General features: G+C 69.6%; 92 protein-coding genes and 5 pseudogenes. 54 read left to right on the top strand and 43 right to left on the bottom strand.

Annotation, left to right across the window (positions count from 1 at the left end):
* Positions 1-74: 74 nt before the first annotated feature.
* From FE633_RS16755 to FE633_RS16735, 5 genes are all read right to left on the bottom strand, one after another.
* The gene (locus FE633_RS16755; protein WP_138045956.1) at positions 75-2,411 is read right to left on the bottom strand and encodes an ABC transporter permease; all 2,337 of its coding nucleotides are present in this window, start codon (positions 2,409-2,411) and stop codon (positions 75-77) included.
* Positions 2,408-3,094, bottom strand: coding sequence for an ABC transporter ATP-binding protein (locus FE633_RS16750; protein ID WP_138045955.1), 687 nt, complete (start codon positions 3,092-3,094; stop codon positions 2,408-2,410). The genes FE633_RS16755 and FE633_RS16750 overlap by 4 nt, the downstream gene beginning before the upstream one ends.
* Positions 3,091-3,615, bottom strand: coding sequence for a PadR family transcriptional regulator (locus FE633_RS16745; protein WP_138045954.1), 525 nt, complete (start codon positions 3,613-3,615; stop codon positions 3,091-3,093). Before FE633_RS16745 ends, FE633_RS16750 begins: the two co-directional genes overlap by 4 nt.
* A 179-nt stretch (positions 3,616-3,794) precedes the next feature.
* The gene (locus FE633_RS16740; protein WP_171059979.1) at positions 3,795-4,049 is read right to left on the bottom strand and encodes a type II toxin-antitoxin system antitoxin; all 255 of its coding nucleotides are present in this window, start codon (positions 4,047-4,049) and stop codon (positions 3,795-3,797) included.
* Positions 4,046-4,981: an SPFH domain-containing protein gene (locus FE633_RS16735; RefSeq protein ID WP_138045952.1), complete on the bottom strand. Its 936-nt coding sequence runs from the start codon at positions 4,979-4,981 to the stop codon at positions 4,046-4,048. The genes FE633_RS16740 and FE633_RS16735 overlap by 4 nt, the downstream gene beginning before the upstream one ends.
* A gap of 272 nt (positions 4,982-5,253) precedes the next feature.
* Between FE633_RS16735 and FE633_RS16730 the strand changes: the two genes are divergently transcribed.
* On the top strand, positions 5,254-7,554 hold the full coding sequence (locus tag FE633_RS16730) for a transglycosylase domain-containing protein (RefSeq protein WP_138045951.1): 2,301 nt from the start codon (positions 5,254-5,256) through the stop codon (positions 7,552-7,554).
* 52 nt (positions 7,555-7,606) lie between these two features.
* On the opposite strand, the gene FE633_RS16725 is transcribed toward FE633_RS16730, so the two are convergent.
* The 4 genes from FE633_RS16725 to FE633_RS16710 form a co-directional block, all read right to left on the bottom strand.
* Complete coding sequence (locus FE633_RS16725) at positions 7,607-9,070, bottom strand: catalase (RefSeq protein ID WP_138045950.1); 1,464 nt, start codon at positions 9,068-9,070, stop codon at positions 7,607-7,609.
* 132 nt (positions 9,071-9,202) lie between these two features.
* A complete protein-coding gene (locus FE633_RS16720) occupies positions 9,203-11,341 on the bottom strand; it encodes a SpoIIE family protein phosphatase (protein ID WP_171059978.1) in 2,139 nt (712 codons plus the stop codon).
* 314 nt (positions 11,342-11,655) lie between these two features.
* The gene (fomD, locus tag FE633_RS16715; RefSeq protein WP_138045948.1) at positions 11,656-12,348 is read right to left on the bottom strand and encodes a cytidylyl-2-hydroxypropylphosphonate hydrolase; all 693 of its coding nucleotides are present in this window, start codon (positions 12,346-12,348) and stop codon (positions 11,656-11,658) included.
* 73 nt (positions 12,349-12,421) lie between these two features.
* A complete protein-coding gene (locus FE633_RS16710; protein WP_138045947.1) occupies positions 12,422-13,825 on the bottom strand; it encodes a class II fumarate hydratase in 1,404 nt (467 codons plus the stop codon).
* A gap of 222 nt (positions 13,826-14,047) precedes the next feature.
* Between FE633_RS16710 and FE633_RS16705 the strand changes: the two genes are divergently transcribed.
* A complete protein-coding gene (locus FE633_RS16705) occupies positions 14,048-14,626 on the top strand; it encodes a helix-turn-helix transcriptional regulator (RefSeq protein ID WP_138045946.1) in 579 nt (192 codons plus the stop codon).
* Between the two features lie 40 nt (positions 14,627-14,666).
* Here FE633_RS16705 and FE633_RS16700 read toward each other — a convergent pair whose 3' ends face one another.
* Complete coding sequence (locus tag FE633_RS16700; RefSeq protein WP_171059977.1) at positions 14,667-16,331, bottom strand: fumarate hydratase; 1,665 nt, start codon at positions 16,329-16,331, stop codon at positions 14,667-14,669.
* A 188-nt stretch (positions 16,332-16,519) separates the two neighbouring features.
* Between FE633_RS16700 and FE633_RS16695 the strand changes: the two genes are divergently transcribed.
* Both FE633_RS16695 and FE633_RS16690 read left to right on the top strand, forming a co-directional pair.
* Complete coding sequence (locus FE633_RS16695) at positions 16,520-17,257, top strand: DUF1707 SHOCT-like domain-containing protein (protein ID WP_138045944.1); 738 nt, start codon at positions 16,520-16,522, stop codon at positions 17,255-17,257.
* Positions 17,258-17,419: 162 nt separating this feature from the next.
* On the top strand, positions 17,420-17,800 hold the full coding sequence (locus FE633_RS16690; RefSeq protein WP_138045943.1) for a WhiB family transcriptional regulator: 381 nt from the start codon (positions 17,420-17,422) through the stop codon (positions 17,798-17,800).
* A 101-nt stretch (positions 17,801-17,901) separates the two neighbouring features.
* Here the strand turns inward: FE633_RS16690 and glpX are convergent, their stop codons facing one another.
* Positions 17,902-18,933, bottom strand: a complete 1,032-nt coding sequence (gene glpX, locus FE633_RS16685) for a class II fructose-bisphosphatase (RefSeq protein ID WP_138045942.1) — start codon at positions 18,931-18,933, stop codon at positions 17,902-17,904.
* Positions 18,934-19,111: 178 nt separating this feature from the next.
* On the opposite strand from glpX, the gene FE633_RS16680 reads away from it, so the two are divergent.
* Positions 19,112-19,630, top strand: coding sequence for a DUF4245 domain-containing protein (locus tag FE633_RS16680; RefSeq protein WP_138045941.1), 519 nt, complete (start codon positions 19,112-19,114; stop codon positions 19,628-19,630).
* A 96-nt stretch (positions 19,631-19,726) separates the two neighbouring features.
* Here the strand turns inward: FE633_RS16680 and FE633_RS16675 are convergent, their stop codons facing one another.
* From FE633_RS16675 to xseA, 3 genes are all read right to left on the bottom strand, one after another.
* The gene (locus tag FE633_RS16675; RefSeq protein ID WP_138045940.1) at positions 19,727-20,317 is read right to left on the bottom strand and encodes a malonic semialdehyde reductase; all 591 of its coding nucleotides are present in this window, start codon (positions 20,315-20,317) and stop codon (positions 19,727-19,729) included.
* Positions 20,318-20,473: 156 nt separating this feature from the next.
* Positions 20,474-20,725 carry an exodeoxyribonuclease VII small subunit gene (locus tag FE633_RS16670; RefSeq protein WP_138045939.1) on the bottom strand — a complete coding sequence of 84 codons (252 nt, stop codon included), beginning with the start codon at positions 20,723-20,725 and terminating at the stop codon, positions 20,474-20,476.
* Positions 20,726-20,734: 9 nt separating this feature from the next.
* A complete protein-coding gene (xseA, locus tag FE633_RS16665) occupies positions 20,735-21,943 on the bottom strand; it encodes an exodeoxyribonuclease VII large subunit (RefSeq protein ID WP_138045938.1) in 1,209 nt (402 codons plus the stop codon).
* A 144-nt stretch (positions 21,944-22,087) separates the two neighbouring features.
* Here xseA and FE633_RS16660 point away from each other — a divergent pair, with 144 nt between their 5' ends.
* Positions 22,088-23,092, top strand: coding sequence for a 4-hydroxy-3-methylbut-2-enyl diphosphate reductase (locus tag FE633_RS16660; RefSeq protein WP_138045937.1), 1,005 nt, complete (start codon positions 22,088-22,090; stop codon positions 23,090-23,092).
* A 29-nt stretch (positions 23,093-23,121) separates the two neighbouring features.
* Entirely contained in the window at positions 23,122-23,868 is a 747-nt protein-coding gene (gene ppgK, locus FE633_RS16655; protein WP_138045936.1) for a polyphosphate--glucose phosphotransferase, read from the top strand.
* Between the two features lie 122 nt (positions 23,869-23,990).
* Here ppgK and FE633_RS16650 read toward each other — a convergent pair whose 3' ends face one another.
* The gene (locus FE633_RS16650) at positions 23,991-24,476 is read right to left on the bottom strand and encodes a DUF6542 domain-containing protein (RefSeq protein ID WP_342791179.1); all 486 of its coding nucleotides are present in this window, start codon (positions 24,474-24,476) and stop codon (positions 23,991-23,993) included.
* Positions 24,477-24,834: 358 nt separating this feature from the next.
* Between FE633_RS16650 and ychF the strand changes: the two genes are divergently transcribed.
* From ychF to FE633_RS16610, 8 genes are all read left to right on the top strand, one after another.
* Positions 24,835-25,923 (top strand): redox-regulated ATPase YchF, encoded by a 1,089-nt coding sequence (gene ychF / locus FE633_RS16645; protein WP_138045934.1) that lies wholly within the window; start codon positions 24,835-24,837, stop codon positions 25,921-25,923.
* 1,293 nt (positions 25,924-27,216) lie between these two features.
* Entirely contained in the window at positions 27,217-31,173 is a 3,957-nt protein-coding gene (locus FE633_RS16640; RefSeq protein WP_138045933.1) for an RHS repeat-associated core domain-containing protein, read from the top strand.
* A 58-nt stretch (positions 31,174-31,231) separates the two neighbouring features.
* Positions 31,232-31,783 carry a thioredoxin domain-containing protein gene (locus tag FE633_RS16635; protein ID WP_138045932.1) on the top strand — a complete coding sequence of 184 codons (552 nt, stop codon included), beginning with the start codon at positions 31,232-31,234 and terminating at the stop codon, positions 31,781-31,783.
* 716 nt (positions 31,784-32,499) lie between these two features.
* Positions 32,500-32,724 (top strand): ATP-binding protein, encoded by a 225-nt coding sequence (locus FE633_RS48420; RefSeq protein ID WP_425473180.1) that lies wholly within the window; start codon positions 32,500-32,502, stop codon positions 32,722-32,724.
* 108 nt (positions 32,725-32,832) lie between these two features.
* The gene (locus tag FE633_RS16625) at positions 32,833-33,993 is read left to right on the top strand and encodes a sensor histidine kinase (protein ID WP_138045930.1); all 1,161 of its coding nucleotides are present in this window, start codon (positions 32,833-32,835) and stop codon (positions 33,991-33,993) included.
* Entirely contained in the window at positions 33,990-34,658 is a 669-nt protein-coding gene (locus tag FE633_RS16620; RefSeq protein WP_138045929.1) for a response regulator, read from the top strand. Before FE633_RS16625 ends, FE633_RS16620 begins: the two co-directional genes overlap by 4 nt.
* A 136-nt stretch (positions 34,659-34,794) precedes the next feature.
* Entirely contained in the window at positions 34,795-35,010 is a 216-nt protein-coding gene (locus tag FE633_RS16615) for a hypothetical protein (protein WP_138045928.1), read from the top strand.
* A 6-nt stretch (positions 35,011-35,016) separates the two neighbouring features.
* A complete protein-coding gene (locus tag FE633_RS16610; RefSeq protein WP_246113658.1) occupies positions 35,017-37,203 on the top strand; it encodes an MMPL family transporter in 2,187 nt (728 codons plus the stop codon).
* Between the two features lie 475 nt (positions 37,204-37,678).
* Here the strand turns inward: FE633_RS16610 and FE633_RS16605 are convergent, their stop codons facing one another.
* From FE633_RS16605 to FE633_RS16580, 6 genes are all read right to left on the bottom strand, one after another.
* Positions 37,679-38,656, bottom strand: a complete 978-nt coding sequence (locus FE633_RS16605; RefSeq protein WP_246113657.1) for a chitinase — start codon at positions 38,654-38,656, stop codon at positions 37,679-37,681.
* 139 nt (positions 38,657-38,795) lie between these two features.
* Positions 38,796-40,145, bottom strand: coding sequence for a glycoside hydrolase family 27 protein (locus tag FE633_RS16600; RefSeq protein ID WP_138045926.1), 1,350 nt, complete (start codon positions 40,143-40,145; stop codon positions 38,796-38,798).
* Positions 40,142-43,435, bottom strand: a complete 3,294-nt coding sequence (locus tag FE633_RS16595; protein ID WP_138045925.1) for a glycosyl hydrolase family 28 protein — start codon at positions 43,433-43,435, stop codon at positions 40,142-40,144. The genes FE633_RS16600 and FE633_RS16595 overlap by 4 nt, the downstream gene beginning before the upstream one ends.
* A gap of 11 nt (positions 43,436-43,446) precedes the next feature.
* The gene (locus FE633_RS16590) at positions 43,447-44,238 is read right to left on the bottom strand and encodes a polysaccharide lyase family protein (RefSeq protein WP_138045924.1); all 792 of its coding nucleotides are present in this window, start codon (positions 44,236-44,238) and stop codon (positions 43,447-43,449) included.
* Entirely contained in the window at positions 44,235-45,455 is a 1,221-nt protein-coding gene (locus FE633_RS16585) for a glycoside hydrolase family 88/105 protein (protein ID WP_138045923.1), read from the bottom strand. The genes FE633_RS16590 and FE633_RS16585 overlap by 4 nt, the downstream gene beginning before the upstream one ends.
* A 176-nt stretch (positions 45,456-45,631) precedes the next feature.
* Positions 45,632-46,048, bottom strand: a complete 417-nt coding sequence (locus FE633_RS16580; protein ID WP_246113656.1) for a hypothetical protein — start codon at positions 46,046-46,048, stop codon at positions 45,632-45,634.
* 559 nt (positions 46,049-46,607) lie between these two features.
* Between FE633_RS16580 and FE633_RS16575 the strand changes: the two genes are divergently transcribed.
* Positions 46,608-47,327: a glycoside hydrolase family 75 protein gene (locus FE633_RS16575; protein ID WP_138045922.1), complete on the top strand. Its 720-nt coding sequence runs from the start codon at positions 46,608-46,610 to the stop codon at positions 47,325-47,327.
* 242 nt (positions 47,328-47,569) lie between these two features.
* Positions 47,570-47,740 carry a hypothetical protein gene (locus FE633_RS47215; RefSeq protein ID WP_171059976.1) on the top strand — a complete coding sequence of 57 codons (171 nt, stop codon included), beginning with the start codon at positions 47,570-47,572 and terminating at the stop codon, positions 47,738-47,740.
* Positions 47,741-47,958: 218 nt separating this feature from the next.
* On the opposite strand, the gene FE633_RS16570 is transcribed toward FE633_RS47215, so the two are convergent.
* Positions 47,959-48,420, bottom strand: coding sequence for a VOC family protein (locus FE633_RS16570; protein WP_138045921.1), 462 nt, complete (start codon positions 48,418-48,420; stop codon positions 47,959-47,961).
* Positions 48,417-49,004: a DinB family protein gene (locus FE633_RS16565; RefSeq protein ID WP_138045920.1), complete on the bottom strand. Its 588-nt coding sequence runs from the start codon at positions 49,002-49,004 to the stop codon at positions 48,417-48,419. Before FE633_RS16565 ends, FE633_RS16570 begins: the two co-directional genes overlap by 4 nt.
* Before the next feature lie 62 nt (positions 49,005-49,066).
* Here FE633_RS16565 and FE633_RS16560 point away from each other — a divergent pair, with 62 nt between their 5' ends.
* On the top strand, positions 49,067-50,056 hold the full coding sequence (locus tag FE633_RS16560) for a helix-turn-helix transcriptional regulator (protein WP_138045919.1): 990 nt from the start codon (positions 49,067-49,069) through the stop codon (positions 50,054-50,056).
* Positions 50,057-50,107: 51 nt separating this feature from the next.
* On the opposite strand, the gene FE633_RS16555 is transcribed toward FE633_RS16560, so the two are convergent.
* Positions 50,108-50,560: a VOC family protein gene (locus FE633_RS16555; protein WP_171059975.1), complete on the bottom strand. Its 453-nt coding sequence runs from the start codon at positions 50,558-50,560 to the stop codon at positions 50,108-50,110.
* Between the two features lie 149 nt (positions 50,561-50,709).
* Here FE633_RS16555 and FE633_RS47210 point away from each other — a divergent pair, with 149 nt between their 5' ends.
* On the top strand, positions 50,710-50,880 hold the full coding sequence (locus FE633_RS47210; RefSeq protein ID WP_171059974.1) for a hypothetical protein: 171 nt from the start codon (positions 50,710-50,712) through the stop codon (positions 50,878-50,880).
* A 10-nt stretch (positions 50,881-50,890) separates the two neighbouring features.
* Here FE633_RS47210 and FE633_RS16550 read toward each other — a convergent pair whose 3' ends face one another.
* Both FE633_RS16550 and FE633_RS16545 read right to left on the bottom strand, forming a co-directional pair.
* Positions 50,891-51,613, bottom strand: coding sequence for a dienelactone hydrolase family protein (locus FE633_RS16550; RefSeq protein ID WP_138045918.1), 723 nt, complete (start codon positions 51,611-51,613; stop codon positions 50,891-50,893).
* A 236-nt stretch (positions 51,614-51,849) separates the two neighbouring features.
* Positions 51,850-52,716 (bottom strand): calcium-binding protein, encoded by an 867-nt coding sequence (locus FE633_RS16545; RefSeq protein WP_171059973.1) that lies wholly within the window; start codon positions 52,714-52,716, stop codon positions 51,850-51,852.
* A gap of 468 nt (positions 52,717-53,184) precedes the next feature.
* Between FE633_RS16545 and FE633_RS16540 the strand changes: the two genes are divergently transcribed.
* The 3 genes from FE633_RS16540 (at position 53,185) to FE633_RS16530 (ending at position 57,068) form a co-directional block, all read left to right on the top strand.
* A complete protein-coding gene (locus tag FE633_RS16540; protein WP_138045917.1) occupies positions 53,185-54,144 on the top strand; it encodes a 5-dehydro-4-deoxyglucarate dehydratase in 960 nt (319 codons plus the stop codon).
* 157 nt (positions 54,145-54,301) lie between these two features.
* Positions 54,302-55,639, top strand: a complete 1,338-nt coding sequence (locus FE633_RS16535; RefSeq protein WP_138045916.1) for a gluconate:H+ symporter — start codon at positions 54,302-54,304, stop codon at positions 55,637-55,639.
* A gap of 100 nt (positions 55,640-55,739) precedes the next feature.
* Positions 55,740-57,068, top strand: a complete 1,329-nt coding sequence (locus FE633_RS16530) for an enolase C-terminal domain-like protein (RefSeq protein WP_138046007.1) — start codon at positions 55,740-55,742, stop codon at positions 57,066-57,068.
* A 61-nt stretch (positions 57,069-57,129) separates the two neighbouring features.
* On the opposite strand, the pseudogene FE633_RS16525 reads toward FE633_RS16530, so the two are convergent.
* Positions 57,130-57,675 (bottom strand): annotated as a pseudogene (locus tag FE633_RS16525) (N-acetyltransferase family protein); the annotation flags it as partial.
* Between the two features lie 427 nt (positions 57,676-58,102).
* Between FE633_RS16525 and FE633_RS16520 the strand changes: the two are divergent.
* On the top strand, positions 58,103-58,765 hold the full coding sequence (locus FE633_RS16520) for a pyridoxamine 5'-phosphate oxidase family protein (protein WP_138045914.1): 663 nt from the start codon (positions 58,103-58,105) through the stop codon (positions 58,763-58,765).
* Between the two features lie 71 nt (positions 58,766-58,836).
* Here the strand turns inward: FE633_RS16520 and FE633_RS16515 are convergent, their stop codons facing one another.
* On the bottom strand, positions 58,837-59,673 hold the full coding sequence (locus FE633_RS16515) for a helix-turn-helix domain-containing protein (protein WP_138045913.1): 837 nt from the start codon (positions 59,671-59,673) through the stop codon (positions 58,837-58,839).
* A gap of 112 nt (positions 59,674-59,785) precedes the next feature.
* Between FE633_RS16515 and FE633_RS16510 the strand changes: the two genes are divergently transcribed.
* Positions 59,786-60,382 (top strand): NADPH-dependent FMN reductase, encoded by a 597-nt coding sequence (locus FE633_RS16510; protein WP_138046006.1) that lies wholly within the window; start codon positions 59,786-59,788, stop codon positions 60,380-60,382.
* A 237-nt stretch (positions 60,383-60,619) separates the two neighbouring features.
* On the opposite strand, the pseudogene FE633_RS48415 reads toward FE633_RS16510, so the two are convergent.
* Positions 60,620-60,886 (bottom strand): annotated as a pseudogene (locus FE633_RS48415) (LysM peptidoglycan-binding domain-containing protein); the annotation flags it as partial.
* A 299-nt stretch (positions 60,887-61,185) separates the two neighbouring features.
* On the opposite strand from FE633_RS48415, the gene FE633_RS16500 reads away from it, so the two are divergent.
* From FE633_RS16500 to FE633_RS16490, 3 genes and pseudogenes are all read left to right on the top strand, one after another.
* Complete coding sequence (locus FE633_RS16500) at positions 61,186-62,076, top strand: alkaline phosphatase family protein (protein WP_138045912.1); 891 nt, start codon at positions 61,186-61,188, stop codon at positions 62,074-62,076.
* 5 nt (positions 62,077-62,081) lie between these two features.
* A complete protein-coding gene (locus FE633_RS16495; protein WP_138045911.1) occupies positions 62,082-63,353 on the top strand; it encodes an MFS transporter in 1,272 nt (423 codons plus the stop codon).
* 68 nt (positions 63,354-63,421) lie between these two features.
* Positions 63,422-64,455 (top strand): annotated as a pseudogene (locus tag FE633_RS16490) (TolB family protein).
* A gap of 22 nt (positions 64,456-64,477) precedes the next feature.
* On the opposite strand, the gene FE633_RS16485 reads toward FE633_RS16490, so the two are convergent.
* The 3 genes from FE633_RS16485 to FE633_RS16475 are packed head-to-tail and all read right to left on the bottom strand — an operon-like array spanning position 64,478 to position 66,698.
* Entirely contained in the window at positions 64,478-65,647 is a 1,170-nt protein-coding gene (locus FE633_RS16485; protein WP_138045910.1) for an epoxide hydrolase family protein, read from the bottom strand.
* A gap of 29 nt (positions 65,648-65,676) precedes the next feature.
* Complete coding sequence (locus tag FE633_RS16480) at positions 65,677-66,180, bottom strand: GNAT family N-acetyltransferase (protein ID WP_138045909.1); 504 nt, start codon at positions 66,178-66,180, stop codon at positions 65,677-65,679.
* A gap of 26 nt (positions 66,181-66,206) precedes the next feature.
* Positions 66,207-66,698 (bottom strand): MarR family winged helix-turn-helix transcriptional regulator, encoded by a 492-nt coding sequence (locus tag FE633_RS16475; RefSeq protein ID WP_138045908.1) that lies wholly within the window; start codon positions 66,696-66,698, stop codon positions 66,207-66,209.
* A 107-nt stretch (positions 66,699-66,805) separates the two neighbouring features.
* On the opposite strand from FE633_RS16475, the gene FE633_RS16470 reads away from it, so the two are divergent.
* The 6 genes from FE633_RS16470 (at position 66,806) to FE633_RS16445 (ending at position 74,865) form a co-directional block, all read left to right on the top strand.
* Entirely contained in the window at positions 66,806-67,462 is a 657-nt protein-coding gene (locus tag FE633_RS16470; RefSeq protein WP_138045907.1) for a nitroreductase family protein, read from the top strand.
* A 99-nt stretch (positions 67,463-67,561) separates the two neighbouring features.
* Entirely contained in the window at positions 67,562-68,245 is a 684-nt protein-coding gene (locus tag FE633_RS16465; RefSeq protein WP_212747226.1) for a phosphoribosylanthranilate isomerase, read from the top strand.
* A 92-nt stretch (positions 68,246-68,337) separates the two neighbouring features.
* Complete coding sequence (gene upp / locus FE633_RS16460) at positions 68,338-69,087, top strand: uracil phosphoribosyltransferase (RefSeq protein WP_138045906.1); 750 nt, start codon at positions 68,338-68,340, stop codon at positions 69,085-69,087.
* Complete coding sequence (locus FE633_RS16455; protein ID WP_138045905.1) at positions 69,084-69,986, top strand: EamA family transporter; 903 nt, start codon at positions 69,084-69,086, stop codon at positions 69,984-69,986. Before upp ends, FE633_RS16455 begins: the two co-directional genes overlap by 4 nt.
* A gap of 38 nt (positions 69,987-70,024) precedes the next feature.
* Complete coding sequence (locus FE633_RS16450; protein ID WP_138045904.1) at positions 70,025-73,933, top strand: amino acid adenylation domain-containing protein; 3,909 nt, start codon at positions 70,025-70,027, stop codon at positions 73,931-73,933.
* Positions 73,930-74,865, top strand: coding sequence for a pseudouridine-5'-phosphate glycosidase (locus FE633_RS16445; RefSeq protein WP_138045903.1), 936 nt, complete (start codon positions 73,930-73,932; stop codon positions 74,863-74,865). Before FE633_RS16450 ends, FE633_RS16445 begins: the two co-directional genes overlap by 4 nt.
* A gap of 97 nt (positions 74,866-74,962) precedes the next feature.
* Here FE633_RS16445 and FE633_RS16440 read toward each other — a convergent pair whose 3' ends face one another.
* Positions 74,963-75,907 carry an SDR family NAD(P)-dependent oxidoreductase gene (locus FE633_RS16440; protein ID WP_138045902.1) on the bottom strand — a complete coding sequence of 315 codons (945 nt, stop codon included), beginning with the start codon at positions 75,905-75,907 and terminating at the stop codon, positions 74,963-74,965.
* 156 nt (positions 75,908-76,063) lie between these two features.
* On the opposite strand from FE633_RS16440, the gene FE633_RS16435 reads away from it, so the two are divergent.
* Entirely contained in the window at positions 76,064-76,936 is an 873-nt protein-coding gene (locus FE633_RS16435; RefSeq protein WP_138045901.1) for a helix-turn-helix transcriptional regulator, read from the top strand.
* Positions 76,937-76,956: 20 nt separating this feature from the next.
* On the opposite strand, the gene FE633_RS16430 is transcribed toward FE633_RS16435, so the two are convergent.
* Together FE633_RS16430 and FE633_RS16425 are read right to left on the bottom strand one after the other, a co-directional pair.
* The gene (locus FE633_RS16430) at positions 76,957-77,160 is read right to left on the bottom strand and encodes an acyl-CoA carboxylase subunit epsilon (RefSeq protein WP_138045900.1); all 204 of its coding nucleotides are present in this window, start codon (positions 77,158-77,160) and stop codon (positions 76,957-76,959) included.
* Between the two features lie 10 nt (positions 77,161-77,170).
* Positions 77,171-78,640: an acyl-CoA carboxylase subunit beta gene (locus FE633_RS16425; protein ID WP_425473179.1), complete on the bottom strand. Its 1,470-nt coding sequence runs from the start codon at positions 78,638-78,640 to the stop codon at positions 77,171-77,173.
* Between the two features lie 329 nt (positions 78,641-78,969).
* Between FE633_RS16425 and FE633_RS16420 the strand changes: the two genes are divergently transcribed.
* Positions 78,970-80,250 (top strand): MFS transporter, encoded by a 1,281-nt coding sequence (locus FE633_RS16420; RefSeq protein ID WP_246113654.1) that lies wholly within the window; start codon positions 78,970-78,972, stop codon positions 80,248-80,250.
* A 24-nt stretch (positions 80,251-80,274) separates the two neighbouring features.
* Here FE633_RS16420 and FE633_RS16415 read toward each other — a convergent pair whose 3' ends face one another.
* The gene (locus tag FE633_RS16415; RefSeq protein WP_138045897.1) at positions 80,275-80,982 is read right to left on the bottom strand and encodes a GntR family transcriptional regulator; all 708 of its coding nucleotides are present in this window, start codon (positions 80,980-80,982) and stop codon (positions 80,275-80,277) included.
* Positions 80,983-81,146: 164 nt separating this feature from the next.
* On the opposite strand from FE633_RS16415, the gene FE633_RS16410 reads away from it, so the two are divergent.
* The 5 genes from FE633_RS16410 to FE633_RS16390 all read left to right on the top strand — a co-directional run bounded on the left by FE633_RS16410 (position 81,147) and on the right by FE633_RS16390 (position 84,900).
* Positions 81,147-81,941 (top strand): putative hydro-lyase, encoded by a 795-nt coding sequence (locus FE633_RS16410; RefSeq protein ID WP_138045896.1) that lies wholly within the window; start codon positions 81,147-81,149, stop codon positions 81,939-81,941.
* A gap of 118 nt (positions 81,942-82,059) precedes the next feature.
* Positions 82,060-82,824 (top strand): LamB/YcsF family protein, encoded by a 765-nt coding sequence (locus FE633_RS16405; protein ID WP_138045895.1) that lies wholly within the window; start codon positions 82,060-82,062, stop codon positions 82,822-82,824.
* Complete coding sequence (locus FE633_RS16400; protein WP_138045894.1) at positions 82,821-83,513, top strand: 5-oxoprolinase subunit B family protein; 693 nt, start codon at positions 82,821-82,823, stop codon at positions 83,511-83,513. The genes FE633_RS16405 and FE633_RS16400 overlap by 4 nt, the downstream gene beginning before the upstream one ends.
* Positions 83,510-84,382, top strand: coding sequence for a 5-oxoprolinase subunit C family protein (locus FE633_RS16395; protein WP_138045893.1), 873 nt, complete (start codon positions 83,510-83,512; stop codon positions 84,380-84,382). Before FE633_RS16400 ends, FE633_RS16395 begins: the two co-directional genes overlap by 4 nt.
* A 98-nt stretch (positions 84,383-84,480) precedes the next feature.
* A complete protein-coding gene (locus tag FE633_RS16390) occupies positions 84,481-84,900 on the top strand; it encodes a VOC family protein (RefSeq protein WP_138045892.1) in 420 nt (139 codons plus the stop codon).
* 465 nt (positions 84,901-85,365) lie between these two features.
* On the opposite strand, the gene FE633_RS16385 is transcribed toward FE633_RS16390, so the two are convergent.
* Positions 85,366-86,094 carry a class I SAM-dependent methyltransferase gene (locus FE633_RS16385; protein WP_138045891.1) on the bottom strand — a complete coding sequence of 243 codons (729 nt, stop codon included), beginning with the start codon at positions 86,092-86,094 and terminating at the stop codon, positions 85,366-85,368.
* Positions 86,095-86,227: 133 nt separating this feature from the next.
* On the opposite strand from FE633_RS16385, the gene FE633_RS16380 reads away from it, so the two are divergent.
* Positions 86,228-87,394 carry a sensor histidine kinase gene (locus FE633_RS16380; RefSeq protein ID WP_246113653.1) on the top strand — a complete coding sequence of 389 codons (1,167 nt, stop codon included), beginning with the start codon at positions 86,228-86,230 and terminating at the stop codon, positions 87,392-87,394.
* An 82-nt stretch (positions 87,395-87,476) separates the two neighbouring features.
* On the top strand, positions 87,477-88,199 hold the full coding sequence (locus tag FE633_RS16375; protein ID WP_138045889.1) for a response regulator: 723 nt from the start codon (positions 87,477-87,479) through the stop codon (positions 88,197-88,199).
* A 134-nt stretch (positions 88,200-88,333) separates the two neighbouring features.
* On the opposite strand, the gene FE633_RS16370 is transcribed toward FE633_RS16375, so the two are convergent.
* Complete coding sequence (locus FE633_RS16370; RefSeq protein WP_138045888.1) at positions 88,334-89,209, bottom strand: UbiA family prenyltransferase; 876 nt, start codon at positions 89,207-89,209, stop codon at positions 88,334-88,336.
* A gap of 97 nt (positions 89,210-89,306) precedes the next feature.
* On the opposite strand from FE633_RS16370, the gene FE633_RS16365 reads away from it, so the two are divergent.
* The 5 genes and pseudogenes from FE633_RS16365 (at position 89,307) to FE633_RS16345 (ending at position 93,842) form a co-directional block, all read left to right on the top strand.
* Positions 89,307-90,371, top strand: a complete 1,065-nt coding sequence (locus FE633_RS16365) for a type III polyketide synthase (protein ID WP_138045887.1) — start codon at positions 89,307-89,309, stop codon at positions 90,369-90,371.
* 16 nt (positions 90,372-90,387) lie between these two features.
* Positions 90,388-90,897 (top strand): annotated as a pseudogene (locus tag FE633_RS16360) (isoprenylcysteine carboxyl methyltransferase family protein); the annotation flags it as partial.
* A gap of 143 nt (positions 90,898-91,040) precedes the next feature.
* Entirely contained in the window at positions 91,041-92,057 is a 1,017-nt protein-coding gene (locus tag FE633_RS16355) for an NAD(P)/FAD-dependent oxidoreductase (RefSeq protein WP_138045885.1), read from the top strand.
* Positions 92,054-92,308, top strand: coding sequence for a type 1 periplasmic-binding domain-containing protein (locus FE633_RS16350; RefSeq protein ID WP_138045884.1), 255 nt, complete (start codon positions 92,054-92,056; stop codon positions 92,306-92,308). The genes FE633_RS16355 and FE633_RS16350 overlap by 4 nt, the downstream gene beginning before the upstream one ends.
* Positions 92,309-92,465: 157 nt before the next feature.
* Positions 92,466-93,842: a glycosyltransferase gene (locus FE633_RS16345; protein ID WP_246113652.1), complete on the top strand. Its 1,377-nt coding sequence runs from the start codon at positions 92,466-92,468 to the stop codon at positions 93,840-93,842.
* A 45-nt stretch (positions 93,843-93,887) separates the two neighbouring features.
* Here FE633_RS16345 and FE633_RS16340 read toward each other — a convergent pair whose 3' ends face one another.
* Positions 93,888-94,787: a DMT family transporter gene (locus tag FE633_RS16340; RefSeq protein ID WP_138045883.1), complete on the bottom strand. Its 900-nt coding sequence runs from the start codon at positions 94,785-94,787 to the stop codon at positions 93,888-93,890.
* 60 nt (positions 94,788-94,847) lie between these two features.
* Entirely contained in the window at positions 94,848-96,344 is a 1,497-nt protein-coding gene (gene hpnR, locus FE633_RS16335; RefSeq protein WP_138046003.1) for a hopanoid C-3 methylase HpnR, read from the bottom strand.
* A gap of 210 nt (positions 96,345-96,554) precedes the next feature.
* Between hpnR and FE633_RS16330 the strand changes: the two genes are divergently transcribed.
* Positions 96,555-97,436, top strand: coding sequence for an SDR family NAD(P)-dependent oxidoreductase (locus FE633_RS16330; RefSeq protein WP_138045882.1), 882 nt, complete (start codon positions 96,555-96,557; stop codon positions 97,434-97,436).
* Between the two features lie 8 nt (positions 97,437-97,444).
* On the opposite strand, the gene FE633_RS16325 is transcribed toward FE633_RS16330, so the two are convergent.
* Both FE633_RS16325 and FE633_RS16320 read right to left on the bottom strand, forming a co-directional pair.
* The gene (locus tag FE633_RS16325) at positions 97,445-98,572 is read right to left on the bottom strand and encodes a threonine synthase (protein ID WP_138045881.1); all 1,128 of its coding nucleotides are present in this window, start codon (positions 98,570-98,572) and stop codon (positions 97,445-97,447) included.
* A gap of 60 nt (positions 98,573-98,632) precedes the next feature.
* A complete protein-coding gene (locus tag FE633_RS16320) occupies positions 98,633-99,847 on the bottom strand; it encodes a serpin family protein (protein WP_138045880.1) in 1,215 nt (404 codons plus the stop codon).
* Between the two features lie 82 nt (positions 99,848-99,929).
* Between FE633_RS16320 and FE633_RS16315 the strand changes: the two genes are divergently transcribed.
* From FE633_RS16315 to FE633_RS16285, 6 genes are all read left to right on the top strand, one after another.
* Positions 99,930-101,237 (top strand): DUF4190 domain-containing protein, encoded by a 1,308-nt coding sequence (locus FE633_RS16315; protein WP_138045879.1) that lies wholly within the window; start codon positions 99,930-99,932, stop codon positions 101,235-101,237.
* Positions 101,238-101,384: 147 nt separating this feature from the next.
* Positions 101,385-102,137 (top strand): GntR family transcriptional regulator, encoded by a 753-nt coding sequence (locus FE633_RS16310; RefSeq protein WP_138045878.1) that lies wholly within the window; start codon positions 101,385-101,387, stop codon positions 102,135-102,137.
* Between the two features lie 451 nt (positions 102,138-102,588).
* Positions 102,589-102,780, top strand: coding sequence for an SPOR domain-containing protein (locus FE633_RS16300; RefSeq protein WP_138045876.1), 192 nt, complete (start codon positions 102,589-102,591; stop codon positions 102,778-102,780).
* Positions 102,781-102,813: 33 nt separating this feature from the next.
* The gene (locus FE633_RS16295) at positions 102,814-103,218 is read left to right on the top strand and encodes a (deoxy)nucleoside triphosphate pyrophosphohydrolase (protein ID WP_138045875.1); all 405 of its coding nucleotides are present in this window, start codon (positions 102,814-102,816) and stop codon (positions 103,216-103,218) included.
* Between the two features lie 227 nt (positions 103,219-103,445).
* A complete protein-coding gene (locus tag FE633_RS16290) occupies positions 103,446-103,853 on the top strand; it encodes an ATP-binding protein (protein WP_138045874.1) in 408 nt (135 codons plus the stop codon).
* Positions 103,854-104,094: 241 nt separating this feature from the next.
* Positions 104,095-106,713 (top strand): SpoIIE family protein phosphatase, encoded by a 2,619-nt coding sequence (locus FE633_RS16285; RefSeq protein ID WP_138045873.1) that lies wholly within the window; start codon positions 104,095-104,097, stop codon positions 106,711-106,713.
* On the opposite strand, the pseudogene FE633_RS47205 reads toward FE633_RS16285, so the two are convergent.
* Positions 106,700-107,083, bottom strand: a pseudogene (locus FE633_RS47205) (hypothetical protein); the annotation flags it as partial. The gene FE633_RS16285 and the pseudogene FE633_RS47205 sit on opposite strands and share 14 nt — an antisense overlap.

The raw sequence follows: 107,083 nt of genomic DNA, 5'->3' as shown, positions 1-107,083 counted from the left end.
CGCGGCGCTCCGGAGAGCGCCGCGACCATGGCCCGTACGGGTCGTGCCGATCCCGCGATCCCTGTCCGGTACCGCTACTCGGTGCGCAGCCCGTCCGGCCGCATCAGCCGCAGAAGCGGCGGCAGGCTCAGCAGGGTCACCGCCAGGACCACCAGCGCGCCGATGCCGGTCATGGACAGCACGCTCGCCCAGTCCACCGAGACCGGGACGTCGGTCATCTTCAGCAGGACCGTGCCCAGGGTGAGGCCCACCACCGCCGACAGCGCCAGACCGAGCCCGACCGGGACCGCGGTCTGCCACAGCACCGACAGGCTCAGCGTGCGGCGCCGGGTGCCGAAGGCGACCAGGGCCGACAGCAGCCTCTTGCGTTCACGCAGCTGCTCCAGCTGAGAGACCAGAAGGCTCGCGCCGATCAGCGCCAGGACACAGGCCGCGCCCACGAACAGGCCGGTGCGGATGGAGGAGTACGCGCGGCTGCGCTCGCCGGAGGTCCACACCATCTGGTCCCCGTACCGATCGATCCTCACCGCCGTGTTCCGTACGAGGTCGTAGACGTCCGGCACGGACTCGTCGAGCTTGAGGTAGACCTGTCCGCGGAGGGCGGGCCCTGCCTTGGCGGGCAGCGCGCCCGGCGTGAACAGGAAGCCCCCGCGCTTCGACCCGGTCGGGTCCGTGCGCGACTCGGCCTGCTTCAGGTCCCGCGGTACGGTCCAGGCGACCCGCTTGCCCTGTCCGCTGTTTTCGTAGCCCGGATCGATGTAGAGGGTCCGGCCGGACTGGGCCAGCTTGGGGGTGTCGGTGTCGTACTCCCCGCCCTGGAGGGCGAAGATGTCGCCGTCGCGGCAGGAGGGCAGGGCGGCCGCCTCGCGCAGGGCGGCGCAGTCGCCGACGGCCACCGAGGCGGAGCGGTTGGGATCCGTCCGCCGGTCGCCGAGCCATCCCTCGGAGAACGCCATGACGTCACGTACGCCCTTGGTCCGCGTGAACTGTTCGGCGGCTGAGGCGAGCGGGGTCGCGCTCGGCACGGTGACCTGCATCTGCGCCCGCGAGAGGTCCTGCGGCGACGGCTCCGTGTACTGGCTCTCCACTCCGGAGAACAGCATCTGCAGGGCGATCGCGCCGGCCACCGCCACCGCGATGCCGTTGACCATGCGGGCCGCCGTGCCGCCGCTCAACTGAAGCCGGCGTACGGCCAGTTGCCAGGAGACACTGCCCGAGCCGAGCCGTGCGACGACCGCGTCGACGATCCACGGCAGCAGCGCGGTGACACCGATCAGCAGCAGCACCACCCCACCGGACACCAGGTACTCGTTGAAGTCCCCGTTGTTCTTCCCCTGCCCCACCATCGGGTAGAGCATCGCGAGCCCGCCCAGCGGCAGCAGCAGCCGCCACCACAGCCGGCGCCGCGCGGGCTTCGCGGTGCGCACCACGCCGAGCGGCTCGATGACCACCCGGCGCAAGGCGAACAGGGTGACCAGCACCGCGGCCAACGGGACCGTGACCGCGACCAGGGCGGCCAGCGCGGGCGACGGGTTCAGATAGCTGGGGAACACGCTGACGTCGAAGACCTCGACGGAGCCCGCTGCCTCACGACCGACCAGGAAGAACGCGGCGCCGAAGACCAACCCGAGCGCGGAGCCTGCGAGTGCCTCGCCGGCGGCGATCCGCCGGGTCATCCGGCTGTCGGAGCCGACGAGCCGGAGCGCCGCGAGCCTGCGGTCCCGCCGCTCGCCGCCGAACCGCACGGCCGCCGCGATGAAGATGGCGACCGGGGTCAGCAGCACCACGAAGACGACCAGGATCAGCAGGATCAGTACGGGGTCCATCCCGTCCGACGGATAGGGCTCCCCCTCGCCGAAATGGGCGATGCGGACCACACTGCTGCCGTCGATCTTCGAGGCGAGTCGCTTGCCGCCCGTGTAGTAGGCGAGTTCCTGCGAACCGATGAGCCCGCTCTCGCCGATGGTCCCGACGACGCGGTACGGCACCCGCTCCCGCAACAGTTTCCCGTCGCCGGACTCCAGCAGCTCCTTGAGTGCGGGGGAGGCCACCATCTCACCCGGCTCCGGGAACTTCGTCACCCCCGGTGGCAGCGGTGCCCGTACCCCCTCGGGCTGCAACTCCCGCCCACGGACGCCGCGCTGGCGGTATGTGGTGTCCACCTTCCCGACCAGGACGGTGTTGTCGCCCTTGGGCGTCTTCGTCTCGCTGTACGTGAAGTCCCCGCGTGAGTGCCCGCGGTCGTCCCGCGCCGCCAACGCGGTCGGGATCGCCGTGGTGAGCAGCAGCAACGCCACGCCGAGGCCGACGCCGACCGCCGTCAGCAGGACCCGGCTCCAGCCCTCGCGGCCGCCGGTGAACGCGAACCTGGCCCCCATGCCCAGGTCCCTCAACCACTGACGCATCCTCATACGATGCGCTCCATGTCCCGCGACTTCCCGTCGCGGACGACGATCTCGCGGTCGGAGTACGCGGCGACGCGCGCCTCGTGCGTGACGAGGACGACGGCGGCGTTGGCGGACCGGGCGGCCTCCGTGAGCAGTTCCATCACGCGTTCGCCGTTGAGGGAGTCGAGCGCGCCGGTGGGCTCGTCGGCGAACAGCACGCGCGGGTTGGTGACCAGGGCACGGGCCACGGCGACCCGTTGCCCCTGACCGCCGGATATCTCGCCGGGCCGCTTGCCCCTGAGGTCGTCGACCTCCAGCCGCTCCATCCAGGACAGGGCGGTGCGCTCGGCGTCCTTGCGGGAGGTGCCGTTCAGCCGCAGCGGCAGCGCGACGTTCTCGACGCAGGTCAACTCCGGTACCAGCTGCCCGAACTGGAAGACGAACCCGAACTCCGAGCGGCGCAGCGCACTGCGCCGGGCGTCGCTCATGGTCGCCATCTCGTGGCCGTTGTAGAGGATCGAGCCCGAGTCCGGAGGCACGATGCCGGCGAGGCAGTGCAGCAGGGTCGACTTGCCGGAGCCGGAGGGGCCCATCACGGCGACGACCTCGCCCGGGTGGATGGAGAACTCGGCGCCGTCGAGGGCGTTGGTGGGGCCGTACGCCTTGCGCAGGTCGTGGGCGGCGAGCAGGGCGCCTGCGGGGATCATCGGGCCACCGCCTCGGCGAGCTTGCCCAGGCGTGCGGCGGTGAGTTCCAGCCAGCGCAGGTCGGCCTCCAGGTGGAAGAGGGCGTGGTCGCAGATCAGTTGGTCGGCGAGGTCGCCCTTGCGCTTGCGGTCGGTGAGGATCCGCATCATGCGCAGGTGCTCGGAGCGCTGAGTGTCGAGGATCTCGGCCGCGTCCCGGTGCGTGAGCAGGGCGAGGACGACCTTGGTGTAGAGGGTCGACTGGAGGTAGGGCTCGGGCTTCTCCGGCGTCGCGAGCCACCGTTGGACATCGGTGACGCCCGCCTCGGTGATCGCGTACCGCTTCCGCTCCGGGCCTTCGCCCGCCTCGATCCCGTCGACCTCCACGAGGCCGTGCTTCAGGAGCCGGGACATCGTCGAATAGACCTGGCCGTAGTGCAGTGGCCGATCGTGACCGAACTTCTCGTCGAAGGCCCGCTTCAGGTCGTAACCGTGGCGCGGGCCGGACTCGAGGAGCCCTAGAAGTGTGTGACCGATGGACATGAGAGCGGACTCTACACGCGGCGTATACACCACGTGTATACGCGCCGCGAATAGGTCGGCTGCGGGGCGTACGAGAGCGCAGGTCAGCCGTGATTGTCACGGTTCTGCTACATGGCGGAGGGGTCGTTTCCGGCCGATGCGGAGGTCTGGGGCGGAGCCCGTGGCGGGGCGCCTTTCCTCTACTCCTCGGCCTCTCCGGACGCGGGAGGCCGCCCCCGGCGAGCGATCGGCCCGGCCGCGCCCGGCAGCCGCCCGGCCTCCGCGAGAGCGCGGCGCAGCAGAAACTCGATCTGCGCGTTGGCCGAACGCAGTTCATCCCCGGCCCAGCGGGCCAGTGCCTCGTACACCAGCGGATCCAGCCGCAGCAGCACCTGCTTGCGCTGCTGCGGCCGAGGCCGCCGCTTGGGGGAGGACCCCTCGGAGGGAGCTGTCACTGGTAAAGAGTCCCGGTGTTGAGGACCGGCTGCGCCGCGCGGTCCCCGCACAGCACCACCATCAGATTCGACACCATCGCCGCCTTGCGCTCGGCGTCCAGCTCCACGATGTCCTGCTCGGTGATCCGGGTGAGCGCGGCCTCGACCATCCCGACCGCCCCGTCCACTATCTGCCGCCGCGCCGCCACGACCGCTCCCGCCTGCTGCCGTTGGAGCATCGCCGAGGCGATCTCCGGCGCGTACGCGAGGTGCGTGAAGCGCGACTCTATGATCTGCACCCCGGCGGCCTCCACGCGCGCGTGCAGCTCGACGGCGAGCTTTTCGGTGATCTCCTCCGCGTTGCCGCGCAGCGACAGGCCCTCCTCGTCGTGCGCGTCATAGGGGTACTCGATCGCGATGTGCCGCACCGCCGCCTCGGTCTGCGTGGAGACGAACTCCAGGAAGTCGTCCACTTCGAAGGTGGCCTGCGCGGTGTCCTCGACCTTCCACACCACCACGGCGGCGAGCTCGATCGGGTTGCCGTAGGCGTCGTTGACCTTGAGGACGGCGGTCTCGTGGTTGCGTACACGCGTCGAGACCTTCGTGCGTGACGTCAGCGGGTTCACCCAGCGCAGTCCGTCCTGCCGGATCGTGCCCCGGTAGCGGCCGAAGAGCTGGACGACGCGGGCCTCGCCCGGTGCCACCATGTTCAGTCCGCACATCGCTGTGAAGGCCGCGACGCCGACGAGGACGCCGAGGGTGATCAGCGCTGCCCTGCCGCCCGTGGAGCCCACCGCGCCCCCGCCGACGATCATCCCGGTGCCCAGCAGCAGCCCCAACAGGCTGAGCAGCAGCGCGAGTCCGCCTCCGATGCTGTGCGCGGTGAACTCCCGCACGCGCGGCGCGGGCATCTCGGGTGTGTCGGCGACGGCCGCCGAGTTGTCCATGGACATGGATGGTCCCCCGTGTCGTAGTCCCACTGTTCGTTCTTCTCAGCTAGCTTCAGTCTATCTAAGTGATATCACTTTACCCCTTCGCGGCAACCTTCCGACCCTCTGGCTCGTCGTTTCCTTAGGACCGGGTGCTGATTGTCACGTCCGGAAAAGGCTGGATCGACCGACCTTTGTCACAACGCGTGGTGTTAGCTTTCTGAGCTGGCCTCAGCGGCACCTGTGTGACGCAAGAGAATTGAAGCGGTTAGAGCGAAGCGGAGCGGAACGGACCCATGGGAAGAGCGGACGAGAGACGAGCGCGGCAGCGCGGTGGCCGCCGCGCCGCGCCCAAGCGCTCCTCCGGGGGCAGCGGCATACGCCGGTTCTTCACCTGGAAGAAGATCCTGGGCACGTTCTTCAGCCTCTGCCTGCTCGGCATGGCCGCCTTCGTCGTGCTGTACCTGATGATCGACGTCCCCAAGGGCAACGCCGCGGCGACGCAGCAGAGCAACATCTACAAGTACAGCGACGGTAAGATCCTCGCCCGCACCGGCAAGGTCAACCGCGAGCTCGTCGACCTCACCGAGGTGCCCAAGCCCGTCCAGAAGACCTTCGTCGCCGCCGAGAACAAGTCGTTCTACAAGGACGCCGGCGTCGACTTCAAGGGCACGGCCCGCGGTCTGCTCAACACCCTCTCCGGCAAGGGCAAGCAGGGCGGTTCGACGATCACCCAGCAGTACGTCAAGAACTACTACCTCGAGCAGGACCAGACCGTCACGCGCAAGCTCAAGGAACTGGTCATCTCGCTGAAGGTGGACCGCACGACGTCCAAGGAGGACATCCTCGCGGGCTACATCAACACCAGCTACTACGGCCGCGGCGCGTACGGCATCCAGGCCGCCGCCCAGGCGTACTACCGAGTGGACGCCAGGAAGCTGACGGTGGAGCAGGGCGCCTATCTCGCCGCGCTGTTGCAGGCCCCGAGCCAGTACGACTGGGCGGTCGCCACGGACAGCGGCAAGGAACTGGTCAAGCAGCGCTGGAACTACGTCCTGAACAACATGGTCGAGGAGAAGTGGCTGGACTCCTCCAAGCGCGACGGCATGAAGTTCCCCGTGCCCAAGCCGCCCCAGGGCGCGCCCGGTATGGAGGGGCAGACCGGCTATCTGGTGGAAGCCGCCAACATCGCGCTGGAGAAGCAGCTCGTCGCCCAGGGCAGCGCCTCCGACATGGAGGACGCCGAGGCGAAGGTCACAGCGGGCGGCTGGACCCTCACCCTGAACATCGACAGGAAGAAGCAGACGCAGCTGGAGAAGGCCGTCAAGACGCAGCTCACCAGCAAGCTGGACAAGGACAAGCGTCCCGTCGACGGCGACATCCAGGCCGGCGCCGTCTCCGTCGACCCGAAGACCGGCAAGGTCCTCGCAATCTACGGCGGCGTGGACTACGTCAAGCACTACAGGAGCAACGCGACCCGCCGCGACTACCAGCCCGCGTCCACCTTCAAGCCGGTGATCCTGGCCGCCGCCCTGGAGGACAAGGCCGAGACGCAGGACGGCACTCCGATCACGGCGAACACCATCTACGACGGCACCAGCAGGCGTCCCGTCGAGGACGACGGCAAGAAGGTCGGGTTCGATCCGCCGAACGAGGACGACGAGGACTACGGCGACGTCACCGTGCAGACCGCGATGAACCAGTCCATCAACTCGGTCTTCGCGCAGATGGGTGTCGACGTCGGCATGAAGAAGGTCATGGAGGTCGCGGGCGAGCTCGGCATGGACACCAAGGGCATGGAGGCCGTGCCCGCGCAGACGCTCGGCTCCATGGGCGCGAGTCCGATGGAGATGGCCGGGGTGTACGCCACTCTCGACAACCACGGCAGGAAGGTCACCCCCGCCGTGGTCAAGTCGGCCGAACACAAGGACCGTCCGGTCGAGTTCCCGGACCCCGTCGGCGACCAGGTCATCAGCGTCAAGGCGGCCGACACCGTCACCTCGGTGCTCACCGGCGTGGTCGACGACGGTACGGCCAAGACCTCGGTGCGCGACAACCCGGCCCGCGACGGCCAGCAGGTCGCGGGCAAGACGGGTACGTCCGACAAGAACAGGTCGGCCTGGTTCACCGGCTACACCCCGAATCTGGTGACGTCGGTCGGCATGTTCGGTGAGGACGCGAAGACCGGCGCCCAGGTGACGATGCAGGGTGCCACCGGCGAGCTTCCGGGCAAGGGCCGCGTCGCAGGCGGCAGCTTCCCCGCCCGGATCTGGGCGGCGTACACGTTCAACGCGATGGGCGAGGTCAGCAAGTTCGACCTGGACACCGACCAGGGTGCGGGCGTCGAGCCGACGGCGCCGCCCACGCCGACCGAGGACCCGGTGACGCCGAGCACGCCGACGACGCAGCCCACCAGCAAGCCGTCGAAGACGAAGAAGCCGACGAAGGAACCCACGGAGGAACCGACGACGGAGCAACCGACTCAGGAACCGACGACGGAGGAGCCCACCGACCCGGCCACGACGCCACCGGTCGATCCCCCGGACACCGGGGGCGGCGGCGAGGCGGACGGCGGACAGGGCGGCCTGGACGGATGACGCGGCGGCCCCGCGCCCGGGAGGGGCGCGGGGCCGCGGTGCGGCGAGGAGATCAGCCGCCGTTCACGTTGAGGGCGATGCGGTCACCGATCTCCTTGTCGATGTTGCGCCAGTACTGGAGCGCGCGGTCCTGGACGGGGCGGCTCACCCCGTTCTTCAGGTGCCCGCTGACGTTCGAGACGAGCCGGTCGCGGGCCGCGTCGTCGAGGACCTGGCGGACCATGGTGCCCGGCTGGCCGAAGTCGTCGTCCTCGCGGTGCAGCCGATACGCCTCACGGACCATCTCGCCCGCCGTCTGCCAGCCGGCGATGTCGCCGAACTGCTGGACGGCCGCGGCGGGGCCGCCGTACGAGTTGGGCGCGTACACCGCGCCGGTCCTGGCGGCCTCGTACCGCATCGGGCCGTCCTTGGCGTACGAGTGGACCGCCGAGCGCGGCCGGTTCGGCGGCAGCTGGGCGTAGTTGGGGCCGATCCGGTAGCGGTGCGTGTCCGGGTACGAGAAGAGCCGGCCGAGGAGCATCTTGTCCGGGGACGGGCCGATGCCCGGCACCATGTTGGACGGCTCGAAGGCGGCCTGCTCGATGTGGATGAAGTAGTCCTCCGGGTTCTCGTTGAGCGTCATCCGGCCGACCTCGATCAGTGGGTAGTCGCCGTGCGGCCACACCTTCGTCAGGTCGAACGGGTTGAAGCGGTAGTCCGGGGCGTCCTCGAACGGCATCACCTGGACGTGCATGGTCCACGACGGGTGGTCCCCGCGCTCGATCGCCTGGTACAGGTCCCGGCGGTGCAGATCGGCGTCAGCGCCCGCGAGGCGGTCGGCCTCGGCCTGGGGAAGGAAGTCGATGCCCTGGTCCGTCTTGATGTGGTACTTGACCCAGAACTTCTCCCCGCCGCCGTTGATCCACATGTACGTGTGGGACGAGTAGCCGTTCATGTGGCGGTAGGTCTTCGGGATGCCCCGGTCGCCCATCAGCCACGTCACCATGTGCGCGGACTCGGGGGACAGGGTCCAGAAGTCCCACTGCATGTTGTTGTCGCGAAGCCCGTTGTCGGGCCGGCGCTTCTGCGAGCGGATGAAGTCCTGGAACTTCTGCGGGTCACGGACGAAGAAGATCGGCGTGTTGTTGCCGACGAGATCGTAGTTCCCGTGCTCCGTGTAGAACTTCAGCGCGAAGCCGCGGGGGTCGCGCCAGGTGTCGGGGGAGCCCAGCTCACCCGCGACGGTCGAGAAGCGCGCCAGCATCTCCGTGCGCTTCCCGGGCTGGAAGAGGTCGGCCTTGGTGAACTGGCTGACGTCGTTGGTGACTTCGAAGGTGCCGTACGCGCCACTGCCCTTGGCGTGCACCACCCGCTCGGGGACCCGTTCGCGGTTGAACTGGGCCATCTTCTCGATGAGGTAGTGGTCCTGGAGCAGGATCGGACCGTTGGAGCCGACGGTCAGTGAGTGCTCGTCGCTCTCCACCGGGATCCCGGCGTTGTTCGTGGTGTACGGGACCGACTGCGGTGCCTTGGTCACGAGCGTCCTCCCGTCATGACGAGGGTGGGGTCAGGTCGCTTCGCTCACCTCAGCAAGTCAACTCCGCCGACGCCACGTCGGCAACATTGGACAGGGTCTAATTTCGGTGCAATTCCGAGAGCAGCCACGCGGTCACCCTCGGTTCAGCTCGAACCACACCACCTTCCCCGTGCTCAGCCGGGTCGCACCCCACCGCCTGGCCATCTTGTTCACCAGGTAGAGCCCGCGCCCGCCCTCGTCCGTGGCGCGTGCCTGCCGCAGCCGTGGCAGCTGCGGCACGTCGTCGCCGACCTCGCAGCGCAGTACGTCGGTCCGCAGCAGGCGCAGCGTGACGGGCCGTGACGTATAGCGCACGGCGTTGGTCACGACCTCGCTGACGAGCAGCTCCACGGAGTCGCTCAGCTCCTCCAGACCCCAGCGGGACAGCGCGCGGCGCGCCAGCCGCCGGGCCCGGCCCGGAGCCGCGTCCTCGGGGTCCAGATGCCAGTACGCGACGTCGCTCGGCGCGATGCCGTCGAAGCGGGCGGCGAGCAGCGCGATGTCGTCGTCCCGGTCGCCCGGGCCGAGCATGTCGAGCACCTCGTCGCACAGCGCCTCCAGCGGCGGCGGATGGTCCGCGCCGGTCAACTGCGCCGTGGCGGCGAGCTTTTCCCGCAGCTGTTCTATGCCGGTCCACACGTCCCGCAGCCGTGACTCGACCAGACCGTCCGTGTAGAGCAGCAGCGTGGCCCCGGCGGGCGCGTCCAGCTCGACCGCCTCGAAGTCCACACCGCCCACGCCGATGGGGGCGCCCGGCGGCACCCGCAGCACCTCGGCCCGGCCGCCCAGGTGCAGCAGGACCGGCGGGGGATGGCCGGCGTTGGCGATGGTGATCCGGTGCGAGACCGGGTCGTACACCGCGTACAGACAGGTCGCCATGCGGTCGGTGCCCAGGCGCTGCGCCTGCTCGTCGAGGTGGTGCAGCACCTCCTGGGGCGGCAGGTCGAGCCCGGCGAGGGTCTGCGCGGTCGTGCGCAGCTGGCCCATGATGGCCGCCGAGGTCATGGAGTGACCCATCACATCGCCCACGACCAGGGCGACCCGGCTGCCGGGCAGCGGAATCGCGTCGTACCAGTCGCCGCCGACCCGGGCCGTCTCGGCCGCCGGAAGGTAGCGCGAGGCGAGCCGCACACCCGTGGGGCGTGGCAGCGTCTCGGGCAGCATGGTGCGCTGCAGCTCGTCGGCGATGTACGCCTCGCGGCCGTACAGCACCGCCTTGTCGATGCCGAGCGCGCTGTGCGTGGCGAGCTGGGCCGCGACGAGGAGGTCGTCGCTCTCGAAGGCCTCCCGGTCGGGGCGGCGCAGGAAGAGCGCCGCGCCGATCACGCGCCTGCGGCCGCGCAGCGGGGCGAGGATCGCACGCTGACCGCCCGGCACCGTCAGTTCCTCGCCGATCAGCTCGGGCAGCGCGGCACGCGCCGCGGGCGCGTCCGCGAAGACGGGACGCACCCCGCGCAGCACCTCGTTGAGCGCGCCGCCGGGCCGCACCTGGCACAGCTCGGCGGTGACCCCGATATCGGGCTCGGGCTGGAGCGAGGGCAGCAGGAAACCATCGGTGTCCCGGTCCTCCGGGATCCGGTCCGTACGCCGCAGCCGCAGCACGACGGGTCCGGTGGGCCGCTCGTCGCCGACCGGCAGCGGATCGCGCAGATAGACCAGGATCGCGTCCGAGAAGGTCGGCACGGTGGCCCGGCACAGACCCATCACGATCTCGTCGAGATCGATGCCGCGCGCGATCCGCCGGGTCGCGGCCCCCACGAAGCGCAGCCGGTCGCCGTCACGCCGCATGGGCATGGGCCCGGCGGGCGCCGTGCCCTGCCCGGTACGGCGGTCCGCCGGGCCGACCGGCGGACCGGCGGGCGCCTCGGCGCCCGACTGCGGCTGCACCGGAATGCTCTCCGGCGCGGGACGCGGCCGGTGCGGATCCGGTTCGGCGGCCGACGGCTGGGAGTGCTCGGGGCCCGCGGGTACGGGCGTACCGGCCGGTCCATGACCGTCGGACGGCGCGGGGGTGCCGTGGCTGCCCGCGGGGGTGCCGGTGGCGGCAGAGCGGGCTTCGGCGGGAGCGGGGGAGCCCAGGGGGCCCTGTGCTGGTAACGGGGCGGAGCCCAGCGGCTGCTCCGGAGTACGCAGAAGCGCCCCGCGGGGGTCCGCGGGGGCGGTGGGCCGGGCAGCGCTTGGCTGGCGGCGCTCATGGGAGGTGGGGTGCTCCGTCACGCGTGTCGAATCCATCCGTCCGGGGCTGCGCGCCGTGCGTGCGGTTCGTCCCGCAGAGAACCCGATACCCGGAATACGTGTCCCAGGAACGGAATTCCCGCGTGGTCAGACAGCCTCTCAGGGCCGGCCCCGGCCGACGCCGACGGGGACAGCCTGTCAGGCCGCCTCCGGACCCTACGGCCGCCGTAGTCCTCGTACCCCTCGCTCACGTCCTGCCGCCCCTCGGTGACGTTCGGTCAAGCCCAGCGCATGCCGCGGGAGTTGTTGCTGCTGCGCGCCCTTTGCGGAGGACGATCCTACGGTTGTACCACGGGCGCGCAACCAGGGTCTCATGTGGACACGTGCGCGGGCGTACGGTCCCAGTCGTCCGGGAGTGCGGGTACGGACCAGGCCGGATCCGGGCGCCAATGCTGCCATCCGTCCGAGAACGGCGGACCCCAGGCCCGGATCACCTCCACCGCGGACCGTCCCGCTTCCCTTACGCGTGTGGCCAGTTGCACATCCATCAGACCATCCCGTTGAGCTTGCGCGAACTCGTCCTCGTCGCGCCAGCCCCAAGTTCGGTCCGGGTACACGGAGATGTCCAGGAAGTGGTCCTCGGAGTCGACTCCGCTGGCCCATCTGACCAGCGGTTCTTCCAAGTTGACGTACCAGTTCTTGAACTGCCAGCCGGGCTCCCAGAACAGCCACACCGACCACGGCTCACCGGGCCGGGCCAGCTTCAGCACGCCGGTGCCGAACCAGCGGTCGCGCTGCACCGTACGTGGCTTGGTGTAGCGGGAATCCAGCGGCTCCACATGGACGGGGGTGCCGTCGGCGAGCACCGGCCTCACACACTCGGTGCCGGGCGCCATCCACACGGCGAGGAGCTCGTCGTCGTCCCGCACGACGGTCACGGGACGGCAGATGTGGACCTGCTCGCCGCCGTTCTCCCGGTACCGCCACAGGATCTGACTCCCGGGGGTCCAGAAGGCCGCCGCTCCGCCCGCTTCCACGTCTGTCACCGCTCCACCCTCTGCCATGACCAGATATTAGGTGTCCACGGCATACGACGCTGCGGCGCGCGTCACGGTTCGCGCCGGGCGCACGAGCCTGTTACGGGCGCGTCATCCGCAGGACATCCAGCGCCTCGTCCAGTTGCTCCAGGGTGAGATCGCCCCGGTCGACGTACCCGGATTCCAGCACGACCTGGCGGATCGTCTTCCGCTCGGCCAGTGCCTTTTTGGCCACCTTTGCGGCCTCCTCGTACCCGATGTACTTGTTGAGTGGTGTCACCACGGACGGTGACGACTCGGCGTACTCACGGGCCCGTTCGCGGTTCGCGGTGATCCCGTCGACGGTCCGGTCGGCGAGCAGCCGCGAGACGCTCGCGAGGAGGCGTACGGACTCCAGGATGTTCTTCGCGATGACCGGAAGCATCACATTGAGCTCGAAGTTCCCGGCCGCCCCCGCCGCCGCGACGGTGGCGTCGTTTCCGGTCACCTGGGCGGCGACCATGAGGACGGCCTCGGGAATGACCGGATTCACCTTGCCCGGCATGATCGACGATCCGGGCTGGAGGTCCGGGAGGTTGATCTCGGCGAGCCCGGTGCGGGGGCCCGAGGCCATCCACCGCAGATCGTTCGCGATCTTGGTCAGCCCGACCGCGATCGTGCGCAGCTGCCCACTCGTCTCGACGATCCCGTCCCGCGCCCCCTGCGCCTCGAAGTGGTTGCGCGCCTCGGTGAGCGGGAGCCCGGTGGTCCGGGCGACCTCGGCGATCACGGCGGCGGAGAACCCGGGCGGGGTGTTGATGCCGGTGCCTACGGCCGTTCCGCCCAGCGGCAGTTCGGCCAGCCGGGGCAGTGTGGCGCTGAGCCGCTCGATGCCGTAGCGCACCTGCGCCGCGTATCCGCCGAACTCCTGGCCCAGCGTCACGGGTGTCGCGTCCATGAGATGCGTACGCCCGGACTTCACGACGTCCGCGAACTCCTCGGCCTTGCGCTCCAGGGACGTGGCCAGGTGCTCCAGGGCGGGCACGAGATCGCGTGTGACGGCGGCCGTGGCCGCGATGTGGATGGACGAGGGGAAGACGTCGTTGGACGACTGGGACGCGTTCACATGGTCATTGGGGTGTACGTCCCTGCCGAGCCGTTCGCTTGCGAGGGTGGCGACGACCTCGTTGGTGTTCATGTTGGACGAGGTGCCGGACCCGGTCTGGAACACGTCGACGGGGAAGTGCGCGTCCCACCGGCCCTGCGCGACCTCTTCCGCCGCTTCCTGAATCGCCTCGGCGATGTCCTTGTCGAGCACGCCGAGCCGTGCGTTGACCTTGGCCGCGGCGCCCTTGACGCGGGCGAGGGCCTCGATGTGGGCGCGTTCGATGCGCTGCCCCGAGACGGGGAAGTTCTCCACCGCCCGCTGGGTCTGCGCCCGCCACTTGGCGTCCGCCGGGACGCGGACCTCTCCCATGGAGTCGTGCTCGATCCGGTAGTCCCCGGTCGCGTTCTCTTCGGTCATGCGCCGATCACCTCCAACTCTGACAGCACGCGAGGCGTTTCTGGTGTTCCCGATGGGATTTACGGCCGCCTCGTTCCCGGAGGCGGGTGTGATCCATCGCCGATTCGTAACTGATGAGTAGCCTGCTAGACATTTCAAGTACATCGGGGCGAGTCCACCAGCACGAGGCTCCGATGCCCCCCACTCAGTGGAGCTGTGGTGCCTCATCACTTCGCTGCCCCGATGGATTCCCGGGTGATGTCGCTGTCGGTCGCGCTCGTCAGCCGTTGCGGTCTCATTCCGCCCTCGCTTTCCCGGAACCGCGCCCGGCTGGTCCGGGAACCGCGCGAGATGCGCGCGAGTGACGATGTCGTGCTGTTCTACGGAGCGGACATGGCGCAGGAGTTGACGCGTTTCTCGGCCGAGGCGGAGGACGGACTGCCGCCCGCCGCGGTTCTGGCTCCCTGGCTCGACCTCGATCCGGCGATCGCCGCCGAGCAGGTCAGGGGCGCTTCCCGGGCCAGGGCCAGGGAAGGGGAGCGTGGCAGGACGCGGTCGGCGGTGACGGTGACGGCGGTGACAGTGACTGCCCCGGACCGGCGTATACGCCTTTCCCAGCGGGAGCGTCAGCTCATGGACCTGCTCGTCTCCGGCCTCGGCGTCCGTGACGTCGCCCGCGAGATGCTGCTGACCGACAAAACGGTCAGGAACTATATGAGCCGCATCTACGGCAAGCTCAATGTGCGCTGCCAGTCGGAGGCGATCCTGTGCTGGCTCGGGCACTTGGACGTCGAGACACCACTCAGCCCGTCCGGCGTTTGAGGCGGCGGGGTGAAATCCATCCCCGCCGCCCCGAAAGGCACTACGCCAGCCCGGGCCCCCGCACCGGAATCGACGTGAACGTGGGCGCGGGCGCGGGGTCCTTGAAGAAGTCGTTGCCCTTGTCGTCGACCACGATGAAGGCCGGGAAGTCCTCGACCTCGATCTTCCAGACGGCCTCCATGCCGAGCTCCTCGTACTCGACGACCTCGACCTTCTTGATGCAGTCCTGGGCGAGCCGGGCGGCCGGCCCGCCGATGGAGCCGAGGTAGAAGCCGCCGTGGGCGTCACAGGCGTCCGTGACCTGCTTGCTGCGGTTGCCCTTGGCCAGCATGACCTTGGAGCCGCCCGCTGCCTGGAACTGCTCCACGTAGGAGTCCATCCGCCCCGCCGTCGTCGGACCGAACGAACCGGACGCGTACCCCTCGGGAGTCTTCGCCGGTCCGGCGTAGTACACCGGGTGGTCCTTCAGGTACTGCGGCATCTCCTCACCCGCGTCCAGCCGCTCCTTGATCTTGGCGTGCGCGATGTCGCGCGCCACGACCAGCGGACCGGACAGGGACAGCCGGGTCTTGACCGGGTACTTCGTCAGCTCGGCGAGGATGTCGTCCATCGGCTGGTTGAGATCGATCTTCACCACGTCACCCTCTTCGAGGTGCTCGTCCGTGGTGTCCGGCAGGAACCGCGCCGGATCCGTCTCCAGCTGCTCCAGGAAGACGCCCTCCGCCGTGATCTTCGCCACCGCCTGGCGGTCGGCCGAGCAGGAGACGGCGATCGCCACCGGGCAGGACGCGCCGTGCCGCGGGAGGCGGACCACACGTACGTCGTGGCAGAAGTACTTGCCGCCGAACTGCGCGCCGATCCCGATCTGCTGCGTCAGCTCGAAGACCTTCTGCTCCAGGTCCTTGTCCCGGAAGCCGTGGCCCAGCGCCGAGCCCTCGGCCGGGATCTCGTCCAGGTAGTGCGCGGACGCGTACTTCGCGGTCTTCAGGGCGTATTCCGCGCTCGTACCGCCGACGACGATCGCCAGGTGGTACGGCGGACAGGCGGCCGTACCCAGCGAACGGATCTTCTCCTCGAGGAACTTCATCATCGAAGCCTCGTTGAGGACCGCCTTCGTCTCCTGGTAGAGGAACGACTTGTTGGCCGAGCCGCCGCCCTTGGCCATGAACAGGAACTTGTACGCGCCGCCGTCCGTCGCGTACAGCTCGATCTGCGCCGGGAGGTTGGAACCGGTGTTCTTCTCCTCCCACATGGTCAGCGGAGCCATCTGCGAGTAGCGCAGGTTCAGGTTCTTGTACGCGTCGTAGACACCGCGCGAGAGGGCGGCCTCGTCGCCGCCCCCGGTGAGCACGTTCTGCCCGCGCTTGCCCATCACGATCGCCGTGCCGGTGTCCTGGCACATGGGCAGCACGCCCGCGGCGGCGATGTTCGCGTTCTTCAGGAGGTCGAGCGCCACGAACTTGTCGTTCGACGACGCCTCGGGGTCGTCGATGATGCGGCGCAGCTGCGCGAGATGCGCCGGGCGCAGGTAGTGCTGGATGTCGTGGATGGCCTCCTCGGCGAGCTTGCGCAGCGCCTCCGGCTCGACCTTGAGGAACGTGCGCCCGTCGGCCTCGAAGGTGGAGACACCCTCGGAGGTCACCAACCGGTACGGGGTGGTGTCCTCTCCCTGGGGGAGCAGATCGGTGTACGCGAACTCAGGCATCTCGCCCATTCCTCACTCGACAGGTGGCAGCTGGCCTCCGTTGGCAGCGCCCACCAGCGTAGAACCTGGCCGCACGGCGGGGCTTGTGAGGTAAGGCTCAGTTCAAGTGCCTGGGCGGCCTCCGGCGGGCTTACCGAGGACGCGACAAGGGGTAGTCGCGATCTATCGCGTTTGGGTACGCTGTGGCCGTGGACCTTCAGAAGCGCCCCACAGGCGATGGGGAACAGCCCGACCGGCAGCCCGCGACCACCGACCGGAAGCCCGTGGCGGCGACCGAGCTGCGCTGCTCCGACGCAGACCGCGACCGCACCGCCGACATCCTGCGGGACGCCCTCGCCGAGGGCCGCATCACCGCGGAGGAGCACGCCGAGCGCGTCGAGGGGGTCTTCCGTGCCAAGACCGTCGGCGAGCTCGAGCCACTCGTTCGCGACCTGCCCGGCGCCCACGGGGCCGGCGCGACGCGGGCGTACGAGCCGGCGCCGAACCACCCCGCCCCGGGGGCGGTGCCCCCGGTGGCCGACGAGAACGTGGCGGCGGTCTTCAGCTCGGCGGTACGCAAGGGGCGTTGGCGAGTAGGCCGTCGCACGCACGCGTACGCGATCTTCGGCAGCGTGGAGATAGACCTCAGCGAGGCGGTCTTCGAGCACCGCCAAGTCGTGATCAAGGCGATCGCGGTCTTCGGCAGCGTGGAGATCCGCGTCCCGGAGAACGTCTCGCTGCGGGGCAACGGCGGCGGGGTGCTGGGCAGCTTCGAGGTGTCCACGCTGGATTCGGGCGAGCAGGACGCGCCCGTGGTCTATGTGGACGGACTGGCCATATTGGGAAGCGTCGAGGCAAAGCCCAAACGGGGCAAGATGATTGAGGATCTCCTCGACCGGATCAGCGACCGGGTGCACGGTCAGATGCGCAAACACCTCGGGCATTGACGGTTGCGAATTCGGCGCCACGCGAAGCGCTTTGGTCCGGCTGAATCCGGCCGGACCCCCTCGGGAACTCCCGTGCTTCGGAACTCAGTGCATAGGCCCGCGCACAGCGGGTAGGCCTTGCGCATCGTCGCTCGCTCCCGAAGACGTCGTCAGGAGTAGACCGTGCTGCATCCGCCGCATCAGTCCCTGCAGGTCGCTGCCGTTCCGCCCCAGGGGGTACCGGTGCGTGAGAGGGATCAGGACGCCCCTTGGCACACGGAGGCTGTGTGCCGCCGCGACGAGGCGGGCCTGTTCTTCGCACCTTCCAAGGAGCCGACCGCGGCCCGCCTGTCCCGTGAGGACGCGGCGAAGAGGGTCTGCGCGCGCTGCCCCGTGATGGTCGAATGCCGCGAACACGCGCTGGTGCAACCGGAGCCGTACGGCGTGTGGGGCGGGCTCACCGCCGCCGAGCGCCGTGTGGTCCTGGCCCGTCGGCGCCGCCGCGACCTCGAACTCAAGAAGGCCGCCCGCTCCGCCGCGAGCCCGATAGCCGCCGCCGGATAGCCGGCAGATCAGATGAATGGGGCGCCCCTCCGCACAAGGGGCGCCCCATTCACGTACACGGACAACGCCTGTCTCCGGTCGGCAGCGCCGTGCCTGCTTCCCTACTTCGCGCGGTCGAAGTCGATGGTGCTGTAGGCGCGCAGTTTGCTCAGCCGGTGCTCGGAGTTGATCTGGCGCACCGTACCGGACTTGGAGCGCATGACGATCGAGTCGGTGGTGGCCGTCTCGGCGCGGTAGCGCACCCCGCGCAGCAGCTCGCCGTCCGTGATGCCGGTCGCCACGAAGAAGACGTTCTCGCCGGAGACCAGGTCGTCGGTGAACAGGACGCGGGTGAGGTCGTGGCCCGCGTCGACGGCCCGCTGCCGCTCCTCGTCGTCCTTGGGCCACAACTTGCCCTGGATGGTGCCGCCCAGGCACTTGACCGCACAGGCAGAGATGATGCCTTCCGGCGTACCGCCGATGCCCAGCAGCAGGTCGATTCCGGTTCCCTCGCGCAGGGCGAGGATCGAGCCCGCGACATCGCCGTCGGAGATCAGCTTGATGCGCGCGCCGGTCTCCCGGATCTCCTTGATGATGTCGTCGTGGCGCGGCCGGTCGAGGATGACGACCGTGACGTCCTCGGGCGTGGACCGCTTCGCCTTGGCGACCCGGCGGATGTTCACGGACACGGGCGCGTTGATGTCGACGAAGTCGGCGGCCTCGGGGCCGGTGACCAGCTTGTCCATGTAGAAGACCGCGGACGGGTCGAACATGGTGCCGCGGTCGGCGGCGGCCAGTACGGCGATCGCGTTCGTCATGCCCTTCGCGGTCAGCGTGGTGCCGTCGATCGGGTCGACGGCGATGTCGCACTCGGGGCCGGTCCCGTCGCCGACGCGCTCCCCGTTGAAGAGCATCGGGGCCTCGTCCTTCTCGCCCTCCCCGATGACGACGACGCCGTTCATCGAGACGGTGGAGACGAGGGTCCGCATGGCCCGTACGGCGGCTCCGTCCGCGCCGTTCTTGTCGCCGCGGCCGACCCAGCGGCCCGCGGCCATCGCGGCGGCTTCGGTGACCCGGACGAGCTCCAGGGCGAGGTTGCGGTCGGGGGCCTCGGACGGGACCTCGAGTTCGGACGGCAAGTGATGCTCGGTCATCGGAGTGCACCTTTCTGAATACGAGACAAAACTGCGCCCGCAGGCCCGTCCTCGAAGGGCGGTGGCGGGAGGCGGTGGGCGGCCGGACGAGGGTTCGGGCCGACTCTATCCTCAGTCCGACAAAATGAGCAGGGGGCCCCACGGATGAGCAGACCAGTACACCTGCGACGATGGGGGCGTGGCAGGTACGAAAGGCAAGCAGACGGTCCGGGACATGGTCCTTTCCCTGGGCCTGATCGGCATCGTCGCGGGAGTCATCTACGTCTTCATTCCCCATGACGACTCGGCGCCCCCTCCCAAACGGGTGGACTACCGCGTGGAGCTCCTCACGGCACGGCGCGCGGCCCCCTATCCGGTGGCGGCGCCCGAGGGCCTGCCCAAGACGTGGAAGGCGACGTCGGTGCGGTTCCAGGGCGACGACTTCGATGCCTGGCACCTCGGCTTCCACGACCCCGACGGTGCGTACGTGGCGGTCGAACAGTCCACTCAGAAGCCCGTCACATTCATCGAGGACGCCAGTCAGGGCGCCGAGGACACGGGCGCCACGCAGCGCATCGGTGAGCAGACCTGGAAGCGGTACGAGGGCACGAAGTACGACGCCCTGGTCCTGCAGGAGAAGGGCTCGACCACCGTGGTGGCGGGTACGGCGTCCTTCGCGCAGCTGAGCAAGATGGCTGAGGCCCTGAAGACGTCCTGAGCGGCCCGCACGCACATGCGGGAGGAGGGCCCCGGCGCGCTGCCGGGGCCCTCCTCCCGCATGTGTGACCGGTCGGGCTCGGATGCCCTGTCCGGCTCAGACCGTCGAGATGACCTCGTCGGCCTCGAGGCGCGGGGAGCGCGGGAACCAGGCGTCGTCGGCCGGCTTGCCGATGTTGACCACCATCAGCGGGGTGTGGTCGTCGTCCAGGAACTCCTTCTGGACGCCCGTGAAGTCGAAGCCCGTCATGGGACCGGCGGCCAGGCCGGCGGCGCGGACACCGATGATGAAGTAGGCGGCCTGCAGCGCGGCGTTCAGGGAGGCGGCACCCTCGCGCGCCGGGCGCTCGGCGAAGAACACGTCCTTGGCCTGCGGGAAGTGCGGGAAGAGGTGCGGGAGCTCCTCGTGGAACTCGTTGTCCGCGGAGAGGATCGCGACGAGCGGGGCGGTGGCCGTCTTCGGCTGGTTGCCCTCGGCCATGTGCTGCACCAGGCGCTCACGGGCCTCGGCGGAGCGGACCAGGGTGATGCGCAGCGGGGACTGGTTGAAGGCGGTGGGGCCGTACTTGACCAGGTCGTAGATCGCCTGCACCTGCTCCTCGGTCACCGGCTCGTCGGTGAACGTGTTGGCGGTGCGGGCCTCGCGGAAGAGCAGGTCCTGGGCGGCGGGGTCAAGAACGAGGGACATGGGGAAACCTTCTCCGGGTGGTGCGGTGGGTCCGGCGGCAACGGTGGCCGGCTGCTGATGACGACCGTACGCCCGCATATGTTTAAGGTTCAACCAAAACCGGATGATGGTGTCCCACTTCACAGCTCGTGAGGGCTGGTGAGAGGGAGAGGCCGCCTACGCGGAGGCGTCTCCCTCGCCCTCGCTCGTCGCCGCCTCCGCTTCCTCCTCCTCGGCCAGCGCCGCGTCCAACCGCTTGCGCGCCCCCTCCAGCCAGCGGCGGCACACCTTCGCCAGTTCCTCGCCGCGCTCCCAGAGGGCGAGCGACTCCTCGAGGGTCGTGCCGCCCGCCTCCAGGCGACGTACGACCTCGATCAGCTCGTCCCGCGCCTGCTCGTACCCGAGCGCCTCGTCCACTTTGCTGGTCATGAGCCCACCCTATGCATCCGCTCGAACTGTGAACTCGCCCTCGGCGACCCGCGCCCGCAGCGGCTCGTCCGCGGTGACCTCGTCCGGAGCCCGGACCACGTGGCCGTCGGCCTTCTGCAGGACCGCGTAGCCGCGCCGGAGGGTCGCGGCGGGGGAGAGGGCCACCACACGCGCGTGCGTGTGCGTCAGCTCCGACTCGGCACGGTCGAGGTGGTGGCCCAGGCAACGTCGGCCGCGGTCGAGCATCGAGCCGATCTGCTCCTCGCGCTCCGCGACCATGCGGTGCGGATCCTCTATCGAGGGCCTGGCCAGCGCGTGGGCGAGCCCGCGCTCCTCGCGCTCGATGAAGGACAGGACGCAGCGCCGAGCCCGGTCCCGCAGGAACCGGACCCGCTCGAACTCCTCGCCGACATCCGGCACGACCTTCTTGGCCGCGTCGGTCGGGGTGGAGGCACGCAGGTCGGCCACATAATCCAGCAGCGGGTTGTCCGGCTCATGCCCGATCGCCGACACCACCGGCGTACGACAGGACGCGACCGCCCGTACGAGCTGCTCGTCCGAGAACGGCAGCAGGTCTTCCACGCTGCCGCCGCCGCGCGCCACGATGATCACGTCCACGTCCTCGAACACGTCCAGCTCCTTCACGGCCTGGACGACCTGAGGCACCGCGTGCACCCCCTGCACGGCGACGTTGCGCACCTCGAAGCGGACGGCGGGCCAGCGGTGCCGCGCGTTCTCCAGCACGTCCCGCTCGGCCGCCGAGGCACGTCCGCAGACCAGGCCGATGAGCTGGGGCAGGAAGGGCAGCGCCTTCTTGCGCTCGGGCGCGAACAGGCCCTCGCTCGCCAGCGACTTCTTCAACTGCTCCAGGCGGGCGAGCAGTTCACCGATCCCCACCGGCTTTATCTCGGCGGCCCGCAGCGACAGCTGCCCGCGTGGCGCGTACCACTCCGGCTTCGCGTGGACGACCACACGCGCGCCCTCGCTCACCACGTCGGCCACCGCGTCGAACACCTGCCGGTAGCAGGTGACGCTCACGGAGATGTCGTACGACGGGTCGCGCAGCGTCATGAAGACGACGCCCGCGCCGGGACGCCGCGACAGCTGGGTGATCTGCCCCTCGACCCACACGGCACCGAGCCGGTCGATCCATCCCCCGATGAGCCGCGACACCTCGCCCACGGGCATGGGGGCGTCTGCGGACGTGTTCACAGCCATGCGCCCGAGCGTAACGGCCGGTACCGACAACGCGGACTTCCCCGGCCGGGGCTCCGGCCGGGGCGTCGGCCGGAGCCTGGGGCGGAGCCCCGGAGAGGCGCGGACGGCGGTGGCGATCTTCGGCCGTCCGGGCGCGGCCTTACGATGGTTCGCATGACTGCTTCAACTGGCCGCCGTGTCCTGCTCGCCGCCCCCCGTGGCTATTGCGCGGGTGTGGACCGCGCCGTGATCGCCGTCGAGAAGGCCCTCGAGCAGTACGGGGCCCCGATCTATGTCCGCCACGAGATCGTCCACAACAAATACGTCGTGCAGACCCTGGAAAAGAAGGGCGCGATCTTCGTCGAGCAGACGGCGGAGGTCCCCGAAGGGGCGATCGTCATGTTCTCGGCGCACGGCGTCGCGCCCGTCGTCCATGAAGAGGCCGCCCAGGGCAAGCTCGCCACCATCGACGCGACCTGCCCGCTGGTCACCAAGGTGCACAAGGAAGCCGTCCGGTTCGCCCAGGAGGACTTCGACATCCTCCTGATCGGTCACGAGGGCCACGAGGAGGTCATCGGTACCTCCGGGGAGGCGCCCGACCACATCACGCTCGTCGACGGCCCCAAGGACGTCGAGAACGTCGAGGTCCGCGACCCGTCCAAGGTCGTCTGGCTCTCCCAGACCACCCTGTCCGTGGACGAGACCATGGAGACGGTCGACGCCCTCAAGGAGAAGTTCCCGCAGCTCATCTCCCCGCCCAGCGACGACATCTGCTACGCCACGCAGAACCGTCAGCTCGCGGTGAAGCAGATGGGCGCCGAGGCCGACCTGGTCATCGTGGTCGGCTCGCGCAACTCCTCCAACTCCAAGCGGCTCGTGGAGGTCGCCAAGCTCGCGGGCGCGCGCGACGCGTACCTCGTGGACTTCGCGGACGAGATCGACGAGGCCTGGCTGGAGGGCGTGACGACCGTCGGTGTGACGTCGGGTGCGTCCGTGCCGGAGGTGCTGGTCGAGCAGGTCCTGGACTTCCTCTCCACCCGGGGCTTCGAGGACGTCGAGATCGTCAAGGCCGCTGACGAGTCCATCATCTTCTCGCTTCCCAAGGAGCTGCGTCGCGACCTGCGCGAGGAGGCGGCCGCCCTGGTGGCGGAGCGCACCACCGAGAAGTAACTGTCAGTCGTACGACGTAACGTGGAGCCATGCACATCTTCGGCGTGGACATCGGTGGATCGGGGATCAAGGGCGCCCCTGTGGACCTGGACCGGGGCGACCTGGCGGAAGAGCGTTTCAAGGTGCTCACGCCGCATCCCTCGACACCCGACGCGGTGGCGGACGGCGTGAAGGAGGTCGTCGGCCACTTCGGCTGGACGGGCCCGGTCGGGATCACCTTCCCGGGTGTGGTCACGGGCGGCGCCACCATTCGCACGGCCGCCAATGTGGACAAGGGCTGGGTCGACGTCGACGCGAGCGCCCTGCTCTCCGAGCGGCTCGACGGGCTCCCGGTGACGATCGTGAACGACGCGGACGCGGCGGGCGTGGCCGAGATGCAGTTCGGTGCGGGGCGTGACCGTCAGGGCACGGTCATCGTCCTCACCTTCGGCACGGGCATAGGCAGCGCGCTCTTCATGGACGGCGTCCTCGTGCCGAACACGGAGTTGGGCCATCTCGAACTCGACGGCCGCGACGCCGAGAAGCACGCCTCCACCAAGGCCAAGGACGACCACGAGCTGAGCTGGGAGCACTGGGCCCGGCGCGTCCGGAAGTACCTGGCGCACGTGGAGATGCTCTTCTCACCCGAGCTCTTCATCATCGGGGGCGGCGTCAGCCGCAAGTCGCACAAGTTCCTGCACCTGATCGAGGACATCAAGGCGGAGATCGTGCCGGCCCGGCTGCAGAACAACGCGGGGATCGTGGGGGCGGCGATGAGGGCGGCGAAGGAAGGGTAGCGACGGCTGCCGACCGCCGCGCGTCGCTGTCGTCGTTGTCGCGGCGCGTGGCTGTCGTGGCTCGTCGCCGTGGGAGACGAGCGGAGCCCCGGGGCGTGCGGAGCCCCGGGCCGTGTGGCGACTCAGGCGGTGCGGCGCCTCGGCTGGGCCGGGGACTTCTGCCGGGTCGCAGGCTGTGGGGCGGCCTGCGCGGATTGCGCCGCCTGCGAGGCTGCCTGCGCGGCGGCCCGGCGTTGCGCCGCCCGTCGGCTCATGAGGCGCACCTTGCGAACGGTCACGATGAGGCCGGCGATCAGCGTGCCGCCGTACAGCCAGCCGGCGTGCATCGCGAGCACCGTGACCAGATTCGTCAGCCGCCCCAAGAACCCTCCGTCACTGTCGGCGATGGGCAGCAGACCGATGGCGAACGCGATGGGAATGGCGACGACCGCGGTGACGAGGTCGGCCCGGCGCACCCAGAGCGCGGTCAGCGCGCAGACCGGCAGGAACAGCACGCCGTAGACGATGACGGAGGCCCCGAAGAGCAGCCAGTCGAGACAGGCGAGCGCGAACATCGACGCGGTGCAGAACACCCCGCTGCCCAGTCCGGTGAGCCGGGGGTTCGGCATCCTGCGTACCGCCCGCACCACTCGTGACAGCGGCGACGCGCTCCGGGGCACGTCGGGGCGGGTCTGCCGGGGCGCACGGGCTCCACCCCGCCCGGCCTGTGGCGGAAGGGGCGCGCCGCGTCGCGGCCGGGCCTGAGGGGGGCGCGTTCTGGGTTGCTCCACTGGTCCAACTTAGGTCGGGTTATGTGGGGAATGGCTTCTGAGACACGCCCTTTCACCGACCTTGGTCACGCGTTCACTACGTCGCCGGGGCGGTTGCTCGCACGCCGTAGACTGGTGGATCGGTCCGCAGACGGTGGATCGCACCCGGGTCCCACTCAGCCCCCAGTCCCCAACCTCACGTACGGGAAGTCGCAACGTGTCGCTCACGATCGGAATCGTCGGTCTGCCGAATGTCGGCAAGTCGACCCTGTTCAACGCCCTGACCAAGAACGACGTGCTGGCGGCCAACTACCCGTTCGCCACGATCGAGCCGAACGTGGGTGTGGTCGGCGTCCCCGACACCCGCCTGGCGAAGCTGGCCGAGATCTTCTCCTCGCAGAAGATCCTCCCCGCCACCGTCGACTTCGTCGACATCGCGGGCATCGTGCGCGGTGCGAGCGAGGGCGAGGGCCTGGGCAACAAGTTCCTGGCGAACATCCGTGAGTCCGACGCGATCTGCCAGGTCATCCGTGCCTTCAAGGACGAGAACGTCGTGCACGTCGACGGCAAGATCTCGCCCAAGGACGACATCGAGACGATCAACACCGAGCTGATCCTCGCGGACCTGCAGACCATCGAGAAGGTCCTGCCGCGGCTGCAGAAGGAATCGCGCATCAAGAAGGACATCGCGCCGAAGGTGGCCGCGGTCGAGGCGGCCAAGGAGATCCTGGACGCGGGCCAGACCCTGTTCGCCGCGGGCATCAAGCAGGACTCGGAGCGGGAGGCCCTCCTCCACGACCTGCACCTGCTCACCACCAAGCCGTTCCTCTACGTCTTCAACGTCGACGAGGACGAACTGATCGACGAGGCCTTCAAGGCCGAGCAGCGCGCCCTGGTCGCCCCGGCCGAGGCGATCTTCCTCAACGCCAAGCTGGAGGCGGACCTCGCCGAGCTCGACGAGGAGGAGGCCCTGGAGCTCCTCCAGACCGTCGGCGTCGACGAGCCCGGCCTCGCCACGCTCGCCCGCGTCGGCTTCAACACCCTCGGCCTCCAGACCTACCTCACGGCCGGCCCCAAGGAATCCCGTGCCTGGACCATCAAGAAGGGCGCCACCGCCCCGGAAGCGGCCGGCGTCATCCACACCGACTTCCAAAAGGGCTTCATCAAGGCCGAGGTCATCTCCTTCGCCGACCTGGTCGAAACGGGCTCGGTCACCGAGGCCCGCGCCAAGGGCAAGGCCCGCATGGAGGGGAAGGACTATGTGATGCAGGACGGGGACGTGGTGGAGTTCCGCTTCAACGTGTAGTGCCGTTCCGAGCCCTGTGGTCACGAGTAAAAGAGCAGGTCAGCGGGTGTTTCGTGCGCCTGCTGTACAACATTCCAGCAGAACCTTCCACGGATGTCTTGCGCCACGATGAGCGGGTGTTTAGGCAGGTCAAGGGCCTCGACCTGGTGTCCCCGTGCGCTGTTCGCAACACGGACGCTGGATCCGTGCTGGATGAAAACGATCTTGACAGGGTGATGCGCCGCATGCCGACGCTCGGTCGCCTGGCACCGCGGCGACCGGCCTGTTGAAGTCCCAGTCCGGCGTGGCTGCGGGGTTTGCGGCAGCGCGGCCGCCGGTGATCTCAGGCGTCGGTGAGGTCCAGGGACAGCTGGGATGTTCCCTACGGGGCGGTACGCCGCTGCAGGAGTGGGTGCCGCCCGTTCGGTGGGCTCGAGCTGGGACAACCTGGTGAACGGCAGGGTGAGCGCGTCGTGTTCGTCACCCCAGCCACGTGAAGGATGAATCGATCACAGTGCGGGGAAGCTGGGGCAACACTCGACTCACGCTCGGTTCGTGCGGCCAGGGCTGGCAGATGGAAGACCAGCGCTTCGTCCGGCTTGACGGCCTGGTACCGGATGCCGCTATGGAAGTGCTCCAGCACATCCCTGGCCTGGGCGGTGGCCCCGGTGGTGAGGTCCGTGTGCAGGGTGCGGGCCAGCTCGTACGCCGTGTGCGCGAAGGCGCCGCGCGCGGAGCGTCGGGCCCAGTACGATTCTCCTCAGCCCGACGAGCTGACTGGCAGATAAGAGCGCCCGTTGCGCCGCCGCCCCCCTCTCGCTGGTCACTGCGAGCGTGTTCGTGCCCCGTTGTTGCGCTGTCGGCTTCCGCGGTCGCCGCAGTGCCGGTGCATGTCCTCGCCGTGCCGGTGGCCGCCAGCCGAGGCCGTAGAACTCCTCGCGGCCTTCGTCCCGGGACATCGAGGAGGCGGCCCAATCGGCAGCAGACAAGGTGTTCGTGACTCTGGACAGGACGCTCATGTCCTTCGATTGCATCGCCGCCGACCGGCCGCACTAAGTCCGGCAGCCCGCGTCATATGAGCAGTCGTGGCACCATGCGCCGAGTGATGTGCTTGGGCGTTAGCTTTCCCGCAGCGCATCGAGGGCTGGTACCCGGCAACTCGGCCCCCACGGTCCTGCTTTCCGGTGCGGTCCAGAAGCTTCGGCGTGATCAACGCATCCGCCCTGCGCCCCTTCACGTCGGAAACCTGTTCCTAGTAAATTCGCTGCTGCGTACGGTTGTTGCCGACGAGGCTGGCGTAACGGGGGCTGCGTGATGGCGGGTTACCGGCCGACGGACTGGCATGTCCTGGACTTGGAGAAGGATCCGACGCCGGGGGATCCGGACCGGGTGCGGTCTTTGGCGAAGAGCCTGCATGACTTCGCCGACGACGTCCAAGACGCCCTCCGTCTCGTGAAGGGGATGGCGGAGGAGGAGGCCGTCCTGACGTGGGTGGGCAAGACCGCCGAGGTCTTCCAGGACGAGTTCTCCGGCGTTCCGAAGAACCTGAAGAAGCTCAAGAAGTCCTACGACCTGGCCGGTGACGCTTTGGCGGCGTACTGGCCGAAGCTGGAGCGCGCCCAGGCCCTCGCGGACAAGGCGCTGGCCAAGGGCCGTGAGGCGCAGGCCGATCTGTCCTCCGCCAAGTCCCGCCTGACCACGGCCGATTCATGGGTGACCCGAGCGACCAAGGAGGCGGACAAGTACAAGGAGGACAAGAAGGCGGACAAGGACGTCCCGAAGCCGGACGAGGACAAGGTCCGCGCCGCAACGAGGGATGCGCAGAACGCGGAGTCCGCGCAGACCTCCGCGCAGTCGGATGTCACCTCCGCGCAGAACGCCCTGGACGCGGCAAAGAAGATGGCCGCCGACGCCCGCCAGATGCGCGAGGACGCCGCCGGCGAGGCGAAACGCAAACTCGACGAAGCCTCCGACGCGGGTATTCAGAACCGTAAGTGGTACGAGGAGGTCGGGGACTGGGTCTCCGACAACTGGGACACCATCGTCGCGGTCTGCAAGGTTGTCGTCGCCGTCCTCGGGATCATCGCGATGATTATCGGTGGCCCGATCCTGGGCGCCATCGTCCTCATCGCCGCGCTTGTCGTCCTCGCCGACACCCTCAACAAATACGCCAAGGGGCAGGCTTCGCTGTGGGATGTGGCCTTCGCCGCACTCGACTGCATACCCGGCGGTAAAGGCCTCACCACCCTTGGCGGCCTCGCCAGAGGTATGAAAGGCCTGAAGGGGCTCAAGGGTCTGAAGAACATGGCCAATGGTGTCCGAGGACTGGCGAAGTCAGGCCGCCGTATGCTGGCGGATGGCGCAAAGGGTGCGCACAGTAGGATGAAGAGCCTGGTCAAGGGGTGCGGTGACCCAGTCGATCCAGCCACTGGGCACATGTATCTGGAAGAGACTGACATCGCCTTGCCGGGTACTCTGCCGCTCACGTTCACGCGCCGAGTCTCCTCGGGTTACCGTGCAGGATCGTGGTTTGGCCCGACGTGGTCGTCCACCATCGATCAGCGCCTCGAAATCGACGAGTGCGGAATCGTGTTCGTCGCTGAGGACGGCATGCTGCTCGCCTACTCGCACCCCGAGGGGCCGGACGCCCTGGTGTTCCCGGAGTCCGGTCCGCGCTGGCCACTCAGCCGTCTGGATGACGGCGGCTATCGCATCACCGACCCGATCACCGGTCAAAGTCGCCAATTCGCCGCACCTGCCCAGGGGTTGGCGCGGCTGGAGCGAATATCCGACCGCAACCACAACACCATCGCCTTCGAATACGACACCGACGGCGCACCGAGCGCGCTTCGTCATTCATGCGGATACCACCTTGCTCTGACCGTCGAGGACGGCTTCGTCACCGCTCTACGCCTGATCACTGTCGGTGAAGGCGAATCAAACGTCACGATTAAGCGATTCGGCTACAGCGGCGGAAACCTCACCTCAGCCACCAACTCCTCCGGCTTGCCCACGCAGTTCACCTACGATGAACAGCTGCGCATCACTTCGTGGGAGGACACGAACCTCACCCGTTACGAGTACGCCTACGACGAGCAGGGTCGATGCATCGCCCAGGGCGGTGAGGCCGGACACCTGGCCAACACCTTCACCTACGACCTGGTCGACCCCGCCTGGCCGGACTGTCACGTCACGGAAGTCACTACGGCCGAGGGCGCCACTTCTCGCCTCGTCGTCGATGACCGCTGCCTGATCGTCGCCGAGATCGATCCCTTGGGCGCCACTGTCACCACCGCCTACGACGCCTACCAGAACGTCATCTCCACGACGGACCAGCTCGGACACACCCTGCGGATCGTCAACAATGAACTCGGGCAGCCGATCGAGGTGACCGACCCGGCCAACGCCGTAACGCGCCTTGTCTACAACGATCTACATCTCGCCGCCGACATCCACCTGCCGGACGGCACCCATTGGCAATACGCCTACGACGAGCGCGGCAATCTCACGGCCGTCACCGGTCCAACCGGAACCACCTCCCGCAGCACTTACACCCCAGCGGGCCATCCCAGCACGGTCACTGATGTGCTGGGCCACATCACGACAGTGCGCCTGAAGCGGAACCGCTCAGGCCGGCTGCTGTCCGAGACCGTCGACGGCCGCACCCTCGTCCACGCCTACGACGAGGCGGGCCGGCGTACCGGCCGTACCACCCCCACCGGGGCTACCAGTACATGGGCCTACGACGCGGCAGGCCGCACTGCCCGGCTCACCGCCTCCGGCCGCGTCATCGACTTCGACCGCGACGCATCGGGCCGCGAAGTGAGCCGCCGCATCGGAGCCCATGTCACTCTGGCCCAGGCCTTCGACGAGGTGGGCCGCCTCGCCACCCAAGCGGTCACCGCTGACGACGGTCAGTCCATCCAACACCGCGCCTACACCTACCGCGCCGACGGCAACCTGACCGGAATCGACGACCAGCTCTCTGGCACCCGCCGCTTCGATCTGGACCGGGTGGGCCGCGTCACCGCGGTTCATTCCGTGGATTGGGCCGAGACCTACACCTACGACGCTGCGGGCAACCAAACCCATTCCAACTGGCCCCACACCCATCCCGGCCATGACGCCACCGGCTCCCGCACCTACACGGGCACCCGCATCACCCATGCCGGAAGAGTTCGCTACGAACACGACGAACTCGGCCGTATCACGATGCGCCAGAAGACCCGCCTGTCCCGCAAACCCGACACCTGGCGCTACGAGTGGGACGCCGAAGACCGCCTCACCGCTGTCGTCACTCCAGACGGTACGCGGTGGCACTACACCTACGACCCTCTCGGCCGCCGCACCGCCAAGCAACGCCTCGCCCACGACGGCGAAACAGTCATAGAAAAGACCATCTTCACCTGGGACGGCACCACCCTCTGTGAACAGACAACCACAGCCCAGGAGCTGCCCCACCCGGTCACCCTCACGTGGGACCACCATGGCGCGACCCCCGTCACACAGACCGAACGGGTAATCGCCGCTGAAGCATCCCAGGACGCGATCGACTCACGCTTCTTCGCCATCGTCACCGACCTCATCGGCACCCCCACCGAACTCATCGACGAGTCCGGCGAGATCGCGTGGCGCGCCCGGAGCACCCTCTGGGGCACAACGGCCCGGGCAGCCCGAAGCACCACATACACACCCCTGCGCTTCCCCGGCCAGTATCACGACCCCGAATCCGGCCTCCACTACAACTACTTCCGCCACTACGACCCGGAAACGGCGCGCTTCACCAGCCCCGACCCTCTTGGGCTCGCCGCTGCACCCAACCCGGTCGCGTACGTCCTCAACCCCTACACCTGGAGCGACCCGCTTGGGCTCACGCCCTGCCGGGTCTTCGCCGTGGACAGCGCGGGAGTCGCCCAAGAACTGCCGGTCGCGCACTTCGACGAGCACAGTTTCCCCGGAGTGAACGACAATCTGTCGGAAGCGCTGGCCAGGGGCGAGAGCCCTATCGTTGAACGACAGACCGGCCGCCGGAATATCCGGCGGAATCGGCGTCATGCCCAGCGAGGGCTGGATCGTCCCGGCCCGGAGATGACATGGGAGGAGTTTCCGTTCGCTTCCTCACGCCAAGGCGGCCACGGAGCAGTAACGACCCTTATCGAAAGGGCCGAGAACGACAGGCAGGGTGGCTTTTTGAGCTCCTTCTACAGTCGACACGGGATCCAGAACGGCGATTCCTTCTACGTCGCTCCAGAGGGCTGGTTCAGGCGCTAGCCTGAACCAGCCCCGCCCCGGCCGCTTCCCCCCCCTCAAAAATAGCTTCGAGGAATTCATGACCGCAGTAACTCAGTTGTTGGACGATATCCAGGAACGTCTGACGCTGCTGCGTCGGCCCGTGGTAGCCGACTTGGAGCGTCCCGGCCTTCCCGAAGACGAGCTACGCCGGATGCTCGGCGACGTCCCTGACGAAGTAAGGGACTGGTTCTCCTGGTGTAACGGCACACGCCGCCGGGCCGGACAGACTGTGGGAGACGCTGCGTTCATTCCCGGGTACATCTTCCCGTCAGCATCGGAAGCCAGGGGCGTGCGTCGGCCCGGGCACCGTGACCTGGATGCCATGGGCGAGTGGCTGCCGATTCTTTTGTCCGCTTCGTCTGACCTTTACGCTGCGGTCTGGAAAGGCAGTGCCTTCGTCGGGGTCGCCGGAGTTCTCCAAGGCGCAGAGACGGAGATCGAATTCCTCACTGTCGAGGAAATGCTCCGGGTTCAGCTGGCAGCCTTCGGTAGCGGCGCTTACTTCCTGGACGAAGGAGAACTCGAGGTTGATGACGACCTGCTCGACGACGCCTATCGTCAGGTCACGGGCAGGGAACCGCTGGACTGACTTGGGCGCTCTGGCCGTGGTGGGGTGCCGAGTCAGGTGAGCCGCATCCTGGTGAACCTCAGAGATTCGCTCATCGTGACCACGTAGGTGCGCCTGCTGAAGACGCGCGTCGGTTGAGGTGGGGAACATGCCGCGCGGCCGCGCACGTCGCGAGGAAAACTGTTTCGCCACTGGTCCTCTGGGCGAACGATCTTGATAGGGTGATTGCGCCGCATGCTGGCGCTCGGTCACCTGGCACCGGCCAGGGGCGGCTGGGAATCCCCTACGGGGCCGTACGCCGCTGGAGGAGCCGGGGTGTCGCCCGTTCGGTGGGCTCGAGCTGAGACAACCTGGTGAACGGCAGGGCGAGCGCGTCGTGTTCGTCACCCGCAGCCACATGAAGGATGAATCGATCACAGTGCGGCGAAGCTGGGCAAACAGTCGACTCACGCTCGGTTCCTGCGGCCAGGGCTGGCAGATGGAAGACCGGCGCTTCGTCCGGCTTGACGGCACCAACCCGTAAGCCGATCTCGGTGACCAAGCGCCCGCCGCCAGGGGAGCACCCTCCCGCTTGCAAGGACCGCACATTCACGGAGGCAGCGAGGACTGCTGAACGACTTGGCGGGTGCCGTTGTGTATGGGGTGGGTTCGCTGGAGGCCCGCCCGGCCCGCTTCTACCGGGTGAGCAAGCGGCGTGCGAGGCGTTCTCGGGCCGGGGTCAGCTCTGTGCTGATCGCTTGCTGCCGCTCGGTGTCCATGACCACTGCGGCGGCCATGGCGGGGCGCCGAACATCTTCGACCGGTTCTACCGGCTCGACGAGGCCCGGTCCCGCACACGCGGCGGCACCGGACTCGGCCTGGCCATCACCGCCGCGATCCTGGAGGCCCACGGCGGCCGCGTCGAACTCAGGACGGCGCCCGGCGAAGGAGCTCGCTTCACCGTGCTGCTCTCGTTGTCCTAGTAAGTCTCCATCAGGCGTGTTTACCTGTTGTATCCGACCGGGGGTGCGGTGGGCGTGTGGACATGCGGCAAGTGCGGTGCCCGCGAGCGGAGTTGGCAGAATGGACGCGTGCCGCCTCTCGATCAGACGCGTTTCCGGCCGCCTCGTGGCGTCCACGCTGACGCTGCACTGGCCTTCGGGACGCTCGTGTTGGTGGCGATCGCCGAGGGGCAGCGGCTGAGCACGGGCGAGGGCTGGGTGCCCTCCCGGATCGCGTCCTGGATGCTGATCGTCGCGGTGTGCGGAGCGCTGTTGTTCCGGCGCCGGTTTCCGGTGGCGGTGGGCTGGTTCACGGCGCTGGCCACGGGCGGCTACTACCTCCTGAGCGCCATCGATGGTCCGCTGGTCGTGGTGCCGATCGTGGCGCTGTACGCCATCGCGGCCCACGGCAGGCTGCAGGCGGCTGTCGCCGTGGCATCGTCGATGGTGATCGGCGTGTACGCCGGCACGCTTGTGGGCAACAGCGATGTCACCGGCACGGCGGTGTTCATGCTCACCGGCTGGCTGGTCGCCGTCGTGGCTCTCGGCAGTGTGCGGCATGGCCGGGTGGCCTATGCCGAGGAGGAGGCGAGGCTGCGGGCCACCGAGGAGCGGCTGCGTATCGCCCGCGAGCTGCACGATGTGATCGGGCACAACATTTCGATGATCAACGTGCAGGCGGGTGCGGCGTTGTATCGGTTGAAGAAGGATCCTGCCCAGGCCGAAGAGGCACTCGGCGCGATCAAGGCGAGCAGCCGGGAGACCCTGCGGGAGCTGCGGGCCACCCTCGGCGTGCTTCGTCGGGTCGATGAGGAGGCTCCCACGTCACCCGCGCCGGGGCTGGCCCAGGCCGACGAACTGGTGGCCTCCGCGAAGCTGGCGGGGCTCGACGTGCGGATCGAGCGGACCGGGGCCGAACGCGCGCTTCCCGCTCCGGTCGACCTGGCCGCGTACCGGATTGTGCAGGAGTCGCTGACCAACGTCGCCAAGCACAGCGACGCCGGACAGGTCACGATCCAACTCGCTTATGGGGTAGAGGAGCTGACCGTGACAGTCGAGGACGACGGCGAGGGCGCGGCGGCCGGCCCGGTCGGATCCGGCGGCGGCAGCGGGGTCACCGGCATGACGGAACGGGCGCGGGCACTGGGCGGTGAACTGACCGCCGCCCGGCGGCCGGAGGGCGGATTCGCGGTGCGGGCCCGGCTACCGTACGAGACCGCGGGAGAGCCGACGGAGCGGAGCGATCGATGATCAGGGTCCTGTTGGCAGATGACCAGCGGCTCGTCCGGGCCGGGTTCCGGTCGATCCTGGACGACCAGGACGACATCGAGGTGGTGGGGGAGGCCGCGGACGGGAAAGCAGCGGTCTGGGCCTGCCGTGAGCTCCGGCCGGACGTAATTCTGATGGACATTCGGATGCCGGGGACGGACGGCCTGGAAGCCTCTCGGGAGATCGCCGGGGATGCGCGGCTGGCATCGGTGAAGGTGGTCATACTGACGACCTTCGATGAGGACGAGTACGTGTACGGGGCGCTGCGCGCCGGGGCGACGGGCTTTCTGGTGAAGGACACGGAGCCGGAAGAACTGCTGCAGGCGGTACGGGTCGCCGCCCGGGGCGATGCCCTGATCAGCCCGTCGATCACCCGGCGCCTCATCGCCGATTTCGCGGGCCGGGTGCACAACCCGGTGCCCAATCCCCAGCTTGATGTCCTCACCAACCGCGAGCGCGAGGTCATGCAGCTGGTGGCCGCAGGGCTTACGAACGACGAGATCGCGGCACGGCTCGTGTTGTCCCCGTCGACGGCGAAGACGCATGTCAGCCGGATCATGGCGAAGCTGGGGGCACGGGACAGGTCGCAGGTCGTGGTGGTGGCGTACGAGTCCGGCTTGGTCAGCCCGGGCTGGCTGGCGGAGTAGCCCGGCCGGCGCGGTGAACGGCCCACTTGGCACTCCTGGGGTACGACGCGGCGGCAGTCTGCATCCACTGGGGTACGCCCCAGTGTCAGCCGCAGGCTGACGATTCGGCCGCCCTCGCGAAGGCACGCTCGAGGGCATGAACGCACCCCCCTTCCCCGGACGGACCACGGCCGCGTTCGTCGGCGCGCTCGTCGGGGCCGCCGCCGGAACGCTGCTGGTCACAGCTGCCGGGGCCCTGGCCTTTGAGGTCAACGGCGTGATTGCCGCTCTGGGGATCGGCGTGCCCGCGCTGGGCGGCGCCGTGGTGGGTGCGCTTCTTCAGCCAGGCCACTCACGCTCGAATCCGAGGTAATCACCCATGTCTCCCACCCGCGGCGCAGCCGCGCCCCTTGCCCCGCCCGCACCACCGGACCGGCCGGATCTGCCGCGTGGCGGCCGGTTCGGAGCCCTGGCCGGCTGGGCGCAGCGTCACCGCTGGGCCGCCCTGCTGATCTGGGTGGCCGTCCTGGTTACGGTCACGCTGGGGTCGCAAGCTGCAGGCTCCGCGTACAAGAACGACTTCGCCCTGCCGGGCACCGACTCACAAGCGGCCACCGACCTGTTCACGAAGCACGGTTCCGCCCAGGCCGGCGACAGCGTCGACATCGTGCTCAAGGACAGCCAGGGCATCGACGGCTGCAAGGCCGTTGTCGACAAGATGCTGGCCGAGGTGAAGGGACTGCCGAGCGTCGCCGATGTACGCAGCCCGTACACCGACGCCTCCGCCGTGTCCAAGGACGGCACGATCGGCTACGCCACCGTCACGCTCGACGCCAAGGCCGAGGCCATTCCGAAGGAGGACGTCACCGCGATCATCGACACAGCCAAGGATGCTGAGACGGACGGTCTCCAGGTCGAGGTCGGCGGCGAGGCCGTGCGCGGTGCCGAGGAGAAGGGCAGCCCGGTAGCGGAGTTGGCGGGCATCGTGGCCGCCCTGGTCATTCTCGGGTTGCTCTTCGGCTCCCTGGTGGCGGCCTCGGTGCCGCTGCTCACCGCTCTCTTCGCGGTCGGCAGCGCCCTCGGCCTGATCGTGCTCGCTTCGCACGGCTTCACCATCGCCGACTTCACCCCGCCCATCACGATGCTCGTCGGACTCGGTGTCGGCGTCGACTACGCCCTGCTGATCTTCTATCGATACCGGCAGGAACTCACCGACGGCGCCGACCCGGCCCAAGCCGGCCGCAAGGCCCTGGACGCCGCGGGACGCACGGTCTTCTTCGCCGGCTGCACCGTGATCATCGCTCTGCTCGGCCTGGTCGCGCTCGGCCTCGGTTCACTGCAGGGCGTGGCCCTCGCCCTGGCCCTGACCGTACTGACCACGATGGCCGCCTCGCTGGTCCTGCTGCCCGCACTGCTGGCGCTCTTCGGCAAGCGCATCCAGCGCCACGTACTCAAGAACGCTGCGAAGACCGCGGCCAAGGGAAGGACCGAAGGCCGCCGCTGGCGGGCCCTGGCCTCGGCCGTGCAGCGCCGTCCGCTGCCGTCACTGCTGGTCGCCGTCCTCGCCCTGCTGGCCCTGTCCGCACCGGCCCTCGGCATGCGCCTCGGCTTCGCGGACGCGGGCAACGATCCGAAGACCACGAGCTCCCGGCAGGCGTACGACCTGCTCGCCGAGGGCTTCGGCCCGGGCTTCAACGGTCCGCTGGTCGTCCTCGCGCAAGGAGACGAAGCCGCCGGCAAGGCCGTCCAGGCCGAGCTGGCGAAGACCGAGGGCGTGGCCGCGGCCAGCCCCGCGATGCCCTCCGAGGACGGCGCGCTGTCCACCGTGATCGCCTACCCGAAGACGTCACCGCAGGCCGAGGGCACCGCCGACCTCGTGCACCACCTGCGCGACGACGTAGCCCCGAAGGTGGAGCACGACACCGGCGTCACGATCCTGGTCGGCGGAGCCACCGCCGCGTCCCAGGACTTCGCGGACACCGTCTCGAAGAGGCTGCCGCTCTTCGTCGCGGTCGTCGTCGGTCTTTCGTCACTGCTCCTGATGCTGGTCTTCCGGTCGATCCTGATCCCCGTCAAGGCAGCCCTGCTCAACCTGCTCTCGATCACCGCCGCGCTCGGCGCCATGACCCTCGTGTTCCAGCACGGCTTGTTCGGGGTGCAGCCAGGCCCCATCGAAGCCTTCCTCCCCGTGCTGATCTTCGCGATCGTGTTCGGGCTCTCGATGGACTACGAGGTGTTCCTGGTCTCGCGCATGCACGAGGAATGGGAGCGTACAAAGGACCATTCCCTCGCGGTACGGGAAGGACTGGCCTCCACCGGCAAGGTGATCACAGCGGCCGGGGCCATCATGATCGTGGTGTTCGGCGCCTTCATGTTGAGCGCCGACCGGATGCTCCAACAGTTCGGCCTCGGCCTCGCGGTCGCGATCCTGATGGACGCCCTGGTCATCCGCTGCCTGATGGTCCCGGTCCTCATGCAACTGATGGGCAAGTGGGCCTGGTGGCTGCCCGCCCCGCTCGCCCGGCGCCTGCCCGAGGTGGCACTCGAACGCCCCACGGGCAGCTGACAACCGGCCCGGAGGAGTCCGCCCCCGGACAGGCACCTTCCAGTGATCGTCGCCGTGGACGAGCGGTTTCGTCAGGTGACGAAGGGCGCCCCACGCATGTGTTCGGCTGGAGTTCCAGCCGAACACATTGCGCAGAGGTCAGTTGAACTCATCTGCGGCCGGGTGCCGCGCTGCCTCGGCGAAACAGGCATCGCAGGCAGGGGGCGGCTGCGCCCTCGGGCAACCGCTATCGAGGCATCAACTCGGTGCAGCGCTGTTGCGCGTCGGCGAAGCCGTCGGCGGGGTCTTGCATTTGGGACGCGCACTGGGCGCGGATTTTGCTGCTGCTGAGCCGTAGTGCATGCCGTTCGGCCCGCGTGCGTGGCCACGTAGCCAGTCGTCCCGATCCCGTTGCTGGATTGCGTCCACGGTGGAGCCCGAGACGTATGACGCGTTCTCCGCCTCGTAGCGGACGATCTTCCCGTTGTCCCTCCTTTCAGCCCGTGTACTGGGCGAAGACCTTGAGGTAGTCGTACGGCTGCTGCGAGACGCCGCTGCACGCGTCACCGGCGGAGCCGGAGCCGCAGGCCCGGTCGCGGTTGACGGACCAGTACGTGAGGCGGGCGATGCGGTGCTGCTGGGCGTAGGCGAGCATGGTCTTGAAGTCCGCGACGCGGACGAGTTCGCCCGAGACGTCGGTCTTGCCGTTCATCGACGACAGCCCGATGTGTGCGTACGCCGCCGAGTCGGTGTAGCCGTACGCGGACTTGACCCGCGCCTTGAGGCCCTCCATGGCCTGGGTGGTCAGCGTGCCCATGTTGCTGGAGCCGCCCCCGAAGTCGAACGGCATGATGCACCAGATGTCGTTCGCCAGACCGGAATTGGCTCCGCGCTGGATCATGTCGACGCCGGTGGAGTCCGGGCCGCTGGTCGTCGTGCCGAAGGTGATGATGGTCTTCAGACCGGAGTTGTTCGCCTTCACGATCTTCAGCGCGTCAATCACCCGCTGCCGGACCGTCGCGTTGGACCACTCGGTGTTCTCGATGTCGATGTCGATGACCTTGAGGCCGTACGCGTTGATGACCTTCTGGTACGCGCCGGCAAGCGCCGAGGCGCTGGAGCACTTCTCGCCGAGTTTCGCCCCGCTCCAGCCGCCGACGGAGACGATGACGTCACCGCCGGCCGCCCGGATCGCGTTGATCTTCGACTGGTCGTTGCCGCCGGTCAGCGGGCGCGAGCCGTCCCACTTCGGGTTGCAGGAACCGTCGGAGAGGATGAAGGCGAGCGTGAACCATTTGACGCCGGTCGCGGACATCACCGAGGTCGGGTTCTGCGGGCTGCCCCAGCCGAAGTACTCGTACGGCGCGACAGCCATGCCCGGGGAGGCAAGAGGTCTCGCCGTGGCCGCGTGCGACGCCGGCGGTGCGGCGAACAGCAGAGACAGCAACAGCCCCAGCAGGGCGGCGAGGGTCACGCGGGGACTGCGTGGGAGTGCGGCGGTATGCACGTGGATCGTCCTCCTGGAGTGGGGGAGTGTTTGTGCGTTAGGAAAGCTTCCTAATGGTCAGAGGGCACAGGTCTCCCGAAGCGGAAGACCTTGCCGCTCCTGCCGTTCAGCCCTGCGGCGTCACCCGGATCAGACGGGTCTCGCCGGGCCGGAGGGTCGCGCTGTACGAGTCAGTGATCGTGCCCTTGTCGGAGCCCGACCACAGGTCCGTGACGTCGCCGGAACCGGTGAACCCGACCTGCGACCAGTTCACACTGACCGTGGAGTTGCCGGAGGTGCCGGTGTTGAAGAGCGCCACGACATAGTCGCCGCTCTTTTCCTTCTTGCTCCAGACCTGCCTGACACCGCTGTTCACAATGCGTTTGGCCGCGACGCCGTCCTGGTCGACGCCGATGAGCCGGTCGTTCGTCAGCATTGCCTTGTCGACGGAGTCGAGCTTCGTCAGATCGGTGCCGAGCAGCAGCGGTGAGCCCGCCATCGCCCACAGCGTGAAGTGCGAGCGGCGCTGGTCGGCGGTGAGGCCGACCTGGTCGCCGTTGCCGATCTCCAGCGAGTCGAGGTCGTTCCAGCCGCCGGGGCCCGCGTACTGCTGCCAGTTGGCGGCCGAGGTGAAGCGGGCGGAGACGTGCGACCAGTCGGTGAGGGGGTAGCCGCTGCCGTTCGAGCCCGGACCGCAGTAGCACTCCACGTCACCCTGCGTGCGCCAACTGTTGGCCAACTGCCGCCAAGTGGAGGCTTCGGCGATCGGAAGATTGTTGGAGAGCGCGTAGTTGATGGGCCGTCCGGTCGCCCGCAGCGCCTTATCCCAGGCCCGGACGTCCGGGATGTCCTGGCTGCCCACCCCGTCGATCTTCAGGTAGTCGACGCCCCAGGAAGCGAACTGCTTCGCCCACGAGTTGACGAACTCCTGCGCGCCCGGCTTGCCGTAGTCGATGTAGTACATGTTCTTGCAGTTGTAGTTCTTCTCGGTCTTCGAGGTGTCCGCGATGTCCTTCGCGTGGTAGGACGTCCCCTCGATCGGCGTGTTCTTGGTGACGGCGTTCTTGGCGATCCCGGGCGTCACATAGAAGCCGAACTTCAGCCCCTTGGAGTGGATGTAGTCGGCGAGCGCCTTGATTCCGGACGGGAATTTGGCCGAGTCGACGGTCCAGCGGCCGTAGGAGTCGACGACGAAACCGTCCGCGTCACACTTCTGCCAGAAGTCGTCAAGATTCACATACACGAACCCCTGGTCCTTGAGCCCGCTCGACACCAGGGCGTCCGCCTGTGCCTTGATCTTCGCCTCGGTCGGCCAGCGGCGCACGAAGCTCCAGCTGCTCCAGCCCATGGCGGGACGGATGGACTGACCGTTGTCGGAGGCGGCAGCCGGGTGCCCACCGCCGAGCAGCGGAATCGCGGAGGCGATCAGCAGCCCGACCAGGGTGACCACCAGTGATCTGATGCGGATACGTGTCATGACGATGCTCCCGTCGCATAGGCGGTCCCGATCCAGGCCTCGTCGATCCGCAGCCGCTTGTAGCGGGCGGAGTCGCTGGACGCGGCCCAGGTGGTGTCGACTTCGAGCCGTACGTAACGGGCACTGGCCGCCGTGAGGTCGATTCCCTGGATTCCCCGGCGGCTCGGAAGCTCGCCCGTCCTGACGGCGTTCCCCCAATTGGTCCCGTCGTTGCTGAGGAACACCTTGTAGCCCTTGATACGGGCGGACTGCTCGGTGTCCGAGCGCGCGTAGGCGACCGAATCCTCACGCTGGTTGAGCCCGATGTACCGCACCTTCCTCGAACTGCCGAGATCGAAGGTGAGATTGACCGGCAGTGTCTTGTTGCTGTCCCAGTAGGTCAGGTAGTCGCCGTCTCCGGCGGCCGACGCCCCGTGACCGCTCGCCGAGGCGCTCGCGCTCACACTGACCCCCGAGAGAATCCCCTGGCGTCCGGCGGTCGTGACCTTGAAGACGGTGTCGTACGGATCCCAGTTGCCGAGCCCGTTCAGTGTCAGCACTCCGCCGGACTGCGACCATGAAATCGCCGCTCCCGTACGGAGGTTGGTGACGGAGGCGATGCGGTAGCCGTTGTCGCGGATGCGCAGGGTGCTGGTGGAGGGCGGCGTCAGCACGTGCACGTACTGGCGGTTCGGATCGCTCTTGCTGACCGTCGTCACTCCGTGCGCGCCGTCGTTCCAGAACCCGGGCTTGAGGCCGCCGTACATATAGCCACCGCCCTCGGTGCCCTGCAGCGACTCCCAGATGGGGTCGAGGTAGGAGTCGGCGAAGCTGTTGAAGGCGGCCTGATTGCTTGGCAACTTGCCGTTGACCTGGGCTGTCTCGGCCATCAGCGCCTTCACGGACGAGCCCGCGTTGGTGATGAGCCGGCCGAACGTGAGCATCTTGTCGACGGCCGGGTTCGAGCCGTCGTACCACCACGCCCCACTGGACGGCAGCTTGAAGTCGGCCTCGGTGAGCCGGGGTTGAGCGGTGTAGGTCGCCTGCGGGTAGTCGTACGACGGCGACATCCCCGCCTTCTGCTCATTGCTGATCATGTCCATGATCGGCGTGTCTTCGTTGTTGTTGCTGAGCGTGTAGGTGGGCCGCTTCCGCTGGATCTGCGCGTAGAGGTCGTGGTTCTCCCAGTACGCGTTGTCGTTGTCGATCCAGAAGCCGCCGAGGCCGGGGTAGCGGTCCATGACCTCGAAGAAGTTGTCGTACGAGAACTGCCCGAAGCCGTCGCGGGTGGTGAGGTCGACCGTCTTGCCCTTGTAGGAGGAGTACGCGGCCGAGTCGAGCCACTCATGACCGCCCTCGTTGTGCCACTGGGGGTCGTCGGTCATGTAGAGGATCACCTTGAGCCCCTTGGCCTTGGCGGCGGTGATCAGCTCACCGAGGAAGTCCCGCTCGGTGGAGCAGCTGCCCGGGATCTTCGACGGCCAGGGGCGGGCATAGCCGAGCCGGCTGTGGAAGGTGGCGAGCACCAGGTACTGGGTGTGCAGCTTCTGGGCCTCGTTCACCCAGTAGTCGGGAGTCCAGCCGCCGCTGGTGACGTCGTTCTCCCAGTCGGTGCAGCTGGTGTGGGCGGGGGCGGTGCGTTGACCCCAGTGCAGGAAGAGTCCGCCGACCGAGCCGCGTAGGAAATCCTGGCGGGGGTTCTCCAGGTCGAGCGGCTTCGCGGCCGAGGCGGCCCTGGGCTTCGCGGCCGAAGCGGCCCTGGGCTTCGCCGCCGAGCTGCAATTTTCCGTGGAGCCGCGGCTGGAGACGCGCAGGGCGCCGCCCGACGGGTTGTGGCTGTCCGTCAGGCAGTAGCCGGTGACGGACTGGAGGCCGACGTCGTGGGGCGAGTCGCTGCCGCGCTGAGCCGTGAAGCGGTTGAACCTGACACCGCTCGCCGAGTTCGCGATGACCGCCGGGCGCCCGTCGTTCGCCGCGAACTTCACCGAGCTGTCCGTGAAGGTGACGTCGTCCGCGTTGTGGAGGTACCAGCCGTACGCGGGCCGGGTGCCGATGCTGTTCGGGTTGTAGTCGGTGGCGGTGTTGTCCGGCACGGCGGTGGACATGGTGCCGTTGCCGCCGGGCACGGTGATGTTGACGTTGTTGAAGGTGACGCCGTTGATGCGGTGGCCGCCTTCGCCCCACAGGGTCGGGCTGAACGACGGGCTCGACCCGGTGGCCGTGATGTTGTCGTACGTGATGTCGCTGATGGATCCGGTGCCAGGGTTGTTGCCGCATCGCTTGCGGGTGCCGATCTTCTGCATGATCGGCGAGTGCACATTGGTCATGGTGATGTCGCGGTAGTGGACGTCGGAGATCTTGGCGCCGTCCATCGAGACCATGCCGAGCCCGGACTTGTTGGAGCCCTCGATGCGGATCTTCGCGAACTGGTAGTCGGAGAAGTCGCCGCAGGTCTCGGAGCCGAACATCAGGGCGTTGCAGCAGACGGCCGAGAGATATGAATCGCTCACCCGCACATGGCCGTTGGGGAGCTTGGCGCCGAGTGCGTAGTCGCTCTTGAAGGCGAGCGCGTCGTCGTTGGCCTTGATGCTGGCGTTCGTCACGGTGACGTTCGTCGTGCTGATGATGTTCCAGCCGTCGCGGTCGCTCGCGGTGTCGATGTTCAGTCGGTCCGAGGTGACGTTCGTACAGCCGTTGATGAGGGCCGCGAAGTGGCCGCCCCTGCGAAGGGTGATTCCGTCGCCGAGGCGGAGTCCGTCGCAACGGGTCAGCGAGATGATCTTGTCGGCCTCCCCGGACTTGGGGTTGCCGGTGATGAGGTTGCCGAGGCCGTCGATGACGCCTTCGCCCACGAAGCCGATGTTCTTCAGCCTGTCGCCGTAGATCATCGCGTTGTGGAAGTGACTGTGCCCGTAGTCCTGGTAGTCGTCGTACGGGTTGTCCTCGGGCGCGTCGTAGGTGTCGGCGCCGGAGCCCTGGATGGTGGCGCCTTTGTCGACCTGGAGCGTGACCTCGCTCTTCATGTGGATGGTGTTCTTGGACTTGTACTTGCCGGCCGGGAAGCGGACCGTGCCGCCACCCGCCGAATTCGCCGCCGCGACAGCCTTGTTGATGGCGGGGGTGTCGTTGGTGGAGCCGTCGCCCTTGGCTCCGTAGTCACGTACGTCGAACTCGGCTGCTCGGGCGGGAAGTTGGCTGGTCTCTGCGAGGACCGGGAGTTGGGGGGTGGCCGGCGCGGAGGGCTGGCTCAGGCCGAGCACGATGGCGAACGCGAAGAATACGGTCGCCGCCCATCGCTTGCGCTGCTGCATGGGCCGGCTCCTTACACGAGTTGGTAGCCGCGCAGATTGCTGAGCAGGAGGTAGCAGTCCTGCAGGGACCCCGAGGTGTCGCCGAGGGAGCGGTAGATGCCCCACTTCGGGCGGACGCGGTCGGCGAGGAAGGTGTCGACGCCGGTCTTCGACTTGTCGATGACGGTGGTCGAGCCGTTCTTGAGGATCCAGCGGACCGAGCCCGCCGAGCCGTTGCCGACCTTGATCTGGAAGTCGACGTCGATCCATTTGTTGTGCAGCGGCTCCAGGTCGGTACGGCCAACGAGGATGTCGTCCTCGAACAGCTTCAGCTCGATGGTCTGCACGCCGTTCACCCGGCGCAGCGACTGGACGACGATCGGCGAGCTTCCGGCACCGGGCTGCTTCATCTGCATGATGTGGGTGAAGGTGGTGGTCGCTTTCAGGGAGCTGGGGATGTACATCGAGTACGTGACCCGCCAGGTCTGGCCCTCGGTCCACTTGAGGTAGTTGCTGCCGCTGCCGTTGCGCAGGCCGGTGACCTCGTGGCGCTGGCGGTCGGTCGAGGTGTCCCGGTCGACGGTGTGCATGTTGAAGCGCCAGTTGTTCCCGGTGGCGTAGATGTGCGGGGAGCCGGCGGGGTGCGAGTCGGCTCGGTCGTCCTCGATGGTCTCGAAGGCGCCGAGCTTGTCGCTGCTCGCCGACGGTGCCCACTTCTGCTGCCAGGAGGCGGCGTGTGCGGTGGTGGCAGGCAGGCCGCCGACCGCGGCTCCTGCGGTGGCGCCCAGCGCCGCGCCCAGCAGAGTCCTTCGGGATGTGCTCATGGCTGACTCACCTCGTCCTGAGTGGGTTTGTTCCGAGCTTGTGTTCTGAGCTGCTCGTTCATGATCAGAAAGGCGCCGAGGCCGTGGAAGTCGTTGGTCTCCCGGGGCCGGGCGATGTAGAAGGCGTAGTCGCCGACGTTGGTGCCGATGGAGATATCGGTGAGGTTGGTGCGCCCGTCGGAGCCGAGCGAGATCTTGGCGAGGACGCCCTCGTAACCGCGCTGGGCGACGGACTTGTAGTGCGCGTCGAGGTAGCCCTGCTGGGCGCCGCGCGAGAGGGCGTAGGTGAACATGCTGGAGCAGGAGGTCTCGGTCCAGTTGTCGCTCCTGCTGCCCTTGTCGATGACCTGGAACCAGCGGCCGGTCGCCGGGTCCTGGTACTTCTCCAGGCCTTTCGCCAAGTTCCGCAGAATGCCGATGAGTTGAGGTCGACGCACGTGGTTCACGGGCAGCGCGTCCAGTACGTTGACGATCGCCATCGAGTACCAGCCGACCGCCCTGCACCAGGACTCGGGGGCGCGTCCGGTTTTCGGGTCGGCCCAGCTCGCGGTCTTCGACTCGTCGTAGGCGTGCTTCAACAGGCCGCCTGAGACCTGGAGATGCCTGCCGTACACGTACAGCTGCTTGGCGGCCTCGTCGTTCGCGTACGCCGAGTCCCCGAACTCCTTGCCGTACTCGATGAGGAACGGGTTCACCATGTAGACGCCGTCCGACCAGAGCTGATGGGCGCGGCTGCTGGTGTCGGCGTGCCAGAAGCCGCCGTCGGACGTGCGCGGGAAGGTGTCGAGCCGGTCGCGGATCTTCTTGGCCGCCTTGCGGTAGCGGTCCTCGCCGGTCTCGCGGTGCAGGATCACCAGCAGCCGTCCGGCCTGCATGCTGTCGAGGCTGTTGAAGCCCTGGTCCATCGATCCGTCGCTCTTCACGAAGCGGTCGACATAGCTCTTGATGTACGAGAGATAGCGCGTGTCGTGCGTGCGCCGATAGGTGAGGTACTGGCCGTAGAGATACAGGCCGACGGGGTACGACCAGCCGCCGATGGCGCTCGGCGTGTAGCGGGCCGTCGTCGAGTCGACCATGGCGACGGACCAGTCGGTGGCGGCGGCCGGTCGCGCGACGGCCGTGTGCTCCAGGGGAGTTGCCGGGGCGGTCGCGGTGACCGTCAGCAGCCCGGCGGTGGCCAGCACGCCCGCCGTCAGCGCGGCGCTCAGACGTCTCATGATCCTCCCTCTCGGTAGGGTCTCGACCTCAGTGGGGTCGACGGGCTCAGGCTGAATAAGCTCGACAGGCGTAGGCGAGGTCCGTACGCGGCCCGGCGGCTTCATCGACGAGATCGCGTACGGCGCGGTGGTCGGGCGAGTGCCGGCAGACCCGGGCGGCGCGGTCGCTCCGCCGGTCAGCGCGTACGCCTGGCAGCGGAAGCCGCCGAAGTCGGTGGTGCGCAGGGCGCAGGTGCGGCGGGGATCCAGAGTTCGCGTGCGCGGGGCACCGTTTCGCGGACCCGCTGGTGCAGTACGGCATCGGCCCCGAAGGGGAGCCCGGCCGTGCGGATCAGGCTCGCGGCGGGCTCCTTCGCGGTGTACGACCGTGCCCCGGCGATGCGTTCGGACTTCTTGGGATCCGCGTGCTGGACGGAGAGGTGAGTCTGGACGACACCCAGGTCAGCGGCCTGGTACAGCACGTCCTCCCCTTGTTCGGCGTTCAACTCTTTTGACCGACTGATCAGTTCGACGGGGTGGGAGCAGTACGCGCACGGCAGCGGGCAGCCGTGGGTGAGTTCGGCGAGCAGGGTCCAGGGCGGATCGGCGTTCACCGGAGCCAGCCCTCCTTTCGTAACGCCCTGAGGAAATCGGGGACTTCACGGCGCCGCGGCCCCTTGGCGGACCCTCCAGACCGTGTCCTCCGATGTCTCCTGAATGATCCGTTCCGTGTGCTGGGTGTCGTACGCCGCCTCGTTCATGTGTGTGTACCCGCTTTCCCGAGAGGTGAGGGGTGTGGGGCCTGAAGAGGCCCAGGCAGGAGCTGGTGTTCACATGCGCGCACTGGGTTCAGCAGCGTGCAATAGAGTTCCGGTATGGGCGGACGCGGTCAATGGTCCGGACCGATAAGGTCGGATCCATTTCTGGCCAATCTCCGGCCCGCCGTGGACGGGCGGGGCACTGCGTGGCCTCCTCGCCACGGTTCGGTCAAGGTTCAGCGGAGTGCCCCGGCGCCAGGCCTGCCGTACGTCCGCTGTGAGCTGGCGCTTCTTGGTCCAGACAAATAAAGCGGACAAAATGGACTCGCTCGAAGGGGCTTGACGCGGTCACGGGGGCGGTCCACCTTGTACGGCACCCGGTAAGGAAACTTTCCTAACAGAAGGGTCCCCCACAGTGCGCTCTCGAACACTGACCCTCACCGCAGCCGCCGGCGCCGCACTCCTCGCCATCGCCGCGCTCCCGGCGAACGCCTCCGGCTTCTCCTCGGGTTCCGCCTCGGACACCGCCAACCCCACGTCGGCGCAGGAGGGTTCGGTCAGCGCGGCCGACCTGCTCGCCAAGGTGACGTCCTGTTCTCAGATCTCCAACGGCAAGTACAGGACCGACGACGGAACCTCGGCCTCCATCCCGGTGTGCGGCAAGAACGGCGCCGTCTTCTGGAAGGCCGACATGGACATCGACTGCGACGGCCAGCGCACCTCCAAGTGCAACGAGGACACCGACCCCTGGTACCAGGACGACACCGCGTTCCACCAGTCGGACGGCAAGCCGCTCAGGGCCGACTCGCTGCCGTACGTCGTCGTGCCCAGCTCCAGCAGCATCTGGAACTACAGCTCCGCGGGCATCAAGGGCGGCGGGGTCGTCGCGGTGATCTACAACAACCAGGTCCAATACGCGGTCGTCGGCGACACCGGACCCACGAAGATCATCGGCGAGGCCTCGTACGCCACCGGCAAGGCGCTCGGCATCAATCCGGACCCGGAGAACGGCGGCACCGACTCCGGCGTCACGTACATCCTGTTCAAGAACTCGAAGGTCTCCCCCATAGAGAGCCACGGCGCGGCCGTGACGCTCGGCGAGGAGCTGGCCAAGCAGTTCATCCGGAACAACTAGGTGCGTACAAAGGCCAGGTGGCACAAAAGGTTCCGGCCCGGCACCGCGCGTCCCACGGGCCGGGCCGGGTGTCAGACGGGTCCTCTTCTGCTGTCCTTCGTGGACGCCCGCCGCGACGGCGAGTCGGGCAGCGCAGTGACAGAACGGTGACGCACGGGGGCACAACCAGCGCGTGGGGCCGATGGTCACACCATTCGAACTGCGCCGTCACCATCCGCAACACGTCGGGCGCACCGGTCTCGATGGGTGTCACACTCGCCGAGGTCACCGGCCACGAGTCCACGCCCGTACGGGATTACGGCAAATTCCGCTCCTACGCCGGACCTGTCTACGTCGACGGGCGCGGCTTGTGCGTCGCATGGGAAGGCCTCATCGAGGATGAGTACGGCTCGGGCGTCGGCGCCTGCGGCTGAGCGGGGCGGTTGACGGGCCTGGGCGGTTGACGGGCCCAGGCCCGCGTGTCAGGTGGGCCTTCTCCGCGTCGCGATACCCGTGATCGCGGAGTGGAACAGTCGGACGCGGGCAGCCGGTTGACACCCGCGGGCGGTCACGTCAGAGTCCCGACGGCTTCGAGAAATGTCGGTACAGCGGTCAAGACCGGCCGCGGCTCCGCGACTACGGCTGAGCTGCGTCAGTCCAGGCAGAACTCGTTGCCCTCCGGGTCGGTCATCACGATGAAGCCGGCGCTCATCGGGGGAGCGGGCTCGTGGCGACGTACCCGCGTCGCTCCCAGCGCGACGAGCCGGTTGCACTCGACCTCCAGCGCCGCCATCCGCTCCTCTCCCTGCAGTCCGGGAGCCGCGCGGACATCGAGGTGGACGCGGTTCTTGGCGACCTTGTCCTCCGGTACCTGCTGGAAGAACAGCCGTGGGCCGTGCCCGTCCGGGTCCTCGATGGCCGATCTCGTGTTGCGCTGCTCCTCCGGTACGCCGATCCGCGCGAGGAAGTCGTCCCACGCGGCCAGCGGGTCGGCGCCCTCCGGCAGGTCGACTCCGGGCGGGCCGGGGTGGACGTAGCCCAGTGCGTCGCGCCAGAAGGACGACAGCGCCCGCGGGTCGTGGGCGTCGAAGGTGACTTGGATGTGGCGGCTCATCGGGTTACTCCGTTCGTAGCGGGTTTCGTGTGCAGGTAGAGGTCGCGCAGCAGGCAGACCTCGGACAGGTGGTGGATCAGCTCGCGGTGGATGTGCAGCACCAGGTCGGCCATGGGCATCTCGGGGAAGGGCTCCTTCTCACCGACAGGGTCCCGGAGCCCGGCGTCGCCGAGGCTGCGCACCCCGGCCAGCCAGGCGTCGAGCTGGGTCTCGAGCTGGTCGAGCGCGGTGGCCGCGCTGCCGGCGTACTCCCAGGTCTCGTACGACGCCGCAGGCGCGCCGAAGTGCGCCGCGTTGCGCGCGGCGAGCACGCCGACGATGACGTGACCGAGTCGCCAGGCGATCGTGGTGAAGGCCGCGGGGATCGGCTGGGGGGAGGCGTAGTCCATCGTGAAGTCCCCAGCGCCGAACTGCACGGGCGCCGTCGAGCTGCCGCGCGGCCGCATGCTCCAGGCGTCCGGCACCGGCGCCCAGAAGTATTCGTCGTCGGTGAGGCCCTCGAGCCGGGCTCGGAGCTGATGTTTCCAGTGGACCTCCCACTGCTCGCGCAGCGTCCGGTTCCAGTCGAGTTCGTCTGCGTCCATGGAGCCACCGTGACATCTCTGGCGGACAGGATCGGTCCGCTATCTCTGGCAGGGTGGGCGCCATGGACGTGGCGAGCGGGGACGAGCGGGGTACGACGGAGCGGGTGCTCACCCTGCTCGGGCTGCTGCAGCAGCGCCAGGTCTGGACCGGCCCCGAGCTCGCCGGCCGGCTCGGGGTCACGACGCGCACGGTACGGCGTGATGTCGAGCGGCTGCGCACGCTTGGCTATCCAGTGCATGCCAGCCAGGGTGTCGGCGGCGGCTACCAACTCGGCCCGGGGCAGGACCTGCCGCCGCTGCTTCTCGACGACCAGGAGGCGATCGCCACCGCGGTCTCGCTGCTCGCCGGCGCGGGTGGCGTGGTCGCCGGCGCCGGCGACGCGGCGCTCCGGGCGCTGACCAAGCTCGACCAGGTGCTGCCCACCCGGTTGCGGCATGAGGTGCGCGCGCTCTCCGGCTCGGTGGAGTCCTTTGGCGGAGGCCGCACGCCGGTCGACCCCGAGGTGCTCATGACGCTGGCCAGAGCCTGCCGCGACGAGGTCGAGGCCGGCTTCGACTACCCGTCCGGGGGCGATGTGCGACGGCGGCGGGTCGAGCCCTACCGCCTGGTCGCCTCCGACCGGCGCTGGTACCTCCTCGCCTACGACCTCGATCGTGACGACTGGCGCAGCTTCCGCGTCGACCGGATGACCGACGCGTCCGCACGGACCTGGCGCTTCCGCCCGCGCGAGGCGCCCGACGCGGCAACGTACGTGCAGGAGGGTGTGGCGAGCCGGGTCTACCCACACCAGGCGCGCTTCCTCGTGCACGCGTCGGCCGACACGGTGCGCACGCAGATTCCGGCGTCGGCGGCCGTCGTACGACGGCGCGGGAGCGAGTTCTGCGAGGTGCTCAGTGGCGCCGCCAGCCTCGACGCCGTGCTCATGCACGTGCTCCTGCTGGGGCACGACTTCGAGATACTCGACCCTCCGGAGCTCGGAAGGCGCTGTCGCGCGCTGGCGCAGAGACTGCTGTCGGCGGGTGCAACGATCCCACCGGTGCCGGACTTTTAAAACGAGGTGTCCTGAGCGTGTCTGCGGCCCCCGGCTGCGCGGTGCGGCCGATCACGTTCTCGCGGGCGTGCGGGAAGTCGAGCTGTCCGAGGTGCTCGACGGATCCATCCACATGACCTGCCAGCCGTGGCCGTCGAGGTCGAAGAAGCTGCGTGAGTACATGAAGCCGTGGTCCTCGGGGCCATCCGCCTCGGAGCCGCCGGCGGCGAGCGCAGCCTCAGCGACCGTGTCAACCTCATCGCGGGCTGACACGCTGAAGCAGTAGAGCGCCAGCGTGTGCGTGGTGGGATCGGCCATCGGCAGCTTCGCGAACTGCGCGAACGTCTCGTGGCTGAGCAGCATGACGGAGGCTTGCTCGCCGACCAGCATGCAGGCGGCGGTCTCGTCGGTGAACATCGGGTTGTAGCTGAACCCGAGCCGCGCGAAGAACGCCTTGCTGCGCTCGATGTCCGCCACGGGGATGTTCACGAACAGCATGCGGCCGGCGTGTGCGGGAGTGGTCATGGTGGGTCTCCAGTCCGAGGTTCGGTGGTGTACGCCGGGGTAGACCGGCCCAGCCTGCGGAACTCATCGGTGGATTTCGGAACTCGCATCGAGCACCAGGCCGAAGCCGGGGGAACAGCTGTCAAGGCCGGTTGAAAAGTGGACCAGTCGTGGGCAAAGACCTCGACGCCCGCCCGCCACGAACATCGCCGACGCCTGCCGGTACCGCCGCGATCGGGGCGGTCGTGCATCTGCCGGCCACCGCCATCGAGGAGGGCCGGGACCTGTCCTCGATGAGCGGCAACCTGGCCGACACCGCCTACCGGCTGCTGCCGGCCTGACGGCCCGGCCTCACTTCAGGTGCCGGCCGAAGAACCGGTTCCCGTCGTCCGTCTCGAACCACGGGGTGCCGGTGTGTCCGCCCAGATTGGCGTGCAGCGTCTTCTCCTTGGTGCCGAAGGCGTCGAACAGGTCCAGGGCCCGCTGCCGGGGGTTCCCTTCGTCGTCCCACTGCAGCAGGAGCAGCAGCGGAATGGTGACCTGCCGGGCCTCCTCGCGCTGGGCGCGGGGCACGTAACCCCCGGCGAAGAAACCGGCAGCCGCGATGCGCGGCTCGGCCACCGCAAGGCGGATGCCGAGGGCGGTCCACCCCGAGTACCCGACCGGGCCGCCGATCTCGGGCAGCGAAAGGAGGGCGTCCAGGGTGGTCCGCCAGTCCGGGACCGCCTTTTCGACCAGCGGGCCGATGAAGGACTCGAAGATCTCGTCGACCGGCTCGCCGGCCTGCATCGCCCGGCGGAGGTCGGCGCGGGCCTGCTCGTCGGCGGCGGAACGGGGCCGGTCACCGCACCCGGCGGCGTCGATGGAGGCCACCGCGTAGCCGCGCGCCGCGGTGTACCGGGCCCGGGCCACCAGCCGGGGTTCCGCCTTGGGCAGGCCGTTGTTGTGGGCCATCAGGATCAGCGGGGCCGGTGCGGCGGATCCAGGCGTCCACAGGGTGCCGGGGATCTCGCCGAGGGTGAACTCGCGTTCGAGGACGCCGTCGTCGAGGCGCTTCTCGGAAGTGAATCGCATGGTCGTGCCTTTCGGGAGAGCTCGCGAACGGCGCTCCCGGACGACCTATCGCCCGACCGTGACCCCGGAGGAGAGCACCCATGTCGATACTTCGTTCACGGGTACCACCTCCTCGTTCTCTCGCACGGCCTCCGGAAAGCTAGCAGTGGTCGCCGCGGGCCGCCAACAGGTTTTTGCGGAGGCTCCGTGGCCGGATGCCACGGAGCCACTCGCCTGAGCGCGACAGGTGAGAACCGTCAGTCCTGACGGACGATGTTGTTGCCCGGGCCGCCGGAGAGCGTGTCCGTGCCGGGCCCGCCGTACAGCTCGTCGTCGCCGCTGTTGCCCCACATCCGGTCAGCGCCGCCGTTTCCGTGCAGGATGTCGTTGCCCCTGCCGCCGTACAGCTCGTCGTCGCCGTCCCCGCCGTAGACCGTGTCGTCGCCGTCGTCGCCTCGCAGCAGCTGGTCGCTCTCGCCGCCGTGGATCACGTCGTCGCCCGCGTTGGCATTCACGACTCCGCCTTCGCCGTTGGCGTAGACCGTGTCGTCGCCGTCACCGCCCCCGGCGTACCCGAACGTGCCCACCGTGATGATGTCGTCGCCCGCGCCGCCCCGGACGCTGCTGCCGTCGACTCGCCTGCCGGTGTCGCTGGTCCCCTTGTCGTTGCCGTCGCCGAGCTCGATGGTGTTGAAGTAGTAGATCTGGTCGGTTGCGTTGTCGACGGAGACGGTGTCGTCGCCGTCGCCGAGGTCCATCTCCATGGAGTCGAGCGGGGACTGGCTCTCAGGGGCCTCGACTGTGCAGGAGATCTTGGTGGTGTCCGCGCTGTCGGGGTAGCCGCAGCCGTTCCCGGCGTTGATCGGGACGACGTCGTCGATCACATAGGTGAACTGGGTGCGGTCGCTGGTGAACGACTGGGTGATGGCCACCTGGTTGGCCTGGCCGGGGGCGGCTGTGTAGGTGAGGTGCCAGCCGTACTCGTTCACTGCGGCGGTGGCCGTCGGCTCCGCGGCGCCGGCCGTGCCCGCCAGGGCGATCGGAACGGCCAGCCCTATGCCGAGAACCGGCGTCAGACCCGATAAAGCGCGTAACACCCGGCGGCTGACGAGGCGAGAGGACATTACATAACCTCCATGAGGCAGTTGTGGATCCTTTCGCCATGCGTGACCCATAGGGCAGGTGCTTGGTTGCCTGCGGCACAGAAGTGCGTCCGCCCTTTCACGGTGGAGACAGCGGGAGCGACCTGCGATTTTCGATTGAATTCACCTGCCCGTCACGCTTCAGGAAAGGCGAGCACGGCAAGAACACGCGGGTGCCCTCACGGATCGGGTTCCCGGCCCGGTTTCGTGAAGATATTGCGACCGTGCGTCCCTGCGGTCTTGCCGTCGACGCCCAACTCAAGGGATCCGTACCGTTGCTGGATCGGCGCGCTGCGGCTTCCGGGGCGTCGGCTTCACTCAGGGGCCCCTCTGCTCTCCGGCGCTGGCCCGTCGTAAATCCGCGTCGTCGAACCCATTGACCCCTTCTCGTTCATAGACCTAGCCTCCATCCTCATACATAGACGCCATCTGCATATGAGGACAGGGTTCATGGCACGGATCAGCGCGGAGTCCGGAGTCGTTGCGCAACGGATGCGTGACGGTATGGCGGGCGGGGTGCTGTCCTTCCCGCTCACGAGCTTTCGGGACGACGGCAGCTTCGACCTGGAGTCGTACCGGGCGTACGTGACGGCCCAGTTGGCCACGGCGCCGGGCGCGGTGTTCCCGGCCTGCGGGACGGGGGAGTTCTTCTCGCTGGACGAGGACGAGTACCGCGCGGTCGTCGCGGCCACGGTCGAGGTCGCCGACGGACGCATGCCGGTCGTCGCGGGCATCGGCTACGGCTGGGCGCAGGCGATCCGGTTCGCCCGGATCGCGGAAGAGGCGGGCGCGGACGCCGCGTTGGTCCTGCCGCACTACCTGGTCCAGGCACCGCAGGACGGTCTGGTCGAGCAGGTACGCCGGATCGCCGCCGGCACCCGGTTGCCGCTCGTCGCGTACCAGCGCGGCCAGGTCGCCTTCACGCCGGACGGCCTGCGCCGGATCGCGGACATCCCCACCGTCATCGGCCTCAAGGACGGGCACAGCGACCTCGACCGGCTGCAACGTCTCACGCTCACGGCGCCCGACGGTTTCCTCTTCTTCAACGGAGCCTCCACCGCCGAGATCCAGGCCCGCGCCTACGCCACGGTGGGTGTTCCCGCCTACTCGTCGGCCGTCCATGCCTTCGCGCCCGAAATCGCGAACGCCTTCTTCACCGCTCTGCGGGACGGGGACGACGCGCGTGTGAACAAGCTCCTGCGGGACTTCTACGTGCCTTTGGTCGAGCTGCGCGACCGGGTGCCGGGCTACGCGGTCTCACTGGTCAAGGCCGCCGCCCGGCTGCGCGGCCTCCCGGTCGGCCCGGTACGCGCCCCGCTCACGGATCCCGGCCCGGACGACCTCGCCGATCTGGCAAAGGTCCTCGACGACGGCCTGAGCCTCGTGGGCGCCGCACGACGGCCCGTCTGACGAGCCCGCGCACACCTTCTCATCCCACATCCCCACATCCCCTCATCCCCCGCTCGTAACCAATCGCCTCGCGTCACTGCCCTGACGCTCCTCCATGCCGCCCGACGGTCCGGCGGAGCCTCCGGCTACTTGATCCACAGTTCAAAGGGGAACTGCCATGCCACTCCTCGTAGTCGGGATCAGCGTTCTGATTCTGCTCCTCCTCATGACCAAGCTGAGACTGAACGGCTTCGCCGCCCTCCTGCTCGTGGCGGTCGGCGTCGGGCTGGTCCAGGGGATCCCGGTGGCGACCATCCCGGACGTCCTTTCGGCCGGCATCGGCGACCAGATCGGCGACACGATGCTCACCATCGGGCTCGGTGCCATGGTCGGCCGTGTCATGGGGGACTCGGGCGCCGCGCAGCGCATCGCCGGCAAGATACTCGACGCCTTCGGCCCGCGGTGGGTGCAAGTGGCCATGGTGGTCACGTCCATGCTCATCGGCGTGACCATGTTCTACGAGGTCGCCTTCATCATCATCGTGCCCATCGCGTTCACCCTCGTCAGAGTGACCGGCGCGAAACTGCTGTGGGTCGGGCTGCCGATGTCGATCACCTTGTCCACCATGCACAGCTTCCTGCCGCCGCACCCCGGTCCCACCGCCGTGGCCGCGACCTTCCACGCCTCCGCCGGCCAGACGCTGTTCTACGGACTCTTCATCGCCGTACCGGCCGGTGCGCTCATCGCGCTCGCGTGGCCGCGCCTTCCGTTCATCAGGCGGATGAACCCCTCTGTCCCCAAGGGCCTGGTCAGTGAGCGCGAGTTCGCCGACGAGGAGATGCCGGGGCTGGGCTGGTCGCTGTTGGTGGCCCTCTTCCCCGTGGTGCTGATCGCCGGGGCCGCGGTGACCGACATGGCCACCTCCGGCGAGAGCCCGTTCCTGCACTTCGTCGCCTTCATCGGCTCGGCACCGATCGCCCTCATGCTGACCCTGTGCCTGGCCATCTGGGCGTTCGGGCCGCGCATCGGCCGCAGCATGGCAGACGTCAGCGCCTCCTGCGCCTCGGCGGCCCAGGCGATGGCGATGATCCTCCTGGTGATCGGCGCCGGCGGCGCCTTCAAGAACGTCCTCGTCGAAGGCGGGATCTCCGACTACATCAAGGACGCCACGGACAGCTGGTCCATCTCGCCGATCATCCTCGCGTGGCTCATCGCGGTCATCCTCCGCGTGGCCCTCGGCTCGGCCACGGTCGCCGTCGTCACGGCCTCCGGTGTGGTGCTGCCGCTCCTCGCGGGCAGCGGGATCCACCCCGAGATCATGGTGCTGGCCGTCTCCTGCGGCTCGATCGCCTTCTCCCACGTCAACGACCCCGGATTCTGGCTGTTCAAGGAGTACTTCAACCTCTCGGTCATCGAGGCGATCAAGGTCCGCACCACCTATACGACGGTCCTCGCGATCCTCGGACTGGGCGGCGTCCTGGCGCTCGAGTGGGCCCTCGACGTCCTCAGCCTGTGAGCCCCGGCAGCCTGTGAGCCCAGACAGTCTGTGAGGCCGGGCAGCCTGTGAGCCCCGGCCCCGATCACCTTCGTACACAAGGATGTTGACGAGCATGAGTATCAGTCAGCCGACCGTCACCGAGTTCGCCGTCTACCCGGTCGCAGGCCGTGACTGCATGGAGCTGAACCTCTCCGGTGCCCACGGACCCTTCTTCACCCGCAACATCGTCGTTCTCAAGGACTCCGAGGGCCGTACGGGACTGGGGGAGGTACCCGGCGGCGAGAAGATCACCCAGACACTGCGCGATGCCGAATCCCTCGTCGTCGGTGCGAAGGTGGGCGACTACAAGCGCGTCCTGCGCGAGATCGGTGACCGGTTCGCCGATCGCGACTCGGGCGGACGCGGCGCCCAGACCTTCGACCTGCGCACCACCGTGCACGCCGTCACGGCCGTCGAGTCGGCGCTGCTCGATCTCCTGGGCCAGCACCTCGACGTGCCGGTCGCGGCCCTCCTCGGCGACGGCCAACAGCGCGACTCCGTACGGGTGTTGGGTTACCTCTTCTATGTCGGCGACCCCGATCGCACCGACCTGGAGTACGTCCGCGAGCCCGACTCGGCCGTCGACTGGTACCGCATCCGGCACGAGGAGGCCCTCACGCCCGAGACGATCGTCCGGCAGGCCGAGGCCGCCTACGACCTGTACGGCTTCCGCGACTTCAAGCTCAAGGGCGGTGTCCTGGAGGGCGCCGAGGAGGTCAGGGCCGTACGGGCGCTGAAGGACCGCTTTCCCGAGGCCCGGATCACTCTCGACCCGAACGGCGCGTGGTCGCTGCGCGAGGCGATCGAGCTCTGCGAGCCCCTCGTCGGCACGCTCGCCTACGCCGAGGACCCGTGCGGGGCGGAGGGCGGCTACTCCGGTCGCGAGATCCTCGCCGAGTTCCGCCGCGCCACCGGTCTCCCCACGGCGACCAACATGATCGCCACCGACTGGCGGCAGATGACCCACGCCCTGGCCCTGCAGTCGGTCTCCATCCCGCTGGCCGACCCGCACTTCTGGACCATGCAGGGCTCGGTACGTGTGGCCCAGTTGTGCAACGCGATGGGCCTGACGTGGGGCTGCCACTCGAACAACCACTTCGACATCTCCCTCGCCATGGTGACCCACTGCGGAGCCGCGGCCCCAGGTGAGTACAACGCCCTGGACACGCACTGGATCTGGCAGGAAGGGCTGGAGCGGCTGACCACTGCCCCGCCGCGCATCATCGGCGGCGAGATAGCCGTCCCGGACGCCCCCGGCCTGGGAGTCCGCATCGACATGGACCGGCTCCTCGCGGCCCATGACCTCTACCAGGAGAAGGCGCTGGGGGCGCGAGACGACGCCATCGGAATGCGGTACCTCATCCCCGACTGGGAGTTCGACGGCAAACGCCCCTGCCTTGTGCGCTGAGTGTCCTGGGCCTGCCCTGCCCTCTCCTGCCGTGCGCAAGAGCCTGAGGCGATGTGACCAGTCAACAGGCTCGCTCGTACTCGACCTGGCCGAGCGGGTTGCCGTCGCCGTAGTCGAAGGTGCGCGCGGCGCCGGACTCGGTGAAGCCGCACTTGGCGTAGAAGCGGCGGGACTGTGGAGTGTCGCGCAGCGTCCACAGGTGTACTCGAGCGAATCCGTCGTCGTGAAGCCGGCGCAGCGTCTCGGTCATCAGTGAGGCGGCGATGCCGCTGCCCCAGCCGTCGGGATGGCAGTAGAAGCTGAAGATCTCTGCGAGACCTGGCCGAGTCGGGGACGGGTGCAGGAAGGACAGCGCCAGGGGGCGGCCATCCAGTACGGCGAGCAGGATCGTCCCTGTGCCCTCCGCGATCCGCTCGTGCCACCGTGTACGCCTGCTCAGGACCGCGTGCGCGGCGAACTCCGGCTGGAAGAACGGGGCGTGGGATGCCTCCCAGGCTGCGGCGTGAATCTCGCCGAGCGCGTCGCCGTCCTCCGGACAGGCACAACGAACCTCGATCATCCGATCACCCCTACTCATCGTGCTCAGTCTCGCCGCTCGGCGACCATCTCGGCGTCGTCGCGGACATCATCCTCATAGTCCGGCTCATCCCCGGCGAGTGCCGCCGGCTCGGGCCCACCTCCAGGCCCTGCACCGGGTCATTCCCGAGCAGCAGTACCGGAAGTGGACGGAGCTTCCCCGTACTGAGCAGGAGCCTGATGCGATGCCGCCGACTACTATGGCGGCGCCAGATGACGAACCGGTCCCAGGTAGCGGGTCTCAGAGCGCCGCAGGCAAGCCGCGGCGCACCGGAAACCCGCGTTCAAGTTCGTCGCGTCCGTCGCGTCCGTCGCGTTCGGCGACGCCGAGGAGGCGATTCCCCACAGTGAACGATGGTGTCGGCGGGACAGGCCGGGCGCAGACCTGAGTCCGCGCCGCATCGTTCGACGAGCTGGTGTCCCTGCGGAGTTACTGAAACACCCCTTCAGGAGAATCGGTGAACCACGATGAGCGGGCAGATCGGCCCGGAAGCCACGGCGAGCACCAGGTCCAGCGGGAGCTGGACACTGTCGTCCGAGCCGACCGGTTCTACGACGAGCAGGTACTCGACCGGCTCAACCCACGGATGAGGGCGTTCGTGGCCCGCCAGGAGATGTTCTTCCTCGCCACGGCGGACAGCAACGGCGAGTGCGACAGCACCTTCCGGGCCGGTCCGCACGGCTTTCTCCAGGTATTGGACGACATGACGTTGGCGTACCCGGAGTATCGCGGCAATGGTGTCATGGCCTCGCTCGGCAACATCCGGGAGAACCCGCACGTCGGCATCCTGATGATCGACTTCGCCCGGGACCGAATTGGCTTGCATGTCAACGGTCGGGCCCAGTTGGTCACTGATGAGTGGATGCGCCAGAAGCATCCGGATCTGCCGGTCGATCCAGTACCCGGCCGCCGCCCCCAGATGTGGGTGGAGGTGGAGGTCGAGGAGGCATACATCCACTGCTCGAAGCACATACCGCGGCTGGTCGGGGCGCCCGTGCGGCACAACGACAACGATCCCGGCTGTGCGGCCGACGACGACGATCAGGCCTGGGGCACCGATGACGTCAAGCGCAAGGGCGGCGACTACTTCGGAGCCGCGAGCGAGGCCCGGTCGGGCTGACGTCGCACGGGAACGCGCGGGAACTCCCGGGAACCCGGGGCGGCCGGACGTCGGATGACGGTCAGGGCGGGTTACGAGATGGCCCGGAGCCGGCTCCGGGGCCGGCGGCGGAGTTGGTCGATGGCCTGGGCCGTCTTCTCATCCGCGGGGAGGAAGACGACCAGTTGTTGGGCGTCCGAGGAGAGTTCGAGCGTCTCGCGGAGCAGCTGGAGTTCGCCCCCGGACGGGTGGTTGAGGCGGAGAGCTCCACGACGCGGAACCACGTGACGGTTCAGGCGGCGCGTGAAGTCGGGGCCGGCGATGGGGGCGAGTTCTGTGCTGAACCACTCGGAGTTCTCGACGGATGGTGCGAGCCACAGGTCGAAGGCCTGCTCGTCCGCGACGTCGTCCCAGTCGGCGAAGAACGTCCGGGCGCGAGGGTCGGTGAAGACATAGCGGGTGAGGTTCGGGACGTCTGCGTCGAGCAGTCCGGTTTCGCTTGTCACCGACTCGTAGCCGCTGGTGTGGGCGAGGACGTCGCCCAGCCGGTTGGTCACCATGGCGATCCCCGGTTCAAGGAGGCGGAGTGTCTCCAGGACCGATGGACGGACGTCGCGGCGCGGTGGTGCGGGCGGGCGGTGAGCGGAACATTCCCCGCCAGTGATCTTGGCGAGGTAGCGCAGGTGGTTGCGTTCCGCGGGGTCGAGGCTGAGCGCATCGGCGAGCGCGTTCACCACCGCCACCGACGGATTGCGGTCACGGCCCTGTTCCATACGGGTCAGGTATTCGACGCTGATGCCGGCCCGCGCGGCGAGATCCGAGCGCCGCAGACCCGGTGACCGGCGGCGACCGTGATCCGGCAGTCCCAGCGATTCCGGCTGGATGCTGTCGCGCTTGGCCCGGATGAAATCCCCTAACGGCGTGCCCATGCGGTGAGCATACGGCGCTGCCCGCTGATCGCGGAGTGTTCAGACTGGCCCTGTGGGGGCCAGCCTGAGCACGGTCTGGTTGGAGTCACGCTGCGGCCTGATCGTGGTGGGCATGGAGAAGAACAAGCACAAGCTGGTGATCATCGTGGGAAGCGTCCGGGACGGACGGTTCGGCCCGGTTGTGGCCTCGTGGGTCGCCGAACAGGCCGGCATGCACGGTGGTTTCGATGTGGAAGTCGTCGATCTGGCCGAGATCGACATCCCGTTGGCGCTGCCTGCGGCATCGCCGAAGTTCGCCGGCGATGATTACCCCCGTCCGGCCGGGATGGCGGCACTGACGTCGGCTCTGGAGGGCGCTGACGCGTTCATCGTGGTCACGCCGGAGTACAACCACAGCTATCCCGCGTCGTTGAAGGCGGCCATCGACTGGCACTTCACCCAGTGGACGGCCAAGCCCGTCGCTTTCGTCAGCTACGGCGGTGCGGCAGGTGGCCGGCACGCCGTGCTGCACCTGGAGAACGTGCTGACCGAGTTGCATGCGGTGACGATTCGCGATGGTCTCGCCTTCCCGAACTACTTCACGGCGTGGCAGGACGGTCGTCCCCTCGACCCTGAGGCCCCCGGGTACGCCAAGACGGTGCTCGACCAGTTGGCCTGGTGGTCGGCCGCGCTCCGGTCGGCACGTGACGCCGCTCCCTACCCGGCGTAAGCGCGGCGACGAGGAAGTGCCTCCCGCTCGGGCGCACCGATCCGCGGGTCGGCAGGCTTTGCGTGTCGACTCATCGAATGCCCCTGCCAGCTTGGTACCGAAGTGCGAGGCCACGGCTTGAAGGAAGGGCGCGGCAGCCATCGCTGCGCCGATGGTCCAAAGAGCATCAACGCTCCCACCGCCCTGCTGGAGCCGTTCGGTCTGTAACTGGTGCGAGGGAATATCGGGCAGACGGACGTTCTGCGAGGCCTCGTGCGCCTCGTCGGGCATCTCGACGAGCTCACCGCCGTGTGCGTCGCCGGGCATCTTCAGGATCCAGCCGGGCTGGATCAGACCGTTCTCGGAGAAGGGCGAACCGTCCGGCTGGACGCGGTTCTTGTTGAGCTCGTAAATCTCCCCGTACCGGCGTCCGTCCCCGAGATGCCGCTCGGCGATCTCCCAGAGCGAGTCGTGATGACGCGTGTGGGGAGGCCGAATCCGGAAGTGCTTGGGGTCGCGTCCCGCGCCCGCGGCCGCCTCCTCATCCCGAGCCGTACGGGTCTTGCACTTGAGACGCGCGCCGGGTGCGGTGCCGTTCCGCGGTGCGGTGCAGCGCAGTGCACCGCACCGTCGGCGGTGGGATGGTGCCCTCTTGACGTGCGCTTTGCTGGGATGGTGACGCCTTGACGTGGGCTTTGCCCGGCGGGGCCCAGCGTTCGTACGAGCTTCACCCACGACGCGCGGCCGGGTCCCCCTGAGGGCGCCTAGGGTTACGGCGCTCCCACCCCCCCCGTACGTCCGTCACTTCTGTCCGGAGGACAGTTATGACCGCCGTCAAGGCACCCAAGCGCATCAGACGCCCTCTCGCCGCACTCGCCGGGGCCGTAGCCCTCACCGCCACGTCGATCGGCCTGTGGGCCGCCACAGTATCCACCGCTCAGGCCGCCGGCCTCCCGGCCCCCGACCACGTGGTGGTCGTGGTGATGGAGAACCACGCGTACTCGCAGGTGATCGGTAGTTCCAGCGCCCCGTACATCAACAACACCCTCAAGGCGGGTGGCGCCAACCTCACCCAGTCCTACGGCCTCACCCACCCCAGCGAGCCGAACTACTACATGCTGTTCTCGGGCTCCAACCAGGGCCGCACCGACGACAGTTGCGTGAGCGTCGGTTCCATCTCCAAGCCCAACCTCGCCTCCGAGCTGATCGCCGCCGGTAAGACCTGGGCGAGCTACAACGAGTCGCTGCCCAGCCAGGGTTCGACGACCTGCAGCAGCGGCAACTACGCGCAGAAGCACAACCCGTGGTTCGGCTTCTCCAATGTGCCGACGAGCAGCGCGAAGACCATGGCGCAGTTCCCGACCGACTACACCACCCTGCCGAAGGTCTCCTTCGTCGTACCGAACCTGTGCAGTGACATGCACGACTGCTCGGTCTCCACGGGCGACACCTGGATCAAGAACAAGCTGGGCGCCTACGCCACCTGGGCCAAGACCCACAACAGCGTCCTCGCCGTCACCTTCGACGAGGACAACAGGCTCTCCGGCAACCGCATCCCCACCGTCTTCTACGGGCAGCACGTCGCCCCCGGCAGCTCCAGCTCCACCACCTACAACCACTACAACGTCCTGCGCACCGTGGAGGACCTGGCCGGTCTGACCACGCACGCGGGCAACGCCGGCTCCGCGTCCGACATCACCGGCATCTGGAACTGACGCCCGTGTATCTCGCGGACTCCCGCAGCACCAAGGCCGCCGTCGCCCCGGACACCCGTCCGGGGCGGCGGCCGGCCGCCGTGCCCGGCACCGTGCTGGCCCTGGGTGCGGTCAGCCTGATCACGGACATCTCCTCGGAGATGGTCACGGCCGTTCTGCCCCTCTATGTGGTCGCGGGCCTCGGCCTGTCGCCGCTCGGTTTCGGGCTCCTTGACGGCATCAACAACGGCGTCGGGGCCCTGGTCCGGCTGGCCGGCGGCCACCTCGCCGACCGGGGAGGCCGCCGGCACAAGGTCGTGGCGGGCCTCGGCTACGGCCTGTCGGCGGTGTGCAAGCCGTTGCTGCTGCTCGCCCACAGCCTCCCCGTGATCAGCGCCGTGCTCGCGGCCGACCGCACCGGCAAAGGGCTGCGCACCGCGCCCAGGGACGCGATGATCTCGCTGGCCACCGAACCCGAGCACCGGGGACGGGCGTTCGGGGTGCACCGTGCCATGGACACCACCGGCGCGCTGCTCGGCCCGCTCGTCGCCTTCGCCGTACTGCGGGCCACCGTCGACGGCTACGACGCGGTCTTCGCGGTCAGCGGCTGCGTCGCCGCGGTCGGGGTACTGGTGCTGGTGCTCTTCGTGCCCCGCGACATCACCCCCGACACCGGTGCCGTACGGCAGTCCGAGCCCACCCGGCCCGCGCTGCGTGACTCGCTCGGGCTGCTGCGCCGCCCGGAGCTGCGCCGGCTCACCCTGTGCGCGGGCCTGCTCGGCCTGACCACCGTCAGTGACTCCTTCCTGTATCTGCTGCTCCAGCGCGAAGGGGACCTGCCCGCCCACCTGTTCCCGCTGCTGCCGCTGGGCACGGCCGCCGTCTTCCTGCTGCTCGCCGTCCCGCTCGGCGCACTCGCCGACCGCATCAGCCGCCGCCGGCTCTTCCTGGCCGGCCACGGCGTCCTGCTGCTCGGCTACGGTCTGGTGCTTTCCCCTTGGCACGGTGTCCCGGCCGTGGTCGCCGTCCTCGTGCTGCACGGCACCTTCTACGCGGCCACCGACGGAGTACTCGCGGCCGCCACCGCGGGGGCCGTCCCGGCGCAGCACCAGGGCGCCGGGCAGGCGCTGGTGGGCACCGGCCAGGCGCTGGCCCGGTTCGCCTGCTCGCTCGCCTTCGGCGCGGCCTGGAGCCTGTGGGGCGGGCGGTCCGCCCTCGCCGTCACCGCCGCCGCACTCACCGTCAGCGCCGTCGTGGCCTCGTTCGTGCTCCGTACCGCCGATGAGGTGCCCGCATGACCAAGGCCAAGAACAAGACCAAGAACAAGACCAAGAACAAGACCAAGAACAAGAACAAGAACAGGACCATGACCAGAACCACCCGCCTGGTGATCCTGCTGGCCGCCGTCCTGCTGCTCGGGGCGGTCGGTACCGGGGCGGTGCTGCACGCCGCCCACCGGTCGGGCATGCGCGACCAGCAGCAGGCGGACGGTCCGACCGTGCGCGCCGGTACCGTCTCGCTCCGGCCGACGGCCGGTGCGAGACGGCTGCTGGTACGCAACCTTGCCTGGGGCCCGCACCGCGACGAGATCGCCACCGTGCCGGCCGACCATCCGCGGGGGCCGCGCACCGCGTCGGGCGTCAAGTGCCTGCGTTTCCACGCGGCAGCCGGTACCGGCATCTGCCTGCAGGCCGTGCACGGCGCACTGGATGACAGCTACCGGGCGGTGGTACTCGACTCGCACCTGCACGAGCTGCACCACTTCCCGGCGGCGGGCATCCCCACCCGGGCCCGGGTCTCGCCGTCCGGCCACCTGGTCGCCTGGTCGCCTGGACGGTCTTCGTCAGCGGAGACTCCTATGCCGGCACCAACTTCTCCACCCGCACCGCCATCGTCGACACTCGCACCTGGGCGATCGACGACAACCTGGAGACCTTCCACGTCATCAAGGACGGCCGCCCCTACCGCGCCGCGGACATCAACATCTGGGGTGTCACGTTCGCCGACGACAGCCGCTTCTACGCCACGCTGGCGACCGGTGGCCAGACCTATCTCGTCCGGGGTGACGTCGCCGCACGCACCCTCACCACGCTGCACGGCAATGTCGAATGCCCCTCGCTCTCGCCCGACGGCACCCGGATCGCCTACAAGAAACGCGTCAAGGGGGCCTCACCCGACGCCCCCTGGCGGCTGTACGTCCTCGACCTGCGCACCATGACGGAGACGGCGACCGCCGAGCAGCGCAACATCGACGACCAGGCGCTGTGGGCCGACGACTCCGCCCTTGTCTACGCTCTCCCCGGCGATTACGGCTCGGACCTGTGGACCGTGCCCGCCGACGGCACCGGCGCGGCCCGCCGGCTGATGACCTCCGCAGTCGCCCCCGCCTACCTGGGGTGACAGGCCGGGGCACGATCCTTCTTCAGCGCAGGTTCCGGAGGAAGGTCTGGAGGTCTGTGAGGAGGAGGTCGGGGGTCTCCAGGCCGGGGAAGTGACCGCCGCGGGGGAACTCCGTCCAGTGGACGATGTTGTCGACCCGTTCGGCGAGGTGCCGTACGGGCACGGAGGTGTCGGCCGGGAAGGAGGCCAGGCCGGTCGGGGTGGGGGAGGGTTCGGTGGCGCCCGCGAAGCCCGTGCCCGCGTGCGCGGTCTCGTAGTAGAGCCGGGCGGAGGACGTGGCAGTGCCGGTGAGCCAGTAGAGCATGACGTTGGTCAGCAGGGTGTCGCGGCCGATGGCTTCCTCCGGTGACTCGCGGCAGTCGGAGAAGGCTTTGAACTTCTCGATGATCCAGGCGAGTTGGCCGACCGGGGAGTCGGTGAGGGCGAACCCCAGCGTCTGCGGGCGCGTGGACTGCAGAATGCCGTAGCCCATCTCCTCACGCTGGTTGTGGGCTCGGCGGGCGACCGAAGCGCGCATGCGGTCGATCTCCGCTTCGGTGAGGCCGGCCGCCTCCTGCTCCGTCGGCTCGGCGGTGGCCATGGCGGACAGGAGCATGGTCACATGCACCCCGGCCACCTGGTCGGGGTGGAGGCGGCCCCACTCGCGGGCGATCATCGCGCCCCAGTCGCTGCCGTGGAGGGCGTACCGGTCGTATCCGAGGCGGCGCATCAACTCGGCACCGGCATGGGCGATGCGAACGATGTCCCATCCCGGGGCGCGGGTCGGTCCGGACAGTCCGAAGCCGGGCAGGGACAGGACGACGACGTCGAGGCCGTCGGCGGTGAGCGGATCGACGAGGGCGGCGTGTTCGAGGATCGAGCCGGGCCATCCGTGCATGAGGACCACGGGCAGCGCGTCCGGCCTGGGGGAACGGGCGTGGACGAAGTGGAGGTTCGCGCCGTCGATCTCGGTGCTGAACTGGGGCAGCTTGTTCAGTTCGGCCTCGTGGGCACGCCAGTCGTACGAGTGGCGCCAGAAGGCGGCGAGGTCCCTGAGGTAGGCGGGGGGCACACCCTGGCTCCAGCCGGTACCGGGTAACTCGTCGTCGGGCCAGCGGGTTCGGTCCAGCCGGTCATGCAGATCGTCCAGGGCCGCCGACGGGATGCCGATGCGGAAGGGGGTGATGTGGGTGGAGGGCTTTTCCGCGCTCATGGGGTCACCGTAAGCACCATTCCGGCGCGTCAGGGAGCGATCTCCTTGCAGAAGCACACCCGGTCCTGCCCGGGACCGTCGTAGTCGGAGTGCACAGGCAGCCCGTCGACCTCGCGGTCCCCGCTCTCCATGACGAAGCCCATGGCGCGGTGGAAGGCGATGGATCCCGCGTTCGCCGGCGAGGTGATCGCCCGCACCTCCGTGCGCCCTGCTGCGGCGGCACGCTGGAAGAACGCCGTGTAGAGACCGCGGGCCGTTCCCTGTCCGCGCAGTTCGGGGGCGACTCCCACGAAGTGGATGTACGCCTCGGTGTCGTTGTCGGCGGCGTAGAAGCCGACGAGGAACGCCCTGACGTCTGTGCCGTCCTCCAGGACCAGGCTGGTGGCCGAGAAGAACTGCAAGAACAACTTGGGCAGCAGCAAGGACAGTTCACGGGCCTGCTCGGGGGAGCGTGAGTCCCCCCACCACCGGTGCACACACTCGACGAGAGTGCCGTGGTCGGAAACGCGGGCCTGGCGCAGTGTGGGGGGCATTCCGTTCCCTCTCGGTTCGGGCGGCGTCAGTCGCGGGTGTCTCCCAGGGAGACGAGCAGGGTGCGCAGGAGCCGGTTCAGTTCCTCGCAGTCGTCTTTCTCGAGACCGGAGAGGATCTCTCGCTGGTTGCGAACGTGGCCCTCCACGACGCGGTCGACGAGAGCGCGGCCTTCGGCGGTGAGGGCGATGTGGTGGCTGCGGCGGTCGCCGGGGATGGGTTCGCGGGTGACGAGCCCGCGGGCGGCCAGGCGGTCCACGCGGTTGGTGAGAGCGGCGGAGCCGATCATGACGCTGGCGGCGAGGGCCTTGGGGGTGAGGGGACCGCCACCGCGGCGGAGGGTGGCGAGGACGTCGAACTCCCAGGTCTCCATGCCTTGTTCGGCGAAGTAGTCCCTGACCCTGGCGCTCGTGAGCCGTGAGAGCCGCACGATGCGCCCGACCGTGCCCATGGCATCGAGGTCCAAGTCGGTGCGCCGGGCAGCCCACTGGTCGAGGAAGTCGTCGACGGAGTCGCGCATGGCGGTCACCTCCCCTTCATTGATTCGATGTCAAACCGTTTGACGGCATTGTAATCCACGGCCTAGTTTCTCGATGTCGGAAAGTTTGACGTCGAAAGGTTCGTTTCATGGGTACCGCAGAGACCGATCAGTCCACCGTGGCGCGCGTCATCCGCTCGCGCCGCGCCATCCGCCACTACCGGCCGGACCCGGTCCCCGCCCCGCTCCTGCGCGAGCTGACCGATCTGGCTCTCGAGGCGCCGTCCAGCTTCAACGTCCAGGCCCGCTCCATCGTCGCCGTGTCCGGTGAGGAGGGGCTCAAGGCGCTCACCGTGGCCACCGGCGGCCAGCCGCACCCCCAAGAAGCGCCGGTGATGCTGGTGTTCGTGGCCGAGTCCGCCGCCTGGCGCGAGGGCCGCGGCGACGTGTGGGACACGGCCCGCGCCCGCGGGGCATGGTCCGAGAAGTTCGCGGCCGCGTCCCCCGACGACGTCCGGCTCTTCCACGAGGGACTGCGTGAGCGGGGCCTGGAACGCGAGTACGCGGTCAAGGACGCGATGATCGCCGCATCGTTCCTCATGATCGCCGCCCAGGCCGCGGGGCTGGCCACCAGCCCGATGAACGGATGGGACGAGGGCCAGGTCAAGGAGGCCATCGGCATCGGGGACCGGGACGACCTGCACATCGCCCTGCTCGTGGCACTGGGCCACCCCGCCGAGACCCGGCTCCACCCGGGCCGCCGGGACCGCACGCTGACCGTCTTCAGCGAAACCCACGGCAACTGACCGGACGTCACCGACGCCGTGCCGCGCGCGGACATGGCCGCTCTTTCGTGGGCGCGCACCTGTCCGCTCCTCTCTTCCAACGACAGGGGATCGTCTTCCATGACCACCGTGAACAAGCTCGTCCAGGTCGCCGGCATCATCGACGCCGCCGAAGCCGAGATGATCACCGGCGAAGGGGCGGACTGGATCGGCTTCGCCCTGCGTCTGCCCTCCGGCAAGGACGACATAGCCGAGCAGGACGCCGCCGTGATCATCAAGGGTCTTGAGGCCCCGCACGCCGGTGTCCTCATCAGTTACCTCACCGACGCCGAAGAGATCAGCGAGTTCTGCCGCCTGCTCGGTGTCGTTGCCGTTCAGCTCCACGGGGATGTGGAGACCGGTCAGCTCCGCCGCCTCAAGGAGATCCGCCCGGACCTCTTCGTACTGAAGTCGCTGGTGGTCAAGGAGGACAACGCGGAGGAGCTGCTGAAGCTCGTCGACGACACCCACCCGTACGTCGACATGTACATCACCGACACCTTCGACCCGAGGACCGGCGCCAAGGGTGCCACCGGCCTCACTCACGACTGGAACGTCTCCGCCGAACTCGTCCGGCGTTCCCCGAAGCCCCTCATGATGGCGGGCGGCCTGAACCCGGAGAACGTCGCCGACGCGATCCGCGCCGTCCGGCCCGCCGCCGTCGACGCCCACTCCGGCCTCGAGGGCCCCGACGGACGCAAGGACCGCGCCAAGGTCGCCCGGTTCGTCGCCGAGGCGCGCCGCGCCTTCGACGAGATCGGCTGATCCGGCCACGCAGTGGGGCGGCGCGATCCGGGGGGACGGCCCGCCGCCCCTCCCGCTCCCGCGTCCCCGGTGACCACAGAGGAGAACCAGCCGTGACCACAGGCCACAACGTCCACCTCCTCCCGCAGACGGATCAACTCCGCGCGATCCACACGATCATCAGGGACAGGGACTGCACGCGGGAGAACTTCCTGTTCTACTCGCGCCGCGTCATCCGCCTCCTGCTCGAAGGCGGAATGGACCTGCTTCCCTTCACCAAGAAGCAGGTGACCACCCCGGTCGGTGCCACCTTCCACGGCCTGGAGTTCGCCTCCAAGCTGTGCGCCGTGCCCGTCATCCGTGCCGGTGAGGCCATGGAGAGCGAGCTGCGCGATGTCCACCCCGGCATCCGTATCGGCAAGATCCTCATCCAGCGCGACCGGCGGACCAAACTGCCGCACCTCTACTACAAACACCTGCCCGACGACATCGCCGACCGGTACGTGCTGCTGCTGGAACCGATGCTGGCCACCGCCGGGTCCGCGCTCGCGGCCGTCGACGTCCTGCTGGAGTCCGGCGTACGCGAAGACCGCATCATCATGATCAATTTCCTGTCGTCGCCCGAAGGGCTGCGTCGCGTCGCGACCGAGCGGCCGCGCGTCAAGATCGTCACGAGCGCCATCGAGGACCGGCTCAACGAGCAGGCGTTCATGGTTCCCGGCATCGGTGACTTCGGAGACCGGTTCTTCGGCACCACGGACTCCGGAGCCAGGGACGCAGCCAGGGCCACATCCGGGGCCACACCCCGGGCCACACCCCGGGCCGCAGCCAATGCCGGCCGCCAAGAAGTGAGCCATCCATGAGCAATCAGCGCCTCGCGGCCACGTCCGCGGTCACCGCTCTCGCCCCCGCCGTGTGGGGCTCCACCTACCTGATCACCACCGAGTTCCTGCCGCCGGACCGGCCCCTGCTGGCCTCCACCCTGCGAGCCCTGCCCGCCGGACTGCTCCTGCTGCTGGTGACCCGTGTCCTGCCCAAGGGCATCTGGTGGGGGCGGGCCGTCGTCCTCGGCGTCCTGAACATCGGCGCGTTCTTCTACTTCCTGTTCCTCGCCGCCTACCACCTGCCCGGCGGAGTGGCCGCCCTGGTCATGACCGTCCAGCCGATGATCGTGCTCCTGCTCGGCTCCGTCCTCCTCAAGGACCGGATCCAGCCGCTGCACATCGTGTCCTGTCTGCTCGGCGCCACCGGTGTCGCGCTGCTCGTCCTCCAGCCGCACGCCGGTCTGGACGGCATCGGCGTCGCGGCGGGTCTCCTCGGCGCCCTGTCCATGGCCTGCGGCATCGTGCTCACAAAGCGGTGGGGCCGCCCCGACGGCGTCTCGCTGCTGACGTTCACCGGCTGGCAGCTCACCGTGGGCGGCCTCGTCCTCGTACCGGTCACCCTGGCGAGCGAGACGCTGCCGGACCACCTCACCTGGGGCAACATCGGCGGCTTCGCCTACCTCGGCGTCATCGGTGCCCTGATCGCCTACGTCCTCTGGTTCCGCGGACTCTCGCGCCTGCCCGCGCTGGCGGCCTCGTTCCTGTCGTTCGCCTCACCGCTGTGCGCGACCGTCCTCGGCTACCTCTTCCTCGACCAGTCCCTGCGCCCGCTCCAACTCCTCGGAGCGGCCGCCGTCGTAGGAGCGGTCGTCCTCGCCCAACCGCGTCACAAGGCGCCCGCCCCCGTACGGACGGAGCACGCCGCAAGTCGCGTCTGAGCACGTCATCACCCGTCTTCATCCGGGGGTTGCACCACATGAACACCAGCACACCGATATCCGGCATCTTCCTCAAGGGCATCTCGTTGCGTGCCCTGCTCGCCCACCAGGCCGGCGAGCGTCCCCACGCCGTCGCCGTCACCCACGCGGGCGGTGCCCTCACCTTCCGGCAGCTGAACGCCGCCGCGCACCGCCTCGGCTCCCACCTCGCCGACCTCGGTGTCGCACCGGACACCTGTGTCGGCCTGTACACCGAACCGTCCGCCGACCTGATGACCGGTGCCTGGGGCATCCTCACCGCCGGAGCCGCCTACCTCCCGCTGTCGCCCGACTATCCGGAGGAACGTCTCGGGTACATGCTCGAGAACTCCGGGACCAGGGTGATCGTCACCCAGGACCATCTGCGCGAGCGCGCCCGGCGCCTCGCCCCGGAGGGCACCACGGTCGTCACCCTCACCGACGCCCCCGCTCTGCCGTCGGGCCCCCTGCCGGAGACCCATGGCGACCACCTCGCGTACGTCATCTACACCTCGGGCAGCACCGGCAAGCCCAAGGGGGTGCTGATCGAGCAGCGCAGCATCGTGTCCCAGATGCAGTGGCTGGCCAACTGCGGGCACCTCGGCCCCGAGGTGTCGATCCTGCAGAAGACACCGATGAGTTTCGACGCCGCCCAGTGGGAGATCCTGGCCCCCGCGACCGGCGCCCGGGTCGTCATGGGCAATCCGGGGATCTTCCGGGACCCCGAGGGCATCACCACCATGATCCGCGAGCACGAGGTCACCGCCCTGCAGGCCGTTCCGACCCTGCTCCAAGCCCTCGTCGACACCGAGGAGTTCAGCGCGTGCCGGTCGCTGACGCGCGTGTTCTCGGGCGGTGAAGCCCTCACCCGCGGCCTCGCCCAGGACCTGTTCGCGGCGCTGCCCGGCATCTCGGTGGTCAACCTGTACGGACCCACCGAGACGACGATCAACGCCACCTCACAGTGGATCGACCCCGACACCCTCGGCGACAGCCCGTCCGGGATCGTGCCCATCGGCGTCCCGGCCGACAACGTGACCTGCTACATCCTCGACGAGAACATGCAGCCCGTCGACATCGGCGAGAGCGGCGAGCTGTTCATCGGCGGCGTCCAGGTCGCGCGTGGCTACCTCGGGATGCCCGAGCAGACCGGGCGGCACAACCCCAACAGATTCATCATCTCCCCGTTCAACCCGACGGAGCGCCTGTACCGCACGGGCGACCTGTGCAAGTGGCACCCCGACGGCACGATCCAGTTCATCGGGCGCACCGACAACCAGGTCAAACTGCGGGGCTACCGGGTCGAGTTGGAGGAGGTCGCCTCACGGATCGAGGAGCACACGTGGGTGCGGCGCGCAGCGGCCCTCGTCACCGACGACGCGCGCACCGGCCACAAGGCCCTCGTCGCCGCGGTGGAGCTCAACGAGCGCACCGCCGCGGTCATGGACCAGGGACGCGAGGACGCCGCCCACCACCAGTCGAAGGCGTCCAAGGTCCAGGTCAGGGCCCAGCTGTCGAACCCCGGCCTGCGTGAGCCCGCGGAACTCGACGGCCGACGGGCCGTCACGCTGCCCGGCCAGGACGCGACGGACGAGCAGCGGCGTGAGACGTTCGCCCGCAAGACCTACCGGTTCTACGACGGCGGCCCGGTCACCGTCCGAGATGTCCTCGGCCTGCTCGCCCCGCGCGGGAGGCCGTCGTACGCGCGCCCCCTGACCGAGCTGTCCCTCGACGAACTCGGGCAGCTCCTGCGCTGGTTCGGCCCGTTCCGCAGCGAGGAGCGGCTGCTGCCGAAGTACTCCTACGCCTCTCCCGGTGCCCTGTACGCGACACAGATGTACCTGGAGACGAGCGGCCTGTCCTGCCTGCCGGCCGGCGTCTACTACTTCCACCCCGTCGACCACACCCTCGTACGCGTCGGTGAAGCCTCCGAAGGATTCCCGGAACAGGGGCTCCAGGTGCACTTCCTCGGCAGGAAGCGGGCGATCGAGCCCGTGTACAAGAACAACATCGTGGAGGTGCTGGAGTTCGAGACCGGCCACATGGTCGGTGTGTTCGAGGAGGTCCTGCCCGGTTTCGGCCTGACCATCGCCCCCGCCGGATTCGAGCCCGGGGTGAAGGCCCGGCTCGACGTGGCCGACGACGACCAGTACCTGGGCACCTTCGCCGTCACCGAGAACGACGGCCCGGAGCGCCCGGACGAGGTGGAGCTGTTCGTCCAGGCCCACGACGACGGTGTGGAGGGCCTGGAGGCGGGGCTGTATCTCCACCGGGATGGCCGGCTCGACCGGCTCGGCGCGGAGACGGTGGAGAAACGCCACGTCATCGCCATCAACCAGGGCGTGTTCGAGCGGGCCTCCTTCGGGATCAGCGCCGTGTCACGCGTCGAAGAGGCGTGGCTGCACCACATCGTGCTCGGCACGAAACTCCACCACCTCCAGCGCACTCCGGGTCTGGGACTCATGTCCTCCGGCTACTCGTCGAAGACCGGCAACCCGCTCCCGGCCTCCCGGCGCCTGGACGAGCTGCTCGCCGCCGCGGGCGTGCCGGCCGCGCCGGCGTCGTACTTCCTCGTCGGCGGCCGCATCAGCGACGAACAGGCCGCGCACGAGGGCATGAACGAGGACGCCGTGCACACCAAGGGCCCGGCGGAACTGATCCGGGACGACCTCGCGCGGTTCCTGCCGGACTACATGATCCCCGCCCGCGTGCTGGTGGTGAACGCACTGCCGCTGACCGCGAACGGGAAGATCGACGCCAAGGCCGCGGCACAGTTGCCGGAGATCGCCGCCGCCCAGACCTCGACGGTGTACGTGGCGCCCGCCACCGCGACGGAGCTGTGGCTGGCCGGCGAGTGGGGGCGGCTGCTGAAGTACGACGACGTGTCCACGCAGGACGAGTTCTTCGCCTCCGGCGGCAACTCCCTGCACGCCGTGGCGCTCGTCAACCGGATCAACCGGGTGTTCGGTGTCAACCGGCCACTGCAGGTGATCTTCGAGTCACCGAAGCTCGAAGATCTCGCCGCCCGGATCGACGACGACGCCCCGCGGCACGTCTCGCGCCTCGTGCCGCTGCACACCGGCGGCGCCCAGCGCCCGGTGTTCTGCTGGCCCGGACTGGGCGGCTACCCGATGAACCTGCGCCTGCTGGGCGCGAGCGCGAGCGGGGACCGGCCCTTCTACGGCATCCAGGCCCATGGCATCAACCCCGGTGAGACGCCGTACGGCACGATCCGCGAGATGGCCATGGCCGACGTGTCCGAGATCCGTCGCGTCCAGCCGTCCGGCCCGTACACCCTGTGGGGCTACTCGTTCGGCGCGCGCGTGGCGTTCGAAGCGGCCTGGCAGCTGGAGCGGTCCGGGGAGAAGGTGGAGAACCTGCTGTTGATCTGCCCCGGCAATCCGCAGGTGCGCGGCGAGGACGGGCAGCAGTGGGGCCGCGAGGCCTCGTACGGCAATCCCGCCTACCTGACGATCCTGTTCTCCGTGTTCACGGGCACCGTCCACGGCCCGCACCTGGAGGCGTGCCTGGACGAAGCGACGGACGAGTCCTCCTTCGTCGAGTTCGTCCACGGCCTGCTTCCCGCACTGGACGCCGGAACGATCCGCCGCATCACGCGGATCGTCGCGGAGACGTACGAGTTCGAGTACAGCTTCCGCGAACTCCAGGAGCGCCGGATCGAGGCACCGGTCACGATCTTCAAGGCCCGGGGCGACGACTACTCCTTCGTGGAGGGCAGTTCCGGATACTCCGCGAAACCGCCGGCGATCGTCGACCTGGACGGTGACCACTACAGCGTGCTCAAGGAGCACGGTGTCGGCGAACTCGTCGCCCGGATACGCGACTCCCGGACAAGCGACCCCCGGCGCATCCCCGCCGCCGACCCGGTCCCCACTCTCCCCGCGCTCCCCACAGAAGGAACCCGATGAGCACCGCCGTTCCGGTCGTTCACAGCGAAGAAGTGCGTGAGGCCCTGCACGAGGGCCGCCCGGTCGTCGCGCTGGAGTCGAACGTCATCACGCACGGCCTGAAGTACCCGCACAACACCGAGACCGCGCACCAGGTCGAGGCCGCCGTCCGCAAGGGCGGCTCCGTCCCGGCCACGATCTGTGTCGAGGGCGGCGCCATCCGCGTCGGGATGACCGAGCAGGACATCGAACGTTTCGCGTCCGAGCCGGGGATCCCCAAGGTGTCCAGCCGTGATCTGCCCGTCGTACTCGCCCGAGGAAGCCGTGGTGCGACCACCGTCGCGTCGTCGCTCGTCGCCGCCGAGCTCGCCGGGATCCCGTTCTTCTGCTCCGCCGGGCTCGGCGGGGTGCACCGGGGAGCGGAGACCACGATGGACATCTCCTCGGATCTGATCCAGCTCACCCGCTCGAAGGTCGCGGTGGTGTGCGCCGGGGCGAAGATGATCCTCGATCTGAAGCTGACGATGGAGTACCTGGAGACGCAGTGCGTGCCGGTGATCTCCTACCAGTCGGACGACTTCCCCGCGTTCTACTGCGCCTCCAGCGGCGTCAGGTCCCCGCACCGCATCGACGACGAGGACCTGATCGCGCGGGTCGTCGGCACGCACTGGGCCGCCGGGCACCCCGGCGGCGTGGTCGTCACCACCCCGCCCCGCGCCGAGGACGCCGTGGACTCGGCCGAGGCCGAGGCCGCGATCGGTGACGCGCTCGCCCGGGCCGAACGGGAGGGCGTCACGGGCCAGGGCCTGACGAAGTATCTGATGCACGCCGTCGACCAGGCCACCGGCGGCCGTACCGCGCAGGCCAACAGGGCGGTTCTCATCTCCACGGCCGAGGTCGGCGGCCGCGTGGCCGCCGCGTACGCCCGCCTCCGGGCGGTCGGCCACTCCTGAACTCGCCCACTGCGCCGCGCCCCTGAGGGGCGCGGCGCTGCCGCGTGCCCAGTCGCCGGTCCGCCGCGCCGCTACCACGCCCTCCCGAGCGATCGCTTCAGCAGCTCCGTCCGTCCCGACTGCTTCGGTACACCGCGGTGAACCGTTCGGCGGCGTCCCAGAGTGCGCGTTCGCGCCGCGGGTCGTACGACTCCTCCGACGAGCGGGCGGCACGGTCGCGGTCGACGTAGGAGCCGGTCGGTGCCTCGGTCGTGCCGAGGACGACGTCGGCGAGGTGATGCCCCGCGGCGCCGCGGCTGGTCGCGAGCGGCGTGAGGGCCATCACCGGCAGGATGCGACGCATGGCGAACCGGGAGAGGCGGTCCGCGTTCCGGGCGAGGCCGGTGCCGGGGACGAACCCCGGGTTGTGGGCGACGGCGTCGATTCCGGCCGGCAGGCGGCGCGCGTACTCGTGCACGAGGTGGATGGCGGCCAGCTTGCTCGTCGAGTACGCGGTGCGCCCGGCGGCCGTGGTGTCCGGCCGGGGGAAGGCGCCGGTGCGGGCGAGGACCTCCGGGGACCGCCAGAGGGGGCCGGGCACCATGCCCAGGTTGTGCCTGAAGTCACCGAAGTGAGTGTCGCTGACGGTGATGACGATCCGGGCGGGCGGGGCGAAACGGTCCTCGAGCAGACGGACGAACAGATGGTTGGCGAGCACGTTGACCGCGAAGGTGGACTCGAATCCGTCGGGTCCCTCGGTGAGCGCGTTCGTGTACTGCGTACCCGCGTTGCCCACGAATCCGCGCAGCGGCGGCAGTTCACCGCGGTCGAGCCGGTCCCGGATCTCCGTGGCGGCCGACCGGACGCTGCCCAGCGAGCCGAGGTCCGCAGCGACGTACGAGACCGCGTGCCCACCCGCGCCGAGCTCTGAGGACAGACGTGCGCCGGAGGACCCGCGGGCGACGACGAGGAGATGCAGGTGGGGCGAGCGGCGCAGGATGCGCTGCGCGGCGGCACGGCCGATTCCACGGCTCGCGCCGGTCATGACGACGGTGGACTGCATGGGGGCTCCTTCACTGGTCGGCCGATGGGCCGGCGGGTGTCCGGCTCGGCGCACCGACACGTTCGCCGCTCGCGCCACCGCCAACCAGTGCCGTGCGCGTCACTAGGACCGGCAGTACCCAGGCTCTTTTGGTGCCGGGTGGAGAGAATGAGCCCCATGGCTTCCTCCCGCTCCGGTTTCGGTGCGCTCCTGCACGCCTGGCGCGACCGTCTCTCTCCGGCCGACGCCGGCTTCACCGTGACGTCCGGCCGTCGCGCCCCGGGACTGCGCCGCGAGGAGCTCGCGCAACTGGCCGGGCTCTCGGTCGACTACGTCCTGCGCCTGGAGCAGGGACGTGCGAAGAACCCCTCGGCCCAGGTTGTGGGTGCCCTCGCCCGGGCCCTTCAGCTCTCCCGGGCCGAGCGTGACCAGTTGTACCGAAGCGCCAAGCTGCTGCCGCCGCAGGACGGGACGATCAGCTTTCACGTACCGCCGGGCATCCAACGGCTCGCCGCCCGCCTCGGAGACGTCCCGATCGGGGTGTTCGCCGCCGACTGGACCCTCGTGTGGTGGAACACCACGTGGACCGCGCTCCACGGCGACCCCACCATGGTCCCGGCCACCGAACGCAACCTCGCGCGCGCCCTTTTCGGCACCGGCATCGATCGTGCCGCGCTGCGTCCCTTCCGGTCCGAGCACGGAGAGGACGCCTTCGTGGCGGCGATCGTCGCCGATCTCAGGGACGCGGTGTCCCGCTATCCCGCGGATACCCGGCTCGATCGTCTCGTGCGGCATCTGCGAGAAGCATCCGACGTCTTCGCCCATCACTGGGCCACGAGCACGGCGGCCCAGCACACCACCGACCGCAAGACGATCCGGCACCCGGACATCGGCGACATCGTGCTCGACTGCGATGTCCTCGTCGTTCCGGGCGCGGACCTGCGTATGGTCGCCTACACGGCGGCGGCCGGAAGCAGCGACGCGGAGAAGCTCGAGTTTCTCCGCGTCACGGGTGACCGTACGGCCACCGCCCGGCCACCGCGCCCCTGACCGGCGTGAAAGCCCTCGGCTCACCAATGAGAGGACGGCCGGGTGACCGCGGGGAGCGGCTGCCGCATGGCGGTCGCGGGTGCGGCCCAGGTGGACACCGGGCGGCGCCGCACAGGCGACCGGGAAGCCGTCGGCGCGGCACGTGACCGGGCCGTGAACACCGCTACGACGGCGGCCAGTTCCTCCGCGGTGGGCTGTCCGTACAGCACGGTGATGGCGGGCATGGTGTCGCTCCTAGAGAGGGATGTTGCCGTGCTTCTTCGGTGGCTGCGTCAGACGCTTGGAGCGCAGCGCCCGCAGTCCGCGGACGATGTGATGCCGGGTCCGTGACGGCCTGATCACGCCGTCGACCCAGCCCTGCTCTGCCGCATCGCGCGAGGTCAGCAGGACATTGTCGGCATCGCGCGCGCCGGTGGTTCCGATCCGGGCCGTGGGCCAGGCGAAACTCAGATCGGCGCCGAGCTGCTTGGAGCCCATGACGTCGTACGTTCCGCCGTGTGCCTGACGAGTGATCACGGTGATGAGCGGGACCGTGGCCTCGGCGTAGGCGTAGATCAGCTGGGCGCAGTGTCTGCTGATGCCGCGGTACTCCTGGTCGATGCCGGGAAGGAAGCCGGGTACGTCCACGAAGGTGAGGACGGGGAGGTTGAAGGCGTCGCAGGTACGGATGAAGCGGGCGGCCTTCTCGGTGGCGTCGATGTCCAGACAACCGGCGAGATGCAGGGGCTGGTTGGCGACGATGCCGACCGGATGGCCCTCGACGCTGCCGAAGCCGGTGATGATGTTCGGCGCGAACAGCGTCTGTGTCTCGAGGAGTTCCCCGTCGTCCAGGACGGCTTCGACGACCTCGTGCATGTCGTAGGGCTGGTGCGCGGTCTCGGGTACGACCGTGTCCAGCAGCGGTTCCCCGGCACATGGGTCGAGGTCGGCCTCGTCCGGTGCGGCCGGGGGCTGTTCATGGTTGTTGGACGGCAGATACGACAGCAGGGCCCTCACGTACTCGACGGCGTCTCCGGCGTCGTACGCAAGGTGATGGGCGTTGCCCGAGACGGTGTTGTGCGCCCGGGCTCCGCCCAGTTCCTCGATGCCGGTGCCGTCGCCGGTGACGGCTTCGATGACGTCCGTGGCCGTGGTGAGCATGTGGGACATCTGGTCGACCATCACGGTGAAGTCGCCGAGCGCGGGGGAGTGCGCCGCGCTGCCCACACAGGCTCCCAGGACCAGCGAGATCTGCGGGATCACCCCGGAGGCCCGGGCCTGGCGGCGGAAGACTTCACCGTACGAGCCGCCGTAGCAACCGCCGTACGAGCCGATGGCGCCCGTCGGGCCCTGGACGCGCCTGTTCCCGCAGTCGTGGATGCCGATGACCGGGCATCCGGTCTTCAGCGCGAAGTCCAGCGCGCTGACGATCTTCCGGCGGTGGACATCGCTCAGAGGGGTGCCGAAGCCGGGGACGCAGGTGGCGAAGGCGGCCACGGGGCGGCCGTCGACCGTGCCGTAGCCGCTGACGACGTCGGAGCCGGTCATGCGGACACCCTCCGGGCCGTCGCTCGGGCGCTGCCCCAGGAGCTCCTCCAGCTCGACGAACGATCCCTCGTCCAGCAGCTGTTCCACCCGCTCGCGTGCGCTGGGTGCGCTTCCGGCGTGCGGCGTTGTCGTGTGATGCGCCGTCGTCATCCGGTGTGCCTCTCTGTCGTATCGCACCGCACCCTACTGATTGTTGAACAATCCTTCAATGCCGCCTCTGTTTGTAGCAGTGCGCTTCCCTGCGTGGGCCTGTCTCATCGGGTAACTGCAGGTCGCGCCGCTTCTTCAGTGGGGTCTCGTGGTGGTGAAGCGGGAGTGCTTTGTAGAAAAAACCTCAATACCTCTTGAGGGATCGTTGAACAATCCCTACGGTGTTCCCCACATCAAGCGGCATGCGCCCCCACCGAGTCGTCGTGGTGGCTGGACCCACGGACCGGCCGGCACCGCCCGCGGCAACCGCTCCGAACGTCTCTTCGTACCAGTCCTTCTCTCACCGTGAGGTCACCGTGACATCCACTCCCACCAGCAGCCCGCCGACCACCGAGAGGGACGACGAGTCCGGTTCCTTCGCCTGGTACGGCACCATGACCCCGCAGGGCCGCCGCGCCTTCAAGGGGGCGTTCGGCGGATACGCCCTGGACTCCTACGACTTCCAGGTTCTGCCGCTGAGCATGGTCGCCATCGCGGCCTACTTCTCCCTCACCACGGCGCAGACCGGGCTGATGACCACGGTCACCCTGTTGGTGTCGGCGCTCGGCGGTGTCCTGGCCGGTGTGCTGATCGACCGGGTCGGCCGGGTCAGGACGCTCATGATCACGGTGGCTACGTATGCCGTGTTCACCGTGCTGTGCGGCTTCGCCGTGAACTATCCGATGCTGCTGGCCTGTCGGGCCCTGCAGGGACTCGGCTTCGGCGGCGAATGGGCGGCGGGCGCGGTCCTGGTCGCCGAGTACGCCCGGACCCGCTACCGCGGCCGCGTGCTCGCCTTCATCCAGAGCTCCTGGGCGGTCGGCTGGGCGCTGGCCGTCATCGTCGCCACCCTCGTGATGGACAACGTCGACCCCGATCTGGCCTGGCGCATCATGTTCTGGACCGGTGCCCTTCCGGCGCTGCTGCTGGTGTACGTGCGGCGCAACGTCAAGGACGCCCCCGAGGTGACCGAGCGTCTGGCCCAGAAGGAGGCACGCGTCCCGCTGTCCTCCATCTTCCAGGGCAGCCTGACCCGCAAGACGCTGTTCGCGACACTGCTGGCCACCGGCGTACAGGGCGGCTACTACACCATCGCCACCTGGCTGCCCACCTACCTCAAGACCGAGCGCGGGCTGACCGTCGTGGGCACCGGCGGCTACCTGTCCACCCTCATCAGCGGCGCCTTCTGCGGTTACATCACCGGCGGCTTCCTCGTCGACCGCCTCGGACGCAAGAAGTCCTTCGCCCTGTTCGCCGTCCTCAGCGCCGCCCTGCTGATCACCTACATCAACATCCCGCAAGGGTCGAACGACCTGCTGCTGATCCTCGGCTTCCCCCTGGGCTTCTCCTCCTCGGCCATCTTCGCCGGCTTCGGCTCCTTCCTGGCCGAGCTCTACCCCAACGCCGTGCGCGGCACCGGCCAGAGCTTCACCTACAACGTCGGCCGCGCCATCGGGGCGTTCTTCCCGACCGCGGTGGGCTTCTCCGCCGGATCCGCCGGTGTGGGCAGCGCACTGGTCTACGGCGCCATCGGCTACTGCATCGCCCTCGTCGCCCTGCTCGGACTGCCCGAGACGCGCGGCACCGAACTGGCCTGACGACCGCCCCTGTTGGGACAGAACCTAGGGCCGGCGCTCCGTGCCGATGCGCTCGGAGTACCGGGCGACGAGCTGCTGTTCCGCGTCGTCGAGATAGGACGTCAACAGCAGTTCCGCCTTGATGATGTTCGCGGCCCTCAGGGCGGAGAGGATCTCCCGGTTGCGCGGCAGGTACGGCTCGTGGAAGACCCGCGGATTGTCCATCGCGTGAAACACCAGACGCAGCTCGGCCAGCACCCCTTGCATCAGCTCGTTCAGACGAACGCTGCCGGCGAGGGCGACGACGGCGTGGTGGAAGTGGATGTTGGCCGTGCCGAGATCGGCCCAGGCGCCGTCCTCGGCGGCCTTCTCCCCTTCGGCCACCGACGCCTCCGCCTGACTCAGGTCGTACGGCGCCACGGTGAGGCTGCGCACCGCGGCGCACTCGATGAGCCGGCGCACCTGGTAGATGTCGACGACGTCCTGCACCGTCAGGGTCCGTACGAAGACCCCGCGGTTGAGCTCATGAGACAGCAGTCGCTCATGGGTGAGCAGGCGGAACGCCTCGCGCAGCGTGTTGCGGGAGACCCCGAGGGCCTGACCGATGGCGTCCTCCGAGAGCCGGGTCCCGGGCAGCAGATGCCCCTCGGAGATCCGCGTGCGCAGGATGCCGGCCACCCGGTCCGCGGTGCTGGCGCGCCCGAGCAGTGCGCGGTCACCCACGAGCACGGCCGGGTCGATCTCGGCAACCATGACGTCCATCCCTGTCACGAAGGCCGACGGAACTGCCCGCGGCCATGAGTGAGTCCCGGAAACCAAGTCTAAGACAAGGACAAACCCACAGGGGGCTTGTCGGATTGTTCAACGATCCTCTACTGTTTGGGCACGCTCGGACCCCAGTGACGAAAGGACCGCAGATGTCGGCAGCTACTCGTTCCGCTGCCCCGGCCCCCGGCCGGGCGCGGGCGCTGTTTCGGGAGCGGGTGGATGTCCCCACCGCCGGCTGGTGTCCCGGATACACCCAGGTCAACCTCATCTCGGTGCCCGCGGACTGGGCGTACGACGTGCTGCTGTTCTGCCAGCGCAACCCCAAGCCGTGCCCGGTGCTCGACGTCACCGATCGGGGGTCCTGGTCCACGCCGCTGGCTCCCGGTGCCGACCTGCGCACCGACGTGCCCCGCTACCGGGTCTGGGAGAACGGCCGACTCGTGGACGAACCCCTGGACGTCATGGATCACTGGCGGGACGACCTGGTCACGTTCCTGATCGGCTGCAGCTTCACCTTCGAAAGTGCCCTGGCGGAGGCGGGTGTGCCCCTGCGGCACGTCGAACAGGGACGCAACGTCGCCATGTACCGGACCAACCGGGCCTGTCGCCCGGCGGGCGAGCTGCACGGGCCGATGGTGGTGTCCATGCGTCAGATCCCGGCCGGTCTGGTGGAGACGGCGACCCGGGTCAGTTCCCTCATGCCCGCGGTGCACGGGGGGCCTGTCCATGTCGGCGACCCGGCCGAGCTGGGCATCGACGACCTCGCCCGTCCCGACTTCGGCGACCCGGTGCGGGCAGAGCCCGGGGACGTCCCCGTGTTCTGGGCCTGCGGCGTCACCCCGCAGGCCGCCGTCATGGCCTCGAAGCCCCCCTTCGCCCTCACTCATGCCCCCGGATACATGCTGATCACCGACGCGTTGGATGAGCAGTACCGCGTCGTATGACCCCCCCCGCACGTCACCCGCCACCTGCCACTCGCCAGCCGCCACCTGCCCCTCGCCACCTGCCACCCGCCACCCGCCACGCGGGAAATGAACGGTTCCCAAGGAGACAAACGCAGTGATGACCGACGCCGTGGTCGACCTCAACGCGGACCTCGCGGAAGGGTTCGGCCGCTGGACCCTCACCGACGACGAGGCGCTGCTGGCCGTGGTCAGCAGCGCCAACATCGCCTGCGGCTTCCATGCGGGCGACCCCGCCACCATCCGCAGGGTCTGCGACCGTGCGGCCGAGCGTGGCGTCGCGATCGGCGCGCATGTCTCCTACCGGGATCTGGCCGGCTTCGGACGCCGGGCCATGGACGTCCCCGCGGACGAGCTCGCCGATGAGATCACCTACCAGATCGGCGCGTTGGAGGTGTTCGCCCGGGCCGCCGGAACGAAGGTGGCCTACGTCAAGCCGCACGGGGCGCTGTACAACAGGGTGGTCGCGGACAAGGAGCAGGCCGTCGCCGTCGTTGCGGGCATCCGGCGTGCCGACCCCGTCCTGCCGGTGCTGTGTCTGCCTGGTTCCGCCCTGCTCGCCGAGGCTGAGAAGACAGGTCTGCCCGGTGTCGCCGAAGCGTTCGTCGACCGCGCCTACACCGCGGCCGGCACGCTGGTTCCGCGCGGCATGCCGGGTGCGGTGATCACCGATCCCGAGCAGGTCGCCCAGCGCGCGGTCACGCTCGCCACCCAGGGCCGTACGACCACGCCGGACGGCGAGACGGTGCACGTCCGGGCGAGGTCGCTGTGCCTGCACGGCGACACTCCCGGCGCGGTCGACCTGGCGCGCACGGTCCTCGCGGCGCTGCGGGGGGCGGGGGTCGGCGTGGAGGCGTTCGCATGAGGCTGCTGCCCGTCGGGGACGACTCGCTGCTGGTCGACCTGGACTCACCGGAGGAGGCGCAGGCGCTGCACGCCGAACTCCTGCGCCGTCGCGGCGCGGGCACCCTGGCGCCGATCGCGGAGATCGTTCCCGGCGACCGGACGATACTTCTGCGCTCCATCTCCGGGGTCGACACACTGCGTACCGAACTGGGCCGGTGGCACGTGCCCGCGCTCACCGCGGACAGCGGCCCGCTGCTGGAGATCCCCGTCGTCTACAACGGGACCGATCTCCGCGATGTCGCCGCGCTGTGGGGCGTGACGGAGGACGAGGTGGTGCGACGGCACAGCGGTGTCGAACACCGTGTGGCCTTCTGCGGATTCGCGCCGGGCTTCGCCTACATGACCGGGTTGGACGAGGCGTACCACGTGCCGCGCCGGTCCGCTCCGCGCACCTCGGTTCCCGCCGGTTCCGTGGCCCTCGCGGGCGCGTACACCGGGATCTATCCGCGCCCCTCGCCGGGGGGCTGGCAACTGATCGGCACTACGGACGTTCCGCTGTGGGACATGGAACGCGAGCCCGCGGCCCTGCTGACCCCCGGCACCCGCGTGCGCTTCGTCCCCCGGGACCCCGCCCCCGCCCCCGCCCCCGCCCCCGCCCCTGCCTCCGGCCAGTCGGCTGGAGTGACGACGGAACGGATGCGTACGTGAGCGGCGGCAAGCTCGAGATCGTACGGGCGGGCGCGCTCACCACCATCCAGGACCTGGGACGGTTCGGGCACGCCCACGTGGGCGTGCCCCGCTCCGGCGCCCTCGACCAGCCCGCCCACCGCCTGGCCAACCGTCTGGTGGGCAACCCCACCGATGCGGCCACCCTGGAGACGACACTGACCGGGGTGGCGCTGAGGGCCACGCGACCCGTGACGGTCGTGGTCACCGGAGCCCCCGCCCCGGTCCGCATCGACGGCAGGCCCGCGGCGTGGGCCTGCCCCGTGGACCTGCCCGCCGGCGCCGTCCTCGACGTGGGCACCGCCACCACGGGCCTGCGCAGCTATGTCGCGATCGGCGGAGGCATCGCGGTCGAGCCCGTCCTGGGCAGCCGATCCACCGATCTGCTCTCCGGACTCGGTCCCGCCCGCCTCGGCGACGGAGACACCCTGCCCCTGGGCACGGCGGTGGGCCGGCCCGTCCACGCCGACACGGTGCACTGGCACCAGCCACCGCGCGAGCTGGTACTGCCGGTGCTGCTGGGCCCGCGTGACGACTGGTTCGCCGCGGCCGCGGTACGCACCCTGGCCACCGCCCGCTTCTCCGTCTCCGCCCACAGCAACCGCATCGCGCTGCGCATGGAGGGACCCACGCTGGAGCGTGCCGTGCACCGCGAACTGCCCAGCGAGGGCACACTGCCGGGCGCCGTCCAGGTGCCCACCGACGGCAAACCCGTGGTCTTCCTCGCCGACTGCCCGACCACCGGCGGCTATCCGGTGATCGGCGTCGTGCCCGAACACGGTCTGGCCGCTGCCGCCCAGGCGGTACCGGGCCTCCCGGTCCGATTCGCCCCGATCCGCCGCCGACGCTGAATACGTACAGGATCTGAGAAGTTCCACCGCTCCCTTGTCACCTGTGGCTGAATAACCGAGATCGCTCCTGTTCGTGCCAGACACTGAGAGAGGTACGCATGCAGTTCAGTTTGATGGGGATGGCGTTAGCGGCGGAGAACCCGGGCAGGAGCGCGGCGTGGTACGCCGAGCACTTCGGGTTCAAGGTCGGCATCGACCTCGGGTGGTACGTGAACACGCAGCACGCCCAACACCCCAACGTGAGCCTGGACTTCGTCCAGCGGGATCACGAGTCATGGCCGCAGGCGACCCGCGGCAAGGCGGTGGTCGGCACCTTGCTGGCGTTCCTGGTCGCCGACGTGGATGCCGAGTTCGAGCGGCTGAGCGCGGCCGGGCTCGAGGTGGTCATGCCGCTGGTGACCGAGCCGTGGGGACAGCGCCGGTTCCAGGTCGCCGCGCCGGACGGGATGTTGGTGGAGGTGCTGCAGACGGTGACGCCGGATCCCCAGTGGCTGGCCGACAACGGCCTGGCCGGATGAACCGGCCCTAGACCGACACCTCACCCGGTAGGTCATGCCGTCTCTCCGCGGAGTCCGGCCTCGCCCTCAAGCCGCCTGCCGCCGGCCCGCTGGGCGGGCGTAAGCGTTACGAGGACGAGGCTCCTGATCCTCTCGTCTCGCAGCTGGCGAAGGTCACCGACGGGGAAGAAGTCGCCGCGGCTGGGGGAAGGCCAGGGACTGGAGAACGCGATCCCGACGAGGAAGCGTGGCGCCCCCACGACCGTCGCGGCCCCTACGGCCAAGGACGTCGCCGCAGGAATTGATCGTTTCCTGTCATGCCCACCCCCTCCGCAGGGCTAGGGGGCGACGCGACCCGGCATCACCAGGCCCAGTACGGCGCCGTACGCGGCGGAGGGATCCAGGCCCGTCAGCAGTCCGCCGGGCCCGGCAGACTCGGCAGTGCCCCCGCGGACAACGCCGGGCGGGCCGGCCCCGCCACGGCGGTCAGCACCCCCGTGCCTCCGTCCGGCCCTGCGGTCCGGGTGCGCGCAGATGCCGGACCCGGGCGGGCGGCAGGTTGCGCAGTACGAGGCTGTCGCCGACGCCGTACCGGGCGGTGAAACCGTCCAGCACGGCGGCCACTTCCCGCTGCCGGGCCGCCTCGGCGCGATCGGCCACCAAGGCGCGCGTCACCTGGGTCCCGAGGTACGCGAAGTACGTCAGGTGCCCGCCCGGCGCCAGGACGGAGAGGTAGCGGTCCAGGATCGTACGGACCACGTGCGGTTCGAAGTTGGCGAACGGCAGGCAGGAGACGATCACGTCGTAGCGGCCGCCCAGTTCGGCGTCTGTGATGGACTCGGCGATGATCCGGATCCGGTCGGACGCGGCCGACATGGCCGGGTCGGTACGCAGCGCCCGGTGCATCAGGTCCACGAACCGCGGGTTGATCTCCACCACGTCGAGGCGGTCGGCCGGCCCGAGGCGGCCCGCGAGTGTCCGGGTGACCGGGCCGGTGCCCGCGCCGACCTCCAGTACGGACACCGGACCGCCGAGCTCGGCGCGGGCCAGGGCCAGCGGGGCCGCCAGCCGGGCGGCCAGCGGTCGGCTGCTGGGCGCGACCGCTCCGGTGGTCCTGAAGGTGTGAGCGGCCTCACGCAGAAATGCCAACCGTCCGGGCTGGTACGGGAGTTCGAGGTCCGCGGGGGACTTGCTGGGAGCGTGCGTCAGGTCCATGGCCTTGACGCTAGGGAGCGGCGGACGGCGGTCCATCGGCCGTGCGGCGACGGCCTGCCCCGACGAAAGTAGGGGGTCGGGGTCGCCCGACTGCCGGACTTCGCAGGCCGGCCCGCTGTCTATGCTCGTGGACGTGGAGGCGAACTCGGGGAAAGCGAAGGCGAAGCGGGGCTGGCCGTGGTGGGCCGAGGCGGCGCTCGTCGGCGCGGTGGGCGTGCTGTCGGTGCAGGAGGCCTACATCGGCGCCGGGGGCACGCTGCGCACTCCGGCGGCGGCCCTGGTCGCCGCGAGCAGCCTCGCGCTCCCGCTGCGCGGCCGGTGGCCGTGGTGGGTCGCGGCGTGCAGCGTGGTCACCGCCGCCGCGTTCGGCACGGTGTGGCCGTTGCTCGTCGTGCTGTTCCACCTGGCCCAGCGGGGCCGGGGCGGCGTGGGGGCGCTGTGTGCGGCGGCGGCCCTGGCGGGAAGCCTGGTGATCCAGCCGGCCGCCAGCCTGTGGACCACCCGTACCTACGGGCCGCTCCTGCTTCCCGCGGTGGTGCTCTTGCTGGGGCTGTGGGCGGGCAGCCGCCGGCGTCTGGTCGTCTCACTCGACGAGCAGGTCCAGCACCTGCGGGTCGAACGTGAACTGCGCGCCGAGCAGGCGAGACTGGGGGAGCGGACGCGGATCGCCGCCGAGATGCACGACGTGCTGGCCCACCGCCTGACCGTCCTGGCGCTGCACACCGGTGCCCTCCAGGGCCGGGCCGAGGAACTGCCGGAGCCCGTCGTGGAACGGGTCGGGATGCTGCGCCGCACCTCCACCGAGGCGCTGGCGGACCTGCGCGAGGTGCTGGGTGCCCTGCGGGCGACCGACGCCGACGAGGTCCGGGCGACGGGGGCCCGGCCGGAGGACCTGCCGGCCCTGCTGGACGAGGCGCGAGGCGCGAGGCAGCGCGTCGAGGCGGTCATCTCGGGCGAGGCGACCGCCGTCTCCACCAGTCACCGGCTCGCGATCCACCGTGTCGTGCAGGAAGCGCTGACGAACGCCCGTAAGCACGCGCCCGGTGCCCTCGTCGAGGTCGCGGTGAGCTACGGGCCTCCCAAGTCGACGGTCGTGGTGCGCAATCGGCCGGGGACCTCGTCCGGCAGCGCTCCGGTGGCCAGCGGCTTCGGACTGATCGGACTGACCGAGCGGGTCAACGCCCTGGGCGGCAGGCTGGAGTTCGGACCGTCGGGCGCGGGTGGCTGGCGGGTGACCGCCGAGATACCGGTGGGCGCCGGTCCCTCCCATGCCGACTCGTCGCACGCCGGGGCCGCATGAGCCGGGCGGGAAGGACGGCCCGCGCCGGACGAGGCGTGGACGAGGCGGGAGCCGAGGGGAAAGGCGCGACAAGGTGAAGGGCATGACGCACGCGGACGGCGGTGCGGATGACGGTGCGCAAGGCGGTGCGGCGGAAGGCGGTGCGGGTGGCACGCTCCGCGTACTGATCGTGGACGACGACCACCTGGTCCGGCTCGCCCTCGCCGACATCCTCGACCGGGACCCGGCCCTCGCGGTGGTGGCCCAGGCGGGCGACGGCGCCGAGGCGGTCGAACTCGCGCGGACACGGCGGCCGGACGTGGTCCTGATGGACATCCGTATGCCGGGGATGGACGGCATCAGCGCCACCCGGCTTTTGCGTGCGCTGTCAGAGCCGCCCCAGGTCATTGTCCTGACCACCTTTGATCTCGACCAGTACGTCTATGACGCGCTGGCCGCGGGGGCGTCCGGCTTCTTGCTGAAGGACACCGATCCCGGCGAGATCGTCCGCGCCGTACGGATCGTGGCGGACGGCCAGGCCATGTTGCACCCGGCCGCCGCCCGCCGCCTCATCGACCGCCACTACGCGACCGCCGGCCAGGCGACGGGCCATGCGCGCTCCCTCATCGACAAGCTGACGCCACGTGAGAAGGACGTCCTGAAGCTCCTTGCCGACGGGGCGTCCAACGCGGAGATCGCCACCGGGCTCGGGATGCGCGAGAGCACGGTGAAGGCCCATGTCAGCCGCATCCTGTCGGCGCTCGAGGTGGGCAACCGGGTGCAGGCCGCGCTCTGCGCGCGGAGCGCGGGCATCGGCGGTCGTTAGGGGCTGCGCCCCCAGACCCCCGCGGTTCGCATTCGGCTGCGGGTCGGTTGTGGCTGGTCGCGCCCGCGCGGCGGAGCCGCATATGTCAGAGCCCCGCGCCCCTGAAGGGGTGCGCCCCTGCGGGAGTGGCGTTGTCATGTGATCGTGGCGCCCTGCAAGACCAGCATCGTCACATCGATGCCCGCTACTGCGATCGAGGTGATGAACGGCACCCGGGGTCGGCGGCCTCCGGCCGCCGTACCGCCCGCGGCCGTCAGTGCGGTCACCGTCAGGGCCGCCAGGCCGGCCGCATCGGCCGGTCCGGGGCGGCCGAGCGTCAGTACGGCGGAAGCCGCCACCAGCGGAACCGGCAGCAGCAGCCGCACCCTTGCCGGCCCCAGCCGCTGTGGCCAGCCGCGCACTCCGGTGGCCAGGTCGGAGGCGATGTCGGGCAGCACATTGCCCAGATGCGCCCCCACGCCCAGCAGCGCCCCCGAGGTGAGCACCCACCAGGCCGGCCACGGGCTGCCCGGCAGGCCCAGCGCGACGAAGCCGGGAAGTGCGGCGAACCCGACCGCGTACGGCAGCCAGGACAGCGCCGTCGCCTTCATCCCCAGGTTGTACGCCCATGCGGCGCCGACACCGGCGAGATGGACGGAGCCGGCGAGCGGACCGCAGGCCAGTGACAGGGGCACGCTGAGGCCCAAGGCCACGAAGGCCGCGGCCCGTACGGTCCCCGCGTCCACCACGCCGGACACCACCGGTTTGTCGAACCGCCCGCCGGCGCGGTCACGCCGGGCGTCGACCGCGTCGTTGCACCATCCCACCGACAACTGACCGGACAGCACCGCCGCGGCCACCAGCAGACAGCCGCGCCCGTCCTGCCCGGAGGTCACCGACAGTGCCGTGACCAGCAGGGTGACGGCCGCCGCCGGGACCGGATGACACGCCATCAGCATCCCGCCGAGGAAGAGGAACCCGCGGGCGCCGGTGTGCTGGTCGTGGGCGGCGGCCTGTTCGGTGGCGTCCATCCGCCTGATGGTAGGTGTTTGTGCAGAAATCAGGTGGTACGTCGACACGATGCGGGGGCAGGCATGGGGGAACCCGATGCCACGGACTGGAGCCTTGATGACCCGGATCGCAGCTGTTCACGGAGTCGTGGCGCCGCACCGGCACAGCCAGCGCGAGATCACCGACATGGTCGCCCGCACCTGCCTGCCCGCCGGCGCCGACCGGCGCGCGCTCGACCGCCTGCACCACAGCGCCCAGGTGCGCACCCGCCACACGGTGCTTCCGCTGGACCGGTACGGCGACCTCGGTGATTTCGGCACGATCAACGACACCTTCATCGCCGCGGCCGTGGAACTCGGTGCGGAGGCGGTCGCGGAGGCACTGCGTGAGGCGGGCCTGGCGCCACGCGATGTCGACCTGCTCATGTTCACCTCGGTGACCGGTATCGCCGCACCCTCCGTGGACGCTCGGCTGGCCGGGCGGCTCGGGCTGCGGCCCGACGTCAAACGACTGCCCCTCTTCGGTCTGGGGTGCGTCGCCGGGGCGGCCGGGATCGGCCGTCTGCACGACTATCTGCTGGGCCGCCCCGACCATGTCGCCGTGCTGCTCTCGGTGGAACTGTGCTCGCTGACCTTCCAGCGCACCGACGCGTCACCGGCGAACCTGATCGCCACCGCCCTGTTCGGCGACGGCGCCGCCGCCGTCGTCGCCTGCGGTGCCCGACGGCATACGGCAACCGCCTCCGGACCGACGGTGGTGGCGAGCCGAAGTCGCCTCTATCCCGACACCGAGCGGCTGTTGGGCTGGGACATCACCGGCTCGGGCTTCCGCGTCGTACTCGACCCGAGCGTGCCCGACGTGGTGCGCAAGACCCTCGCGGACGACGTCGACGACTTTCTCGCCGACCACGGCCTCAAGCGGCGCGATGTGACGGCCTGGGTGAGCCACGCCGGCGGTCCGAAGGTGCTGGAGGCGGTCGCGGAGGCGCTCGAACTGCCGGACGACGCCCTCGACATGAGCCGTCGCTCGCTCGCGGAGGCCGGCAATCTCTCGTCGGCCTCCGTGCTGCACGTGCTGCGCGACACCCTGGCCGCCGGGCGCAGACCGCCGCCGGGCACTCCCGGGGTGCTGCTCGCCATGGGGCCGGGATTCTGCACCGAACTCGTCCTGCTGCGCTGGTGAAAAGGGGAGAGAAACATTGATGTGGTACGCCCTGCTGGTGCTGGCCGTCGGCGTGGAACGCGTCGCCGAGCTCATGGTGGCCCGCCGCAACGCGCGCTGGAGCCGGGCTCGCGGCGCGGTCGAGTCCGGGCGAGGGCACTACCCCGTGATGGTGGCCCTTCACACCGGTCTGCTGGCCGGCTGCCTGGTCGAAGTGTGGGCGGCGGCCCGGCCGTTCCACCCCGCGCTCGGCTGGACCATGGCGGCCGCGGTCATCGCGGCTCAGGCCTTGCGCTGGTGGTGCGTGCGCACGCTGGGGCCGCGCTGGAACACCCGCGTGCTGGTCGTGCCCGGCCTGCCTCTGGTGGCCGGAGGCCCGTACCGATGGCTGCGCCACCCCAACTACGTGGCGGTGGTCGCCGAAGGCATCGCGCTGCCGCTGGTGCACGGGGCCTGGCTGACCGCCGCGCTCTTCACGCTGCTCAACGCCGCGCTGCTCACCGTACGCATCCGCTGTGAGGAAGCGGCGCTCGCCCCGGCGCTCGGTGCGGGCGACGCGGCGGCGCACCCCGCGCAGGGCGCCGGGATCCGCCGGCAACGGCTCACGACCGGGGGCGACTCCACGCCGCACGACAGCCGGACGGACGGCACGGCGACCGGCCGGGCCGCTGACGCCGAACGAGCCGCACCGTGATCGACCTCCTGGTGGCGGGCGGCGGGCCGGCCGGGCTGGCCACGGCGATCCACGCCGCCCGGGCGGGGATGGAGGCCGTCGTGATCGAGCCGCGCCCCGGGCCGGTGGACAAGGCGTGCGGCGAAGGAGTCATGCCGAGGGGCGTACGGTCCCTGCGCGCCCTCGGCGTCGAACCCACCGGCCGTGCGCTGCGCGGCATTCGCTATGTGGACGGTCCGCACCAGGCGCAGGCCGACTTCCGTGACGGCACCGGCCTGGGCGTTCGCCGTACCGTGCTGCACGCCGCGCTGGCCCGGCGAGCCGCCGAACTCGGTGTCCGCGTCCTGCCCGGCAAGGTCGGCGACGTACGGCAGGCCCCGGACGCGGTGACCGCCGCGGGACTGACGGCCCGGTGGCTCGTCGCGGCGGACGGCCTGCACTCTCCCGTCCGCCGGGCCCTCGGCCTGGACCTGCGGGACCGCCGGCCCCGCCGCTACGGCCTGCGGCGGCACTACCGCGTACCGCCGTGGTCGGACTTCGTCGAGGTGTACTGGTCGCGCTGCGGCGAGGCCTATGTGACACCAGTCGCGGACGACCTCGTCGGGGTCGCCGTACTCAGCACGGCGAGATGCGCCTACGGCACCCACCTGGACCGCTTCCCCGACCTGGCGTCCCGCCTCCGCGGCGGGACGCCGGTGAACCTCGTACGCGGCGCCGGACCCCTGCGGCAGCGCGTGCGCGGCAGGGTGGCCGGCCGCGTTCTGCTCGTCGGTGACGCGGCCGGGTACATCGACGCCCTCACCGGCGAGGGCATCGCGCTCGCGCTGGCGTCGGCCGAGGTGGCGGTGCGGTGCCTGCGCACGGGGCGAGCGCAGGGCTACGAGAGGGCGTGGCGGCGGCTGTCCCGCCGGCATCGCCTGATGACCGAGGCGCTCGTCCGGGTCAGCTGCCGGCCGCGCGCGTCCGGCCTGGTCGTGCCGGCGGCCTCCTGGATGCCACCGGTCTTCGCCGCGGCCGTACACGCGCTGCAGTGACCGGGCGCCACCGCGGAGCCGTGAACCTGGACTTCGCGGCGCTCGCGCGCGACTGCGTGCGGCACCTCGCCGATCTGGGGCACCGCACGATCGCCTTCGTCGACCGGTCGGAACACCTCTTCCGGTCCGGATACCAGTCCGCGCACCTGGGGCAGGAAGGGTTCGTCCGGGGCGTGACGGAGCTGGGGCTCACCGGCAGGACGTATCTCTGCGACGACGCCGCCGCCGCGGGCGAGGCGTGTCTTGGCTGAAGGCACCCGACGCCCCTCCCCGGCACGTGCTGCTGCGACCGCTGATCTGCACCCGCGCGAGTACCGGCCCCTGCAAGCCGGTCCCGGGCTCGGAGTCCTGAGACTCGGAGTCCTGCGACCCGTATCGAAGAGAGAGCGGTGGGGTACTCGTGGCGCCATGCACGACGCCTCTTCCTCGCCGCTCGACCCTCCCCGGCGGGAGGACGTGCCCTCGGTCGCGGTCCTGGTCGAGCTGATGCGGAGCGGTGCGGCCGGCGGTCATGTCAAGTGCTGGGAGCGCTTCGCCGAGACCGCGGCCCGCCACCGGGAACCCGGCACGGACGGCCTCGGGCTCGGCGGCCCCGGAGTCGATCTGACCGTCTACCTGCTGGGCGAGCGGGAAGGCATCGAGCGCCTGTCGCCGTGGGTTCGGCTCGTCACCCTCCGCCCGGTGTTCAGCACGGCGGCCGTGCTTCCGGCCGATGACGGAACGGATGTCTCGGACCTGGCTCCGTACCACCCCCGGCTCGCCGCGCTGCTGCCGCGCCACGACGTATGGCACATGACGCACAGCTTCGCGTTCGCCTCGACCGCCGGCCGGCTGGCCCGGCGCGTGGCGCGGCGAGAGTCTCGATCGAGGAGGGCGCGGCAGCCGCGGCTCGTCGCCTCGGTGCACACCGACGTTCCCGCGCTGGCCGCCGCGCACCTCCGGCACCTGCCCGACCGCATGCCCGCTGCCGTCCGGCCTGCCGGCCGCCTCGTCACGGAGGGTACGGCGGACCGTGTGAGCGCCTGGCTGCTGCGGCGCCGGGACAGAATGCTGGGGACCTGCGAGCGGGTGCTGGTCGCCACACCGGCGGAGCGCGACGAACTCGCCGGCACGCTGGGCGAGGACCGGGTCCGCCTGCTGCGTCGAGGCATCGACCGCACGCGATTCCATCCCGACTCCACGGCCCGGGCCCGGCTCGCCGAGGAGTACGGAGTTCCGGCCGGACTGCCGCTCGTCCTGTTCGTCGGACGCCTCGACGACTCGAAGCGTGTGCTGATGCTGGCCGAGAGCCTGCGCCGGATGGGTGAGGAGGGGCGAGCCGTCCATGCCGTGATGGCGGGGTCGGGCGTGGAACGGGACAGGATCGCCCAGGTCCTCGGGCAGCACGTCACCCTGCTCGGTTCGCTTCCGCAGGAGCGGCTCGCGCGTGTGTACGCGGGATGCGACATCTTCGCCTGTCCGTCCCGGACGGAGACCATAGGCAACGCCGTCGCCGAGGCGATGGCGAGCGGACTGGCCGTGTTCCTGCCCGAAGGCGCCCGGACGACGCAGTGGCTGACCGCTCCGGGAGAGGACGGCATCGTGGTCCGCCGCGACGACATACAGGGCTGGTCGGAGGCGCTCGGCACACTGATGGACCGGCCCCGACAGCTCCGGGCGGTGGCCCGCCGCGCGGCCGAAACGGCCCGCAACGAGCATCCTTCCTGGGACCAGGTCCTCGCCGAGGATCTGCTCCCCGTCTGGCGCGGTCCGTCGATGTCGCGGCACGGCGCGCACGCGGCCTGAGGGAACGGGAGCGGGTGGACGGGAGCGGGTGGACGGGAGCGGGGATCACGGTCGAGGTTCGTCGGGCGCCCGGCCCGTGTCGCGCTCCATTCGGTGGAGTGCGGCGATCTGTGGGGAGGAGTCCAGGCTCACGATTCCCGCGGTCACCATCACAAGTCCGAGCACGGTGAAGCCGGTGACCGGCCAGCCGGAGTGGATCGTCTCGCCGAAGAGCGTGGTGCCGACCGTGATGGCGACCGCCGGCTCGGTCGCGTCGATCACGGTCATGCCGGCGGCCAGCGGCCCCTGCTGGAAGGCGCTCTGGATGAGCAGCAGCCCGCCCGCACTCGCGACGACGAGGGCGTACGTCTGCCAGGTGGAGAGTGTCGCGCCCAGGCCCTGCTTGAGCCGGTCGACCGTCGTGGCCAGGAGGACCGACTGGGTGCCCATGACCGCTCCGGCGGCCAGCGCCACGGCCGAGGCACGCCAGGGACCGTGCAGCGCTCTCGCGGCCGTCAGCGCGCAGGCGACCAGCGCTCCGGTCGCGCCCAGGACCAGGAGCCAGGACACGAGATCCGGCGCGTCCGGGTCACCACCGTGCGGACGGGCCGATACCAGGGCGAGTGCCAGCCCCGCGGCCACCGCGAGGGTGCCGAGCCAGGCCTGGGCGCCCAGCCGCATGCGGTGCAGTCGCGCGGACAGCGGCACGGCGAAGATCAACTCGGCGACGATCAGCGGTTGCACCAGGCTCAGCGGGCCGAAGGCCAGGGCGAGGGACTGGAAGCCGTACGCCAGTACCGCCAGGCCGATCCCGGTGAGCCACAGGGGCTCCCGGGCCAGCCGGAACAACAGACGGAAGGAGAGCGACTCGGTGTCCGGCCGTGCGCTGGCCGCCCGCTGTTGCAGCACCCCGGCGACGGCGAAGCAGGCACCCGCGGCGAGCGCGGCGAGGACGGCGATCGGCATTCCGGGTCCTGCTCCTTCGCGGCACGCTGCGTGTCGGGCGACGGCTGGAAGTCGAGGCCGTCAGTCGGTGGCTCCCGGGTTGCGCGTGTGCGTCGGTCCCCGGTGGTGGACGTACAGGAGACGGCGGTCACCGACATCGACGGGCCGGCGCTCCGGCAGCTCGAAGCGGACGGGGCGCTGGTGGTCGGCGAGCTGCCGGCGCGGGTTGTAGACCTGGTTGAACTTCCACAGCATGCGGGCGAAATTGGTCTGCCCGTGCAGCAGGTTGCGGCCCAGGGCGCGGGCCGCGCCGAAGGCGGTACGCACTCCCAGGTGCTTGCGGTTGATGACGGCCTGGGTGCGGACGAGCTCCCGGTAGAACTGGTCCAACGGCAGCGCGGTGGGGACCACGGCGTGCTGGATGTCGAAGAGGCGGTAGTCCCGGGTGGTGAGCCGTCGCGACTCGGTGTGCCAGATCTCCGTACCGGGATAGGGCGTCATCACGGTGAAGTGGACGATCTCCGGTACGGACAGCGCGAATTCGCGCACGATCCGGAAGCGCTCCATGTCCCAGGCGGGGTCGACGATCAGGTTGATCGCCACCTTGATGCCCAGCTTCCGGGCCACCTCCAGGGCCCGGAAGTTCTCGTCGGGACTGATCCTCTTGCGGAACAGGTCGAGCCCCTCCGCGTCGATGGCCTCCATCCCGAGGAACATGTAGCGCAGCCCCAGCCGTGACCAGCGCTCGAAGACCTCGGGATGCCGCAGGAGCACATCGCTGCGCGTCTCCAGGTAGTACTGCTTGCGGATGCCCCGGCGTTCCACCTCGGCGGCGATGGCGTCGCCGTGTTCGGGCCGGATGAAGGCGACGTCGTCGACGATGAACACATTGGGTTCGCGGATGCTCGCCAGGTCGTCGGCCGCCGCCTGGGGGGACGCCTTGCGGTAGCTGCGGCCGTAGAACGTCCACGCGGAGCAGAACGAGCAGTCCCACGGGCAGCCGCGGGTGAATTCGACCGAGGCGCACGGGTCGAGTTCGCCGATGAAGTACCGGCGGCGGTTGCGCATCAAGTCCCGTGCGGGCAGCGGGGCGTCGATGCTCTCGAGCATCCGGGGCGCCGGCCCCCGGCCGCTCGCGGTGACGAGCCCGGGAACCTCGTCCACGGCTCCGTCACCGATCGCCTCCAGCAGCGGCGCGATCACCGGCTCGCCCTCGCCGCGCACCACCGCGTCCACCGAGCCGCCCGCCTGTTCCAGCACGTCCTCGGCGACGAAGGAGACACTGTGGCCGCCGAAGAAGACGAAACAGCCGGGGACGGTCTGCTTCGCCTGCGCCGCCAGGTCGATGGCCTCCGGGATGTTCGCCAGGTAGTTCAGGGAGATCCCGAGAGCCTCCGGCCGGAAGGACCTCAGTTCCCTCATCAGCAGGGACCGGTCGAGCACTTGAAGGTCCACGACACGGACCTCGTGACCCGCGTCGCGCGCGGCGCCCGCCACTCGTTCGAGACCGAGCGGCTCCAGTCTCAGAAAGATCTCGGAGTACATCAGGGCGCTGGGGTGGACGAGCAGGAGACGCATCATCGCCTCGCCACGAACTCGGGGACAGGGGGGTCCCCTTCGTATCCCGGTAAACCCGCGGGGAGTACCGCCAGTCAGCGGTACCGGACGCTGCTGAAGGGTGGTTTCCTGCGCGCGGACACGGGTGACTGCGCATCTGCGCACCGCCGACGGTCCGGCGCCGGGTAGGGGAACGGGGGCGACGTAGACCGAAGCGCAGGGAGACAGGCGATGACGCAGTCCGGCTCCACCTACAACGCTGAGGCGAGACCCGGTGATCCTCGCCCGGCGGCCCCGCCCCGCCCCGCGAGGGTGGTGAGGAGGCAGGCGCCGGTCCGGCGCGGCGGCCCGCGGGTGGCGCTGGTGACGGGCGCGTCCTCGGGAATCGGTGCCGCGATCGCGCGACGCTTCGCCGAGGGGGACGGCGCGGGCCGGGGCAAGGGTGAGTGGCAGCTGTTGCTCAGCGGCCGGGACCGGGACGGGCTGGAGAAGACGGCCGCCGGTACGACGGCCAGGATTCTGCCCGCCGACCTCGCCGCTCCGGACGGTCCTCGCCTGCTGGCCGAGTCCGCGCTCGGCATGGCCGGACAGATCGACCTGCTGGTAGCCGGGGCGGGGATCGGCTGGGCCGGGCCCTTTGTGTCCATGCCGCACACGGCCATCGACCGGCTGCTGTCCGTGGACCTGAACGCGACGCTCCACCTGGTACGGGCGGTGCTGCCCTCCATGGTGGCGGCCGGCCGCGGACGCGTCGTGCTCATCGGATCGGTCGCGGGGATGGTGGGTGTACGGGAGGAAGCGGTGTACTCGGCCGCCAAGGCCGCCGTCGCCGCCTTCGCCGAGGCGCTGCGGCAGGAGCTGCGCGGCACCGGCACCGGAGTGACGCATGTCGTGCCGGCGGCCGTGGACACGCCGTTCTTCGAGCGGCGTGGCGCCCCCTACCAGCGCTCCTGGCCGTGCCCCGTCCCGGCCGGCGAGGTGGCCGACGTCGTCTGGGATGCCGTCCGGCACGGACGCGAGGACGCCTACGTACCGTCCTGGCTCCATCTGCCCGGTCGCGTACGCGGTGCCGCTCCCGGCCTGTACCGGCGGCTGCTGCACCGCTTCGGTTGAAGCCCGCGTCAAGGGCCCGACGATTCCTCTTCCGCCCGCGCGAGTCCCGTCTTCAGTCCCGCTCCGCACAGCGGCACGACAGCCGTACGGTTCCCCGGCACGCCCTCCCTGACGGCCGCCCAGCAGGCGACCCCCGTCGACTCGACGTACAGCCCGCGCGAGGCCAAGTCCCGCTGGGCGTGCCGGATCTGGTCCTCGGTCACCGTGAGGAAGGCGCCCCCGGACTCGCGGACCGCCCGCAGGATCTGCCGGGCGCGCGGCGGGCTCGGGATGGCGATGCCCTCCGCGACGGTGGGGGCCATCGGCGTGACCCCGACGAGGTCGTCCGCGCCCTCTTCCCAGGCGTGGGCGAGGGGCGCCACCGCGGCGGACTGGACCGCGTACAGCGCGGGCCGCCGGTCAATCAGTCCCGCCGCGTACAGCTCGGCCACCGCGAGAGCGGCGCCCAGCAGCAGCGTTCCGTTGCCGACGGGCACGACGAGCACCTCGGGAAGCCGTCCGCCGAGGTCCTCCCAGAGTTCGTGGACGTAGGTCTTCGTGCCGTGCAGGAAGTACGGGTTGAAGACATGGCTGGCGTAGAACGTGCCCTCCTCGTCCGCCGCCGCCCGGGCCGCCCGCGCGGCAGCCTCCCGGTCGCCGGGGACCACTTCGAGCCGGGCCCCGTGTGCTCCGATCTGCTCCAGCTTCTTGGCTGACGTACCGTCAGGAACATATACCGTGCAGGGCAGTTGTGCGCGGGCGCAGTACGCGGCGATCGCCGTGCCCGCGTTGCCGCTGCTGTCCGCGACGACCCGGCGCGGGCTCAGTCGCAGCGCCAGCTCGGCCAGCATCACCGCCCCGCGATCCTTGAACGAGAGCGTCGGCATCAGGAAGTCCAGTTTGGCCGAAACGCCGTCATTCAGGGGGATCAGCGGTGTACGACCCTCGCCGAGTGACACCGACGGCGTGGCCAGGGGCAGGCACTCGGCGTACCGCCACAGTGAATTCACCCGGCCCACAAGGGACTTGAGGGAAGCCGGGGTCGGAGCGAAGTCGAGGTCGAGCGGGCCGCGACAGGCCGGGCAGCACCAGGCGAGCGAGTCCATGGGGACACGCGTGCCGTCCCTCGGGCAGAAGCGATCCGGCAGTGGAGTCATGTACGCAGACTAGAGGGGTCGATTGGTGGCGTTGTGTCATGACTGGCACACGCCGCTGTGTCACGTCCGTGAAGGCGAGCGGCGGTCGTCGTCCTCGCGGTACGGCTTCGGGTCGGTGACCCAGCCCGCCGCGAGCACGAGGCCCGAGGAGCGGTTCAGGGCGAGGAAGCCGAAGGGGCGATCGAACGTGGCGTCGATCGTGGTGGTCGTGTAACGCAGCTCGGGTATCCCGCCCCCGGGTGCGGCGGCGAGCGCCGTCACGGACGCCGCCCGGAAGCCGAGGGCGCCGAACGTGGCCGTGGTGGACTGCTGGGCAGACCCCACGCACAGGGGCTGGTCGCTGATGCCCGGGAAGTGTCCCTGCGAGTCGTCCCGCGCCGTGGTGAGGCCGAACAGGCCGTGCAGGTGCAGCAGATCGTGGTCGGCGGACAGGTCGAAGGCGACGGTGGTGACGTCCAGGGACGGCGGCTGAGGCGTCACGCAGCGCTCCTTCTCCACCCGGAGGCCGGGGCCCGCCTCGCCGTACGGCAGTTCGTGTCCCGGGACGACCGCATGGCGCAGGCCCAGCACGTCCACGCCGGCGCCCAGCACCTGCCCGGGGCTCATCCGCTCCTCGCCGAGCAGAAGGTGGACGTCGATGCCGGTATTGCCCAGCACCTTCAGCTCGGTGACGGCCCCGTACGGGGTGTCCGCGACCCCGACCCGGTCCAGCAGACGGGTCGAGCGGCGCAGACCCAGCAGCGTCCGCTTCTGCCACGGCCCGCTGTGCGGCCGGACGGGGTACTCCTGGAACGGGCGGAACCATTCGGTGCGCAGGGCGAGCGCGCTCGCGAGAACCATCTCGGTCCGGTCGGTCAGGGGTACGGGCATCCGCTCGATCAGGCCGCCGGTCCGCTTGGCCGCCCAGGCGTCCAGGGCTTCCCTGTCGGTCTCCTCGCGACCCGTGAGCACCCCGTGCACCGCCGTCGGCAGCCCCGCCTCCCACTCCTCCCGCAGTTCCAGCGTCCGCTTGGTCCACAGTCCGACGGCCGAGTCCAGCCCCCGCATCCCGTCCATCGCACTCAGCAACTCCCGCCCCGCGGCTGCCGCTTCTCCGGCCGGCAGGTCCACCGCCTCCGCGAGCTCCGTACGTGCCGGGCCCGCCGCTCCGTCCGCCAGGAGGGCGAGGAGCGGCCACACCCCGGCCGCCGAGAAGACCGTGCCGCCGGATGACGCCCCGGCCCACCGGGTCGTCAGCTCGTTGACAGCCCGTATCGCCCGGTTCGTCACTTGCATTCCGCCCCCCACCGCACCGCGCTTACGATGCGCCCTGTCGTACGTCAGTTCTTGAACCACTTGGACGAGGAGCACGGTACTAGTGGACACACCCCCGCCCCCTGGGCCACAGCAGCCCCAAGGCGGGCCGTACCCGCCGCAGGGCCCGTACGGCGCGTACCCCGGCCAGGGCCAGGGCCAGGGAGAGGGGCAGGGCCAAGGGCCGTACGGCCAGGGCCAGGCGCAGAGCCCGTACGGCCAGGGCCAAGGACCGGGCCCGTACGGCCAGGGGCAGGGACCGGGCCCGTACGGCTATCAGCCCTGGGGCCAGGGCTACTCCCCGTACAACCGCCCGACGCCCGTCAACGGCTTCGCGATCGCCGCGCTCGTGCTCGGCATCCTCTGCTTCCTGCCGCTCTTCGGGCTGGTCCTCGGCTGGGTCGCGCTGGCGCAGATCAAGAAGAAGGGTGAGCGCGGCAAGGGTATGGCGCTCGCCGGGATGATCCTTTCCGGGGTCGGCGCCGCGTTCCTCGTGCTGGGGCTGGTCACCGGCGCCACGGGCGACTTCTGGGAGGGCTTCAAGGAGGGGGCGCAGGACGCGCGGGAGAACGGCGCGGCCTTCACCGTGGACAAGGGCGAGTGCTTCGACACCACCGACGGCTCGCTGGAGGGCATGGCGTACGACGTCGACACCGTGCCGTGCGAGGGCAAACACGACGGTGAGGTCTTCGCGAACTTCAAGATGGCGGCGGGCAGTTACCCCGGCGACGCCGCCGTCACCCGGGCCGCCGACGACAAGTGCTACACGCTCCAGTACGCCTACGCGATGGACTCCTGGGCGGTGCCGGACAACGTCGACATCTACTACTTCACCCCGACCCGGGAGAGTTGGAGCCTGGGCGACCGCGAGATCAGCTGCCTGTTCGGCAACACGGACGAGAAGGGCAGCCTGACCGGCTCGCTGCGCCGTGACGCGACCACGCTGGACGCCGACCAGCTCGTGTATCTGAAGGCGGCCAACGTCCTCAACGAGGCGATGGACACGGCGCCCGACGAGGAGTACGTCGAGGACGACCTGCCCGGTCACAAGCAGTGGGCGACCCGGGTCTCCAGCGCCCTCACCCAGCAGGCCGGGATGCTCCGCGACCACGAATGGTCCGCCGACGCGCGGGAGCCGGTCGCCGCGCTCGTCCAGAAGATCGAGGCGTCCCAGAAGGAGTGGGCGAAGGCGGCCAAGGCCCCTGACGCGGACGTCTACTACGAGCACTACGACAAGGGCGCGGACCTGATCGACCCCAAGGTGACGGTCACCGCGCGCAAGGCTCTGGGCCTCGCCACCGACCCGCCGGACTCCTACGAGGACGGTGGTGACAGTGGTGGCGGCAGCGGGGGTGGCGGCGCCGAGGTGTGACGGCGGCCATACCGGGGAGAAAGTGCCTGCGTAAAGCCCACTGCGGGCCGATGTCATCACTTCGAGTGATTCTCTGGCCTTTGCTTGCCTGTCACAACCCAGGGTTGCCACGCTGTTGCTGTCTGTACAACCTGATGGGAGCGGCCAGTGACTTTCGGTGAGCAGCCGGCGTACCTCCGCGTCGCGGGTGATCTCCGCAAGAAGATCGTCGACGGCTTGCTGCCACCGCACACCCGGCTCCCGTCCCAGGCCAGGATCCGCCAGGAGTACGGGGTTTCGGACACGGTCGCCCTGGAGGCCCGCAAGGTGCTGATGGCGGAGGGGCTGGTCGAGGGGCGCTCGGGGTCCGGCACATACGTGCGCGAGCGGCCCGTACCCCGTCGGGTCGCCCGCTCCGGGTACCGGCCGGAGAGCGGCGCGACCCCGTTCCGTCAGGAGCAGGCCGAGGCCGAGGTGCGCGGCACCTGGGAGTCGCACAGCCGGCAGGCCGAGGCGGCCGGTGCGATCGCCGAGCGGCTCGGCGTCCAGCCGGGCGACCGCGTGATGTGCACGAGGTACGTGTTCCGGGACGCGGGCGAGACGATGATGCTCTCCACGTCCTGGGAGCCCCTCGCCGTCACGGGTCGTACGCCGGTGATGCTCCCCGAGGAAGGCCCTCTCGGCGGCATGGGCGTGGTCGAACGCATGGCGGCCATCGACGTGATCGTGGACAACGTCACGGAGGAGGTGGGCGCGCGGCCCGGCCTCGCCGAGGAGTTGGCCGCGCTGGGGGGTGTCCCGGGGCACGTGGTGCTTGTCATCCAGCGCACGTTCTACGCGTCCGGGCGCCCGGTGGAAACGGCGGACGTGGTCGTACCGGCGGACCGCTACCGGATCGCCTACCACTTGCCGGTGAGATAACCCGCAACGCCCTGGGACTCGCCCCCGCCGCCCCTACCCGTCCCATCCCTGGGGGCTGCGCCCCCAGACCTCCGCGTAAATTCAGCCCCTCTGGGGGCACCTCCCAGCGGTAGCTGGGGGAGTTTGAGGAGCGGGGGTCCGGGGGCCGGCCCCCGGGAACGGGGTCTGGGGCGGAGCCCCAGAAGGATGGGACGGGTAGGGGCGGCGGGGGCGGAAGAAACGGGTCGGACCCACACGGCTGCGCCGCCGCCAGGCGAGCCTCTGCCATCAGTTGGGTGAGGGGGCGCATACGCGAGTGTGCGCCCCCTGCGTCGTGGCTGGTTGCGTGCCTCTTTGTGAAAAGCCGTATTCGCTGCGTGAAGGTTAGGCGTAGGCTCGGGCATATGCGGATTGCGGTTTCCTTAGCCAGCGGGGTGCGGCGCCAACCGGGGACGGGAAGCGGAGGGGTGCGATGAATGACGGCACGATCACACTTCCCTGGCTCGTCGTCCGGCAGGACGACAACGGCAACCGCTACCGCGTCGGCAGGTACGCGACCAGGGCCGAGGCCCAGAAGATCGCGGACAGTCTCGGGGAGCGGGGCCACAAGCAGCTCTACTGGATCGAGCGAATCGGGCAGAACGGGCAGAACGGGATCCAGTGATGGTGCTCCTGCGGCTCCCGTAGGCTCCGGCGCATGACGGAACGGATCGTGGTGGTCGGAGCCGCCGTGTTGAGCGAGGGGCGACTCCTCGCCGCGCGCCGGAGCGCGCCCCCGGAGTTGGCCGGGCGCTGGGAACTGCCCGGCGGCAAGGTCGAACCCGGCGAAGCCCCCGAGCGGGCCCTCGTGCGTGAACTGCGCGAAGAACTCGGCGTAGAGGCGGAGCCGCTCGCGCGGATCCCGGGGGAGTGGCCCCTGAAGTCCCCGTACACCCTCCATGTGTGGACCGCCCGTCTGCTCCCCGACTCGGGGGGCCCGAAACCCCTTGAGGACCACGACGAGCTGCGCTGGCTGACGGCGGACGAGATCTGGGACGTGGACTGGCTGGATCAGGACGTACCGGCCGTGATGGAGGTCGCGCGCAGGGCCTGGGACACCTGAGCTCTGCCACACCGGAGGGCTCCCGCACCCCAGTTGGCCTTGTGAGATGCGCGACACCCACCGTACGTGGGACCCTCGGGCGCGTGGGGCGCATGTGGTACCTGGGGTGTGCGCGTCGTACGCCGTATGTGCCGCGGTGCGCTCCCGTGCGCGGTACTGCACCCGGAATATCGGGTATGTGCCCATTAGCCCCATGAAACCGGACAAGGTCCGCTTCTGGCTCGGGAGTGATCTGCGTGATCCACACCGAAGGCGACAGCGCCGAGTGGACCTTCCCCGCGGATCCCACTGCCGTACGGACCGCCCGCACCGTCGTCCGGAGCCAGTTGCGCACCTGGGGGCTCGACTCCCTCTGCGACGTGACCGCGCTGCTGGTCAGCGAACTGGTCACCAATGCCCTGCGGCATGCCACGGGCCCCATCGGCGTACGTCTCGTACGGCCTTCGGAACCGCTCGGCGCCTTGCTGGTGGAAGTCTCGGACCCGCTGCCGAACCCGCCCCTCGAACGGGTCGCGCACCCCGAGGACGAGGGCGGACGCGGACTCCAACTCGTGGCGTCCTCCTCGCGGCGCTGGGGTACCCGACCCGGCGAGACGGGTAAGACGGTGTGGTTCGAACTGGGCCCGCCGTACTGAACGGGAGCCACTTACGGACACGCCGGGGCGAGTTGGTCGTGAGGGCCGAGGGGACTCTGTGATTCGACGGGGTGCGCCCTGGTTAGAAGACTGGGAGTGTTTGTCGCGGCCGGTCCAAAAAGCATCGGGACCGTGCTGTGATCGTGAACACCGTGTTGTGCGGCACCGTAGTGCTGGATACTGCGGGCAGCCGCCCCCGGTGACCGGTGCCGGACGCGGTGAGCTGGAGGGGACGGTTCGCGTGAGCGAGATACCAGCGAAGGCCACGGAGACGACGGAGTCCACGGAGTCCGCGGACCCGGCGGGCGGCGCATGGGCCGATGTGGCAGCTTATGGTGCCGTGGAGGCGCCGGGCGACGTGACATGGCAGAGCAGTCCGCCCGGATCGATTTACGACTACATCAAGGTCGCCTCGTTCTCGATCGGCCCCGACGGCCTTGTCGAGCAGTGGAGTCTGCGGGCCGAGCAGGTCTTCGGCATCCCCGCCGAGCGGGCCGTGGGAATGGACCCGATCGAGGCCTTCGTCGCCGCGGATCTACGCGCGCAGGGGCAGCGGAAGATGGCCGAGATCCTCGACGGCCGGGAGTGGACCGGTGTGGTCCCCTTCCAGATGCCCGACCCCGAGGGGTTGGGCAAGGGCACCGAGGGACTCGCCGAGGTCTACGTCATGCCGACGCGTACGCAGGAGGGCGAGCGAGCCGCCCTCTGTATCGTCGTGGACGTCCGCACGTTGCGTCAGATCGAGACGGATCTCGCTGCTTCGCAGGCGATTTTTGGTCAATCCCCGTTCGGTTTTCTGCTGATTGACACAGAACTGAAGGTCCGCCGTGCCAACGAGCGGTTCGCCCTGGTCTTCGGCGGCACGGTCGACGACCACCGTGGGCGCACCGTCAGGGACTATCTGCCGCAGGGTGAGGCCGACCGTGTCTCCGCGACCCTGCGCCGCGTCCTGGAGACCGGCAACTCCGTCACCGACATGCTGGTCTCGGGCACCGTGCCCGGCTCCTCCGAGCGCCGCAACTGGTCCGTCAACCTCTATCGCGTACAGAGCGGTTCGGGCCGGCCGATCGGTATCGCCTGGCTGGGTACCGACATCACCTCACGCCGCGCGGCCGCGCGCGAGGCCGCCGCCGCCCGGCGCAATCTCGCCCTCCTCAACGAGGCCGGCGCGCGCATCGGCAACTCGCTCGACCTGGAGACCACGGCCCGCGAACTCCTCGACGTGGCCGTCCCCGGCTTCTGCGACCTCGCCTCCGTCGACCTCTACCAGGGGCTTCTCGCCGGCGACGAGACCCCGCCCGGGCTCGCCGACGGCAGCGCCGAGCTGCGCCGGGTCGCCTTCGCGAGCGCCGTCGCCGACGCGCCCTTCCTCAGCGGCCCCGAGCCGGTGAACGTCGGCGCCGTCCACCACTTCGCCTTCAACTCGCCCTGCGCGGACGCCCTGCGCACCGGCCGCCCGCAGTCCGTCCCCGGGGAGGACGGCGGCCTCATCCAGTCCACGCTCGCCGTGCCGATGGTCGCGCACGACACCGTCGTCGGCATCGTCCAGTTCTCGCGTACGAAGGGCAGCGAGCCGTTCGACGAACGCGACCGCGCGCTGGCCGTCGAACTCGCCGCGCGCGCCGCGGTCTGCATCGACAACGCGCGCCTGTACCGCCGTGAGCACGAACGCGCCCTGATACTGCAGCGATCCCTTCTGCCCCCCGGCGACCCGGAGGCCTCCGGCCTCGACATCGCCTGCCGCTACCTCCCCGGAAACGCCGCGACCGAGGTGGGCGGCGACTGGTTCGACGTCATAGAACTCCCCGGTCACCGCACGGCGTTGGTCGTCGGCGACGTGATGGGCCGCGGCCTGCGCGCCGCCGTCGCCATGGGCGAACTCCGCACAGCGGTACGGACCCTGGCACTGCTCGACCTCGAACCGGCCGAGGTGCTCTCGGCATTGGATGAGATCGCCCGCGGCCTCGGCACGCCCGGCGGCATCCAGCAGGCCACCCGCACCGCCGGCCGCCAGTCGCAGCGGGACGCCGACCTTTCCGAGGTCTACCTCGCGACCTGTGTGTACGCGGTCTACGACTCGGTCACGCGCCGCTGCACCTTCGCCAACGCGGGCCACCTGCCACCGGTGCTGGTGGAGCCCGGCGAGAGCGCGCTGATGCTCGACGTGCCGCCCGGGATGCCGCTCGGCGTCGGCGGCGAGCCGTTCGAGGAGGTCGAGGTCGAACTGCCGGAAGGCGCCCTCCTCGCGCTCTACACCGATGGACTGGTCGAATCCCGCGACCACCCGCTGGACGAGGGCCTGCAGGCCTTCGTCGGCGCGCTGACGGATCCCTCGCAGCCCCTGGAGGACGTCTGCGACCACGTCCTCAACACCCTCGACACGCACCACGGCGAGGACGACATCGCGTTGCTGATGGCACGTGTCCAGGGCCTGCCGACCGAGTCCGTCGGCGACTGGACCCTGCCGCGTGAGCCCCGCAGCGTGGGCCGGGCGCGCGAGTACGCCCGCGGCCAGCTTCTGAGCTGGGGTCTGGAGCCCCTGGTCGAAACGGCGGAGCTCCTGGTCAGCGAGCTGGTGACCAACGCTCTGCGCTACGGCGAGGGCGAGATCAGGCTCCGGCTGCTGCTCGACCGCACGATGGTCTGCGAGGTCTGGGACGCCGGACTCGTCCAGCCCCGCCGCCGCCGCGCCCGGGACACGGACGAGGGCGGTCGCGGCCTCCAGCTCGTCGGCCTGCTGAGTGCGGCGTGGGGCTCCCGCCGTACGCCCCGCGGCAAGACGGTGTGGTTCGAACTCCCCCTCCCCAACGGCCAGACGAGCCTCACGGACCCGGCCGAGGCGCTGCTCAGTCTGTTCTGAGGCCCCGCCTCGCACGGGTCGCGGGCCCGCCGAAGCTCGCGGGCGGGCCTCCGTCGGGGCGCCCGCCCAGGAGGATCCCGCCGAGGACGGCACCACCGGTGCCGTCCGCCTGCCGCGGCGATCCGGCGTACGGGTTCCCATGGGTGCGTACGTCGCTCTCGGCGAGCTCGCGGGCCTGGTGAGCCACGGCGTCGGCCCGCAGGCAGTCCTCTGCCGAGGGACCCGCGTCCGGGGCGAGCAGTCGTTGCGCCTCCGCCAGCCGGGTCCGGGCCGCGCCGCCGACCGCGCCCCGGTGCGTGGTGACGAAGCCGGCCGCGGCGGCGGTGGCGCTGCGCGCGGTGATCAGGGCCGCGGCCAGGACGGCGTCGGC

Origin of the sequence: Streptomyces montanus (assembly GCF_005786655.1) — a bacterium.
Classification (GTDB): domain Bacteria; phylum Actinomycetota; class Actinomycetes; order Streptomycetales; family Streptomycetaceae; genus Streptomyces; species Streptomyces sporangiiformans.
The sequence above is the reverse complement of the archived record's forward strand: the minus strand, read 5'-3'. Positions and strand labels throughout refer to the sequence as shown.

Coding starts and splice junctions, on each gene's coding strand:
- FE633_RS16755 (WP_138045956.1), bottom strand. CDS start 2,411: ATGAGGATGCGTCAGTGGTTGAGGGACCTGGGCATGGGGGCCAGGTTC.
- FE633_RS16750 (WP_138045955.1), bottom strand. CDS start 3,094: ATGATCCCCGCAGGCGCCCTGCTCGCCGCCCACGACCTGCGCAAGGCG.
- FE633_RS16745 (WP_138045954.1), bottom strand. CDS start 3,615: ATGTCCATCGGTCACACACTTCTAGGGCTCCTCGAGTCCGGCCCGCGC.
- FE633_RS16735 (WP_138045952.1), bottom strand. CDS start 4,981: ATGTCCATGGACAACTCGGCGGCCGTCGCCGACACACCCGAGATGCCC.
- FE633_RS16730 (WP_138045951.1), top strand. CDS start 5,254: ATGGGAAGAGCGGACGAGAGACGAGCGCGGCAGCGCGGTGGCCGCCGC.
- FE633_RS16720 (WP_171059978.1), bottom strand. CDS start 11,341: ATGGATTCGACACGCGTGACGGAGCACCCCACCTCCCATGAGCGCCGC.
- fomD (WP_138045948.1), bottom strand. CDS start 12,348: ATGGCAGAGGGTGGAGCGGTGACAGACGTGGAAGCGGGCGGAGCGGCG.
- FE633_RS16710 (WP_138045947.1), bottom strand. CDS start 13,825: ATGACCGAAGAGAACGCGACCGGGGACTACCGGATCGAGCACGACTCC.
- FE633_RS16705 (WP_138045946.1), top strand. CDS start 14,048: ATGGATTCCCGGGTGATGTCGCTGTCGGTCGCGCTCGTCAGCCGTTGC.
- FE633_RS16700 (WP_171059977.1), bottom strand. CDS start 16,331: ATGCCTGAGTTCGCGTACACCGATCTGCTCCCCCAGGGAGAGGACACC.
- glpX (WP_138045942.1), bottom strand. CDS start 18,933: ATGACCGAGCATCACTTGCCGTCCGAACTCGAGGTCCCGTCCGAGGCC.
- FE633_RS16675 (WP_138045940.1), bottom strand. CDS start 20,317: ATGTCCCTCGTTCTTGACCCCGCCGCCCAGGACCTGCTCTTCCGCGAG.
- FE633_RS16670 (WP_138045939.1), bottom strand. CDS start 20,725: ATGACCAGCAAAGTGGACGAGGCGCTCGGGTACGAGCAGGCGCGGGAC.
- xseA (WP_138045938.1), bottom strand. CDS start 21,943: ATGGCTGTGAACACGTCCGCAGACGCCCCCATGCCCGTGGGCGAGGTG.
- FE633_RS16660 (WP_138045937.1), top strand. CDS start 22,088: ATGGTTCGCATGACTGCTTCAACTGGCCGCCGTGTCCTGCTCGCCGCC.
- ppgK (WP_138045936.1), top strand. CDS start 23,122: ATGCACATCTTCGGCGTGGACATCGGTGGATCGGGGATCAAGGGCGCC.
- FE633_RS16650 (WP_342791179.1), bottom strand. CDS start 24,476: ATGCCGAACCCCCGGCTCACCGGACTGGGCAGCGGGGTGTTCTGCACC.
- FE633_RS16640 (WP_138045933.1), top strand. CDS start 27,217: ATGGCGGGTTACCGGCCGACGGACTGGCATGTCCTGGACTTGGAGAAG.
- FE633_RS16635 (WP_138045932.1), top strand. CDS start 31,232: ATGACCGCAGTAACTCAGTTGTTGGACGATATCCAGGAACGTCTGACG.
- FE633_RS16620 (WP_138045929.1), top strand. CDS start 33,990: ATGATCAGGGTCCTGTTGGCAGATGACCAGCGGCTCGTCCGGGCCGGG.
- FE633_RS16615 (WP_138045928.1), top strand. CDS start 34,795: ATGAACGCACCCCCCTTCCCCGGACGGACCACGGCCGCGTTCGTCGGC.
- FE633_RS16610 (WP_246113658.1), top strand. CDS start 35,017: ATGTCTCCCACCCGCGGCGCAGCCGCGCCCCTTGCCCCGCCCGCACCA.
- FE633_RS16600 (WP_138045926.1), bottom strand. CDS start 40,145: ATGACACGTATCCGCATCAGATCACTGGTGGTCACCCTGGTCGGGCTG.
- FE633_RS16595 (WP_138045925.1), bottom strand. CDS start 43,435: ATGCAGCAGCGCAAGCGATGGGCGGCGACCGTATTCTTCGCGTTCGCC.
- FE633_RS16590 (WP_138045924.1), bottom strand. CDS start 44,238: ATGAGCACATCCCGAAGGACTCTGCTGGGCGCGGCGCTGGGCGCCACC.
- FE633_RS16585 (WP_138045923.1), bottom strand. CDS start 45,455: ATGAGACGTCTGAGCGCCGCGCTGACGGCGGGCGTGCTGGCCACCGCC.
- FE633_RS47215 (WP_171059976.1), top strand. CDS start 47,570: ATGGGTGTCACACTCGCCGAGGTCACCGGCCACGAGTCCACGCCCGTA.
- FE633_RS16570 (WP_138045921.1), bottom strand. CDS start 48,420: ATGAGCCGCCACATCCAAGTCACCTTCGACGCCCACGACCCGCGGGCG.
- FE633_RS16565 (WP_138045920.1), bottom strand. CDS start 49,004: ATGGACGCAGACGAACTCGACTGGAACCGGACGCTGCGCGAGCAGTGG.
- FE633_RS16560 (WP_138045919.1), top strand. CDS start 49,067: ATGGACGTGGCGAGCGGGGACGAGCGGGGTACGACGGAGCGGGTGCTC.
- FE633_RS16555 (WP_171059975.1), bottom strand. CDS start 50,560: ATGACCACTCCCGCACACGCCGGCCGCATGCTGTTCGTGAACATCCCC.
- FE633_RS16550 (WP_138045918.1), bottom strand. CDS start 51,613: ATGCGATTCACTTCCGAGAAGCGCCTCGACGACGGCGTCCTCGAACGC.
- FE633_RS16545 (WP_171059973.1), bottom strand. CDS start 52,716: ATGTCCTCTCGCCTCGTCAGCCGCCGGGTGTTACGCGCTTTATCGGGT.
- FE633_RS16540 (WP_138045917.1), top strand. CDS start 53,185: ATGGCACGGATCAGCGCGGAGTCCGGAGTCGTTGCGCAACGGATGCGT.
- FE633_RS16535 (WP_138045916.1), top strand. CDS start 54,302: ATGCCACTCCTCGTAGTCGGGATCAGCGTTCTGATTCTGCTCCTCCTC.
- FE633_RS16515 (WP_138045913.1), bottom strand. CDS start 59,673: ATGGGCACGCCGTTAGGGGATTTCATCCGGGCCAAGCGCGACAGCATC.
- FE633_RS16510 (WP_138046006.1), top strand. CDS start 59,786: ATGGAGAAGAACAAGCACAAGCTGGTGATCATCGTGGGAAGCGTCCGG.
- FE633_RS16500 (WP_138045912.1), top strand. CDS start 61,186: ATGACCGCCGTCAAGGCACCCAAGCGCATCAGACGCCCTCTCGCCGCA.
- FE633_RS16485 (WP_138045910.1), bottom strand. CDS start 65,647: ATGAGCGCGGAAAAGCCCTCCACCCACATCACCCCCTTCCGCATCGGC.
- FE633_RS16480 (WP_138045909.1), bottom strand. CDS start 66,180: ATGCCCCCCACACTGCGCCAGGCCCGCGTTTCCGACCACGGCACTCTC.
- FE633_RS16475 (WP_138045908.1), bottom strand. CDS start 66,698: ATGCGCGACTCCGTCGACGACTTCCTCGACCAGTGGGCTGCCCGGCGC.
- FE633_RS16470 (WP_138045907.1), top strand. CDS start 66,806: ATGGGTACCGCAGAGACCGATCAGTCCACCGTGGCGCGCGTCATCCGC.
- FE633_RS16465 (WP_212747226.1), top strand. CDS start 67,562: ATGACCACCGTGAACAAGCTCGTCCAGGTCGCCGGCATCATCGACGCC.
- FE633_RS16455 (WP_138045905.1), top strand. CDS start 69,084: ATGAGCAATCAGCGCCTCGCGGCCACGTCCGCGGTCACCGCTCTCGCC.
- FE633_RS16450 (WP_138045904.1), top strand. CDS start 70,025: ATGAACACCAGCACACCGATATCCGGCATCTTCCTCAAGGGCATCTCG.
- FE633_RS16445 (WP_138045903.1), top strand. CDS start 73,930: ATGAGCACCGCCGTTCCGGTCGTTCACAGCGAAGAAGTGCGTGAGGCC.
- FE633_RS16440 (WP_138045902.1), bottom strand. CDS start 75,907: ATGCAGTCCACCGTCGTCATGACCGGCGCGAGCCGTGGAATCGGCCGT.
- FE633_RS16435 (WP_138045901.1), top strand. CDS start 76,064: ATGGCTTCCTCCCGCTCCGGTTTCGGTGCGCTCCTGCACGCCTGGCGC.
- FE633_RS16430 (WP_138045900.1), bottom strand. CDS start 77,160: ATGCCCGCCATCACCGTGCTGTACGGACAGCCCACCGCGGAGGAACTG.
- FE633_RS16415 (WP_138045897.1), bottom strand. CDS start 80,982: ATGGTTGCCGAGATCGACCCGGCCGTGCTCGTGGGTGACCGCGCACTG.
- FE633_RS16410 (WP_138045896.1), top strand. CDS start 81,147: ATGTCGGCAGCTACTCGTTCCGCTGCCCCGGCCCCCGGCCGGGCGCGG.
- FE633_RS16405 (WP_138045895.1), top strand. CDS start 82,060: ATGACCGACGCCGTGGTCGACCTCAACGCGGACCTCGCGGAAGGGTTC.
- FE633_RS16400 (WP_138045894.1), top strand. CDS start 82,821: ATGAGGCTGCTGCCCGTCGGGGACGACTCGCTGCTGGTCGACCTGGAC.
- FE633_RS16390 (WP_138045892.1), top strand. CDS start 84,481: ATGCAGTTCAGTTTGATGGGGATGGCGTTAGCGGCGGAGAACCCGGGC.
- FE633_RS16385 (WP_138045891.1), bottom strand. CDS start 86,094: ATGGACCTGACGCACGCTCCCAGCAAGTCCCCCGCGGACCTCGAACTC.
- FE633_RS16375 (WP_138045889.1), top strand. CDS start 87,477: ATGACGCACGCGGACGGCGGTGCGGATGACGGTGCGCAAGGCGGTGCG.
- FE633_RS16370 (WP_138045888.1), bottom strand. CDS start 89,209: ATGGACGCCACCGAACAGGCCGCCGCCCACGACCAGCACACCGGCGCC.
- FE633_RS16365 (WP_138045887.1), top strand. CDS start 89,307: ATGACCCGGATCGCAGCTGTTCACGGAGTCGTGGCGCCGCACCGGCAC.
- FE633_RS16345 (WP_246113652.1), top strand. CDS start 92,466: ATGCACGACGCCTCTTCCTCGCCGCTCGACCCTCCCCGGCGGGAGGAC.
- FE633_RS16340 (WP_138045883.1), bottom strand. CDS start 94,787: ATGCCGATCGCCGTCCTCGCCGCGCTCGCCGCGGGTGCCTGCTTCGCC.
- hpnR (WP_138046003.1), bottom strand. CDS start 96,344: ATGCGTCTCCTGCTCGTCCACCCCAGCGCCCTGATGTACTCCGAGATC.
- FE633_RS16330 (WP_138045882.1), top strand. CDS start 96,555: ATGACGCAGTCCGGCTCCACCTACAACGCTGAGGCGAGACCCGGTGAT.
- FE633_RS16325 (WP_138045881.1), bottom strand. CDS start 98,572: ATGACTCCACTGCCGGATCGCTTCTGCCCGAGGGACGGCACGCGTGTC.
- FE633_RS16320 (WP_138045880.1), bottom strand. CDS start 99,847: ATGCAAGTGACGAACCGGGCGATACGGGCTGTCAACGAGCTGACGACC.
- FE633_RS16300 (WP_138045876.1), top strand. CDS start 102,589: ATGAATGACGGCACGATCACACTTCCCTGGCTCGTCGTCCGGCAGGAC.
- FE633_RS16295 (WP_138045875.1), top strand. CDS start 102,814: ATGACGGAACGGATCGTGGTGGTCGGAGCCGCCGTGTTGAGCGAGGGG.